Genomic DNA, 115,343 nt, shown 5'->3' with positions numbered 1-115,343 from the left:
GCAGTTGGCCGGACTGGCGCGCCTATCAGTACCTGGGCCTGGCGCGTCTGGCGTTCGCCACTGGCCATCCGTACTGGGGCTATCGGTTCTTGGGTTGGGGCGTGCACCACGTGCAGGACCTGACCCAGCCGTATCACGCCAAGCCGTTGCCCGGGGTCGAACTGCCGAGTCTGTTGTTGCTGGAAGGCAAGGCGCTGGCCGGTTTTGCCGACGATAAAAAAGCCTCCATCGAACGGGTCGCCACCCGCCATATGGAAATCGAGAAGTATCAATCGACCTGGTTGCGCCGCGTGCTACGTGCCGGTCAGGCGCATCCGATGCTCGCGGCCTACGCCGATGTCGCTCAAGACCAACACTATCCGCCGTACTCGGTGGACTACTTGCGCGACGTGGTCAGCGTCGAGTCGGTCGAGGACTCGGCGGCGTTCGATGAAACCATCGGCCAGTGGCTGGAGACGGCCCCGGTGACCAGTGATTTCAGCAGCGGCAATCAGGTGCAGCGCGAGACCTTCGAGCATCCGGCACTCAATCAGCAGCTGTTCAAACTGCTCGGCCATTTCGGCGCGCACAGCCGGATTTATGTCCGTGCGGGACTGGCACCGTAGCCATCGCGGCCACACAAAAAACAATAAGAACAAGGAGGAACCCATGATCAACACTCGATTGCGCCTCAGCGGCGTGGCACTGCCCGGTGTCGGCCTGGCGGGGCTGCTGCAACTCTGTGCGGTGGATGCGGTGCAGGCTGCCGAGTTCAGCGTGCTGGACAATCAAGTCACCGGATCGATCGACACGACCCTGTCCTATGGCCGTTTGTGGCGGGTGCAGGGCCGCGACAAGAACAACGACGACGTCAACACCAACGACGGCAATCGCAACTTCGATACCGGGCTGGTTTCCGAGGTGTACAAGATCACTTCGGAACTGGAGGCCAACTACCAGAACTACGGGATGTTCCTGCGCGGCACGGCGTTCTACGACACCCAGTTGATGGACAAACGCAACGATTACTACCGCAACAACAACCCGGCGCAGCCGAGTCAGAGCTACCCGCAGGACGACCGTTTCACCAGTCAGACCCGTGACATCGCCGGCAGCCGGATCGAGATGCTCGACGCCTATGTCTACGGTAACTGGGACGTGGCGCAGATGCCGGTGACTGCGCGGGTCGGGCGTCAGGTGTTCAACTGGGGCGAGGGGATTTTCTATCGCGGCGGCGTCAACACCACCAACCCGGTGGACGCCGCCAAGTACCGCTTGCCGGGCGCCGAGGTCAAGGAGGTGCTGATGCCGGTGGAGGCCGTGAGCTTCAACATCGGCCTGACCGATTCGTTGACCATGGAGAGCTTCTACCAGACCAACTGGAAGGAAACCCGCATCGACCCGGTGGGCACTTTCTATTCGCAGACCGACCTGTTCGCCGATGGCGGCAACACCGGTTACAACAACTTCAGCGGCACCGCGCTCGATACCCCGGTGCCGGGGTTCGGCAACGTCATCGGGCTGTACAGCGCACTGGGCAACAACCCATTGCTCGGCCCGGCGCTGAAAAGCACCGGCCTGTACGCCAACGGCGTGACACCGGCCTACGGCAATACGCTGAAAGTGGCGTCGATCGGCAAGGACTACAACGCACGCAACGACGGCCAGTTCGGCTTCGCGTTCCGCTATATCGCCGAGGCGCTCAACAGCACCGAGTTCGGCCTGTACCTGGTCAACTACCACGCCAAGGAACCGACCATCGCCGCTGACCTCGGTGGCTACAAGGGCATCGACATGAATGCCCTGACCAACATGCTCTCCACCGTCGCCGGCAGTCAGGCCGGGGCGCTGGCCAACGGTCTGGCGACGGCCGATGTGATGGGCAACATTCAGGCGCATCGGCGTTATGCCGAAGACATCCGCATGTACGGTTTCAGCTTCAACACCACGTTGGGCCAGGCTTCGGTGTTCGGCGAGATCGCCTATCGACCGAACCTGCCGATCGGGATTGCCGCGACTAACGACTTGATCGGCGACCTGGCCAACGGTGCCGCCGTGGCGGTGACCGGTAAGCCCGTCAACGTCGGCGGGCAGATGGTCACCCTCGACAGCGAGATCAACAACGCCGAGCGCGTGGAAGCGTTCAACACCTCGCTGGGCAGCATCTACAACTTTGGCCCGACGCTGTCGTTCGACTCGATGTTCGGCATCTTCGAACTGGCCTCCGAACACCTGCGCGGCAGCAGCCTGCAATACACCGCCTACGACGGCAGTACGCGTTATTACGCCGGTACCGGCAACACCTCTTATGTGTCCGGCGGTGATCGTGACGATCAGGTCAACCGCAATTCCTACAGCTACACGGTGATGTTCAACGGCACCTGGAACGACGTGTACGCCGGGGTCAACGTCTCGCCTTACGTCGTCTACAAGGACGACTTCAAGGGTAACAGCTATCAAGCCGGCAACACCATCGACGGGCGCAAGGCTTACACATTGGGGATCAAGGCCAACTACCAGAACAAGCTCGAAGCCGAGGTGCAATACACCAACTTCTGGGGCGGCGGGCAGAACAACGGCATTCGCGACCGCGACAACGTCGGGTTCAACCTCAAGTACTTCTTGTGAGTTTCAGACGCAGATCCCGGGACAACTCATCCCCCTGTGGGAGCGGGCTTGCCCGCGAAGACGGCAGCACATTCGACATCAATGGTGGCTGACCCACCGCTATCGCTGGCAAGCCAGCTCCCACAGGGTACGCATTCTGGAGAGGAACATGTTTCATATTTCAAGATTGACTAAGACAACGCTGGCGCTCGTGCTGGGTCTCGCCGCGAGCAGCACATTGGCTGCCATCACCCCACAACAAGCCGAACAACTGAAAACCACCCTCACGCCCATGGGCGCCGAGCGTGCCGGCAACGCTGCCGGCACCATTCCAGCCTGGACCGGCGGCATCACCCAGGCGCCAGCCGGCTATAAACCGGGCCAACATCATCCGGATCCGTATGCGGCGGACAAGCCGCTGTTCACCATCACCAAGGCCAATCTGGAGCAGTACAAGGCCCACCTCAGCCCCGGTCAGATTGCGTTGTTCAATAGCTACCCCGACACGTTCCAGATGCCGGTCTATCCATCGCGCCGTTCCGGTTCGGCGCCGCAGTGGCTGTATGACAACACGTTGAAGAATGCGACCTCAGCCAAGCTGCTCGAGGGCGGCAGCGGATTCGCCGATGCCTACGGCGGCGTACCGTTCCCGGTGCCCAAGGACGGCATCGAAGTGCTGTGGAACCACATCACCCGTTATCGCGGGATCTACGTGGTGCGTCGTGCGTCCGAAGCCCCGGTGCAGCGCAACGGCAGCTTTGCCTTGGTCACCTCACAGCAAGAAGCGCTGTTCAATTTTTATCGTCCGGGCGGGCAGTACGCCGACCTGAAAAACATCCTGTTCTACTACCTCGCTTTTGTGAAAAGCCCGGCGCGGCTGGCCGGTGGCGCGGCGTTGGTCCACGAGATGCTCGATCAACTCAAGGACCCGCGCCAGGCCTGGGTCTACGACGCCGGGCAACGCCGGGTGCGCCGCGCGCCGAACCTGGCGTATGACACGCCGATCGCCTCGTCCGATGGCCTGCGCACCGCCGACGACACTGACCTGTTCAACGGCGCGCCGGACCGCTACGACTGGAAGCTCAAGGGCAAGCAGGAGGTCTACATCCCCTACAACAACTACAAGGTCGGCAGCCCCGACGTGAAGTACGCCCAACTGCTGACCCCGGGCCACCTCAACCCGCAATTCACCCGCTATGAGCTGCACCGTGTGTGGGTGGTCGAAGGCAACCTCAAGCCGGGCGCGCGACATGTCTATTCCAAACGCGTGCTGTTCCTCGACGAGGACAGCTGGGGCGCGGCGCTGGTCGATCAATACGATGGGCGCGGGGAATTGTGGCGGGTGTCGATGGCCTACCTGAAAAACTTCTACGACCTGCCAACCACCTGGAGCGCACTGGACGTGTTTCACGACCTGCAGGCGCGCCGTTACTACGTGCAGAACCTCGACAACGAAGAAGCCTCCACCGTCGACTTCTCGCAACCGGTGCCGGAAGACGCGTATTTCATGCCATCGGCGTTGCGCCAGCGCGGGACTCGCTAAGGGGCACCGGACTGCTGATCGAACGCAATCCCTGTAGGAGCTGCCGCAGGCTGCGATCTTTTGACTTTGATTTTAAAAACAAGATCAAAAGATCGCAGCCTGCGGCAGCTCCTACAAAGGCTCGATCAAATGGCGTTACAACCTGAAAACGAAGATTCGTAAACCGAGTGGTAGTCTCGCTGCTTCGATGGCTGTATCGCTGGAGTACATTGTGGCGAGTTTGACTATCAGCAATCTTGACCTTCAGCTCTATGAAGAACTGCAGTTAGCGGCAGATATTAATAATCGTTCGATTGAAGAGCACGCGCGTGTGATGTTGCAGAAAGCGCTCGAGCAGAATCAATCTGCCGCTGGCTTGGGGACTCGAATTCATAGACGATTTAATAATGTCGGTGACGTTGAATTGGATGTGCCGTCACGCTGAAGCCAGTATTTTCTCGGCATCGCCAATTTTCAGTGGCAGTAAATCTGACGCAATCGCGGGCAAGCCCGCTCCCACAGGTTTTTCGGTCGTTCACATATTCCGTGTTCGACTCGTTTCCTGTGGGAGCGGGCTTGCCCGCGATTGGATTTACGCTTTGGCGCTGACTGAAGATCAGACGCGGAAGTGGCTGACCATCTGCTGCAACTGACCGCCCAGGCGCGCCAGTTCAACGCTCGACGCTGCGGTTTCATCGCTGGCCGCGGCGGTCTGTTCCGACACGTCGCGCACGTTGATGATGCTGCGGCTGATTTCTTCGGCCACGGCGCTTTGCTGCTCGGCCGCGGCGGCGATCTGCTGGTTCATCGACTGGATGTTCGACACCGTGCGGGTGATGTTTTCCAGGGAGTCGCCAGCCTTGCGGGTCAGGGCCACGCTGCTGTCGGTCAAGGCGCGGCTGTTGTTCATCACCGCCGCCACTTGCTGGGTGCCGTTCTGCAGACCGGCGACCAGACCTTCGATTTCCTCGGTGGACTTCTGCGTGCGCTGGGCCAGGCCACGGACTTCGTCGGCAACCACGGCAAACCCTCGACCGGCCTCACCGGCGCGCGCCGCTTCAATCGCTGCGTTGAGTGCCAGCAGGTTGGTCTGTTCGGCCACGGCCTTGATCACGTCCATGACGCTGCCGATCTTGTCGCTTTCCTGTTGCAGCACGCTCATGGCTTCAGTGGAACGCACCACTTCGCTGGCCAGACGTTCGATCTGGGCGATGGCTTCGTTTACAACCTTGTCGCCTTCACGGGCTTCGCCATCAGCAGCGGCAGCGGCTTGCGAGGCTTCTTCGGCGTTGCGCGCGACTTCCTGCACGGTGGCGGTCATCTCGTGCATGGCGGTGGCCACCTGGTCGGTCTCGACCTTCTGGCTGTTCACCCCGGCGCTGGTCTGCTCGGTCACGGCCGAGAGTTCTTCGGCGGCGCTGGCGATCTGGGTGACGCCGTCGCGGATGCCGCTGATCAGGTCGCGCAGGGTCACGCCCATGCGGGCGATGCCTTGTTGCAGCACGCCGAGTTCATCGCGACGGGTGACCGTGACGTTCTGGGTCAGGTCGCCGCTGGCAATGCGCTCGACCACGGCCAGGGTTTCTTGCAGCGGACGGGTGATCTGACGGGTGATGATCACCGCAGCAATCACACCGACCAGCAGTGCCAGCAGGGTGCTGATCAGCTGGAGCGTACGGGCCTGGGCGCTTTCGATGTCGCGACGGTCGAGCTGGATCTGGTACAGCTGCTCGCTGGTGGTGACGATGGCCGCACCTTGATCGGTCATCTCCTTACGCGCCTGCACCGCTTCGCTGTTGGCGTTCTTGTAGGCCTGCAACGCGCTGCGGTAATTGGTCAGGGCGGTTTCCAGCTGACGCAGAGCGTCTTGCTGGGTCGCGGCGAAATGCACGTTCAGTTGCTGGAGGCTGGCAATCGCCGCGTCCAGTTGACCGACGGCTTTCTGCTCGGTTTCGGCGTTGGTGGTGGCGGTGTAGCCGCGCACTTCATAGCGCGCGAGGATGAACGCCTCCTTGGCCTGGGTGATGGCCTGGAACTGCTCGAAGCGCTGCTCGCTCATGTCCATTTGCTGCACGCGCTTGCTGATCGCTTCGATCAGGTTGTAAGCGGTGTCGGCGTTGCTGCCCATCACGTCGCGGGCGTTGTTGCCGGTGCGGTAGGCGTTGCGCATCTTGTTCAGCGAAGTCTGGTATTCGGCGATGGTCGCGGCCTGCTCTTTCAGCAGCTTGACGTTTTCCGGGCTCTTGAACTTGTTGATCAGCGCTTGTTGTTGCGCGGCAAAGCTTTCGAGGGTGGTTTGCACATTCTGCGCGGCGGTTTCGTCGCCGTTGGTCAGCATGTATTGCAGGCGCACCACGCGCAGCTTGGTCAGGCCGGCATTAAGCTGGGTGATGTCGCTCATCCAGTTGCTGCGGTCAATCAGGCCGCCGAGGCTGGTCCAGCCAGTCAGGGCGAGGACGCAGGTCAGGGCCAGGACCAGGCCGAAGCCCAGACCCAATTTCATGTTCACGCTGATGTTGCCGAACCAGCTATTCATCACAATTCCTCCAGGAACGTTGAGCTACTTGATCGTCGGTCAGGCTGGAAGATTGTTGTTTTTTTGAGCCAGCAAGGGGGTTAGCAGGTCTGTATCGGCCGCAAACACGAGAGCTGAAAGGATTTTGTCCGACGGAATTTGTAACAAGGGCGTTTCAAGACTTTTTTCACATGCGTTTCACTCGCCACTTACGCCCGCTTCTCTACCCTCGCCGCATCGTATTGACTGTGATGGATGCCGACGAGGCGGCCCGATGTGGAATTGAGACTGAGTCTGTTCGGCGTCAAACGCTCGATTTCCCTGAGTAAGCTGGCCCGCTATCGCAACACGTGGGTGGTGCTCGGTGCGTCGCTGCTGGTGATCCCGCTGACCCTGTGGCTGCTCGCCCCGGCGGCGGTGCCTGACCTGGCCCACGGCAATGTGTCCGGTGCACGCGCGCTGGAGGCCGGGTGGGCCAAGGGCGAGATGATTGTGCTGGTGCGTCACGTCGAGCGCTGCGATCACTCGCCGGCGCCGTGCCTGAGTGGTGACGACGGCATCACCGACCGCTCGCGCAGTGTTGCGGTCGGTGTCGGCGCACAGTTCGAGCATTTGGGCCTGAATAATGCCGATATCTATAACAGCCCGATGCTGCGCACTGTGCAGACCGCCGGTTACATGTTCAATCGCGCGGCCACCGGCGAAGACTGGCTGATCAGCTGCAAGGGCCACATCCTGCAGGAAGCGCTGGCGCACAAGCTTGCGGGGCGCAATCTGATTCTGGTGACCCACAGCGAATGCATGGCGGAGCTGGAAAAGGATCTGAATTCGCCGATTTCGGACCCGGGTTATGGCTCCTCGCTGTTTGTTTCCGCTGCGAACAAAGCGGCCCCGCGCGTGCTTGGCTTCATCGAAGCCTCCGACTGGCAGTCAGTGAGCACTCGATGAACTGAGGAGGGCAAAGCGTCGGCCCAAACAAAACCCGCCAGTGACGGCGGGTTTTTTATTGGCTGGCGCGAAGGGCGTCAGTAGCCGACGAAGTAGTACGCCTGGCGCCCGACCATCATGGTCTTCAGCACTTTGAGTGGTGCGACGGGTTCGCTGTCCGCCGAGATCACCGCGACGTTCGAGGGCGAGGCACTGAGGAAGTCATGCAGTTGCGCGTCGGTGTCCAGTCCCTTGAGCACACGTTGGGTGTAGAACACGCTGGCGCCGCCGACCCGCTCGTTGGCCTGGAACAGCGCGACCTGCTGACCGTTGGCTTGCAGGCTCTGAATATGGTCAGTCAGCGGCAGGAACGACAGTTCTTTATCAGCGTTGGGCAAGGCCCACTGGGCCGCGCCGAGGTAGCTGGCGATCACCACCGTGAGCAAACCGGCAGCAATTGCCTGACGATGACGGGCGACTTTTCCGATAAAGCGGTCGGCGGTTTCGCGGGCCTGCAAGCGCTCGAAGAGCATGCGCGCATACTCGGCAGCGATCACCGCCGCAGCCGGGGTCATCGACATCAGGTACACCGTGCGCTTGCTGGAAGCGAGGGTCAGCATGATGAACTGCGCCACGATCCACAGGCTGAAAAACAACAGGTAACGGTTGGCCTTCAGCTCCTTGCGGAAATGCCACAGGCCCAGATACACCAGAATGTTCCACGGCAGGAACGCTTCCGGCAGTTTGGCCAGATAGTAATAGAACGGCTCGTAATGCCCGGCCTCGACGAACGAGCCGCTGAAGCGGCCGACGCTGTTGGTCAGCAGCACTTCAGCGACAGCGTGCGAACCACCGCGCTGATAGAGCATGGCGAGCCAGATCAGCAATGGAATCAGACCGACTGCCGTGAGCAGGCCGGGACGCAGCCAGGCGCCGATCTTCAAGCGCCTGTCGATCAGGTTGTCGGCCAGCAGGTAGGCGAAAATCACCACGCCGGGCATCGCCAGTCCAAGTACGCCCTTGCTCAACGTCGCGATAGCGATCCCGACGATAAACAGTAGCGAGTTAGCCGCGTTCGGTGCGCGTTGCGCCTGAAAGAACGCCAGCAACGCGGTGGTCACGCCGAGCGCCAGCAGCGCATCCTCGCCGACCCCACGCACGTTGCTCCAGTAGCTGGCCATGGTCGCCAGCAGAATCCCCGCCGTCCAGGCCAGCGCTTTCGGCCGACCGAAGCGGCGCAACATGCCGTACAGCACCATCACACTGAGCAACCCGGCCACCGCCGACGCCAGCCGCACCGCCCACGGCGAAACGCCGAACACGCGCATGGCGCCGGCGTCCAGCCACAGGCTCAGCGGTGGTTTTTCCAGAAACGGTTCGCCGAACAGGCGCGGCGTCACCCAGTCATCGTCCAGGTGCATCTCCATGGCGATCCCGGCGACCCGAGCCTCGGTGGAGCCTTGCAGCTGGTGGTTACCCAAAGCGAAAAAAAACAGCAGGGCGGTGAGTAGAAACAGCGAAGTGGCGGCACGCGGCATGGATTTCAGGCAACCGGAAAGGGCAGGAGCCTTGAGCATACTTCGCCAATGCTTAACAAATTGTGAAACTCACGCCAGTTGTCGTGACCAACGCTTTTCCGGCGCCTCGAACACCGGATTGACCAGCGCCGTCAGCACATGGTCCTGCCAACGCCCGGCGATGTTCAGGTAGGCCTTGGCGTAGCCCTCGCGTTCAAAACCCAGACGCTCCAGCAACCGCGCACTGCGCTCGTTGCCGGGTATGTAGTTGGCCATGATCCGGTGCAGGTTCTGCGTGTCGAACATGTAGCCGATGCCGGCCTCCAGGCCTTCCTGCATCAGGCCCTGACCCTGATGCGCGTGGTCAATGTGATAACCCAGATAACAGGCCTGAAACGCACCGCGAATGATCCCGCTGAAGTTGCATGCGCCGATCATTTGCTGGCCGTCCGGCGTCAGCAGGGCGAAATGCATCGCCAGCCCGGCCTCGTAGGCACTGGCCTGAACTTCAAGGCGTCGGCGAATCTGTTCGCTGGAGAAGTATTCGGTGGTGCGGATGGGCGACCAAGGGGCAAGGTGGCGCTGGTTGCGTGCGTAGAAGTCACTTTCCAGTTCGGCCTGTTCCGGGGCGAGGATGGCGAGCGTCAGGCGTTGGCAGGGCAAGGTCAGCAGCGGCATCGTGCGCTCCGGTGGGCAGGGTCGAGGGACAGGATTGCCTAGGAGATGGAAAAAAACAAACCGCGCGGATCGTTTCCGCAGCAAACGCCAGACAAAAAAAAGCCCGCGGGAGAGCGCGGGCGAACCGTAGTTTCTTGAATGAGCGAGCGGACTGTACCGTGTTGATCGAACGGGGGCAGTGAAGAAAAATTCATCTCGGCAGCGACCGCTCTGTAACGCATCAAGGCAAGTGATCCGCTGCAAAATCCGCTTCCGAACGTGCCCGCAGCCGGCCCTTGCGGCAAGCCTGCTGAAAGCGTTCGAAGTCGCGTTCGTTCTGCGCGGTGTAACTGCGGGCGTATTTGAACAGGGCGTCGGCCAAGGCATCGCCCTTGCCGATATAGCCGCTGATGACCGCCGCATTGCCCGAGGCCTTGGCGTGGGCGCGGGCCAGTGCGCGACCGCAGACCCGGGCATAGGCGGCGAAGGTTTCGGCGTCGAAGTTTTCCAGCTCAGCGGAGATCTTCATGTCGCGTAATTGCCGCACATAAAAATGCCGACCGTTAGGGCCGGTGGTCCAGCCGAGAAACAGATCGCTCGCCGACTGCATCAAGCGCTGCCCTTCGACCACCCGTTGGCCTTCATGACGCGTGCGGGACTTGACCTTCACATAGTCGGCGAGCACCGAGCGCCGCGCCTCCTTGAACTGCAGAAACAACGGAAATTCCTGATCGTCGGTCAGCAGCGCCACCAGACATCGGGTGCCCACACTGCCGACACCCACCACTTTGAACGCCAGATCCTGTACGTGAAACCGCGAGAGCAATTCCCGCCGGTCAGCCTGCAGCGTGGTGCGATAGTCACGCATGAACGTATCGAACAACGGCCGCCAGTCTGCCAGCCGCAACCAATCATCGTCGGCGTCGAGCAGCGTGGTGTTCTTGTGCAGGTGGAAAATTTCCGGCAAATCGTCACGAATGACCAGTCGCCCGTTGGCGTCGCGCTCGCTGATTTTCGGCAGCAACTCGGCGTGGGTGCGCCGTTCGGCTTTATCGACGGCACGCTGCACATGCTCCAGCGCACTCTTGCGTGCCTGATCGAGCAAGTCTTCGTACTTGATCGATTCGTACCAGGTTTCCAGCGCACTCTGTTCGGCGCACTCCAGCATCGTTGCCTGATAGGAGCCGACCATCTGCCGACAGACCTCTTCCTCAACCGACTCGCCATGGCGCAAATCCCGCGCCGCCACCACAAAACTCGCCGCCAGCCGCTTTACGTCCCATTCCCAGGGACCGGGATGCGCCTCGTCAAAATCATTGACGCTAAACAACAGATTGCGCTCCGGCGTGGCGAACCCGCCGAAGTTCATCAAATGCGCATCCCCGCAGATCGGCCCGACCAGCCCCATGTTCTGGGTGCTCGACAGATCATGCGCCTGCAGCAGCGCGTTGCCACGGAAGAATGTGAAGGGCGACACCAGCATTCGTCCGTAACGCAACTCCACCAGCGAAGCGACGCGGCCTTGACTCGACGCTTTGATCAGCGGAATCGGATCGCGGCTCATTTTTCCGGTGGTGGCGTGGGCGCTGCGCGAGCATTTTTTGCGGGCGTCCTTGCCTTGCTTCATGCGGTCTTGGAGGGTGGTCATGGGGGCTCGTCGTGGCAGTGGGGGCGGTGTGAGTGTAGAAGTGGTTCAGGGGTTTATCCGCCGGCCGTAACGAACCCGGTCATTTCAGAATTCCGTGACCTTGTCCTCGCGTAAAATCCACCCGGCTTCACCCGCCACCAACGTGTACTGAACCTGACGCATCTTCCCCGTACGCCCCGCACCCGCGTCGGCGCTGTCATACACCGGGAAGCGTTGCACCAGCCTGTTTTCCACCACGGCAAACGAGTCCTCGCCCTGATAACCCTCGGCGGTTTTCGGGTTGTCACTGACCGGAGGCAAGTAGATTTCGCTCAGGGATTTCTTGTTGTTGGCCGAATAGGCGATCAGTTCGCCCGGCATGCCGCGTCCGGGCGAGCGGGTGAACACATAGAGTTCAGGGGAGCCGTCGTTATTGAGATCGGCGACTTCGGCGCGTACCACCTCACCGCTGAGGGCCTGAATGATGACCGTATTGTCGATCTCCAGTCCCTTGGGAGCGATGTGCAAAGTGGGTTTGCCATCGACCTGTTCAGTGCTGACGTGAAAGGCAATGCCCTGCAATTCCAGCGTCTGATCGAATGGTGGCTGACGGCTGATGGCATCGCCATTGACCAGCCTCAGCGCCAGCTCGTAGTTGGCCACTTCATTACGTCGTGCGGCGTTGCGCATGAGGTAGACCTGAATCGTGTACTCGCCATCGCTGGGCAATGTGCCGAGGAAGTGATTGCCCATGATCGAGCCGTTGAACAGCGCGTAATCGGCCCCCTTGGCAGCGATGTTGAAGTAAGCGGAGGTGTTGGAGGGCTTGAAGTCGACGGTCAGCATCTGGCCGGCCTTGGCGTTGAACCGGTACTCCGCCGTCTGGTCACCCGTGATCGACTGTTTGCGCTGGACGCTGTCGGCACTGGTTGTGAACGCTATCGGTTCGACGCGCACAGTGGGGGCCTCAGCCGCATGGACGGACAGGCAAATCAGCGCTGTCAGCGCGGCGGCGATCCAAGTCTTCATCTTCAACTCCATTGCATCTCGATGTTCGCAGCATAGAAGCTGCATCGAGCGATCGCCCAGAGATTGCGCGGATTAAATGTTGCTGGATTTGAGCACGTGCCAGAGGCCGTGTTCCCTGACACGAATCAGTTGTTCACATAATTCTCACCTGAGTTTTGCCATGATGCTGGCTGGTATTCCATCGGCCCCAGCGAGTGATTCCGGCATGAATATGAGCGTTCTCTACGCATTGATTGCGGCAGCGCTGTTTGGCGCCAGTACGCCCCTCGCCAAACTGTTGGGGGTACAGATGTCGCCGATTCTGCTCGCCGGGTTGCTCTATCTCGGCAGTGGTCTGGGCTTGACCGTCCTGCGTTTTGCCCGCGATCGTGGCTGGAAACCTTCAGGTCTCGGCACCGGTGAATGGCCATGGCTGCTCGGCGCCATCGGCTTCGGCGGCGTGCTGGCGCCAGTGGCGCTGATGTTCGGTCTGACCCGAACGTCCGGCGCGAGCGCTTCACTGATGCTCAACCTCGAATCCGTGCTCACGGCGCTGCTGGCGTGGGTGGTGTTCAAGGAAAATGCCGACCGCCGAATCGTGATCGGCATGCTCGCCATCGTCGCCGGTGGCATCGTGCTGTCCTGGCCACAAGAGGCCGTCTCGGCGCAAGACTGGACCGGACCGCTGGCTGTGGCTTTCGCTTGCTTTTGCTGGGCCATCGACAACAACCTGACCCGTAAAGTCTCGGCCTCGGACGCACTGTTCATCGCCGGCAGCAAAGGCCTCGTGGCCGGTCTGGTCAACTGCACACTGGCTCTGTTCATCGGCAGCCAACTGCCCGCCGCCACCTCGCTGGTGCCGATCATGCTGGTCGGCTTTCTCGGCTACGGCGTCAGCCTGGTAATGTTCGTCCTCGCCCTGCGCGGCCTCGGCAGCGCACGCACCGGCGCCTACTTTTCCACCGCACCGTTTCTCGGCGCAGGCATCTCGATTCTGCTGCTGGGCGAATCGATATCGCTGATGTTCCTGCTCGCCGCGGCGTTAATGGCCGTGGGCGTATGGATTCATCTGATGGAAAACCATGTTCATGAACATCAGCACGAACGGCTTGAGCATGATCATCGGCATACACACGATGAGCATCATCAACATACGCATGGGTTTGAGTGGGATGGGGTGGAGCCGCATAGCCATCCGCATGTGCATACGCCGATGCGGCATAGTCATGCGCATTTTCCGGATGTGCATCATCGGCATGGGCATTGAGTTGGTAGGGGTGCTGGGGGGGGGCGATGTTTGGCGGTGAGGCAGGAGTGAAGCGTTAGATGCGACAAAGCCCGCACTGGGCGGGCTTTGTCGTTGAGAGTTGGTGGGCCGGGGTAATCTGAATGGGTCATATAAATTATTGATTTTAAATGAATTTATCGGTTTTGTTTTTCTTTTGGAATGCCGTTTGGAATGCCAACAGAGTTTGCTTCGTACCGTCGAGCGAGTTGATGGAGCGCTATTGCCATATCACTTATCTACCACTTGCTAGACATTGACCATAGATCTTGGGCTCATCATCTCATGCTTCGCCACGGACGCACCGATTGCTTCTTGGGTCTCGCGCATCCGCTTTCCTGCGAGTGCGTTTGCTGCAGCTTCCTCGTCAGGGTTTAGCACAGGCAACTCATCTCCCATCGATGTCTCCCAAAGCGCCAGCCACTTCAGGCAATGAAGCAGGTGTTTTTGGTTCTCCGCAATCCGTATCTGGTTTAATTCGCGTGCAAGCTTGCTCGCGTTACGTGTGACCTTCGCCATCAAATTTTCCTGGTGCTTCGTCTCTTTTTATGTTTTGGCCAGTTGAGCTGCATCTTCGATCAAGAGCTGGATGAGCACCGTCTCAGTAGTTTTGCTGCTTTTAGCGAGGCGCTTCAGTGTGACCTTGGTTTCGAGCGGTAGCGTGAAGGAGCAGGTCTGTAGTGGTCTAATGAAACCGGACACCCATTTAGGCGAGAATGCTCGCCAGATCGAGGTGTCATATGACCAAACAACGCTGTTCCTTTCTGCTGACTTCAAACGCGAGGCTGCTGACCTCGTGCTCAAGCAAAACTACTGCTACATCGAAGCCAGCCGTTCACTCGGCATGGTGAGTCAGCGCACTGGGTTGACCAAGTTCAGGAAGAGCGTGCAAGGCGCCACTCCGCAGAGCAAGGCGCTGACCCCACAACAGCAGAAAATCCATGAGCTGGAAGCCCGGATCGCCCGCCTTGAGCTGGAAAAATCGATATTAAAAAAGACTACCGCGCTCTTGATGTCGGAAGATCACGAGCGTACGCGCTGATTAATCAGCTGAGCGTCCATGAGCCGATTGATTGGTTGTGCAAAGTGTCTGATGTGAGCCGCTCCAGTTACTACGCCCACTACCTCAAACGCCTAACGCTCGATGTCGAGCGGCTTCGGTTGCGCAGCCGCGTGAGCGAGTTGTTTACACTAAGTCGCAGTGCTGCCGGCAGTTGTAGCATTCTCTCGTTGATGTGTGACGATAGTGAGCAAGTCGGTCGGTTCAAAGTGCGCAGCTTGATGCGCGAGCTTGATCTCGTCAGTAAACAACCTGGCTTTCGTGCCTATAAACGAGCGACGGTTGAACGGTTGGATATCCCGAACATCTTGAATCGGGCGTTCGATGTCACAGCACCCAACCTGGTGTGGTGCGGCGACATCACCTACATTAGGGCCCAGGGTAATGGGCACCATCTGGCGGTCGTGCTGGATCTTTTTGCGCGCCGGATAGTGGGCTGGGCATTGCCGGAAAAACCAAATGCTGAGTTGGTGATCAAGTCGCAGTACATGGCTTACGAACAGCGTGGAAGACCTCAAGGACTGATGCTCAACTCGGATCAAGGGTCGCAATATGTGAGCCGCCTGTTTCGCCAGCGGCTCTGGCGTTATCGCATGCGTCAGAGCATGAGTCGTCGAGGAAGTTGCTGGGACAACGTGCCGATGGAACGGCGTGTTCCGCAGCTTGAAAACTGAATGGACACCGACCGTGGGTTACCGAACTGCTCAAGAAGCCCTGCACGATATCAGCCATTTCTTGATGCATCGGTACAACTGGATTCGACCCCATCAATTCACGTACTGGCGCCAGTTCGGGCCGAAGAAAAACTTAACGTCGTGTCCGGGATTTGTAGACCGCTACAGTCTTATGGCGAGCGTCATCGAGGCTTTTGCGCTAGCAGGGGGTAGCGCCAGGGGGCGTCGCTCGTCTTAGGCTGGGTGTTATCATTCTGGTATACGTACTAAGTCTGAGCAGTTGGGCTGTGGCTACGTTGGCAGAATACTCGTTTCTGGCCAGTGGATCCCCACTAACTGCCTGACGCTACGCGCAAAACGCAGGATACGCCTTTACCCATTTTCCCTCGGTAGATAGGGTGGCAGGTGTTGTAAAAGTAGGCTGCGACGGTCCATTGGTGGTTCGCTGTGGCACTGCAATTCCCGCCTCTGGCCCACGGCATCCAATTGAGTAACCTGTCAGCATTTCGTACTGAAGTGCTCAAATTGCGAGCAGTTGCACGTATCACTAAGACGATAGGCTTGACGAACACGATTTGCTATCGCTGGCAGACCTCAATAAGGATTTTTTCTCAGATGATTTACAGCCCGTACCAGGCGAAGTATTTCGCCCACTTCTTGACTCGCGAAGGTATCGGTGCCGACGAGTCTTTGACCCAGTCCTTGTCATCGGCGCGTGTGGATTTGAACCCGCACCAGGTCGATGCGGCTATGTTTGCCTTGCGTTCGCCCTTATCCAAAGGCGTGCTACTGGCAGATGAGGTAGGGCTTGGCAAAACCATCGAGGCGGCGTTAGTGCTCAGCCAGCGTTGGTGGGAGCAGCGCCGAAACCTTCTGTTGGTTGTGCCGGCCTCTCTTCGCAAGCAATGGGCAACGGAGCTCCGTGAAAAGTTCTCATTGCCCTCGGTCATTCTTGATGCCAAGCGCCTTAAAGACTTGTCGGCCAGCGGGCAACCCAATCCCATTGGGCGTAAGGAAGGCATCATCATCGTCTCTTACGAATATGCCGCTCGTATCGCCCATCAGCTGCAAAAGGTTGCTTGGGATCTAGTCGTGTTTGATGAGGCGCACAAGCTGCGTAACGTCTTTAAGGCTGCTAACAATTCCCGAGCAGCGGTCCTGCGCGATGCCTTACAGGGTTGTCAGAAGCTTTTGCTGACGGCAACGCCGTTGCAGAACAACCTGATGGAGCTCTATGGCCTCGTTACGATCATTGATGAGGCTTACTTTGGTTCGGAGCAGGCCTTTAAGGCCGAGTTCGGTGGCAAGGGCAATCTTGCCGCTATGACCTTGCTACAGAATCGTTTGGAGCCCATCTGCAAGCGCACCTTGCGCCGTCAGGTCCAAAAGGCTGGACTGATCAACTACACCAACCGCTTGCCGAAAACCTTTGACTTTACCCCCAGCAAGCTTGAGCTGGATCTGTACGAGTCAGTGTCGGCGTACCTGCAAAACCCAGACACCCTTGCTCTAGGTAGAAATGGCCGTCACCTGGTGACCTTGTCCCTGCGCAAGATCCTAGGTTCATCCTCATTTGCCATTGCCAAAACCTTGGACAAGATGGTCAACCGCCTGCAAGCCAAGCTAGTGGTTGATGACGACACCCTAGATGATCTCGATGGCTTTGCTGAGGACGCTGAGGATTGGCGTGATGCTGGTTCTATCGCCGCAACCGAAGCGGATGCTGTCGAAGACCATTCGGATGATGATCTTGATGAGATAGACCCGAAAAAACTTCAGGCCGAGATCGCCGAGCTGACGCACTACCGGGATATCGCTACCTCAATTAACGACAACGCCAAAGGGCGAGCGCTCTTGGAGTGCTTGCCAATCGTTATGGCTGAGATTAAGGAAGTCAAAGGCGGTCAGCACAAGGCCGTGGTGTTTACCGAGTCCGTGCGCACCCAAGCCTACTTGCGTGATCTGCTGGAACAAAACGGCTTTGCTGGTCAAACCGTAGTACTCAACGGCTCAAACACCGATAAAGACAGCACAGCCCTCTACAAAGCCTGGCTTGCCAAAAATAAAGGCACTGAGGTCGTCTCCGGCTCTAAATCTGCCGATATGAAAGCAGCTATTGTCGATGCTTTCAAACATGACCGCTCCATCCTCATTTCCACGGAGTCCGGTGCCGAGGGTATCAACCTGCAGTTCTGCTCGCTGCTAATCAACTATGACTTGCCCTGGAACCCCCAGCGGGTTGAGCAGCGCATTGGCCGTTGCCACCGCTATGGGCAAAAGATCGACGTTACTGTGATCAACTTCCTCAATCGCAAGAACCAGGCTGAGGAACGTATTCACCAGCTCTTAGAGCAGAAGTTCAAGCTCTTCGAGGGCGTATTTGGCTCATCTGATGAAGTATTAGGTGCTATTGAGTCTGGCGTGGATATCGAACGGCGTATTCTGGAGATCGTCCAGACGTGCCGTTCGAACGACGAAATCAATGAGGCCTTCGATAAGCTGCAGGAAGAGTTCAGTGTCGAGATTGATGCAGCCAAACAGGCTGCACGCAACCAAATTTTGGCTGAGATGGACGAAAAGGTGATTGAGCGGTTGATGAGCCGTAAAGAGGGTGTGCATGCCGCTCTCGGCGACTTTCGTAGGGCGCTGCTGACCCTTGCCCGCGCTGAACTGCCCGAGGCCCGTTTCCATCCAGACCATGCCGAACGCTTTGATTATCAAGGCAACACCTGGTCTACCGAGTGGCCTGAGGCAGAGGATAACGGCTGGCGCTTTTTCCGCTTGGGCGATGGAGGCCTGGCAGACAAGCTAGTGGCGCAGGCTAAAGCGCGATCAACTCCCATGGCGTCACTCGCGTTTGACTACAACGCCTATGCTGGCAATCTAGCGGATGTGGCCAGCTTGCGCGGGCAATCCGGCTGGTTGCGACTCTCACGCCTAACGCTACAAACCCCCGCTCGCACTTGGGATGAGCTGATCTGCGCAGCCTTCACCAATGACGGCAGCATGCTTGACCCGAGTACCGCCGAACGCTTGCTGCACATTCCTGCCCGAGAGCTTGGCGCACCAGTGGGGCAGGCGCCCGAGGAAGAATTGACGAGCGTTACTGAGGCGCGGCAAACGGTCCTAGTCGGGCATGCGCAAGAGCGTTTGGGTGAATTCCTCAACGAAGAAGAAGATCGCCTGGATGCGTGGCGTAATGACGCCCGTGTGGCCTACGACCAGCAAATAAAAGAGCTGACCAAGCAGGCCAATGAAAAGAACAAATTGGCGCGTGCGACGACTAATCTGGCCGCCAAGCTTGAGCTACAGCACGAAGCAAAAGCCCTAAAGCGCCAAGTAGATGAGCTACAACATCAGCTCTATACCCGCCTGCGTGAGATCGATAGTGAGCGCGAAGCCATGTTAGATGTCATTGCCGAACAACTTAACTTAACGCCACAGGTGGATCACCTGTTTACGATTCGATGGAGCCTGATCTAATGGCCGGTAAAACAAAACTTGAACTGACCTGGATTGGCAAAGACGAGCGTCCGCGCCTCGAACCGCGCATTCTGATTGAAGAACCCGAGTTTTCCCATCACGCAGAAGCACGGCGTGAGGGTGATCAATTCGACAATATGCTTATCCATGGGGACAATTTGCTCGCGCTAAAAGCGTTGGAAACTGATCCCAATGTGCGTGGCAAGGTGAAGTGTATCTTTATCGATCCGCCGTATAACACTGGATCGGCGTTTGAGCATTATGACGATGGTGTTGAGCATTCACTTTGGCTTAGTATGATGCGGGACAGGTTGGAGATATTAAGAAATATTCTCGCAGAAAACGGCTCAATCTGGATCACTGTGGATGACAATGAGGCCCATTACTTGAGAGTTTTGTGCGATGAAGTATTTGGTAGGTCTAATTTCATTGCAAACACGGTTTGGCAGAAACGATATTCCCGCGAAAATCGAGTAGTGTTTGGTGCCGCGCACGACCACATTCTTATATACGCGAAGAACGCCTCAAACATTAGGGCGTCTCTAAATAAGCTTCCCTTGGAAGAAAAACAACTGAAAGTTTACAGAAACCCGAACAACGATCCCAAAGGCGCTTGGCGTGGGGTATCCTTGGCTGCACAGGGGTTCCGTCCCAACCAAATGTATAAAATTACGGCACCAAACGGGAAGGAACATTTTCCTCCTGCCGGATCATGCTGGAAAGTTATTGAGCCAAAGTATCAAGAGTTGCTGGAAACTGGACTTATATACTTTGGCAAGGACGGAAACGCGGTGCCCTCAAGAAAGCAGTATCTTGCCGACATCGAAGGCATTGTTCCGTGGACTTGGTGGCCGCATGAGGAATCAGGTCACACTGACGAGGCAAAGCGCGAAAGCCAGGGCTTGTTTGGAATCGCCGATGCGTTTTCGACGCCAAAGCCGGAGCGGCTTTTGCAGCGCATCATTCACATCGCTACAAACCCCGGCGACCTAGTCCTCGACTCCTTCGCAGGTTCAGGCACAACCGGTGCAGTAGCCCACAAAATGGGGCGCCGCTGGATTATGGTCGAACTGGGCGAGCACGCCAAAACTCATATTGTGCCGCGTATGCAAAAGGTCATCGACGGCTCTGATAAAGGCGGTGTAACTGAGTCTGCGAATTGGCAGGGTGGGGGCGGCTACCGTTTCTTCAAACTCGCACCTTCGCTGTTGCAAAAAGACAAATGGGGCAATTTGGTCATCAATAAAGATTACCAACCGGAGATGCTGGCCGAGGCCATCTGCAAGCATTTTAATTACACCTACGCACCTTCCGCCGAACACTACTGGATGCACGGCAAGGCCACAGAAAATGCGTTTATCTATGTCACGACTAACAGTTTGACCTTTGACCAACTCAAGGTCCTGTCTGATGAGGTAGGGGAAGAGCGCAGCCTGCTGGTTTGCAGTATGGCCTATGAGGCCGCTGGCGATAACTTAACGAACCTAACCATCAAGAAAATCCCCCGTGTGGTATTGGATCGTTGCGAGTGGGGTAGAGACGATTACTCCTTAAAAATCGCAGCCTTGCCTCTGCAAGACGAAGAGCCCGAAGAAGCGGACTCCAAGCTGAACAAATCAAGAAAAATTAAAGCATCGTTAGCGCAGACCAGCCTATTCGATGGCTCTGAGGGAAATTGAGATGACTGAACTAAACAAGGATCGTGTAGTTGCCCAAATTAGTCAGCGCCTCTCGTTACGCAAGCCTCAGGCTGAGGCTCTTCGGCGCCTCGACACCATTGTAGGGCTTATTGACCCGAAAAAGGGCACTGATGTCGAGGCTGCTCGGGAGCAGGTGCGTCAGGTATTCGGTGAGGTTACTGATGCGGACTTTACAGATTTTGAACGTGACTTCCCGTCGGTTTGTTTCTCCGTGGCCACCGGGGTCGGCAAGACCCGCTTAATGGGCGCTTTCATCAGCTATTTGCACATGATAGGCAAGAGCCGGAATTTTTTTATTCTGGCACCGAACTTGACGATTTATGAGAAGTTGCTGTTCGATTTTGATCCGCGCAGCCCTAAGTATGTGTTCAAGGGGATTGAGGCTTTTGCTCATAATCCGCCTTTGATTGTTAACGCGGAAAACTATGAAGAAGGCCGTGGCGTACGGGGCGCGGATCTATTCGGTCGCGAAAGTGTGATCATCAATATCTTCAACATTTCGAAGATCAACTCTGAAGTACGAGGAGGGGCCGCTCCTCGTATTAAGCGCCTGCAGGAGTACATTGGCGAGAGCTATTTCTCGTATCTGTCTGAGCTTGAGGACTTGGTACTGCTCATGGATGAAGCGCACCGTTATCGCGGTAGCGCTGGATTTAAAGCTATTGCCGAGTTGCAGCCGATTATGGGCCTGGAGGTGACTGCGACGCCGAAAACTACGGGTAGTAAGCCCCAGCCATTTAAGAACGTGGTTTACCGCTACGACCTGCCTGATGCGATGGAGGACGGTTATGTGAAGGAACCTGCCATTGGTACTCGGGCGAACTTTAATCCAAAGTCAGTCGATGCCGATGCGCTGGAACGCATCATGCTTGAGGACGGAATTAACTACCACGAGCATGTCAAGGTGGCGCTGGAAACCTACGCCAAAAATTACGATAAGCCGATAGTGCGACCGTTTATGTTGGTGGTTACCAAGGACACCACGCACGCCTCCGAGGTAAGACAGTTTGTGGAGTCAGACGGTTTTTTCGGTGGTCGTTACAAAGGACGTGTTATCGAAATCCACTCAAAAACTTCCGGTGAAGAGAGTGACGAGAATGCGCAGCGCTTGCTGAACATCGAAAACAGCGGCGATACCGACATCGTTATTCACGTTAACAAACTCAAAGAAGGCTGGGACGTTACTAACCTGTTCACCATTGTTCCATTGCGTGCCTCAGCTTCCGATATTCTGACCGAGCAAACCTTGGGGCGTGGTCTGCGCTTACCTTATGGCAAACGCACGGGGGTGGCTGAAGTCGATCAGCTCACCGTGATTGCCCACGACCGATTCAATGACCTGATTGAGTTGGCTAAAACGGAAAACGGTGTTACCAAGAAACTCAAGCAAGTGTTTATTGGTGAGAACGGTGACGTTACCTCAACGAAACCTGAGGTCGTCACTGCGCCAAATGTGGTGCAGCACTTGGTGCAATCCATGCTGCCGAAAGCAGCAGGTAGTGAAAAAAGCACTGCCTACCAATTTCCTACATCCTCGAACCCTGTCGGTGTGGCAGAGATGCCGGCGCCTTATATTTTGCAAACAGCGCAAGAAGTGGAGGTGGCCGAGAAGACTCTTCAGATTGTGGTTCAGCAGACTGCTAAACAAGTAGGAAGCCTTGCGGATATCAATAAGCCGGAAGTGCAAGCCGCTATTGTTCAGGCCATTCAAGCGGAGCAAACACCGCAAGCTGAGATATTCCCGGTTGAAACGTTGAAAATTGAAGCAATCGTGAAGTCGATTTGCAGTCAGTTCGTTGAGCGAATTATTGCCATTCCGGCATTGACCATCACACCGACCCAAAATGTGTCTTTTGGTTTTAAACCGTTCGCGCTGGATCTTAAACACTGGAACCATCAACCGCTCTCGAACGAGTTATTAATTCAGGTCTTACGCACAGAGAAAACGCAGTCCATTAGCGGTGATGCCCATGATGAGCAGCAAGAGTGCCTAGAAAACTATATCGTTGCCAAACTCATGGACTTCCCAGAAATTGATTACGACTCGCACGCCGAGGTGCTTTACCAGCTGGCTGGCCAAGTGGTTGCTCACTATCAAGGAAAATACGATAAGCTTGAAGAGTTGCGTAGTGTGCTGCAAGGCCACTCTCGGCAAATGGCCGATGCCATCTTTTCGGACATGAAGAAAAATATGTGGCGCGGGAAAACCAATTACCGCGTTACCGTGAGTGCGGCCTTCCAAGATTTGCGTCCACAAACTTTTGAGAATGCGGGCAGCCAATATTCATTGGACTTCCGCCAAGCACCGCCAAAGCTGAACGAAATCAAACGTTATATTTTTAGCGGTTTCAGTAAATCCTGCTACCCATTGGCTAAATTTGATTCAGATACCGAGCGTAAACTGAGCGAGATTTTAGAAAAAGAAAGTGGCGTTAAGCTGTGGATGAAACCCGGCCCCAATCAATTCAAACTCTATGACTCAGATGGCTTGCCTTACCAGCCAGATTTTGTGGTTGAAATGCAAGACCGCATTTTGATTATTGAGACCAAGCGCGCGGATGAAATTAGCGATACGGTGGTATTGCGCAAAGCAGAAACCGCAGCGCTTTGGGCACATATCGCCACTGAGTTCCATGCGAAGAAAACTGGCGGTAAGCCGTGGTCTTATTTATTAGTGCCACATACGGACGTGGTCGGAAACTCTACGTTGGCAGGTCTTGCCGCAAAATACACGCGCCAAGCAGACACTGAGCTTTTGACCCGCTATGAGCTATCTAACGAGCTGGGTTTAGCTCTGCAGGCGTAGGACAGACCACGAAAAAGGGTAGCTCCGGCTGCCCTTTTTTGTGTGTCCTTTGATCCCCACCTACCGAAAAGTAGGAATCCGGTTCACCGTGGCACTGCTGGCGAGCAGTCCCAGGAAAAAGCGCTCATAGTCCGCCACCGACCACTTATGTGGCAGCTTTGAGTGTGTGGCGCAGCTAGACATACGGTTCTTTGCAGTTGGTTTTGGCGGTTTCCACCAAACTGTAGCTCTGCGCAGTGGCCGTTACTACCACAGATAACCGACGGGTTGATTGTCCTTATCGAAATAGAGGATGGTCTCGCAGAAGCCGCCGAACTGATTGATGTTCGATTCAGCATCTGCCTGCCGGCAACCACTTACCAAGGTCAGCAATCGATACCTCCTTCTCGTTGATGTAGCAAACGTCATCCATACGCGGATTGCACCAGGCACTTTTCACGTCCGGCCATTTTAATTGGGCCGGGGTGGCAAGTGACTGATGTGTCGATGCTTGTGCACGCCCCTTCTGGGCCTGCCAAGCTGCATAACCAACGTATCCGTCCGGCCAGGTAATCTACCCAGCCCGGCAAAGCCAAGACATGGTGTGCACTTAAATTTAAGTGGGCACCAGTTCTAGCCTTTTAAGCGGGTATTTCATGCAGCCACAACGCCGTTCTTACTCCAAGTCCTTCAAGGCCGAAGTCATTTAGGAGTGTGCCCTGCCCGGCGCTTCGATTGCCAGCATCGCACTCAGCCATAGCCTCAAAGTTAACCTCGTCCACAAATGGATTCGGGTGCAAGCGCAGAAAAAAACAGCGCTAAAACCTGAATTTATCCCGTTACCCATGCAGCTGGCCGGAGCTGATTCGCACGCTGCATCTTCGAATATCCGCGTTGAGATCCAGCATCCGACACCGTCAAAGCGAACTGCCCAAACGAAAGCGCTGCTGCCTGCGCGATTTCTTTGACACCTGCTGCGATGATTCGCAGCGACTCCATCTGGCTCGCCACCGAGCCTATGGACATGCGTGCTGGTCCCGAGACGGCGTTGGCCAGAGTGATCGTGGTGTTTGGTGCGGCGAAGCCGCACTGTGCTTATCTTTTCGCCAACCGCCGCGCCAATCGAATGAATGTTCTGGTGCATGACTGCTTCGGGATCTGGCTGGCTGCTCGCCGGTTGAGTCAAGGCAAGTTCCACTGGACAGGCATTCACCATGGCTCTGAAATGCAGTTAGATACCGAACAAAGTGTGAAGGCTTGGATCGATGCGAAGTATGGGAGCCCCACCACGTTGAGGATTGCCTAAACGCGCACTATCAAGGTGTCCTATGCAAATGGGAGGTATCACAACGAATAAGATGAAAATCCGTAACCCTCCGGCGAACTCACCTACCTGATCCCAGCCATAAGGGCAATTCGGTGGGTGGAGTTCGCCATCCGTTTACCACCATTCGCGCCCACGTACCGCTGAAGAGCTCGCAAAAAAAACCACCTATCGAATGACAGGTGGTTTTGATGGTTCCAGTAATCGCTGAGGAAAACTATAAGAAGACTTTCATCGCCCCGATCAAGATGCCAATTGTGACTGCGAGCATGGAAGCCATACGAATGGATAACTTGAGATCAGATTTAGCGATCTCTGCAGTCAGCCGGTGATCAATTTTAGATATCTCGGAAGTCAGCCGATGATCAGCTTTAGCCAACTCAGTAGTCAGTCGCTGCTCTAGATTGGTGAGATCACTTTTTGTCGCAAGTAATGTGAGCATGTCAGATTCCAATGCTTGAATAACGGCTTCAGCTTTGAGCTCAGGCACGTCGATTGCGCGCAGTGCCTGATACATCGCCAGTTCCATTTTCATTAAGGCCTCCTAAATAAAAAAAGGCCTTCCCCACGACGGGAAAGGCCCGTCGTGGGTGGGAAAGTCATGCTTCCATCGACATCAAGTCGACTGTCCGCGCTGCCGGAAGCTATGCGGTCATACGATGGATCCTGCGGAGAACCGCAGCGCCGCCTTGAAGATCCTGACGGCTGGTGCTGAACGAATCAGCGAGATGCATAGCAAAAATGCCGCTGGGGACGTTTGCTGTCAATCCGGAAACCGGTTGTCGAGTGTTTCCTAATGTTGTGTGAGGCTCCGCACTGCTTGGCGTCACCACCTTCAGCCTCGGGTTGTTAAGAGACGAATCGCTTACCAAGCCATAGTGCTTTTTTAAGAGATAGCCGTGTAAGAGACGTGTTCTGCGTGCACTGCTGAGCTCACATGTCCAGATGCTGCGACCGTTTGCTTGTATACGGTGCAGTTTCATTTTGCCAAAGCGCCTTTGAACTCCTTCCCAGCCATGCTGCCCCTGGCTTTTCGAGATGGAGGCGAGATGAGGGAGTGCTTGCGCGTAGCGTTGGAATATTCCAGGAGTGACCAAGAAGAGTGTGTCTTCAACGCAGTGCACCAGCGCTCGATCGTCATTCATGATGATCTCGTGGGTGCGTACGCTTTCGATCAGCCACTCGATGAAGTGTTCGCCGCTTGGCTTCGCATGCTTGTCTGGCTCGGATGGTCCTTCTACTGAGAGGGCTGATTCGGTGATAGGTACGGAGTCGGAACCTTCAGGCCATTTGGGAAACTCGCCGATTTGATTCGTTAATGAGTCGAGATAGTCGGTTGATGTTTTATCTGACAGTGACGGATCTGATTGTGTGGCGATGATTGCTGGCTTATCGCTCTCAGCTGCCGTGGTGGTCTGTGCAGGGGCGTTGGCTACTAAAGCTTGTTCGGCTTGAATAATGATCGCGCCGAATGCGCCGGTATGTTCGCTATGGCCAGACCAGTGGGCTATGAGAGAGGCCCACAGTTCAGGGAAAGCGGAAAGCCAGTCCAGGATTTCGCCGCTTAATAGCTGGTGGATCATCAGGCTGGATGCGGGGCCGCGCAGTCGATAATCGAGGTCTTTTCGGTATCGAACTCGGTAAGGTCGAGTCAGCGGTCCGTGCCATGGGTGCCAGGCGCAGCCATCCAAATATTCGACCTGGAGATCAATCGCAATCTTGCCAAGGTTTCCACCTAGGCTGGCGTATGCCAGTGCTGCATTCCACGCTTCCGTTTGGATGATCTGAACTTCTGATGGAGCTCCTTGGGGCAGTAATCGTGATCGGCGAATTTTTAGAGCGTACGTAACTACTTCCAGGCCATGGTCCAGCATCCCACCGGAGTAAGCCTGGCGCTGACTTTCGGATGCAGGCAAAAGTTGAACCAGTTCGGCGTATCGTCTAATTGGGTCGAGATAAAGTTCATCGAATTGAGAGCGGGATATGGCGGTGCACTGCCAGATCTGCCTCAGTAACTTTTGTCTACGGGGAGCGGCTAGGAGTGATTCCGCACATTGGGGATTGGTCTGACCGGCGCGTGATGTCGGGTTGGCTGCAGCCGTAGGGTCGAGTGCACGCCGGAGCTTGCGATGGAACAGTGAGAACATAATTGCTCCTATCGAGAGGGAAGGGAGGTATTCGCTTGGCGCCGACATGAAGCAGCACTCATGGACATGGATGAGTGCTTGGCTTCGAAGCGCCGATACAGACTTGTCAGTGGGCAAAGCATGAGGCGGGAGAGCCGGATTAGTTGGAACTCCCTCGGGGCAACGGGCGGCTTCTTGCGACGCCTCAGTTATCCACGCTTGCAGGGTTGTTTCAGGTGACCCGAAGCCTGGAATGCTCGCGAGCAGGCATTCAATGTCTCGTGTCCATAGGACATGCAACCGGCAAGCGTAGAAAGATTAAATGCGTCACTACGCAGATCCGTATTAGCTGGAAATACGCTTGGTCAAGTCGAGGCGCTAACGAGGCGCGGAGCGGGGGCGCACTCTTATGGCTCATTGACGTCGAAAGCCTTGAATTATCGTCCGAGGTAGGTCGCAGTAATTTGTGTTCTCTCATGCCCGAGTTCACGGCTGATAATTTGTCGAGCAATACGGTCTTGAGAACGCTGCACCGGGGTCAATTCCCTGGACAAGGTTCCTCCTGCCGCCGGTGCCTTCCACCCTGTCAAAGCTAAGTAACGGCTTTGTGCATAATGATGACGTAGGCCGTGCATGTGGCTCAGGCCTGCGGCCTTGCACTGACCATCGTAGGTGTTTCTCTGCTGGATATACGTTTTCTGAGACGGGATTAATGAGCCGGCTCCGGCTAGCTGATGCGCCGCGTTCAGCACCTCGCGCTGGTGCGAAGTAGTGATCGGAACAGAGCGATCACGCCCACCCTTCGTCCATGAGCCCTTAAGGAGAATGTGATCTCCTTGATCCGCATACTTAGGTTGAAATTTGATCGCTTCCTCGCGGCGTAGTCCAAACGCAGACTGAAGCTGGAGGCTCATGTGCACATGGGCGTCGGTGATCTTGCCAAGATCTGTTCTCAGTTCCTGGGCTTTGCTGACGTTGGTGACGAAGCGCCGGTCGGCTACACCCAGTTGCGTGTTGTCCGCGGGGAGAATGCCAGCCTTGCCGATCTTTTCAGCCCACCATCGAAGGTGTGCAAGCCGATTTTTGATGGTGCCAACTGACAGGCCTTCGCCTTGCCATCGATCCAGCAGTGCCTGTACGTGTTTCCCCTTGAGCGAGGGGGCTTTAATCTGACGGAAGCCAACCTCACGCAGTTGGCGAGCGATCAGTCCCAATGAGCGGATACGGTCGGCCTGGGTGTTGTGACTGCCATCGCGATTGCGTCGGCAAAGTTGCCGCAGGGTGTAGGTCAAATCGTCCATATACGATCCAAGCTCACTTTGACTTGTGTTGTTGTTCTGTTCCTGAAAATCATTGGTAAGTGTTGGTGCCAACTCGCTAGGTGAGATCCCCGAAGGGCAGGGGCATGGTGCTCAGGAAACACCGGTGTCTCGACTGAGACGTCCGTCTTGCTTCCTGCTGGAAGGTCGGACGGAGATGAAGCGGGATGAGTTTGGTTTTAGTGTTGATGAGTACTCCAAGGAAATGGATGGGATTGTTAGCAGTCGGCATTGCGCAAAGGCCCGCTGCCTAGGACGGTGTAGTAGCGGCACATCACGGAATAAATCCGAAAGACAAAGGCGGCTCCGCCCATGGGTATGGGTCGGTATGCTTCTGGAACCTTGCATACCTGGCTAACTCCATCCTGTTGGATCAGCGCTTGCGGGAGTTTCGCGCTGTTGGGATGACGACTCTCGAACCTGTCGTCTTAGGTTTTTGCTGGGCCAGTGTATGGGGGCATCATCATGTATGCCGCACTCTTTGGGGTTGAGGATTTGCCCGTGATGTTGGGGCGTCGGCGGGGCCGTCACTGCGGCTTGCAGTGACGGCCCGGCTCATGTGAGTTGCGCGTTATCGGGCAGGGGCAGCGCTGCAGCAGAGGCACATTTAGCCACCTGCTGTAGGACTGACGCGGCCTTCGGCCTTGTCGGCTCCCTGCACAGGGGTGGCATGGGGACCATGCCACCCCTGTGCAGGGAGCTTGTGGGAAAGATGGAGCTGGGAGCGGCCTTGCCGATGATCGCCATGAGAATGGCAATAGATCTCCGATAATGCAGTATGTCGCTCGTCAACAGAGCCGCAGCGACTCTGTCGGGTGAGCTCATCTCGCACGATTTACCGCCAATCGCGCGGCAGATGACCTGCGCAATTCCCAGCAGGGTGTTGCAGTTGGTGCCCTCCAATTGTTCTTCACTGTGAAATCTCTGAAGAGTATTGCGAACAGATTCGAAGCTTAACGGCCAGAGCGTTGGACGGTTCACTGGCTGGCACCGCTGATCGCTTGAGGTTATTTGATCGCAGCAAGATGAAGGTAAGAATTACGACATTCGCAGAGCAAGTGCTGATTCTCAAACGAGCAACGAAAGACTCCTGATTCTCGAAAATTGCTGTCTACAACCTCCAGATTGCGCCAAGTAGAGGAAATGCTGATTCAAATAAATGACGGTCTGTACAACTACAGACCACCGTCCACTCATGCGAGATTCCAAAAACCTTTCTCAGGTACCAAAATGTAACAACGTAACGCTTGGCTCGGATGCGCCTGAGTCATGCGGATCGTCTGGAAAAACCCTACGCAAAACAAATACGTAGTAGCATTTTGATCCCACGCCGATCAGGACATGCATATCATCCCGTGATTTAGGTCGAAATGTAGGTTCGGTAGTCCAATACTCACACATGGCCTCCGATCCAGTACGCTACGGCATTGACTCAATTGCGGCGTCTTAACCTAGTCGCTGCCACCAAGTAAGTTTCGAGCGCTTTATGCAGAAAAGGATTATTCAGCTACTGAGCAAGTCTCCCGGCTTGAAAGCGAGAGAAATAGCAAGCCAACTGGTGTTAGAGCGTAAGGCGGTATCTCACCACCTGCATGAAAATCTTGAGATTTTTATCCAAGACCCCGACACATTTGGGTGGTCGGTTATTAAGAGTGCAAGTTTCGTGCTGGAGCTAACCTGCGGTGGAACTTGGCTGACGGAAACACACTTTGAAAAAGCTTTGAGTAAGTCAGGATCTCCACTTGATGCTGATCACGGCCATGTAATCATCAAGATTCCTGGCGAACGCAAAATACTGTTGTGCGCTGCCGCAAAGATACTCGCGATAGCGAATCAACTTGCGGCGGCTAAGAAAAAAGTAGAACTGGATTTTTCCGATAATAAGGCGGCACTTTCTTATTTAAACCGTGCAGGCTTTGTTGATAGGTTAGATTCGACAATAAAAATCCTACCCAAAAGACCATCTAGCTCCGCGGCTCAACGCTATAATGCCAACAATATCGGCTTGGTCGAATTCTTGGAAATTAACGCTTACGGGGATAATAGTGACAATGTCCCCGAACGGCTCAAGAATAGCTTTATTGAAGCTTTTGGCAAAAATAACTCCAACAAGCTGTTTACCGTGGTTTCTGAGTTTGTTGCCAACGTCGAGGAGCACTCAGGAACCATAATCCCCGGTTTTGCTGGGCTTCAGTGCTACGGCAGTGCTGATAAAAGAGCGAAAGTCATCACCGTAATATCGGATTCCGGCAAGGGAATTTGTGAGACGCTACGCCCTGCTATTAATGAACACCTCCCACTATTGGCGAAAAGATTCGATCCCTCACTGCCTGTATCGGATCCCAAACTTATTCTACATGCTATTTTAAAGGGCGGCCTCAGCAGTCGAGAGGGGGGCGGCGGGGCCGGACTACATAATAGCCACTCGAAAGCTGTCGAATTGAACGCAACCATCAAGATCAGACAAGAAAATTTCTCTGTGTTAATGGAATATAAAGCGGGAGTTTTGGAGAATAAGGCCTGGACATTAAATCTCCCAAAACTGATCGGAACTCACATAGTATTTGAATTTAGCTTGACAAAAGCACAACCTCTGCTTAAACTCGAGCCATGAACGAGAAAACTTATATTATAGCCCTGCGGGACTTCACGGATGAAATCAACCCCTACGGAACTTTCAGGGGTAAGCAAACATATGCCCGATTATTGGAATACATCGATAAATACAAAGATGCGTCCATAATTGGCGTATCGTTTTCTAACTTAGAAGGCGCTGACACTTCTTTTCTTCGTGAGTCATTAATTTACATAATTAAACGCTATAGTAAACAGATTACTTTTTTTGCGTTTGATTTCTTAGATGAAGACATTTTTGAAAACTTGAAAAGTGCTGCGATATCTGGAAAAGAGCGCCTCACATGTTGGGTTGGCAGTCAATGCAGATTCGCCGGCCAAGAGCCGACCGCTGCAAGCAAGCCTTTGCTTGAACTGGTGATCAGTCACCGCTCAACCACTACTGCAAAAGTCGCTGAAGAACTTAGTATTAGCGTGCAAAACGCTAGTACTCGCCTGAAACGCTTAGCTGAGGAAGGCTTCCTGATGCGGGTCGAAGAGGCGGCGGAGACGGGCGGAAAGGAATTTATTTACCAGGTTGTTGGAAAATCTGCTTAAAGGGCTTTCTTTAACCAGAAAAAGGGTCTAGGCTTTTGCTCAGTCCCTTTTTTTGCGGCTTTCGTTAAACAGATTCATTTACTGAGATAGATCAAGAGCGGGTCGGAGGAGAGATGAAGGCGCGTTTCGAGATCAAGTGGGCAACCGGCGATGGAAGGTACTTTCATCTGAAGGCACCCAACGGGGAAATCATCCTGTCCAGCGAAACCTACAAGACGCTGGCTGGATGTGAAAATGGCATCGGCTCCTGTCGCGAGCATGCTCCGTACGACAGGTTTTACGGGAGGTTCGTAACAAAGGGCGAACAGTTTTCCTTTCACCTGAGAGCTGCGAACAATCGAATCGTTGGGCAGAGCGAGCTTTACGATTCAGCGCACGCACGCGAAGCAGGAGTTGCCGCAGTGAAACGGCATGCCCCACAAGCGGACGTGGATGATCTAACAAAATGAGGTTCGCAGTAAAACACGCCACACACGAATAGGAAGCGGTATGAAAAGGAATTTGAGTGGACATCGAAGGAAGGAAAGCTAAAAGCGCAATTGCAGTTGCGCCTTAGCTCAAACACGAATACGTCTGTGCTGGATGAGTATCTTCGTGCGCTGCCGATCGGTCAAGTACTGATCGTGTTCCCTCCGACGTGAAAAGAAATGGCTTCGTTTGAAGTCATTAACCGCCCTCTGGGGCAACCGTTTGGAGAAACAAACCATGCAAGTTACCTCCCAAAACCAACACAGCGGCTTCGTCATTGAAGTGGCTGGCAAGAACCTCGACTTCCGCAAGGTGATCTTCGAGGATCAAACTCCCACTGGCGCACAGATTGCGGCGGCCGCTGGCTTTAAACCGGATCAACTGGCCATCGTCTTGCAGCTCTTGGCTTCCGGGGCCATGGAAGACATCCGTCCTGATGAGGTCGTCACGCTCACCCAAGACTCCACCCGCTTTCTGGTTGCGGAGACGGATCGCACCTACTTTCTCACAGTAGATGGCACTCGCCTGGAATGGCCATTCGAGCAGATCACCGGCTATCAGGTTCGCAAACTGGCAGAGGTAGGTGACAACAAACGCTTGCTGCTGGAGCGTGAGGAAGAAGCCGACTTGGAAATTCAAGCCACCGACTTCGTCAACTTGGATCAGTCAGGCATTGAGCGCTTCGTTACCCGCAAAGCAGTGTGGAAGCTCAACGTTCAAGGGGTCGTCCTTGAGATCGAGACTCCTACGATTACGGTACGCGACGCCGTAGTACGCGCAGGCATGAATCCAAATGAAGGTTGGCACATCTACTTCAAGGTCGAGGGTCAACCAAAGCTGGAGAAGACGCTCGACGACATCATCGACTTGCGGACACGGGGCATCGAAAAACTGCGCCTGACACCCAAGGATGTGGGCAATGGTGAGGTAGCTGTGCCGCCACGTCGCTTTTTCAGTCTGCTCCCTGTCGATGAGCAGCATCTGGATCGGACTGCGGGTCACTGGGAAGCGTGCTTGACCCCGGAGGGTAATCGTTGGTTGGTGATCAACGAGTATCCCTTGCCGCAAGGCTATACCCATCAGCACGTGCGGCTGGCACTCCAAATCCCGGCGGGGTATCCCTCGACAGAAATCGACATGTTCTACCTGTATCCAGCCGTCGGCCTCACCAGTGGCGTCGCAATCCCGTGCGCGGATTACACAGTGGTTATCGATGGTGTGTCTTTCCAGCGGTGGTCTCGTCATCGCAGTGCACACCCATGGAATCCAGCTACCGACAACGTAATTACTCATTTGGCACTGGTTGAGGGCAGCCTCCTCAAGGAGATCGGTGAATGAGCATCGACTCTCGTCTTGTGCTGACGGAGGAGATTTATGCCTCGCTTCGGGAACATTTGTTCCCGGGCGATGGCCTAGAAGCCGCCGCCATACTCGTGTGCACGCGCTTTGAGGGGGAGCACCTGAAACTGCTCTCAAAGCACCTGATAAACGTACCCTACGCCGAATGCGAACGGCGTGACACTGACTACATAAGCTGGCCTGGCCGGTATCTCGAACAAGCCATCGACCTTGCAGAGAGTGAATCGCTTTCGATTATCTTGGTTCACTCTCATCCTGGCAGCTACTTCGAGTTTTCCGAGGTAGACGACCAAAGCGATGCCAAAACCATACCCTGCTTAATTCAAGGCGTTGACGCCATTCATGGCTCAGCAATCATGGTGCCAAGCGGCGCGATGCGCGCTCGGGTCTACGACCTGCAAAACCACTGCACCCCGATCGATCTAGTCACGGTTGCAAGCGATGACATTAAATACTGGTGGGGATCTGTCCCTCTGCCATCTCAACCTGTGGTCGCCTTTACCTCCGGTATGACAGCAGCCCTGAGTCGGCTGAGCGCTGTCGTCATTGGGGTGTCTGGCACTGGCTCAATCGTGGCCGAACAGGTCGCAAGACTTGGTTTCGGCGAGGTCATCCTCATTGATCACGATCAGCTTGAAGAGAAGAACCTCAACCGGATTCTGAATGCCACACTTCAAGATGCTCTGGCGGGTCGGCCAAAGGTGGAAATGTTCGCGCAAGCCATCAACCGTATTCGCGCGGTACCGTTCACCAAATCAATCAACGTCTCTATCCTGACCCGTGAAGCGGTTCTCGCAGCCGCAGGCGCCGATGTCATTTTCTGCTGCGTCGACACCCACCAGGCGCGGATGGTCGCGGATCTGATATCCACGACGTTCCTTATTCCGCTGTTTGATGTGGGAGTGAAGATTCCTACTCGTAAAGATGGTGATGATCACTGGATCATCACGGACGTGGTCGGTCGGATTGATTATGTGAAACCTGGTGGCTCGTCACTAGGTGATCGCGGCGTGTACACCCCTCAAACGTTGCTAGCCGAATACCTTCATCAGGTGGATCCGCAAGCGCACAAGGATCAGGTGGAGCGCGGATACATCACCGGTATGCAGGAGGAAGCGCCTTCCGTGATCACGCTCAACATGCGTGCGGCATCAGCGTGCGTATCTGAGTTTATCGCTCGAGCCTTCCCATATCGCGAAGATAAGAACGGCAAATATGCGCGAACTATTTTTACATTATCGGGCTGTGAGGAAGACTACTTTAAAGAAACAGCCTACTCCCCTAGCCTGAAGTTGCAGCTCGCCCAGAGCTGCAAAGAGCCGCTGCTCGGCCTTCCTGACCTAAGTGCGAGGACACCATGCTGAAAAAATTATTTCAGTACGTTGTGAGCAAGCTAGACCCACTGCTTCCGGCGAGAACGCTCATGGTGATCGAGGGGGATTTGTTGCCAGCAAAAATGCCGATGCGCTCGCTCGTTTTGGCCAGAGATGGGCAAGAGGACTGGTGCGTGGGATTCAAATGCCCGTGCGGTTGTGGACACACTATTGAACTCTTGTTGATCGAGGAAGCCCAGCCTAGATGGGATTGCGAACTCGATAAGCACGGTCATCCCTCTCTGCATCCTTCCGTGTGGCTAAAAAGCGGCTGCAAATCTCACTTTTGGATTCGCCACGGCAAAGTACATTGGGCTTAGCTCTAGATCAGACTCCAGACATATGCCGCTGGTTTGCTGAATCATTACTACATCGAATCACTGGAGATAACTATGCGTTCTAAGAAGCTGACTGCCGCATTGGCAATGGTTCAGGTGCTGATTTTTTCGGGCTCCGCCTCGGCTCAGCAACTGATTAATGACACGGCGATCAAAGCTCAATTACATCAACCTCAACCGTATGAACTGACGCTGGGAACCTTCATCAATCTGACGCTGGAGCGTGTCGATCCTGACCAGGTATCGGCAATGGTTTACCAGAACGTCTACGACAATTTCGAGAACATCACGATTCCGAAAGGCAGTCGCTTGTTCGGTCGCCAAGTTGCCAAGGTCAACAATACTCGCGATGTGTATTTCAATGAAATTCAGCTCAGCAGTACGGGACAAACCTACACTCTCGAACCACCATTGCAGGCGACTGGGCCTATGGGAGAAGCCGGCATCGTGGATTTCAAGCCCGCTGCGATTGCCGGAACGATGCTGCGCAAAGATCTGATATTTCCCCACTAAGGGGGAATATCAGTTGGCCGAATCAACCGGCGAGACCCATAGCAAGTGGATATCGCCACGTGATATTGCTATGGCAGATAGCTGAATCATCTGTGCAAGAGCGTCTGCTCTTAGCTGCGCGTATGCCCCTGGCTGGGCGTGGCGACCTAGCAGGCACTACCTGCGTAATCGGGTGACTGTAGCTAAGAAAATAAAAACCACCTGTCCTAGAACAGGTGGCTCCCGATGTTGCTGAAAGAGAGAGTTTGTCAGTGGATAAACGCAATCCCAGCGAAGAGAATCGCGACCATCAAGAAGAGCATTAAGCCGATATCTATAACGAGGCTCACCTCAAACCGAGATAGCTCTGCCCGAAATTGTGCTATGTCGGGATCGAATTTAACTGCAGAAGATAAATGCCTATCAGTATCCAGGGCTTGGATAACTGCTTCGATTTGTTGCTCAGGCACGTTGATCGCTTTCAGGGCTTTATACATTGCCAGTCGAATTTTCATTAAGGCCTCGAAAATAAAAAAGGCCTGCCCCAAGACGGGGAGGCCCGTCCTGGGTGGGGGGAATATCATGCTTCCATCGACATCAAGTCGACTGTTCGCGCTTCCGGAAGCGATGCGTCATTGGAAGGATCCTGCGGGGAACCGCAGCGCCGTCTCGAAGATCCTGGCGGCTAGTGTGAGTTTGTAAATTGCATTCGCTGACATTTGCCGTCAATCCGAAAACCGACTATCGAGTGTTCCCGAATGTTGGGCCCAGGGTTGTTTGCAGTCCGACACTTTCATCTTCCGATTTGGGTGAATCGGGCAAGTCTTTGGTCAGCCAGCAATGGTCGCTCATGCGGCTGCAGGCGTGCATCGATTCTGTCGCCAAACCTCAACACCAGTATCTCGTGGATGTTGTCGATCTGAGGACGGCGGGTCTCATGCCTGGTTCACCGTAGAGATGTGAGCGCCGAAGACCAGATCTTCTAGTGTTGGTGGACCGCAGTTGGAGATAGGCAACGTCGTGGCTCTCACTCTGACCGATCAACGCCATCATCATCCATTTTCATTCGTTTGGAGGAAGAGGAGCATCGCTTTCCAGTAGCCGCTGATTTGGTCCAGCTGATGCCAGTGCCTCGGTCGGATGTGCAGAGTATTTTCATGGTGGTGCAACACCACCCCGTCATTACGCATTTGCTGGATCAGCAGTTTGGTGTCGACAGGGTCTGAGCTGGATGCGGCGACAGCGGCGACAGTGGCGACAACCTGCGGGATGTCACGGTTGACATCTGGCGACAGCTTGGCGACGGAAGTGGCGACACATCGCAGGACGGGCGTCTGATTTTTCGACTGGAAGCGACGTACGGCGTCATTCAGACGGAACACGACACACCTCAAAAGTCTTGGCATCTTGGCTCTTCACGCAGCTCGCTGTGAGTAGCTCAACGAGGAGCGTAGCGGTGTGCTTACAGCTCTTACGCGCAAAGCGAGGGCCGTTGCGATTGATGTCTCGGATGGTAAAACGGGTCCAGCCTTTCTGCTTCAGCCAGCGTAACAAGCGATCCGCCTCCTCACGCAGGGTGTTAACCGGCTCTTGCTCAGTCAAGCGTTGGATCTCGGCCAGGTAATAGTCCATCAGTGTTGAAGCGCGCTGAATATGTTCTTCGTTCAGGACACTGGCTTCCTCGATTGCCGCCAGAACCCCCGCGATGCGCAGTACATTGGCAGCAGCTTTACTTGCGACGGATTGAACGCAGGCCAGTTCGCCGAACTCGCCAGACTGGCACTCTATGGTGTCGTGAATATCAATCCAGACCCTGCGGGCGCTGTCCGTTAACTCCAATGTCTTGAGCTTGAGTGATCCGTCCTTGTTGGTCGCTAACGGTTTTTTCAGCAGATCAGAGATATGCCTTTGGTAGCGTTGGACTTTGGCGTCTTGCGTCAGATCCACCGCCTTGTACAGGCGCTGACCGATCAACCGCTCAGGCCAACTGATCAGGAATCTGCCGAGCACACCTTGCCCATTGATCATCGGATCCTTGAGGAACTGGTTGGCCAGGTACGGCTGCAGCATCAGGTGCATGCTGAGACGACGATCATAGGCTCGCAGGCTTTCCCCGGGCATGGACCGTGTCCGATCAATCGGGCTGCCATCCCAGATTCTTGAAAGCGTGGTGATCGCTTTGAGCTGGTTCTCTTTGCTCATGGTGCTGCCACCGAGGAATTGACCGCCTTCGTCATTGAACAGGCCCATGCTTGGCAGCCCATAACACAGGTTTTTTATAAGTGCTTCGATGGTGGGGTCGGTGGAGATCAGCCTAGGCTGGACGGGTTCGGATAGTTCACAGATTTCATGCTTTTCCTGTCGATGGGCTTTGGCCGTAAGACGGATGGCTGATTGGTAGGCGTTGAGCTTTTCCGTGTACACGGACCACTGCTCTCGCTCCCAGTTACGCGCTGCGAAGAGAGCGTGATGATCCACCGCACTTTTACGGTCACCTGATGATGCGACCGTCAGCAGATACAGAGACAGCGGATAGGTGCGGCCATCGAGTTGTACGTTGACGTGACCTTGAGTCACCAGAGCTGCGGTGGCCAGCACCGATTGTGCGGCCATGGCACTCGGTGCGCCGATGACCTCTGCCATCCGTTCTACAGCGTCCCCCAAGAGTTCACCCAGCGCTTCGACCGGGTAGGTCAAAGGTTGGGGCAGATAATCCAGCAGCGGGCGCGGTGGATCGCACTTCTCGCACAATTGCATCGACAACGTTCTCCTTATGGGGGGCAGATTTACCTCGCTCCTTGGGAAGAAGCACGACGATGTGTCGTAGTCTCAGGCTCTTGAACTTACTCAGGATCGCCGCTAACTGCGCCTCGTGAGGCGTTGGTTTACCCCGCGTTCGACTAGCGATCAAGCGGGTCATTGGGGAATGCAACTGACGTAGAAGACCTTGGATCTCGGTGGCTCTAGATAGATTTTTTACCGTTTGTAAGATCGCCAAGCGAGCCACTGCAAACGTTGCAGCGAAGCCTTCCCGACCGCAGCGGCTTTGGCTGAATAAGCATGATCGAAACCTGTGGTGGCGACGGCCGCCAGTTTGTCGCCTCGCCTGTGGTCAGAGGTGACAAGGATTGTCGCCGCTGTCGCCGCCGTCGCCATCAGGTTGATTTTGCTTAACGAATCGAGACGACTTTCTGGCTTCTGTTCTCATGGATTGCTGCTATTGAAAAGTCACCTGTGGCCGCCTTTTGAATGTGCTCGCTCCACCAGGCCATCATTGGGCGTCGACGCTCAATGTAGTCCGCGCGGTTGTAAGCGCTTCTAACCTCATCTTTGTCGACATGAGCCAAGGCAACCTCAATCAGTTCGGCATCCCATGCATGCTCGTTCAGGATGGTGCTCGCCATGGAGCGCATTCCGTGGCTTACGAGTCGCCCCTCAAACCCCATCCGTTTCAACGCCATGTTGGCGGTCTGGCTGTTGCAATGGGTGCGAGGATTACGGTCGGCGGGAAACACGTACTCCCGGTGTCCGCTGTAAGGCTTGATGGCTTCCAGGAGCGCCAAGGCTTGCTCCGTGAGCGGGATGATGTGTGTGCGCCGTTTCTTCATGCGCTCCGCTGGAATCGTCCAGATCTTCTTCTTGAAGTCGATGTCAGTCCATCGAGTGGTCGCAGCTTCTGCTGGCCGAGTCATCGTGTGGAGCTGCCATTCGATGAGGCACCGGGTGGTTCTTTTGATGCTGGCGTTGGCAATCGTCACCATGAGTTCATTGAGCTCATCGGGTGGCAATGCCGCCATGTTTTTCTTCTTTGGTTTTTTGAAGACCGATCGAATTCCGCTCAAGGGGTTGGCGTGAATGAGTCCGTAGTTCACCCCGTAAGTCATGATTTCGTTGAGGCGTTGGGTCAGGCGCTTGACCGTTTCCAAGCTGCCTTTGGTTTCAAGTGGCCGAAGCAACTTGATGACCTGAGGCGCGCTGATTTCAGAAATTGGGGTCGCGTGTAGATCCGGGAAGATGTGCAACGTGAGCGAGCGCCAAATGTCTTCAGCGTAGGCGGTTGTCACGGAATCTTTCTTCAGTTCAAACCAGGCTGTCGCGACGTTTTGAAAGGTGTGCTCTGTCGCAGCTTTTTTCGCTTGGCGATCTGCATCGCGTTGCTCTTTCGGGTCCAGTCCTTGGGCAACCAGCTCCCTGGCTTCAACCGTGCGTTTTCGCGCATGAGCCAGGCTGAGTTCTGGGAACGTCCCCAGTCCCATGTTGATCCGTTTCTTGGTCACGGGGTGGATGTAGTTGAAATTCCAAAGCCTCGAACCGTTGGTTCGGACTCGTAACTGAAGGCCGTCGCCGTCGGTCAATGTGTAGTCTTTGTCCTTGGGCTTGGCGGCTTTGATTTTCAGGTCTGAAAGGCGTGTGGCTCGGGCTCCCATGGGTACTCCAACGCTGTTTGTGTATTCCAAAATTTACCAGTCACGGGCTTGGAATACGCCTTGGAATACATTTCAAAATGGATCTGCCTGAAGCGCTGTGGAGCTCAATGGCCCTGAACCCCCCGTATTTACTGGATTTCAGGCACAAAAAAAGACGTCCGTGGACGTCTTTAGATGATGAAGTGGTGGAGCCGGGGGGATTTGAACCCCCGTCCGCCAGTGCTCCGCTGTCGGTACTACATGCGTAGCCGTGTCTATTAAGTTAACCCTCAGCGACCCGACGGGCAGGGTGCTTTGGGCGAGTTGTGTAAGTTTTAGCCGCTTCGTCCACAACGTACTGCACGGCGATTCTGTTCTATATGACAATCATTTCGGGTTTACAGACATCCCCTGATGATTGCTGGGCCCGAAGGCACCAGGAGTGCATGTCAGCTGCAATTAAGCAGCGAGAGCAGCACCGTATTGGTCGTCATTGGCAACTATAAGAAGTTGCAACAGTGGATTTACGACTTCTGTTACCAAGTCGGCATGCACCTAAAGTTTCGTCACCGGCGTCGAATCCTAATCGGCCCCGAACTCATTGCCTCGTACATCAGGTGAGGCAACAAGCCTGTGCAGTGTACGCCAAACGGCCGGCAAGGCCAACCCGAAGGTTGGCCGAGGCCTTGAATCAGTTGTTGGTGCCGGTGGATTTACGCAGTTCTATGATGGTTTGCGAGGTTTTCGCTACGCAGTCGTCAATCTTGCCTTGGGCTTTCAGCGCCTGTGCCTTGCTCACACTGGCTTCGGCACGCTGACTGAGTTCCGGGTTCGCTGACAACTGCCCCTTGGCATTGTTGATGGTCTGGATATTGGCATCGCACAGGTCGGCAGGCTTGTCGGCGGCGAACGAGGTGGAGGCCATCATCGAGGCAGTAACGAACAGACCTAACAGTACAGAACGTTTCATGTGTATCTCCTTGAACTGAGGGATCCAGACTGCGCTGGCCGTCAGGACGGGCAACCGATGGGAGGAAAAGCCCCGTTTTCCGGGGCCTGTTCTGTGGACTACGGTCGCACGCAAGGGTTCTATTTTTCTTCAGCCGGCCTTGGCCCGGGTCACCCGATCCACCAGATAGACCAGCCCGTGATAGTCGATGCCGCCGTGTTGCGTCAGGCCGATTTCACAGGTGCGACTGGTGGAAATCCCCTCGCTGCAATGCTGCACCGCGTCCTTGAGGGTGCGCAGCGAGTGGCTGTTCAGCTCCGGCGTGGTGAAGCCCTTGTCACCGGCAAACCCGCAGCAATGGATGCCTTCAGGAATCACCACGTTTTTGCTGCATTTGCGCGCCAGATCGATCAGCGCCTGGCTCTCGCCCAGATGCTGGGTGCTGCAGGTCACGTGAACCGCAATCGGTGCGTCCTGCGGTGTGAAGTCCAAGCGATCGAGAAGATGCGTACGGATGAAGCGCACCGGGTCGTACAGATCCAGGCGAACATTTCCCACGTCCTGCACCAGGCGCAAGGTGCAGGGGCTGGTGTCGCAATAGATCGGATCGAGCCCGCCACGACTGGCATGGAGGAGGGCGCTGATCAGTTCTTGGCGTTTGTGTTCGGCCTGCTCGGCGTAGCCCTTGGAGGCAAACGGCTGACCGCAGCAGAGGTTGTCCTGATTGTCCGGGATCACCACTTGGTAACCGGCCTTTTCCAGTAGGCCACGGGTTTTGTCGTACAGCGACATTTGCTCTTTGTCACCCGCCGCCGGACCCATCACCCGCGATACGCACGCCGCCAGATACACCACCCGCGGGCGCTCATCCGACACACTCGGGTTGAAGCGAATGGCTTTTTCCGGCTGCGGCATCGCGTTGGTCCACAGCGGCACCTGGCCTTTGGACAGACGCGTCAGGCTCGCCGACAGCTTCGCCAGACGCGGTGCGCCAAGCAGCATCCGTGCGCCGTTGGCCACATGCAGGGTGAAACGTGCGCCTTGCAGAGTCTTGGCGAAATTTCCTTCGATCCAGTCAGCGGTTTTCTGATGCGTCGCGTGGCGGCCACGAAGCTTTTTCACCAGCTCGCCGGTATTGATGCCCACAGGGCAACGCTGAGCGCACAAGCCAGTCGCGGCGCAGGTTTCAATGCCTTGGTACTCGTAGGCTTGTTCCAGCTCGGTGGTGTCAACGCCGGCGCGCTTCTTCGCCTGAATGTCACGCCAGATCACGATGCGCTGGCGCGGGCTGAGGGTAAGGCCTTTCGACGGGCAGACCGGTTCGCAGAAGCCGCACTCGATGCATTTATCAACAATCTCGTCAGCCGCCGGCAGCGGCTTGAGGTGTTTGAGGTGGATCTGCGGATCTTCGCTGAGCACCACGTCCGGGTTGAGGATGCCGTTGGGGTCGAGCAGGCGTTTGAGCTGCCACATCAACTGATAGGCATCGCTGCCCCATTCCAGCTCAACGAACGGCGCCATATTGCGCCCGGTGCCGTGTTCAGCCTTCAGCGAACCGCCGAACTCCACCGCCACCAGTTGCGCGACGTCGTCCATGAACGCTTGATAGCGTGCGACTTCTTCCGGACTGTTGAAGCCTTGGGTGAAGACGAAGTGCAGATTGCCCTCCAGCGCGTGTCCGAAAAGGATCGCTTCGTCGTAGGCATGTTTGTCGAACAGCTCGATCAGGCGGTTGACGCCGATCGCCAGTTGCTCGACCGGGAAGGTTACGTCTTCGATGATCACCGTGGTGCCGGTTTTACGCACGGCACCGACGGCGGGGAAGGTGTCCTTGCGGATGGCCCAGAGCTTGGCGTTCTCGGCCGGATCTTCAGTGAAGTCGACCTGTTTTTCCACCGGGAAACGGGTCAGCGAAGCCATGATCTGCGCCAGTTGTTCCTGCAGCAAAGAGGAAGAGGCGGCGCGGGATTCGATCAGCAGGGCGCAGGCATTGTTCGACAGGTGTTGTACGAAATCCGGCATGCCCGGTTTGTCCTGCACCGAACGCAGACTGCGTCGGTCCAGCAGTTCCACCGCCGACACTGGTTGGCTTTTCAGCACGGTGACCGCGTTGCAGCAGGTTTCCACATCCGGGAACACAATCAGTGCCGAGGCCTTGTTCGGGTGGTCGATCACCGTGTCGTAGGTCACCGCACTGATGAAGCCGAGCGTGCCTTCGGAGCCGACCAGCAGGTGGCTCAAGATATCCACAGGCTCGTCGAAATCCATCAAGGCGTTGAGTGACAGGCCGGTGGTATTTTTCAGACGGTATTTGTGGCGGATTCTCGCCGCCAGTTCGGCATTGGCGCGGGTCTCGCGGCCCAACGTCGCCAGACGCTCCAGCAGTTCGCCGTGGCTTTCGCGAAACGCGGCGACACTGGCTGCGTCTTCGGTGTCGAGCCGGCTGCCGTCGGCCAGTACCAGACGAATTCCGGCGAGTGTGTGATAGGTGTTTTGCGCGGTGCCGCAGCACATGCCGCTGGCGTTGTTGGCGACGATGCCGCCGATTTTACAGGCGTTGATCGATGCCGGGTCGGGGCCGATCTTGCGCCCGAACGGTGCCAGCCACGCGTTGGCCTGCGCGCCAATCACGCCCGGCTGCAGGCGGATTTGCAGGCCCTGATCGCGAATCTCGCGAGCGTTCCAGTTATCCCCCAGCACAATCAGCACCGAATCGCTGATCGCTTGCCCGGACAAACTGGTGCCGGCGGCGCGGAAGGTCACCGGGACTTGATCGCGCTGGGCCAGTTTCAGCAGCGCGACCACTTCGTCTTCGGACTCGACGCGGATCACCAGTTTGGGAATCAGCCGATAAAAACTGGCGTCGGTGCCGAAGGCCAAGGTCGACAGCGGATCGTCAAAACGGCGCTCCGCAGGAATCAGTTGCTGCGCATCACGCAGGAAATTCACCGGAAGCGTCATTGGTCCTCCAGGATCAGTACCACCAGATCTTTCGGGCCGTGGGCGCCGTAGGCCAGCACTTGTTCGATGTCGGCGGTTTTCGACGGGCCGGACACCAGCAGCGCGTTGGTCGGCATGCCTTGGGCCCACTCGAACTCCTGCTGCACCTGATAGAAGTTGTCGCGGATTTCGCTGGCCTTGAGCAGGGCGAAATGCACCGGCGGCACCAGGCTCATCAGTCGCGGCTCTTCACGGGTTGGCCAGAGGATCAGGCTGCCGGTGGCGGCGATGGCGCCGAGGGTGCCGGTCAGGCTGGCCGGGGTGTCGTTGAACAGCTCGGCTTTCCACTCCTCCATCGGCCGGTCGTAGGATTTCAGTGTCGGCAGATCAGGATTGTTCGCCCAGTATTGTGAGATGCGCTGCCCGTGAGGCGTCGTCGGTGCGATCAGCAGGCTCGGTAGTTGACGGTCACGCAGCAATTGCGCGAGCCGCGTCGGCCAGTCTGCGCCGGTAGTCAGATGGATCTCGGTGTGTACCGCTTCCATCAGTGTGCGCAGTTGCGGGATACGTTGCTCGGCGCTGTAGGTGTAAGGCTGGGTCACCAGATCGACGTCGAAGTCGTCGGCAATCGGTGTGGCGCCGGTCAGACTTTTCCGTAGCTTGGTGAGGATATTTTGCTTGGCGCTCATCAGCGGTCTCCCTGTTTGGCCAGATGCTCGCGGGCCATGTCGTGCAGTGAGCGGGCGGCGGGTTTCGGTGCGCTGTGGTTTTGCGTCCATGGCCCGACATTGCTCGGGGTCAGGGCGCGCAGGCGCGTGGCGAAGAAACCAAACAACCGATACAGCGTCGGTGAGCTGTTGAGTTTCGCCCAGGCGTTCCAGATGAAACGTTCCTTGCGCGAATACTTGCTGCCCTGGCCGCGCATCACCTGATGCGGCGAGTCCGGAGCTTTGACGTTTTCTTCGCGCAGACGCCGCAGCAGGGCAGGGATCGGAATTTTCACCGGGCACACTTCACCGCAGGCACCGCACAGCGACGAGGCGCTCGGGTGATCCGGGACTTTCGCCAGACCGACCATGTGCGGGGTGATGATTTTGCCGATCGGTCCCGGGTACACCTCGCCGTAGGTGTGACCACCGACGCGGGTGTAGACCGGGCAATGATTCATGCAGGCGCCGCAGCGGATGCAGTTCAGGGTCTGGCGCAGTTCGCTGTCGGCAAAGGCCTGGCTGCGACCGTTGTCGAGCAGCACCAGGTGCACTTCCTGCGGGCCGTCGAGTTCATGTTCCTTACGCGGGCCGGAGATCATGTTGACGTAAGTGGTGATCGGAATACCCAGCGCCGAGCGGGTCAGCAGCGACAACAGCGGCACCACGTCGCGCAGGTTTTCCACGACCTTTTCGATGCCGGTGACCGCGATGTGCACCGGCGGCACGGTGGTGGTCATGCGCCCGTTGCCTTCGTTTTCCACCAGCAGCAGGGTGCCGGTTTCGGCCACGGCGAAGTTGACGCCGGAAACGCCGATGTCCGCTTCGAAGAATTTCTGCCGCAGGACTCTGCGACCGATCTGAATGAGTTGGTCAACGTCCTTGGTGTACTCCACGCCAAGTTTGTCGTGGAACAAGGACGCGACCTGACCGGCATTCTTGTGGATCGCCGGCATAATGATGTGTGAAGGCTTTTCGTGGTCGAGCTGGACGATGTATTCCCCCATGTCGGACTCCAGGCATTCAACACCTTGAGCCTCGAGGAAATGGTTCATCTCCATCTCTTCGCTGACCATCGATTTGCCCTTGATCACTTGCCGCGCCTCGTGAGCGCGGATGATCGAAAGGACGATGCCATTGGCTTCGTCCACCGTTTCCGCCCAGTGCACTGTCACACCGTTGCGGGTCAGGTTCTGTTCCAGTTGCTCGAGCAGGTCGGGCAACTTGGAGAGCGCACGCGCCCTGATCGAGTTGCCCAGGGCGCGCAAGTGTTCTCTTTCGTGGGCATCGCTGAACGCCGCGGCCCGCTTGGTCATCAGTGAATCCATGGCAGTACGGAAGTTGTTCCGTAACTGCTGATCACCCAAGGCGTTGTGCGCCCGGGTGCGGAAGTCTTCTTCTACGGCAACCGTAGGAATAATCGTCGAGGTGCTCATTGCGCACCTCCGGTTCGTTGCCACAGAAAGCTGGCGAGATGTTGCCCGCGCAGCGCTTCCTTTTGTTTCTCCAATGCGCCGTTGATGTTCATCAAACAGCCACAGTCGGCGCTCAACACTTTGTGTGCGCCGGAATCCTTCAACGCTTTGGTCTTGTCAGCAACCATCGCGCCGGAAATGTCTGGCATACGGACGCTGAATGTCCCACCGAAGCCACAGCATTCGCTTTCGTGGTCGTGGTTGACCCGTTCCACGTTGCTCAACTGCGCCAACAGCTCGCGGCCGTGCAGGTGGGTATTCATTTCGCGACGTGCCGAACACGAAGTGTGCAGCGCCACTTTGACCGGTTCGCCGCTGTCCTTGAGCTGCACCTTGCAGACAAACAGCAGAAACTCAGCCAGTTCATAAGTGCGGGCCGCGAGGGCCTGCACCTGTTTCAACGTTTGTGGCTCGTCCTTGAACAAGTCCGCGTAATGCTCGCGCAGCATGCCTGCGCAGGAACCCGACGGCACCACCACCGGATAATCCCCGGCAAACTGCGCCAGTTGCGCGCGCGCGACCGTCCGCGCCTGCTCGGTGTAACCCGAGGTGTAGGCCGGTTGCCCGCAGCAGCTCTGCCCTTGCGGGTACTCCACACGGATGCCTTCGCGCTCCAGCAAGTGGATCGCGTCCATCCCGGCTTCGGGGTAGAACAGGTCTACCACGCAGGTGCCGAACAGGTAGACCCGCGACGGTTTTTCGCTGGGGTACTGCCGAGGTTCGGGCAGTGGCGGTGCGACGCGCGTGGCGTTGGGCACAGCGTTGTAAAAAAGCTCGCTCATCAGGCGTGTCTCCGGGTGGGCCCGGTTATCCGTCTGTGGCGGCTGCTGAATATAAAGCGCCTTGCTTTCAACAGCCTTACAGACCGGGTGGTGAATTGCTGACGCCGGAATCACCAGCCGGCGTCGGTTATTTCCGTTTTGTTTATAGGATCAGTGCACCAGCATGCCGGTGAACCAGTAGGCCTGGGCCAGCGTGATCAGGCCTACGATCGTGGCAAAGAATAGGCTGTGCTTGAGGGTGAAGCGGAACAGATCCGATTCCTTGCCGACCAGGCCGGTCGCGGCGCAGGCCACGGCGATCGATTGTGGCGAGATCATCTTGCCGGTCACGCCGCCGCTGGTATTGGCCGCTACCAGCAAGGTGTCGTTGACGCCGATCTGGTGTGCGGTGGTCGCCTGCAGCGAACTGAACAGCGCGTTGGACGAAGTATCGGAACCGGTGAGGAACACGCCCAGCCAGCCGAGGAACGGCGAGAAGAACGGGAAGGCTGCGCCGGTCGCGGCCAGGACCAGCGCCATCGTGGAAGACATGCCCGAGTAGTTGGTGACGAAGGCGAAGGCCAGCACCATGCCGATCGACAGAATAGGCCAGCGCAGTTCGTAGAAGGTCTCTTTCAAAGTGGTCAGACCAGTTTTGAAGTTGATCTTCAATACCAGCATCGAGATCAGCGCCGAGAAGAAAATCGCGGTACCGGTCGCGGAAATCGGGTCGAGTTTGAACACCGCCGGAATCGCAGTCGGTGTGGCCACGATCGGCGCAGTCTTGATCACCAGCTGATCCAGGTGCGGGATGGCGAAGTTGAATACCCAGGCGTACATCGAACCGCCAGCGGCGAACATGGCTTTGAAGGGTTTCAGCGTCCAGATGGTTACCAGCACGGTAAGGATCAGGAACGGCGACCAGGCGATGAAAATTTCCCAGAGGCTGTAAGGCGACGCCACGGTGCTGCGCTTCTGGCCGAAACCGCCGGCGCTGGCGGTTACCACCGAGGCCGACACGGCGCCGGCGATGTGCTGGCCGGCGGCGCGTTTTGGCTGCCAGACTTTGAGGAACAGGGTCAGGGAAATCAGGCTGGCCAGGGCCGAGGTGATGTCCGGCAGTTCCGGGCCGATGAAGTTCGAGGTGAAGTACTGGGTCACGGCGAAGCTCAGGCCTGCAACCAGTGCTGCCGGCCAGGTTTCACGCACACCACGCAGGCCGTCCATCATGAACACCAGCCAGAACGGCACGAACAGCGAGAGCAGCGGCAGTTGGCGACCGGTCATGGCGCCGATCTTGAACGCGTCGATACCGGTGACCTGGCCGGCCACGATGATCGGAATCCCAAGGGCGCCGAAGGCGACCGGCGCGGTGTTGGCAATCAGGCACAGGCCGGCGGCGTACAGCGGGTTGAACCCGAGACCGACCAGCAGCGCGGCGGTAATGGCCACTGGCGCGCCGAAGCCGGCGGCACCTTCAAGGAACGCGCCGAAGCAGAAACCGATCAGCAACACCTGCAGGCGCTGGTCGTCGGTGATCGACAGTACCGAACTGCGAATGACCTCGAACTGACCACTCTTGACCGTCAGTTTGTAGAGGAACACCGCCGCGACGATGATCCAGGCAATCGGCCACAGACCATAGGCAAAGCCGTATCCGGCAGCGGCGAAAGCCATGTCGACCGGCATGTGGAAGGCGAAAATCGCCACGGCAATCGACAGGGCGAGCGTGATGCTGCCGGCCACATGACCCTTGAGGCGGAACACCGCCAGAGCCAGGAAGAAGAAAACGATGGGAATGACGGCCGCGAGTGCGGAGACGCCGAGACTGCCGAGCGGGGTATAGAGCTGTTGCCAGGTTTGCATATGGGGTGGCCCCTAATTGTTGTTGGTCAGGCACTGTCAGCGTTCTTGGTTAATTGGTAATACCAATTTACAATCGCTGTTGGCTAGGGTAAAAGCCTTGATGTCGGTGTGTCAATTTGTCGCCCTGAAACTTTTGTCGAATAAGCGGTGCAGAAGGCATCTGATCCGCTCGGGCAAATGTGCTCTGACAGGTGTCGGCGGGGCGCCGATAGGCCAGAATAGAGAGCCCGGCGAGCGGTCGGGATCGTGGAGAAATGAGTTATGGGGTTTGATCAGATTCGTCAGCGCCGTTTGTCTGACGATATTGTCGAGCGCCTCGAGGGGATGATCCTCGAGGGCACGCTGAAGTCCGGCGAGCGGCTTCCGGCTGAGCGCACCTTGGCCGAGCAGTTCGGCGTGTCGCGTCCGTCGTTGCGCGAAGCGATTCAGAAACTGGCGGCCAAGGGCTTGCTGGTCAGTCGCCAGGGCGGCGGCAATTACGTGGTGGAATCCCTCGGATCGACCTTCAGCGACCCCCTGCTATTGCTGCTGGAGAGCAACCCCGAAGCACAGCGCGATTTGCTGGAGTTTCGGCACACACTGGAGGCATCGTGTGCCTATTACGCAGCATTGCGCGCCACGGATGTGGATCGTGAGCGCCTGACCGCAGCGTTCAACGAGCTGCAGGATTGCTACACGCGGCATGACGAAGTGAGCCGGGTGGAAGAGGGCGCGGCGGATGCGAAGTTTCATTTGGCGATTGCCGAAGCCAGCCACAATGCGGTGCTGCTGCACACCATTCGCGGGCTTTTCGATTTGCTCAAGCGCAACGTGGTGACCAACATCGGCGGTATGTACAAACAACGCACGGAAACCCGCGACATGCTGATCTCTCAGCACCGGGAGCTGTACCTGGCGATTATCGAAGGGCGTGCGGAGCAGGCGCGGGAGGTTTCCAGTCGGCACATACTTTATGTGCAGGAAGTGCTGGAAGAGGTGCGGCAGGAAGTTCAGCGCATGGCTCGGGCGGAGCGGCGCAAGGGAATGTAGCTTTAGAAGCAAAAAGATCGCAGCCTTCGGCAGCTCCTACACAGGAATGTGTCTTTCCCTGTAGGAGCTGCCGAAGGCTGCGATCTTTTCAGGCAGAAGAAATTATTCTTCCTTGCCCTTGTTGCGCACAGCGCGCTGCAGCTCTCGTCCGGCGTCGCGTTCGCGCTCGGTGTCACGCTTGTCGTATTCCTTCTTGCCCTTGCCCAGAGCAATCTCGCACTTGACCATGTGCTTGCTCCAGTAGAAGGACAGGCACACGCAGGCGTAGCCTTTCTGTTGCACGGCAGCGGCGAGTTTTTCCAGCTCGCGTTTGTTCAGCAGCAGTTTGCGGGTGCGGGTCGGATCGGCGATGACGTGGGTGCTGGCGGTCATCAACGGCGTGATGTGACTGCCGAGAAGCCAGGCTTCGCCGTCCTTGAGCAGCACGTAACTGTCGACCAGTTGCAGCTTGCTTGCCCGCAGACTTTTTACTTCCCAGCCGGCCAGGACCAGACCAGCCTCGAAACGATGTTCGATGAAGTAATCGTGTCGCGCCTTTTTGTTCTGCGCGATGGTCCCTGTTGGGTGTTTCTTCTGTTTAGCCATAGGGGCGGCATTATATGGAGATAAATGATCCTCGGCTACGGTGATGCTGCGTGCTTGAGCAGGTTGAGTGAATCCCGGACAATGCGGCCTCTTTTTCTAACGCTTGGGCGTGATATTCAATGTCGACAGACAAGGTTTCTGTCCACGGCAGTTGGGCTAGCCGCTGGGTTTTCATATTCGCCGCGACCGGTTCGGCCGTGGGACTGGGCAGCATCTGGAAATTCCCCTACATGGTCGGGGTCTACGGCGGCGGCGCCTTCGTGCTGATGTTTCTCGCCTGCATCGCATTGATCGGGATCCCGGTCATGCTGGCTGAAACCCTGATCGGCCGGCGCGCACGGCAGAGTCCGGCGAACGCCTTGAAGGTGCTGGCGCGGGAGGCCGGGCATTCGGGCAAGTGGTCGTGGGGCGCGTTTGCCGGGATGATCACGGCGTTGCTGATCCTGTCTTTCTATAGTGTGGTCGGCGGCTGGTCGCTGGATTACATCATCGACATGGGGCGCGGCGACTTCCAGGGCGCTACGGCGGAGCAGGTCGGTGCTTATTTTGGCAATGTGATCTCCGATCCCTGGCGTCTGACACTTTGGCACACAGTTTTCATGCTGTTGTCGGCCGTAGTGATCGCCAAAGGCGTGGTTGCCGGGCTGGAGCGCAGCCTGCGGATCATGATGCCGCTGCTGTTCGTGATGGTGTTGGTATTGCTGGGTTACAGCATGACTACCGGGCATTTCATGGAAGGCGTGCATTTCATGTTCGACTTCCATCCGGAAAAAGTCCTCGACGGCTTGCTGCCCGCCATGGGCCACGCGTTCTTTTCCCTGAGCGTGGGCGTCGGCTCGATCATGATCTACGGCGCTTACATGACCAAGGAAGCCTCGTTGTCCGGCACCGTGGTCGGTGTGGCACTGCTCGACACCTTCGTATCGCTGGTGGCTGGTCTGGCATTGTTCCCGATTGTGTTCGCCGGCGGTTTGAACCCTAGCGAAGGCCCGGGCCTGATGTTTGTTAGTCTGCCATTTGCCTTCGGTAACGTGGTTTTCGGCCAGTTGATGGGCGTGGTGTTCTTTGTGCTGGTGGCGATTGCCGCCTGGAGCTCGGCGATTTCCTTGCTTGAACCGATGGTTGCCTATCTGGTTGAACGCACGAAAATCAGCCGTGGCTGGGTGACTTTCTGGCTGGCGTTCATCTGCTGGTTCGTCGGTCTGGGTACGGTTTTCTCGTTCAATATCTGGAAGGAAGCCAAATTTTTCGTGAACGAAGGCGGGCTGTTCCATCTCTACCAATGGGGTGCGGCGGGCGGTCTGGACTTCTTCGGCGTGATCGACTTCTTCACCTCGCGGATCATGTTGCCGCTCGGTGGCCTGTGCTTCGTGCTGTTTGCCGGTTGGGTGATGGGGCGTGAGGCGGTGCGGGAAGAGTTGTCGATTCGTAACCCGGCGCTGTTTGCCCTGTCCTTGTTCTTGATGCGCTACGTGGCGCCTATCGGCATTCTTGTAGTGTTTGCCGCTCAGCTCTGGAAGTAACGCTTACATGACGACACATATTCAACGTTCGGCGTTGCTGCCCTACCCGGCGCAATTCCTCTACGACCTGGTCAACGACGTCGCGCGTTACCCGGAATTCTTGCCATGGTGCTCGTCCGCCGAAGTGCTGGAAAGCTCGCCCGAGCACATGCGCGCCAGCGTTGGCGTGGCCAAGGGCGGCCTCAGTCAGCACTTCGTCACGCGCAATACGCTGGTGCCGGGGCAGTCGATCGAGATGAACCTGGAAGAAGGCCCGTTCAATCAGCTGCATGGCGTCTGGGTCTTCAAGGCGTTGAACGAGAAGGCCTGCAAGATCAGTCTTGACCTGTCTTTCGACTACGCCGGCCCGCTGGTGCGCGCGACGCTCGGCCCGCTGTTCAATCAGGCGGCGAATACGTTGGTGGATGCGTTCTGCCAGCGTGCCAAGCAGATGCATGGTTGATCCGGTGATCGAGATTGAAGTGGTGTATGCCGCCGTGGATCGTCAGCTTCTGCGCACTTTGAGCGTCCCAGAAGGGACGACAGTGCGTGAGGCGGTGCTCAAGTCAGGTATCGGCGATGAATTCCCGGAGCTGGATCTGAGTGATTGTCCGCTGGGGATCTTCGGCAAGGTGGTGGCTGATCCACAGGGTCGCTTGATTCAGGCGGGGGAGCGCATCGAGATCTACCGGCCGTTGCTGGCGGATCCGAAAGAGGTGCGACGCCTGCGGGCGGCCAAGGCTGCCGAGGCCAAAGCGCGAAATCAGTAGTCTGCCCAGATCGCAGGCAATAAAAAACCCGGAAATTCCGGGTTTTTTATTGCCTCGCGCATTACTGCGGGGAGGTGTCCAGCGGCTCAGGCGTCGGAACCGGAACGGTTTCAACACCGTCCACGTCCTTCTGGATCGAATCCAGCAAGGAGCCTGGTTTGGCGGGTTGTTCCGGCTTCGGCTTCTCGGCGTTTTCAGCAGGGGCGGTCACGCTGGTGCCACTGTCCTTGCCGAGAATGGCTTCGTCACGGCTTACGCCCGGCATGAAGTCACCGGACAGGCTGACAAGCTGGTCGTTGGAGTTGAAGTTGACACTCACGCGCTCCTGCTGGCGTTCACCGCCACCAGGTTGCAGGCTGTACAGATAATCCCAGCGATCGGCATGGAACGTGTCGGTCAGCAGAGGGTTACCCATGATAAACCGTACTTGCCGACGGGTCATTCCCGGGCGTAACTGGTCTATCATGTCCTGCGTGACGACATTGCCCTGCTGGATGTCGATTTTGTAAACCCCGGGGAATGAACAACCGGCGAGTGCGAGCAGTCCCACAAAGGTGAAACTGGTTAGCAAGAGCTTGGTGTTTTGCATCGGTGGGCGACTTCCACTATCTTGGCTGGGACAACGTAAACGCCGATCATACCCGCATTAAGAGAAGCTGCGAAGCAGCATCGCGAGAAAGCTGACCATGGTTGAAAATAGCGAACTACGCAAAGCCGGCCTCAAAGTGACCCTGCCACGGGTCAAGATCCTGCAAATGCTCGACTCTACCGAGCAGCGTCACATGAGTGCCGAGGACGTCTACAAGGCGTTGATGGAAGCGGGCGAGGACGTCGGTCTGGCCACGGTTTACCGTGTTCTGACCCAGTTCGAAGCTGCTGGCCTCGTGGTCCGTCACAACTTCGACGGTGGCCACGCGGTATTCGAATTGGCCGACGGTGGCCACCACGACCATATGGTCAACGTGGAAACCGGTGAAGTCGTCGAATTCGTCAGTCCGGAAATCGAAAAGCTCCAGAAGGCAATTGCCGAGGAGCACGGTGTTGATCTGGTAGATCACAATCTGGTGCTGTACGTACGCAAGAAAAAGTAAGCATGTCGCGCGAATTTCAGGTTCGCGAAACGAACGAAGGCGACCCAAGGGTCGCCTTCGTGCTTTCTGCTGCTTTTAAACTTTTGCGGTGACCACCATTTTTTTCGCGTGAGCCAAAGACTCTTTGGTCAGGTCGATGCCGCCCAGCATCCGCGCCACTTCTTCTATACGGTCGTTCTTGCTCAGCTTGGACACTGCGGTGTGAGTCGCTTGTTCGCCCCGTACCTTGTGCACGAATAAATGCTGATGACCCTGCGCCGCCACTTGCGGCAAGTGCGTCACGGTCAGTACCTGCCCACGATCGCCAAGACGTCGCAACAATTGGCCGACAATCTCCGCTGTCGGCCCGCCGATCCCCACGTCCACTTCGTCGAATACCAGGGTTGGTACCCGTGAAGTCTGCGCGGTAATCACCTGAATCGCCAGGCTGATCCGCGACAGCTCGCCACCGGAGGCCACTTTGGCCAGCGCCTTCAGCGGCTGACCGGGGTTGGCACTGACCAGCAGCTCGACTTGCTCCAGACCGTTGGGTAGCAATTCGTCGCTGCTGTTGGCGCGCAATTCGATGGTGAAGCGACCGCCGGGCATGCCCAGGCGCTGGATTTCCTGTTCCACGGCGCTTGCGAGGCTGCCGGCGGCTTGATGGCGCAAGTCGCTCAGCTCGCGGGCTTTCTCTTGATAGTGGCGTGCGTAGGAAGCCAGCTCTTCACCCAGACGCTCGATGGATTCGTCATTGGCGTTGAGGGTTTCGATCTCATCCAGCAACTTTTGCTGCATCTCGGCGACTTCGGTTGGCTGGATCCGGTGCTTGCGCGCCAAGGTGTAAATCGCGTCGAGGCGTTCTTCCAGATATTGCAGGCGCGCCGGGTCGGCATCGAAGTTGTCGAGGAAGCGATTGAGCTCGCCCACGGCTTCTTCGACCTGGATCTGTGCGCTGGTCAGCAGGCTGCTGGCTTCGCCCAGTGCGCCAACCGAGTTGTTCACGCTCGACAGGCGATTGAGGCTGGCGGTCAGTGCATTCAGCACATTGCCGGAATCGCTTTCGCTGCACTGCTCGACCACCTGTCGGCAAATGCCAAGCAGGGTTTCGGCGTTGGTCAGATTCTTGTGTTCCTGCTCCAGCTGTTCGAGTTCGTTTTCGCCGAGGCCGAGGTTCTCCAGTTCTTCGAGCTGGTAGCTGAGCAATTGGTGACGCGCGCGTTGCTCGTCACCCGAGTTGGAGAGGCGCTCCAGTTCCTGGCGGGTCTGACGCCAGCGCTGCGCGGCCAGTTGAACCTGACGGGCCAGATCGGTAGCGCCGGCGTATTCGTCGAGCAGGCGGCGATGGGTATCGGTTTTCAGCAGGGACTGGTGTTCGTGCTGGCTGTGGATATCGATCAGCAGTTCGCCGAGAGCCTTGAGATCGCCGAGCGGGCAGGGCGTGCCATTGATATAGCCGCGCGAACGGCCTTCGGCGGTGATCACCCGACGCAGGATGCACGGGCCGTCATTTTCCAGGTCGCGTTCGGCCAGCCAGGCATGGGCTTCAGGGATGTCGACCAGATCGAAGGTGGCCAGAATGTCGGCCTTGTCGGCGCCCGGGCGGACCACACCGCTGTCGGCGCGATCGCCCAGGGTCAGGCCCAATGCGTCGAGCATGATCGACTTGCCGGCGCCGGTTTCCCCTGTGATCACGCTCATCCCGCGATCGAGTTCGAGATCGAGATGTTCAACGATGGCGTAGTTATGTACGGACAGGTGCACCAGCATAAAGGCCGCTCCCAGGCTTTAGGTCTGGTTATTTATACAGTGTTTTGTTTCAGGCTGACAATGCCCTCGCTTAGCTCGATTTGCTTGATCCGATCAAATGCTTAGTCCGAGCGGGAATGACAATGCAGCACTTTTTTGTAGGGTTAATCATTGCAGGCCCTTGAAGCCTGATTTTGCGGCCCCATATATCGGGGCAGAAGCGCGAGTACAGCTCGCGGACGTAATTGAAAGGAGAATTCTATGGCTGACGAACAGACAGTAGATACGCAAAATCCAGAAGCCAATCAGGCGCCCGAAACTTCGGGTGACGACCTGGCGACCCGTGTACAAGTGCTCGAAGAGCAGTTGGCCGCCGCGCAGGATCAGTCGCTGCGCGTAGCTGCCGATCTGCAGAACGTCCGCCGCCGTGCCGAGCAGGATGTCGAGAAGGCGCACAAGTTTGCGCTGGAAAAATTCGCCGGTGACTTGCTGCCGATCGTTGACAGCCTGGAGCGCGGCCTCGAGTTGTCGAGCCCGGACGACGAAAGCATCCGTCCGATGCGCGAAGGCATCGAGCTGACCCTGAAAATGTTCCACGACACCCTCAAGCGTTATCAGCTTGAAGCGATCGATCCGCATGGCGAACCGTTCAACGCCGTTCATCATCAGGCGATGGCCATGCAGGAAAGCGCCGACGTCGAACCGAACAGCGTTCTGAAGGTGTTCCAGAAGGGCTACCAGCTCAACGGTCGCCTGTTGCGTCCGGCCATGGTTGTGGTCAGCAAGGCGCCGGCGCCAATTTCGCCTTCGATTGACGAGAAGGCTTGAAATTAGCCGCAAGGCCCCCATTTAGAAGTCAAGCGTTTAAGTATTACCGCAGTTAGCCACCACTGCTGCGGCAACAAAATCCAAAGTTTCGGGAGAGTGAACATGGGCAAAATTATCGGTATCGACCTGGGGACTACCAACTCCTGCGTCTCCGTGCTGGAAAACGGCGTAGCCAAAGTTATCGAAAACGCCGAAGGCGCGCGCACCACGCCGTCGATCATCGCTTACGCCAACGATGGTGAAATCCTCGTTGGTCAGTCGGCCAAGCGTCAGGCAGTGACCAACCCGCACAACACCCTGTATGCGGTGAAGCGTCTGATCGGTCGCAAGTTCGACGAAGAAGTCGTACAGAAAGACATCAAGATGGTCCCGTACAAAATCGCCAAGGCTGACAACGGCGACGCCTGGGTTGAAGTGAACGGCCAGAAAATGGCGCCGCCACAAATCTCGGCTGAAATCCTGAAGAAGATGAAGAAGACCGCCGAAGACTACCTTGGCGAGCCTGTGACCGAGGCGGTGATCACCGTTCCGGCCTACTTCAACGACAGCCAGCGTCAGGCGACCAAAGACGCCGGCCGCATTGCCGGTCTGGACGTTAAACGTATCATCAACGAACCAACCGCGGCTGCTCTGGCTTACGGTATGGACAAGGCCAAGGGCGATCACACCGTGATCGTTTACGACCTGGGTGGCGGTACTTTCGACGTTTCCGTGATCGAGATCGCTGAGGTTGACGGCGAGCACCAGTTCGAAGTGTTGGCCACCAACGGTGACACCTTCCTCGGCGGTGAAGACTTCGACATTCGTCTGATCGACTACCTCGTTGACGAATTCAAGAAAGAAAGCGGCATGAACCTCAAAGGTGACCCGCTGGCCATGCAGCGCCTGAAAGAAGCCGCTGAGAAAGCCAAGATCGAGCTGTCGTCCGCGCAGTCGACCGACGTCAACTTGCCGTACATCACTGCAGACGCTACCGGTCCTAAGCACCTGAACGTGAAGATTTCGCGTGCCAAGCTCGAAGCACTGGTTGAAGACCTGGTTCAGCGCACCATCGAACCTTGCCGTATCGCCATGAAAGACGCCGGTATCGACGTTGGCGCGATCAACGACGTGATTCTGGTCGGCGGTCAGACCCGTATGCCGCTGGTACAGAAGCTGGTGACCGATTTCTTCGGTAAAGAAGCACGTAAAGACGTGAACCCGGACGAAGCGGTTGCCATGGGTGCTGCGATTCAGGGCGCCGTTCTGGCCGGTGACGTGAAAGACGTTCTGCTGCTCGACGTCAGCCCGCTGACCCTGGGTATCGAAACCATGGGTGGCGTGATGACCGCGCTGATCGAGAAAAACACCACGATTCCTACCAAGAAATCGCAAGTGTTCTCGACTGCCGACGACAACCAGGGCGCTGTGACCATTCACGTTCTGCAAGGTGAGCGTAAGCAAGCCGCACAGAACAAGTCCCTGGGCAAATTCGACCTGGCCGACATTCCACCCGCTCCACGTGGCGTGCCGCAGATCGAAGTGACCTTCGACATCGACGCCAACGGCATCCTGCACGTCGGTGCGAAAGACAAGGCGACCGGTAAAGAGCAGAAGATCACCATCAAGGCCAACTCCGGTCTGTCGGATGAAGAAATTCAGAAGATGGTTCGCGATGCCGAGCTGAACGCCGAGGAAGACCGCAAGTTCGCTGAACTGGCTGAATCCCGTAACAAGGGTGATGCACTGGTTCACTCGACTCGCAAAATGGTCACCGAAGCGGGCGACAAGGTCAGCGCTGAAGAGAAGACCGCGATCGAAGCTGCCGTGGTTGCACTGGAAGCCGCTGTGAAAGGCGACGACAAGGCTGCCATCGAAGCGAAGATCGAAGAGCTGTCGAAAGTCTCGGCTCCGGTTGCCCAGAAGATGTACGCCGAACAGGCTCAGCCTGCTGAAGGCGCGGCACCGCACGACGAGAAAGCTGAAAAGGCTGACGATGTTGTCGATGCCGAGTTCGAAGAAGTCAAAGACCACAAGTAAGTTGTTGGTCGGCCGGTTGACTGCCTTGCGGCGGTGACTGGTAGGATGTCGCCGCGCGGGAGCTTGCTCCCGCGTTGGCGTATCTGGAATACGTGAATTTTTACAGCATGCGACAAGCCTTGCGTGCTGTTGGTATGGCCGGAAATGCTCCTGCTTTTCGTGCCGCAAGTACCACAAGAAACAAAGACCAGGATCGTTGAATTGACGTGAGTTGGGTCCGGGCCTGTATTGGGGCTCAACGAGTTTGGCCATCCTCAGGAGGGGTTTGCCGAACGTCCTCAAGAGTGCAAAGACTTATGGCAAAGCGTGACTATTACGAAGTATTGGGTGTAGAGCGTGGTTCAAGCGATGCAGACCTGAAAAAGGCCTATCGTCGCCTGGCGATGAAGCACCACCCGGACCGTAATCCCGATGACAAAGCGTCGGAAGAACTGTTCAAAGAGGCCAACGAGGCCTACGAAGTATTGTCCGATTCGAGCAAGCGCGCGGCCTACGACCAGTACGGTCATGCTGGCGTCGACCCAAGCATGGGTGGCGGTGGTGCCGGTTTCGGCGGGCAGAATTTCTCTGACATCTTTGGTGATGTCTTCAGTGACTTCTTCGGTGGCGGTCGCAGCGGTTCCCGTGGCGGGGCCCAGCGCGGCAGCGATTTGCGCTACACCCTGGAGCTGAATCTGGAAGAAGCGGTACGCGGTACCACCGTGAATATCCGCGTTCCGACACTGGTCAACTGCAAGCCGTGCGACGGTTCCGGCGCCAAGAAAGGCTCGTCGCCATCGACCTGCCCGACCTGCGGCGGCATCGGTCAGGTGCGCATGCAGCAGGGCTTCTTCTCGGTGCAGCAGACCTGCCCGCGCTGCCATGGCCAGGGCAAGATCATTTCCGATCCGTGCGATTCCTGCCACGGCGACGGTCGCGTCGAAGAGTACAAAACACTGTCGGTCAAAGTGCCGGCGGGTGTTGATACCGGCGACCGCATTCGTCTGTCCGGCGAAGGCGAGGCGGGCACTCAGGGCGGCCCGACTGGCGACCTGTACGTGGTGATCAACGTGCGCGAGCACGACATCTTCCAGCGCGATGGCAAACACCTGTTCTGCGAAGTGCCGATCAGCTTTGTTGATGCGGCGCTCGGCGGCGAACTGGAAATCCCGACCCTCGACGGTCGCGTCAAATTGAAAATCCCCGAAGGCACCCAGACCGGCAAGCAGTTCCGCGTGCGCGGCAAAGGCGTGGCGCCGGTGCGTGGCGGCGGTGCGGGCGACTTGATGTGCCGTGTAGCGGTTGAGACCCCGGTCAATCTGAATCGTCGTCAGCGCGAATTGCTCGAGGAATTCCGCAGCTCGCTGGCGGACGACAACAGCCACTCGCCGAAAACCACCGGCTGGTTCGATGGTGTGAAGCGCTTCTTCGGCGATCTGTAAGGAGTCGGCATGCGACGTATAGCTGTGATGGGCGCCGCCGGGCGCATGGGCAAGATTCTGGTCGAGGCCGTGCAACAGCGCGCGCCGCTGACCGGCCTGACCGCGGCGATCGTTCGTCCCGGCAGTACGCTGATCGGGGTGGACGCCGGTGAGCTGGCTTCGCTGGGTCGCATCGGTGTGCCGTTGTCCGGCAATCTCGAATCGGTGGCTGAAGAGTTTGATGTGCTGATCGACTTCACCCTGCCGGAAGTCATGCTGAAAAACCTTGCGTTCTGCCGCAAGGCCGGCAAGGCCATGGTCATCGGCACCACCGGGCTCGACGCTGCGCAAAAGCAGCTGCTGGCCGAGGCGGGCAAGGATATTCCGATCGTGTTCGCGGCCAACTTCAGCGTCGGGGTCAACCTGTCGTTGAAGCTGCTCGAAATGACTGCCCGGGTGTTGGGCGACGATGCCGACATCGAAATCATCGAAGCGCATCACCGGCACAAGATTGACGCGCCTTCGGGCACGGCGCTGAGCATGGGTGAAGTGATTGCCGATGCGCTGGATCGTGATCTGCAGAAAGTCGCGGTCTATGGTCGTGAAGGTCACACCGGTGCGCGCGAGCGGGAAACCATTGGTTTCGCCACCGTTCGCGGTGGTGATGTGGTCGGTGATCACACCGTGCTGTTTGCCTGCGAAGGCGAGCGCCTGGAGATTACGCACAAGGCTTCCAGTCGCATGACCTTCGCCAAGGGCGCGGTGCGTGCGGCGTTGTGGCTGGATGGCCGCGAGCCGGGTCTGTATGACATGCAGGACGTGCTCGACCTGCATTGATTGACGGTTTTACCCAGCGCAAACGCCCGGTTTGCGCTGGTTTTTCTGCACCGCGCGACGGCCTGTCGCATTCTCCGGCCTTTTAGGCTCTTTAGCGGTGGACCAAAAAAGCCTTTTTCTGTAAGCTACAGCTTTAGTGTGTCCACTAAAAGCGCGCAGAATAATTCAGTGAAGAAGCGGGGTGACGTGTCCATACGTCACTCCGCTTTTTTACAACCTGCGATTGCCCTTTCATGCGTTATTTACGGGAGGTCTTCTTGACTAAGCCAGCCATACTCGCCCTTGCTGATGGCAGCATTTTTCGCGGCGAAGCCATTGGAGCCGACGGTCAAACCGTTGGTGAGGTGGTGTTCAACACCGCAATGACCGGCTATCAGGAAATCCTTACCGATCCTTCCTACGCCCAACAGATCGTTACCCTGACTTACCCGCACATCGGCAACACCGGCACCACGCAAGAAGATGCCGAGTCCGACCGCGTATGGTCCGCTGGTCTGGTCATCCGTGACCTGCCGCTGGTAGCGAGCAACTGGCGTAACACGATGTCCCTGTCCGACTACCTGAAAGCCAACAACGTTGTGGCAATTGCTGGTATCGATACTCGTCGCCTGACCCGCATCCTGCGTGAAAAAGGCGCACAGAACGGCTGCATCATGGCCGGCGACAACATCTCCGAAGAAGCTGCAATTGCCGCCGCGCAAGGCTTCCCGGGCCTGAAGGGCATGGATCTGGCGAAAGTCGTCAGCACCAAGGAAAAGTACGAATGGCGCTCCACTGTCTGGGATCTGAAGACCGACAGCCACGCGACCATCGAGGCGTCCGAGCTGCCGTATCACGTGGTTGCCTACGACTACGGTGTCAAACTGAACATCCTGCGCATGCTGGTCGAGCGCGGCTGCCGCGTGACCGTGGTGCCGGCGCAAACCCCGGCAGCCGACGTGCTGGCGCTCAAGCCGGACGGCGTGTTCCTGTCCAACGGCCCTGGTGACCCGGAGCCTTGCGACTACGCGATCAAGGCGATCAAGGAAGTGCTGGAAACCGAAATTCCGGTCTTCGGTATCTGCCTCGGTCACCAACTGCTGGCTCTGGCCTCCGGAGCCAAGACCCTGAAAATGGGCCATGGCCACCACGGTGCCAACCACCCGGTACAGGATCTGGACACTGGCGTCGTGATGATCACCAGCCAGAACCACGGTTTCGCGGTTGACGAAGCGACCCTGCCGGCCAACGTGCGTGCGATTCACAAATCGCTGTTCGACGGCACCCTGCAAGGCATCGAGCGCACTGACAAGAGCGCGTTCAGCTTCCAGGGCCACCCTGAAGCGAGCCCGGGCCCGAACGATGTGGCGCCCCTGTTCGACCGCTTCATCAACGAGATGGCCAAGCGACGCTAAGCGTTCGCCTTGAGACTGTAGCGAGAAGCCCTCGAGGGCGGCCCCGACCCCGGTGGCGCCCCTCAGGGCTTCAGAAATCGATCAAGACGGCTTGCCGACTGACCTGCGGATTTGAGTGACAAACCCATGCCAAAACGTACAGACATTAAAAGCATCCTGATTCTCGGCGCTGGCCCGATCGTTATCGGCCAGGCCTGCGAATTCGACTACTCCGGCGCCCAGGCCTGCAAAGCCCTGCGCGAAGAGGGTTACCGCGTCATCCTGGTGAACTCCAACCCGGCCACCATCATGACCGACCCGGACATGGCCGACGCCACGTACATCGAGCCGATCAAGTGGCAGACCGTGGCCAAGATCATCGAAAAAGAGCGCCCGGACGCGGTGCTGCCAACCATGGGCGGCCAGACTGCACTGAACTGCGCCCTGGATCTGGAGCGCGAAGGCGTTCTGGAAAAGTTCGGCGTGGAAATGATCGGTGCCAACGCCGACACCATCGACAAGGCTGAAGACCGTTCGCGTTTCGACAAGGCCATGAAATCCATCGGTCTGGAATGCCCGCGTTCCGGTATCGCCCACAGCATGGAAGAAGCCAACGCCGTCCTCGAGCGTCTGGGCTTCCCGTGCATCATCCGTCCGTCCTTCACCATGGGTGGCACCGGTGGCGGTATCGCCTACAACCGTGAAGAGTTCGAAGAAATCTGCGCCCGCGGTCTGGACCTGTCGCCGACCAAAGAGCTGCTGATCGACGAATCGCTGATCGGCTGGAAAGAATATGAAATGGAAGTTGTCCGCGACAAAAAGGACAACTGCATCATCGTCTGCTCGATCGAGAACTTCGACCCGATGGGCGTGCACACCGGTGACTCCATCACCGTTGCTCCGGCACAGACCCTGACCGACAAGGAATATCAGATCCTGCGTAACGCCTCGCTGGCGGTACTGCGCGAGATCGGCGTCGAGACCGGCGGCTCCAACGTGCAATTCGGTATCTGCCCGGACACTGGCCGCATGGTCGTGATCGAGATGAACCCGCGCGTATCGCGTTCCTCGGCACTGGCTTCGAAAGCCACCGGTTTCCCGATTGCCAAAGTCGCGGCCAAACTGGCTGTGGGCTACACCCTCGACGAACTGTCGAACGACATCACTGGCGGCAAGACCCCGGCGTCCTTCGAGCCGTCGATCGACTACGTCGTGACCAAGCTGCCACGTTTCGCCTTCGAGAAATTCGCCAAGGCTGACGCACGCCTGACCACGCAAATGAAGTCGGTCGGTGAAGTCATGGCCATCGGCCGCACCTTCCAGGAATCCCTGCAGAAAGCCCTGCGCGGTCTGGAAGTGGGCGTTTGCGGGCTGGACGAGAAGCTCGACCTGAGCAACCCGGAAAGCATGAGCATCCTCAAGCGCGAGCTGACCGTGCCGGGCGCCGAGCGTATCTGGTACGTGGCGGACGCATTCCGCGCCGGCATGACCGTCGAAGACATTTTCGGCATGAACATGATCGACCCGTGGTTCCTGGTGCAGATCGAAGATCTGATCAAGGAAGAAGAGAAGGTCAAGACCCTCGGTCTGTCCGCTATCGACCGCGACCTGATGTTCAAGCTCAAGCGCAAAGGCTTCTCCGATCAGCGTCTGGCCAAACTGCTGGGTGTGACCGAGAAGAACCTGCGTACGCACCGTCAAAAACTGGAAGTGTTCCCGGTCTACAAGCGCGTTGACACGTGCGCCGCCGAGTTCGCCACCGACACTGCTTACCTCTACTCGACGTACGAGGAAGAGTGCGAAGCCGCGCCGTCCGGTCGCGACAAGATCATGATTCTGGGTGGCGGTCCGAACCGTATCGGCCAGGGCATCGAGTTCGACTACTGCTGCGTACATGCCGCTCTCGCACTGCGCGAAGACGGCTATGAAACCATCATGGTCAACTGCAACCCGGAAACCGTTTCCACCGACTACGACACGTCCGACCGTCTGTACTTCGAGCCGGTAACACTGGAAGACGTGCTGGAAATCTGCCGCGTCGAGAAGCCGAAAGGCGTGATCGTCCAGTACGGCGGCCAGACTCCGCTGAAACTGGCGCGTGCCCTGGAAGCCGCTGGCGTGCCGATCATCGGTACCAGCCCTGACGCCATCGACCGTGCCGAAGACCGTGAGCGCTTCCAGCAAATGGTTGAGCGCCTGAACCTGCGTCAGCCGCCAAACGCCACCGTGCGCAGCGAAGATGAAGCCGTTCGCGCTGCCGCGAAAATCGGTTATCCGCTGGTGGTGCGCCCGTCCTACGTACTGGGCGGCCGCGCGATGGAAATCGTCTACAAGGAAGATGAACTCAAGCGCTACCTGCGTGATGCGGTGCAAGTGTCCAACGACAGTCCGGTGCTGCTCGACCACTTCCTCAATTGCGCCATCGAGATGGACGTGGATGCGGTCTGCGACGGCAAAGACGTGGTAATCGGCGCGATCATGCAGCACATCGAGCAGGCAGGCGTTCACTCCGGTGACTCCGCGTGCTCGCTGCCGCCGTACTCGCTGCCGGCGCACATCCAGGACGAGATGCGCGAACAGGTCAAGAAAATGGCCCTGGAGCTGGGCGTTGTCGGCCTGATGAACGTGCAACTGGCTCTGCAGGGCGAAGACATCTACGTCATCGAAGTCAACCCGCGCGCTTCGCGTACCGTACCGTTCGTGTCCAAGTGCATCGGTGTTTCCCTGGCAATGATCGCCGCTCGCGTCATGGCCGGTAAGACCCTGAAGGAAATCGGCTTCACCAAGGAAATCATCCCGAACTTCTACAGCGTGAAAGAGGCGGTGTTCCCGTTCGCCAAATTCCCTGGCGTTGACCCGATCCTCGGTCCGGAGATGAAGTCCACCGGTGAAGTGATGGGCGTCGGCGACACCTTCGGTGAGGCCTTCGCCAAGGCCCAGATGGGCGCGAGCGAAGTGCTGCCGACCGGCGGTACCGCGTTCATCAGCGTGCGTGACGATGACAAGCCGCTGGTTGCAGGCGTGGCCCGTGATCTGATCAACTTGGGCTTCGAAGTGGTCGCCACTGCCGGCACTGCCAAGCTGATCGAAGCTGCAGGCCTGAAAGTGCGCCGTGTGAACAAGGTGACCGAGGGTCGTCCGCACGTGGTCGACATGATCAAGAATGACGAAGTCACCCTGATCATCAACACCACCGAAGGTCGTCAGTCGATCGCTGATTCCTACTCCATTCGTCGCAATGCCCTGCAGCACAAGATCTACTGCACCACCACCATTGCTGCGGGCGAGGCTATCTGTGAAGCGCTGAAGTTCGGTCCCGAGAAGACCGTACGCCGCTTGCAGGATCTACACGCAGGATTGAAGGCATGATCAAGTACCCAATGACCGTCCAGGGTGCAAAAGCCCTGGAAGAAGAACACGCTCACCTGACCAAGGTCGTTCGTCCGAAGCTCAGCCAGGACATCGGTACGGCTCGCGAGCTGGGTGACCTGAAGGAAAACGCCGAATACCATGCCGCCCGCGAACAGCAGGGCATGGTCGAGGCGCGGATCCGCGATATCGAAGGCCGGATCCAGAATCAGGTCATCATTGATGTCACGACCATTCCGCACACCGGCAAAGTGATCTTCGGTACCACCGTCGAAATCGCCAACGTCGAGACGGATGAAAGCGTCGCTTACCACATCGTGGGTGAGGATGAGGCTGACTTCAAACTCGGCAAGATTTCGGTCGGCTCGCCCTTGGCCCGTGCCTTGATCGGCAAGGAAGAGGGTGACGTGGTTGCCGTGAAAACGCCGAGTGGTGTTATCGAGTACGAGATTGTCGAAGTCCGTCACATCTGAAGGCGGGCGCCCGCTACGTGCGGGCGCCATGCTTTGGCAGCTGACCCAGATGTTGTGGGTCGGCGGCTTTTGGCTGATTCATCTCGGTTTGCGACCGGTGCTGGGCAAGATTGGTCTGGCACCGTTGCTGATCGATGAGATTGCCGATGCGTTCGAAGTGTCGCTGGTGATTTTTGCCGCTGCCTGCGTGATTTTTCAGGCTTTGGTGCTGGTACGGGCCGAGGGCCTTGCCAGTCTGTGGCGGGATTTTCGCGGGCAGGTGCTGCTGATGGCACTGTATGCGTGTGCGATGTTTGTCGCCGTGCATGTCGGCTGGCCGCAAGCGCAGCGCTGGCAGGCATTCAGTTTTCTGCTGTTAGGCTTCTCCGGGCTGGTGCTGGTGTTGCAGCCGCTGCCGGGATGGAGTGGCAGGGTGCGCGAAGCACACCCTTGACCCTTGTCATCACTTGAAGCGATGAACGTTCGACAGCTGCTTGTTGACGCTGAAGTTCTTGCGATAAACCAGTGCCATCTTGCCGATGACCTGTACCAGATCAGCCTTGCCGACCTTGCACAGTTCTGCAATGTGCGCCAGGCGCGACTCGCGGTCGAGGATGTTGAGCTTGATCTTGATCAGCTCGTGATCCGCCAAGGCGCGTTCAAGCTCGGCTAATACACCCTCAGTCAGACCGTTGTCCGCCACCGTCAAAACCGGTTTCAGGTGGTGACCAATGGATTTGTACTGTTTCTTCTGCTCTGGAGTGAGCGGCATAATCTGACCCTTTCGTCTGGATTCTGTAAAATGGCGGCCATTTTACCCGAGGGTTCGTGGATCCGCCCAATTAATCACGACCCTTATTATCGAGGTGCCCAATGGCGCGTTCCAAGACAAGCCTTGGTTGGCTGAAACGACATGTCAACGATCCTTATGTGAAGCAGGCGCAGAAGGATGGCTACCGCTCGCGTGCGAGTTACAAGCTTCTGGAGATCCAGGAGAAATACAAGCTGATCCGCTCCGGCATGAGTGTTGTCGACCTGGGCGCGGCGCCTGGCGGCTGGTCACAGGTCACCAGCCGGCTGATCGGTGGTCAGGGGCGACTGATCGCTTCGGACATCCTGGAGATGGACAGCATCCCTGACGTGACCTTCATTCAGGGTGACTTCACCGAGGACGAAGTGCTCGCGCGAATTCTTGAAGCCGTGGGTAATTCACAGGTGGACCTTGTGATTTCCGATATGGCCCCCAATATGAGTGGTACGCCTGAAGTGGACATGCCCAAAGCCATGTTCCTTTGCGAGCTGGCGCTTGATCTGGCAGAGCGGATACTCAAGCCGGGTGGTAATTTCGTGATCAAGATTTTTCAGGGCGAAGGTTTTGATGTCTACCTGAAGGATGCTCGGAAAAAGTTCGACAAGATCCAGATGATCAAGCCGGATTCCTCCCGTGGCAGTTCCCGCGAGCAATACATGCTGGCTTGGGGCTACCGCGGAGGTAATGAGTAAAACGAGGTTTTTTGGCAGGGTGATAGGTTTTTCGTATTTTGCCCCGCGTGCATAAGCGAATATTGTGTAGAAAGTGTTTCACAAAGGGTTACAGACGGCGCCTGCAAGAGTTGTAGGTAATGTAGTAAGTTAGGCCGGTGAATATCATGCGAAGCGCGCGCCAGTAGCGGAGCTTGCTTCAGAGGGTAGTTAATTGAACGATATGGCAAAGAATCTGATCCTGTGGTTGATCATCGCGGCAGTCCTCGTGACGGTGATGAACAACTTCTCCAGCCCTAACGAGCCGCAGACCCTCAACTATTCCGACTTCATCCAGCAGGTCAAGGATGGCAAGGTCGAGCGCGTAGCCGTTGACGGCTATGTGATTACCGGCAAGCGCAACGATGGCGACAGCTTCAAGACCATTCGTCCGGCGATCCAGGACAATGGCCTGATCGGCGATCTGGTCGACAATCACGTTGTGGTTGAAGGCAAGCAGCCTGAGCAGCAAAGCATCTGGACTCAACTTCTGGTGGCCAGCTTCCCGATCCTGGTGATCATCGCGGTGTTCATGTTCTTCATGCGCCAGATGCAGGGTGGTGCCGGCGGCAAGGGTGGGCCGATGAGCTTTGGCAAGAGCAAGGCGCGCCTGCTCTCCGAAGACCAGGTGAAGACCACGCTGGCTGACGTTGCTGGTTGCGACGAAGCCAAGGAAGAAGTTGGTGAGCTGGTTGAGTTCCTGCGTGATCCGGGCAAGTTCCAGCGCCTCGGCGGTCGTATTCCTCGCGGCGTATTGATGGTCGGCCCTCCGGGTACCGGTAAAACCTTGCTGGCCAAGGCGATTGCCGGCGAAGCGAAAGTGCCGTTCTTCACCATCTCCGGTTCCGACTTCGTTGAAATGTTTGTGGGTGTTGGTGCAAGCCGCGTTCGCGACATGTTCGAGCAGGCCAAGAAGCACGCGCCTTGCATCATCTTCATCGACGAGATCGACGCCGTCGGTCGCCACCGTGGCGCCGGCATGGGCGGCGGTCACGACGAGCGTGAGCAGACTCTCAACCAGTTGCTGGTAGAGATGGACGGCTTCGAAATGAATGACGGCATCATCGTGATTGCAGCGACCAACCGTCCCGACGTGCTCGACCCTGCGCTGCTGCGTCCGGGCCGTTTTGACCGTCAGGTCGTTGTAGGTTTGCCGGATATCCGCGGTCGCGAGCAGATCCTCAAGGTTCACATGCGTAAAGTGCCAATGGGTGATGATGTGGCTCCGGCCGTTATCGCGCGCGGTACCCCGGGCTTCTCTGGCGCGGATCTGGCCAACCTTGTCAACGAAGCGTCGCTGTTCGCTGCACGTAGCGGCAAGCGCATCGTCGAAATGAAAGAATTCGAGCTGGCCAAAGACAAGATCATGATGGGCGCCGAGCGCAAATCCATGGTCATGTCCGAGAAAGAGAAACAGAACACCGCTTATCACGAAGCGGGCCATGCGATCGTTGGGCGCGTTGTGCCTGAGCATGATCCTGTCTACAAGGTTTCGATTATTCCGCGTGGTCGTGCGCTGGGTGTGACCATGTTCCTGCCGGAAGAGGATCGCTACAGCCTGTCCAAGCGTGCGCTGATCAGCCAGATCTGCTCGCTGTACGGTGGGCGTATCGCCGAAGAAATGACTCTTGGTTTCGACGGTGTGACCACCGGCGCGTCCAACGACATCATGCGTGCCAGTCAGATTGCGCGGAACATGGTGACCAAGTGGGGGCTGTCGGAAAAACTCGGTCCGCTGATGTACGCCGAAGAAGAGGGAGAGGTGTTCCTCGGTCGCGGTGGTGGCGGTCAGAATGCCAGCTTCTCCGGTGAGACAGCCAAACTTATCGACTCTGAAGTGCGCAGTATCATTGATCAGTGCTACGGCACGGCCAAGCAGATCCTCACGGACAACCGTGACAAACTGGATGCCATGGCTGATGCGCTGATGAAGTACGAAACTATTGATGCCGAGCAGATCGACGACATCATGGCGGGTCGTACGCCACGTGAACCGCGTGACTGGACAGGTGGCACGGGTACGCCTCCGCCTCCGGTGATTCAGGATGAGCGTCCGGAAACACCGATCGGCGGTCCGGCTGCTGACGTTTAAGGTTTGAAATGACTTCTGTACAGTCCCTGACCCGGTTGCCTTGCGGCAACCGGGTTCTTGATTTGGCCCAGACGCATGTCATGGGCATTCTCAATGTCACTCCCGATTCCTTCTCCGATGGCGGCCGGTACAATCAGCTCGACGTGGCCTTGCGTCACGCCGCAGCCATGGTGGCTGCTGGGGCGACGCTGATCGATGTCGGCGGTGAATCGACCCGGCCTGGCGCGCGCGCGGTTTCGCCTCTGGAAGAGCTGGAGCGCGTGGCCCCAATCGTGGAGCTGATCAATCGCGAGCTGGATGTGATCATCTCGGTCGATACTTCGACACCTGCCGTGATGCGTGAAACAGCGCGCCTGGGCGCCGGGTTGATCAATGATGTGCGTTCGCTGCGCCGCGATGGCGCGCTGGATGCAGCAGCGGCGACCGGATTGCCGGTCTGTCTGATGCATATGCTCGGCGAGCCGGGTGATATGCAAGACAATCCGCACTATCAGGACGTCACTCGGGAGGTGGGAGAGTTTCTGGCAGAGCGCATGGCTCAATGTGCGGCGGTGGGCATACCTGCAGAGCGGATCATTCTTGATCCCGGTTTCGGTTTCGCGAAAACCCTCCAGCACAATCTAAGCTTGTTCAAGCATATGGAAGCCCTGCATGCGCTGGGGCGTCCGCTATTGGTTGGTGTCTCGCGCAAAAGCATGATTGGCCAGGCGCTGAATCGCCCCGTGGGCGAGCGTCTGCATGGCGGTCTGGCCCTCGCGGCACTGGCGTCGGTGAAAGGTGCGCGTATCCTGCGCGTCCATGATGTGGCGGAAACGGTAGACGTGGTGCGCATGCTCGCGGCCGTGGAATCAGCCGAATAAGAATGATGGAGCACTTATGAGCAAGAAATACTTTGGTACTGACGGTATTCGTGGCCGCGTCGGTGAATATCCGATCACTCCGGACTTCATGCTCAAGCTCGGCTGGGCGGCCGGTATGGCCTTTCGCAAGATGGGCGCGTGCAAGGTGCTGGTTGGCAAGGACACGCGAATCTCCGGCTACATGTTCGAATCGGCGCTTGAGGCAGGTCTGACGTCGGCGGGCGCCGATGTGATGCTGCTTGGTCCGATGCCGACGCCCGCCATTGCCTATCTGTCGCGCACGTTTCAAGCCGAAGCCGGGATCGTGATCAGTGCTTCACATAACCCGCATGACGATAACGGCATCAAGTTCTTCTCGGGTAAAGGCACCAAGCTGCCTGACGAGTTGGAGCTGATGATCGAAGAATTGCTCGATACCCCGATGACCGTGGTTGAGTCGAGCAAAATTGGCAAGGTGTCGCGTATCAACGACGCCTCGGGTCGCTACATCGAATTCTGTAAAAGCAGTGTGCCTACCGGTACCAGCTTTTCCGGTTTGAAAATTGTGATCGACTGCGCACACGGAGCGACCTACAAAGTTGCTCCTAGTGTCTTTCGTGAGTTGGGCGCTGAAGTGGTCGTGCTGTCGGCTCAGCCCAATGGCCTGAACATCAATGACAATTGCGGTTCGACCCATATGGGGCCGCTGCAGGCCGCTGTTCTCGCCGAGCACGCTGATCTGGGGATCGCCTTTGATGGTGACGGTGACCGGGTGTTGATGGTCGATCACACGGGCGCCATTGTCGATGGCGACGAGCTGCTGTTCATCATTGCGCGTGATCTGCACGAGCGTGGCAAGTTGCAGGGTGGCGTAGTCGGTACCCTGATGAGCAATCTGGGGCTTGAGCTCGCACTGGCAGATCTTTCGATACCGTTCATTCGAGCCAATGTCGGTGACCGTTATGTGATCGCCGAGTTGCTGGAACGTAACTGGCTGGTTGGTGGTGAGAACTCGGGACATGTCGTTTGTTTCAATCACACCACTACAGGTGATGCAATCATTGCTGCGTTGCAGGTGCTGATGGCACTGAAAACCCGCAATGAAGGTCTTGCGCAAACGCGTCAGGCTTTGCGCAAGTGCCCTCAGGTACTGATCAATGTGCGCTTCGGTGGTGGCGAAAGTCCGCTTGAGCACCCGGCTGTCAAGGAAGCCAGTGCGCGTGTAACCCAGGCAATGGCGGGTCGTGGCCGGGTGCTTCTGCGCAAGTCCGGCACAGAGCCATTGGTACGTGTGATGGTCGAAGGCGAGGATGAAACTCAGGTTCGCAGCTACGCCGAAGAACTGGCAAAACTGGTAACTGAAGTTTCTGCCTGATTCGGCTTGCCAGCCATGATTGTGTTGGGTAACATCTGCGCCCACTTTGACCGACGAGGTACAGCATGCGTCGCCCTATGGTAGCTGGTAACTGGAAGATGCACGGTACCCGCGCCAGCGTCGCTGAGCTGATCAACGGCCTTCGTCATCTGGCCTTGCCAAGCGGTGTTGATGTCGCGGTATTCCCGCCTTGCTTGCATATCAATCAAGTGATTGATGGCTTGAAAGGTAAATCGATTTCGGTCGGTGCGCAGAATTCTGCGGTGGAATCCATGCAAGGTGCGTTGACTGGCGAGATTGCTCCTAGTCAGTTGGTGGATGCAGGTTGTTCCCTGGTGCTTGTCGGGCACTCCGAGCGCCGCCAGATAATGGGCGAGCGAGATGGGATGCTGAATCGCAAGTTCGCAGCGGCACAGGCATGTGGCTTGATTCCGGTGTTGTGTGTAGGGGAGACCCTCGAACAGCGCGAAGCCGGAAAAACTCTTGAGGTTGTCGGGCGTCAGCTGGGCAGCATCATAGAGGAGCTGGGTGTTGGTGCCTTTGCCAAGGCAGTCATTGCTTACGAGCCTGTCTGGGCCATTGGTACCGGACTGACTGCAACGCCGCAACAGGCTCAGGATGTGCATAAGGCCATTCGAGAGCAGTTGGCGGCAGAGAATTCTGAAGTCGCGCGAGGTGTGCGGCTTCTATACGGCGGCAGCGTGAAGGCGGCCAATGCGGTCGAACTGTTCGGCATGCCGGATATCGATGGGGGGCTCATTGGTGGAGCTTCCCTGAATGCAGATGAGTTCGGTGCGATTTGTCGCGCCGCGGGAAACTGAAAAAATGCTGGAAACAGTCGTAGTCGTTTTTCATCTGCTGGGTGCATTGGGCGTAGTTGCTCTGGTTTTGCTGCAGCAGGGTAAGGGTGCGGACGCTGGCGCGTCTTTCGGAGCAGGTGCTTCAAATACTGTGTTCGGAAGCCAAGGTTCCTCTACCTTTCTTAGTAAGTTTACTGCTATACTTGCCGCCGGTTTCTTCATAACCAGCTTGGGGTTAGGTTACTTTGCTAAAGAGAAGGCTCATCAGCTGACTCAAGCAGGTTTGCCAGATCCAGCAGTGTTGGAAGTACCTAAGCAACAACAACCGGCTTCTGATGATGTCCCGGTGCTTCAAGAGCAAAAGTCGGCTACTCCAGCGACTGACGTACCTCCAGCTCAAGAGCAGAAGTAAGAAGAGTTTCAAACGTAGTTTTGCCGAGGTGGTGGAATTGGTAGACACGCAACCTTGAGGTGGTTGTGCCCATAGGGTGTAGGGGTTCGAGTCCCCTTCTCGGTACCAATTAGTCAGGAGAGCCCGCTGTTGCGGGCTTTCTTGCAGGTGGAAGGTTACATTGACCCTATAAGGGATCGGTCGTATACTTCCGCCCCAGCTTTGTCGCGGGGTGGAGCAGTCTGGTAGCTCGTCGGGCTCATAACCCGAAGGTCGTCGGTTCAAATCCGGCCCCCGCAACCAGTTTAAGGAGCCCCTTTTCAGGGGCTTTTTGTTAGCTGGATACTTTCTGCGCCGCTGTTCGACGGCGTTTCAAGGATGGGCGTTTCGCCCATTTTTTTATTTTGCAGCGCATGCATTTACATGCACGAGGGGGTTCAGGTGTCGAGCAAGCTAGAAGAGTTGCAGGCCTTGTTGGCCCCGGTGGTCGTGGCCCTAGGCTATGAATGCTGGGGTATCGAGTTTTCGGCTCAGGGTCGTCACTCGATGTTGCGTGTTTATATCGATAAAGAGGGTGGCGTGCTGGTGGACGATTGCGCCATTGTCAGCCGTCAGATCAGCGGTGTCCTGGATGTTGAAGATCCGATCTCCGTTGAATACACCCTCGAAGTTTCCTCGCCTGGCATGGAACGCCCACTGTTCACTCTTGAGCAGTTTGCAAAATTTGCCGGTGAACAAGTGAAGATCAAGCTGCGCTCGCCTTTTGAAGGTCGACGCAACTTTCAGGGCCTTCTGCGCGGTGTAGAAGAACAGGACGTCGTGGTGCAGGTAGAAGACCATGAGTTCCTGTTGCCGATCGATATGATCGACAAGGCCAACATTATTCCCAGTTTTGACTGAGACGCGGATCCCGCGGATCCAATGGCTTGCGAAAGGCGAGGCGTACGATGAGCAAAGAAGTACTGCTGGTTGTTGAGTCGGTATCCAATGAAAAGGGTGTACCGGCAAGCGTGATTTTTGAAGCGCTGGAGCTGGCTCTGGCCACTGCTACCAAAAAGCGTTTTGAAGACGAAGTTGACCTGCGTGTGGAAATTAACCGCCACACCGGTTCCTACGAGACTTTCCGTCGCTGGACAGTCGTCGAAGAGAATGATCTCGACGATCCTGCGATCGAAACCTGGCCAAGCAAGGTTGCCGAAACGCATCCGGGCGCCAAGGTCGGCGACGTCGTCGAAGAAAAGATCGAATCCATCGAGTTCGGCCGCATTGCAGCACAGACCGCCAAACAGGTCATCGTGCAGAAAGTCCGTGAAGCCGAGCGCGCTCAAGTGGTCGACGCCTATCGCGAGCGCCTGGGAGAAATCATCTCCGGCACCGTGAAGAAAGTCACCCGTGACAACGTGATCGTCGATCTGGGCAACAACGCCGAAGCGTTGCTGGCCCGTGAAGACATCATTTCTCGCGAAACCTTCCGTGTCGGTGTGCGCCTGCGCGCACTGCTCAAGGAAATCCGCACCGAGAACCGCGGCCCGCAGTTGATCCTGTCGCGTACCGCGCCGGAAATGCTGATCGAGTTGTTCCGCATTGAAGTGCCGGAGATCGCCGAAGGCCTGATCGAAGTCATGGCGGCGTCCCGTGATCCGGGTTCGCGTGCCAAGATCGCTGTCCGCTCCAAGGACAAACGCATCGACCCGCAGGGCGCGTGCATCGGTATGCGCGGTTCGCGCGTCCAGGCCGTGTCGGGCGAGTTGGGTGGCGAGCGTGTCGACATCGTCCTGTGGGACGATAACCCGGCGCAGTTCGTGATCAATGCCATGTCGCCGGCAGAAGTGGCGGCCATTATCGTTGACGAAGATGCCCATGCCATGGACATCGCCGTTGGCGCAGACAATCTGGCTCAGGCCATCGGTCGTGGTGGTCAGAACGTGCGTCTGGCGAGCCAGTTGACAGGCTGGACCCTGAACGTGATGACCGAATCGGACATCCAGGCTAAGCAACAAGCAGAAACCGGCGACATCCTGCGCAACTTCATCGACGAGCTGGAAGTCGACGAAGAGCTGGCTCAGGTGCTGGTAGATGAAGGCTTCACCAGCCTGGAAGAGATTGCCTACGTACCGTTGGAAGAAATGCTCAACATCGACGGCTTTGACGAAGACATCGTCAACGAGCTTCGCGCTCGTGCCAAGGATCGTTTGTTGACCAAAGCCATCGCTACTGAGGAAAAGCTGGCAGACGCCCATCCGGCCGAAGACCTGCTCTCGCTTGAGGGTATGGACAAGGATTTGGCGATGGAACTGGCGGTGCGCGGCGTAATTACCCGCGAAGACCTGGCCGAGCAGTCTATTGACGACCTGCTCGACATCGACGGCATTGACGATGATCGTGCCGGCAAGTTGATCATGGCCGCCCGAGCCCACTGGTTCGAGTAATTAGGCGCGGCCTGAGGAGAGAAGTGCATGACGCAAGTCACGGTGAAACAACTGGCCGATGAGGTCAAAACACCGGTAGAGCGCCTGTTGCAGCAGATGCGTGAGGCAGGTCTGCCGCACACCGCCGCCGAAGAACATGTGACTGACAGTGAGAAGCAATCCCTGCTGACTCACTTGAAAAGCAGCCACAAGGCGAAAGTGGAAGAACCACGCAAAATCACGCTGCAGCGTAAAACCACCAGCACCCTGCGTGTGGCTGGTAGCAAGAGCATCAGCGTAGAAGTTCGCAAGAAGAAGGTTTTCGTACAGCGTAGCCCGGAAGAAATCGAAGCCGAGCGCCAGCGTGAACTGGAAGAGCGTCGCGCAGTAGAAAATGCTGCCCGTCAGAAGGCTGAAGAAGAAGCCAAGCAGCGCGCTGAAGAAGAAGCGCGTCGCCAGCCTGCTGCTGCGCCGAGCGCTCCTGCCGAAGCTGTTGCAGCACCTGCGCCAGTCGCTGAACCTGTGCGCGAAGCCGCACCGGTTGTCGCTGCTGCGCCAGCTGCCGACACGCGCAAGCGTGACGAACAGCGCCGTCCGGACAAACCACGTGCCGACGATAACAGTCGTCGTGGCGGCGGCGACGGCGAGCGCAAAAACGCTCCGCATCGCGCATCGGTCAAAGAAAAAGCGCCGGCGCCACGTGTGGCGCCACGCACAACCGACGAAGAAAGCGACGGCTTCCGTCGTGGTGGTCGCGGCAAGGCCAAGCTGAAAAAACGCAACGCTCACGGTTTCCAGAACCCTACCGGTCCTGTCGTGCGTGAAGTGAAGATCGGCGAGACCATCACTGTTGGCGATCTTGCCCAGCAGATGTCGGTCAAGGCTGCTGAAATCATCAAGTTCATGTTCAAACTGGGCACTCCAGCGACCATCAACCAGGTACTCGATCAGGAAACTGCTCAACTGGTAGCTGAAGAGCTGGGCCACAAAGTGACCCTGGTCAGCGACACCGCCCTGGAAGATTCCCTGGCCGAGTCCCTGAAGTTTGAAGGCGAGGCAGTTTCCCGTGCGCCAGTCGTGACCGTAATGGGCCACGTTGACCACGGTAAGACTTCCCTGCTCGACTACATCCGTCGTGCCAAGGTAGCTGCAGGCGAAGCCGGCGGCATTACCCAGCACATCGGTGCATACCACGTTGAAACCGACCGTGGCATGGTGACGTTCCTCGACACCCCTGGTCACGCTGCATTTACCGCAATGCGTGCCCGTGGTGCCAAGGCGACCGACATCGTGATCCTGGTGGTTGCGGCGGACGACGGCGTGATGCCGCAAACCATCGAGGCTGTTCAGCACGCTCAGGCGGCTGGCGTTCCTCTGGTGGTTGCGGTGAACAAGATCGACAAGCCAGGTGCCGACCTCGATCGCATCCGCAGCGAACTGTCGGTTCACGGCGTGACTTCCGAAGACTGGGGCGGCGACACGCCATTCGTACCGGTTTCGGCGAAAATGGGTACCGGCGTTGACGAACTGCTCGAAGCCGTTCTGCTGCAGGCCGAAGTGCTCGAACTGACCGCCACCCCATCGGCTCCTGGCCGTGGTGTTGTCGTCGAATCGCGTCTGGACAAGGGTCGTGGCCCGGTAGCCACTGTTCTGGTTCAGGACGGTACGCTGCGTCAAGGCGACATGGTGCTGGTCGGCTCGAACTATGGCCGCGTGCGCGCCATGCTCGACGAGAACGGCAAGCCAATCAAGGAAGCCGGTCCGGCCATTCCGGTCGAGATCCTGGGTCTTGACGGTACGCCGGACGCTGGCGACGAGATGAGCGTGGTTGCCGACGAGAAGAAAGCCCGTGAAGTGGCTCTGTTCCGTCAAGGCAAGTTCCGCGAAGTCAAACTGGCTCGCGCTCACGCCGGCAAGCTGGAAAACATCTTCGAAAACATGGGCCAGGAAGAGAAGAAGACGCTCAACATCGTCCTCAAATCCGACGTCCGTGGTTCGCTGGAAGCTTTGCAGGGCGCTCTGAACGGCCTGGGCAACGACGAAGTGCAAGTGCGCGTGGTCGGTGGCGGTGTCGGTGGTATCACCGAGTCCGACGCCAACCTGGCACTGGCTTCCAACGCTGTACTGTTCGGCTTCAACGTGCGTGCCGATGCTGGCGCACGCAAGATCGTCGAGCAGGAAGGTCTGGACATGCGTTACTACAACGTGATCTACGACATCATCGAAGACGTCAAGAAAGCCCTGACCGGCATGCTCGGCAGCGATGTTCGCGAGAACATCCTGGGTGTGGCCGAAGTTCGTGACGTGTTCCGTTCGCCGAAGTTTGGCGCGATCGCCGGTTGCATGGTGATCGAAGGTGTTGTGCACCGTAACCGTCCGATCCGTGTACTGCGTGAAGACATCGTTATCTTCGAAGGCGAGCTGGAATCCCTGCGCCGCTTCAAGGATGACGCTTCCGAAGTACGTGCCGGCATGGAATGCGGTATCGGCGTGAAGAGCTACAACGACGTCAAAGTCGGTGACAAGATCGAAGTCTTCGAGAAGGTTCAGGTTGCTCGCAGCCTCTGACTCGCGCACTTCAAGGGCCACGCCGAGCCGCCGCATGCAGATGCGCGCCACGACGTCAGGACTCTAAACGCAACGCCCGGTCTGGCTTTTGTCAGGCCGGGCGTTTGCCGCTTTCAGACCTTGCGGGTTTCACCGTAGGGCAGTAACAGGTAACAAAATCATGGCAAAAGAATACAGCCGTACCCAACGTATCGGCGATCAGATGCAGCGTGAGCTGGCCCAACTGATCCGTCGTGAAGTCAAAGACCCGCGCGTCGGCCTGGTCACCATTACTGCTGTGGAAGTCAGCCGTGACGTCGGTCACGCGAAGATCTTCATCACCGTGATGGGGCAGGACAACGCCGAAGACATCGCGCAAAGCATCAAGGTGCTCAACGCTGCCGCAGGTTTCCTGCGCATGCAGCTGGCCCGTGAAATGAAGCTGCGCAGCGTGCCGCAATTGCATTTCCACTACGACGAAAGCGTCGTGCGTGGCGCGCACCTGTCGGCCCTGATCGAGCGCGCCGTGGCTGAGGACAATCAGCACGTGGCTGCGGCACCTGAAGACACCAAGGAGTAATTCGGTGGCTCAGGTCAAACGTATCCGTCGTAACGTCAGCGGTATCATCCTGCTCGACAAGCCGCTGGGGTTCACCTCCAACGCCGCGTTGCAGAAGGTTCGCTGGTTGCTCAACGCCGAGAAGGCCGGTCACACCGGCAGTCTCGACCCGTTGGCCACCGGTGTATTGCCGCTGTGCTTTGGCGAAGCAACCAAGTTCTCGCAATACCTGCTCGATTCCGACAAGGGTTACGAAACCCTCGCGCAACTGGGCAAGACCACCACCACGGCGGACGCTGAGGGTGAGGTTTTGCAGGAGCGCCCGGTGACCGTTGGTCGCGCCGATGTCGAAGCGGTTCTGCCGAAATTTCGCGGGCAAATCAGTCAGATACCGCCGATGTACTCGGCACTCAAGCGTGATGGTCAGCCGTTGTACAAGCTGGCTCGTGCAGGCGAAGTAGTGGAGCGCGAACCGCGTTCTGTTACTATTGCGCGCTTGGAATTGCTGGCCTTCGAAGGCGATACTGCGCGTCTTGCGGTGGATTGCAGCAAGGGCACCTATATTCGCACTTTGGTGGAGGATATCGGTGAGCAACTCGGTTGTGGTGCGTACGTCGCTGAACTGCGTCGTACCCAGGCCGGGCCTTTCACCCTGGCGCAGACCGTGACCCTCGAAGAGCTGGAAGCGGTACATGCCGAAGGCGGCAACGAAGCGGTCGACCGTTTCCTGATGCCATCGGACAGCGGCCTGCAGGATTGGCCGCTGCTGCACTTCTCCGAAGCGAGTGCGTTCTACTGGCTCAACGGCCAGCCAGTACGTGCCCCGGATGCGCCGAAGTTCGGCATGGTACGGGTACAGGATCACAACGGTCGCTTCATCGGTATCGGTGAAGTGAGCGAAGACGGGCGCATCGCGCCGCGTCGACTGATTCGGTCAGAATGACCGGAAACCGGTCTGTGTAACAGCAGGCCGGCGAGTGTGGCTGTCAACAGGCACGGTCACTACTCATTTATAGATACAGGGATTTGTCCCTGGCCTGTTGAAACTGTTTTTGAAACAGTTTCCTGATAAAAGGATTGCCTCATGGCTCTCGACGTTCAAGAAAAAGCTCAAATCGTTGCCGACTACCAGCAAGCTGTTGGTGATACTGGTTCGCCAGAAGTGCAAGTTGCACTGCTGACCGCCAACATCAACAAACTGCAAGGTCACTTCAAGGCCAACGGTAAAGACCACCACTCCCGTCGTGGTCTGATCCGCATGGTAAACCAGCGTCGCAAGCTGCTGGACTACCTGAAAGGCAAGGATCTGAGCCGTTACAGCGCTCTGATCGGCCGCCTGGGTCTGCGTCGCTAATCAGCGATTGCGCTATGAGGTTGGTTGTCTGTCAGGCATCGGCGGTTTTCCGCTGGTGGCTGGCAGGCTCCCAGCCTCAAGTTTTATCTGCACTACCGTTTTACCCGGACAGTCAGCGGGCCGATTCCCGACATTGCCCAAGAATTTCGCAAGAAACCAGTTCCCCCAAGAGCCACAAAGAAGGTAGGACACCGTGAACCCGGTAATCAAAAAATTCCAGTTCGGTCAGTCGACCGTTACCCTCGAGACTGGCCGTATCGCCCGTCAGGCCTCCGGCGCAGTATTGGTCACCGTTGACGACGACGTCAGCGTATTGGTGACCGTAGTCGGTGCCAAGCAAGCCGATCCAGGCAAGGGTTTCTTCCCTCTGTCCGTTCACTACCAGGAAAAAACTTACGCTGCCGGTAAGATCCCTGGCGGTTTCTTCAAGCGTGAAGGCCGTCCTTCCGAGAAAGAAACCCTGACTTCCCGACTGATCGACCGTCCGATCCGTCCGCTGTTCCCAGAAGGTTTCATGAACGAAGTGCAGGTTGTCTGCACCGTCGTTTCCACTAGCAAGAAGACCGATCCGGACATCGCTGCGATGATCGGTACCTCGGCTGCCCTGGCCATCTCCGGTATTCCGTTCGACGGCCCGATCGGCGCCGCTCGCGTCGCTTTCCACGAAAGCACCGGCTACCTGCTGAACCCGACCTACGAGCAGCAAGCTGCTTCGAGCCTGGACATGGTCGTTGCCGGCACCTCCGACGCCGTACTGATGGTTGAATCGGAAGCCAAAGAGCTGACCGAAGACCAGATGCTGGGCGCGGTACTGTTTGCTCACGACGAGTTCCAGGTGGTGATCAACGCCGTCAAGGAACTGGCCGCTGAAGCTGCCAAGCCAACCTGGACCTGGGCGCCTGCTCCAGAAGCCACCGAACTGCTGGGCGCGATCCGTGCCGAGTTCGGCGAAGCGATCTCCCAGGCTTACACCATCACCGTCAAGGCTGACCGCTACGCACGTCTGGGCGAGCTGAAAGACCAGGTCGTTGCCAAGCTGTCCGGCGAAGAAGGCCAGCCTTCTGCTGCTGACGTCAAAGCCGCTTTCGGCGAAATCGAATACCGCACCGTTCGCGAAAACATCGTTAACGGCAAGCCACGTATCGACGGCCGCGACACCCGCACCGTACGTCCGCTGAACATCGAAGTCGGCGTTCTGCCTAAGACTCACGGTTCGGCGCTGTTCACCCGTGGCGAAACCCAGGCTCTGGTAGTCGCGACGCTGGGTACTGCCCGTGACGCACAGCTGCTGGACACCCTGGAAGGCGAGAAAAAAGACCCGTTCATGCTGCACTACAACTTCCCTCCGTTCTCGGTGGGCGAGTGTGGTCGCATGGGTGGCGCTGGTCGTCGTGAAATCGGTCACGGCCGTCTGGCCCGTCGTTCGGTTTCGGCCATGCTGCCAGCCGCTGACGTGTTCCCGTACACCATCCGTGTGGTTTCGGAAATCACCGAATCCAACGGTTCGAGCTCGATGGCTTCCGTTTGCGGCGCTTCCCTGGCCCTGATGGACGCTGGTGTGCCAATGAAGGCGCCGGTTGCCGGTATCGCCATGGGTCTGGTCAAAGAAGGCGAGAAATTCGCCGTCCTGACCGACATCCTGGGTGACGAAGACCACCTGGGCGACATGGACTTCAAAGTAGCCGGTACCGCCAAAGGCGTTACTGCGCTGCAGATGGACATCAAGATCAAGGGCATCACCGAAGAGATCATGGAAATCGCTCTGGGCCAGGCCCTGGAAGCGCGCCTGAACATCCTCGGCCAGATGAACCAGATCATCGGTCAGTCGCGTACCGAGCTGTCGGCCAACGCGCCGACCATGATCGCGATGAAGATCGATACCGACAAGATCCGTGACGTTATCGGTAAAGGTGGCGCGACCATCCGTGCGATCTGCGAAGAAACCAAGGCTTCGATCGACATCGAAGACGACGGTTCGATCAAGATCTTCGGCGAAACCAAGGATGCCGCAGAAGCTGCTCGCCAGCGCGTTCTGAGCATCACTGCAGAAGCTGAAATCGGCAAGATCTACGTCGGCAAGGTTGAGCGCATTGTCGACTTCGGCGCATTCGTCAACATCCTGCCGGGCAAGGACGGTCTGGTGCACATCTCGATGCTGAGCGACGCTCGCGTAGAGAAAGTCACCGACATCCTGAAAGAAGGTCAGGAAGTGGAAGTGCTGGTACTGGACGTGGACAACCGCGGCCGTATCAAGCTGTCCATCAAAGACGTGGCAGCGGCCAAGGCTTCGGGCGTTTAATCAGCCCCCAGCTTTAGCGCAATGAAAATGCCCCGCCGTGAAAACGGCGGGGCATTTTTTTGTCTGCCATAAACGCATTTGTGGCGAGGGAGCTTGCTCCCGCTCGGCTGCGCAGCAGTCGTAAAAATCAGCCTCAGAAAGCATGGGGTCGCTCCGCAACCCAGCGGGAGCAAGCTCCCTCGCCACAAGTGATAATCAGCAGAAACATGCTCAAATTTGCCGCAGCCCGAGACCGGTGCTAGGTTTAGCCCACCGCCCGTGTAGCTCAGCCGGTAGAGCAGCGCACTCGTAACGCGAAGGTCGCAGGTTCGATTCCTGTCTCGGGCACCACTTCCCTTATTTCACCTTGCGGCTCAGATCCTCGACGGTTCGTTTGAGTTGTTCCATGGCGCGATCCTGATCGTTGATTTTCTGCTTCAGGCTGGAAATCTCGCTGCTGGCGGAATTCGAGCTCGAGCCGCTGTTGCGCTTGAGGTCTTCGACCTGGCGTCCGAGGGTATCCAGTTGCCGGTCCTGATCCTTGACCTTGCTCTTCAGGTCATCGATTTCCTTGCTGCTGGAGTTCGAACTCGAACCGCTGCTGCGTTTGAGTTCTTCAATCTGGCGTGACTGATCGCGGACGGTATCGCGGATCTTTTGCAGTTCATCAATGCTGATATCGCTTTTGATGACAACATCCTTGCCGTAGTCATTGTGAATCAGCGAAACCTTGTCGCCATAGGATGAGCTGCTGTTGCTCAATTCAAGCGCCATGGCGCTGGCCGGCAACAGCATGGCGGCGAGCAAGGCACTGGCAGACACAACGGAACAAATCTTCGAAAAGCTGCGCATCACTGGTTTTCCTTGTGAACAGCAAGAGTGAGTGCCGAAGTGGCACATCGCTATGACTCAAAATCCGGATTTATGTTCCGCAGGTCAAGTTTTTGTGAAAGAGATGTAAAGAGCCGTGTAATTCGTCATGCAAACGTCCTATATTCGGTGCCTGCATGAGCATCGCTTAGCAGTTTTCAGATGATCCCGAATGGTTCCGAAGGCCGGACAATCCGCGTCAGAGAGATCCTTGATGATCCAGATCCATCCTCCATTCTTACGATCAGCGAGAACGCCATGACCGAATTAACTCAAGAGCAACGTCACGAACAAGCGCTGGAGAAATACAAGCTCGACGCGCCCCAACTGCTGGAAGAGATCAAGGACCTGAGTCCTGATGAGCAGAAGGACCAGATCCAGTGGGCGTTCGAGGACGAAGCCGAGGCCCAGGGCTTGCAGCCGTGGGAGTTGACGCTCAAGTACACCAGCACCCCTGAAGAGTTTGAGGCCAAGCGTCTGGAACTGCACAAGGAGGCGGCCGAAGTGTTGGGCGTCGATTGGGAAGAGTACTGCGAGATGAACAATCTGGTGGTCTGAAACAAAAACGCCAGCCTTAACCGGGCTGGCGTTTTTTGTGGCGTGAGGGCCTCAGAGGCTCAGACGCATCGACAGGTCCACTGCCTTCACATCCTTGGTCATCGCACCGATCGAGATGTAATCCACCCCGGTCTCGGCGATCGGCAGCAGCGTGCTTTCGTTGATGCCGCCACTGGCTTCCAGTTTGGCCTTGCCGTCGTTCAGGCGCACGGCTTCGCGCATGTCATCCAGACTCAACTCGTCGAGCATGATGATGTCGGCGCCGGCTGTCAGCGCTTCTTTCAGCTCTTCCAGACTTTCCACTTCGACTTCCACCGGTTTGCCCGGCGCGATCTTGTGCGCGGCGGCGATGGCCTGCGCAATGCCGCCGCTGGCGGCGATGTGGTTTTCCTTGATCAGGAACGCGTCGTAGAGGCCGATGCGGTGGTTGTGGCAGCCGCCGCAGGTCACTGCGTATTTCTGCGCCAGACGCAGGCCTGGCAGTGTCTTGCGGGTATCCAGCAGCTTGACCTGGGTCTGGGCCACGAAGTCCGCCAGGTACTGCGCACGCGTCGCCACGCCGGACAGCAGTTGCAGGAAGTTCAGCGCGCTGCGCTCGCCCGTCAGCAACGAACGCGCCGGGCCTTCCAGGTGAAACAGCGGCTGATTGGGTTTGACCCGTTCGCCATCCCGCACCTGCCAATGCACCGCGACGCGCGGATCGAGCTGGCGAAACACCGTGTCGACCCACGCCGTGCCGCAGATGACGGCCTCATCGCGAGTAATAATGGTGGCTTTGGCCAGACGTTCGGCCGGGATCAGTTGCGCGGTGATGTCGCCGCTGCCGACGTCTTCGAGCAACGCGCGGCGCACGTTGGCTTCGATTTCGGCGGGCAGATCGGCGAGACGTAGATTCGGCATAACGGGCTCCACAAACTAAGTGCGCCGATTATAGGGGCATGGCGAGAGCCAACCCAAGGCGAGAACGCGCGTGGCAGACTGCAACTGGTCGATTTTCTGTGAGCAAAGCAGCGCTTCTCGTGGTCACTGGAAGGTGTTGCAGGCATAGGGGAAACCCTGACGGCTATAGCGCCCGCGACAAGTTTTGCAAGATAATCCGCCTTGCATTTGACGTCATGGCTTTGACGCTGATGTGAGAGCGAGCCCGCTCCCACAGGGAATTGCGCGGTAACTGCCCAGTGGAATCACCGTTTCAGGAGGCTTGGATGCACAACGACGGGAATGTAGTGCCTTTGCACAAGGCCGCTACCGATCAGGCGAATCACTCGCCGCTCGCCCGCCTGCCTGTGATTCTGCTTCAGGTCCGCGACAAGGCGGCCCAGCAACTGCGCCACGGTTTGCAGGAGTTGTTCGATAACGCCGACGACACCCTGTTCGAAATGGCCGACCGGGCGCGCAACGATGTCGAACAGAACATCTTTTTCGAAGCCATGCGCGACCTGCGCCTCAAACGCAAAAACATCGAGCGCGGGTTTCTCGAACAATTTTTTGAAGCATTCGTCGCCCTCATCCAGTACGACCCCGTTCAGCACACGTTGCCCGATTCGTTGATGTTCGAAGAGTCGGCACCGCGCACCGACGACATGGAGCGCAATGTAGCGGTCGAGACCATGGACGGTCGGGTGCTCAAGCGTGACGGCTTTGCCCTCGATCAACTGACCGCGCGGCTCAACGTGTTGCTGGGCAAGAATTTCGACAACCAGCACAACCCGCTCGGCCCGACGATGCTCTGCGAGTTTTTTCTGCAAGCCGGGCGCAACCTGGGGGTGGAGATCAAGGTCAAGCTGATCTTGCTCAAACTGTTCGAACGCTACGTACTGGCCGACACCGAGCCGTTGTACGCCGAGGCCAATCAATTGCTGGTCGCCACTGGCGTGCTGCCCGAGTTGAAACCGGCACCTGCGCGTCGCGCGATCGAGCGTGCGGCAGCGAGCATCAGCAGCGAAGAAAGCGATGAGCCGGCTCCCGCCGACGAAGGCGTACAGGAAGTTTTCGCCGCGTTGCAGGAGTTGCTCCGGCACGTGCGCGGCAGCGTCGCGCCGACCCTGGAGCCGAGCGTCGCGACGCAGCCGATCAGTACCCGCGATCTGCTGCGCCTGCTCTCGCATCTGCAGCAATACGTCCCGGCGCTGGCGGCGCAGGATGACTTCGACCTGCGCAACCAGCTCGAACAATTGCTGACGCGGGTCAGCGTCAGGAGCGGCAAATCGCGCATCGTCGACGGTGCGGATGAAGACGTGATCAATCTGATTGCGATGGTCTTCGACTGCATCCTCGAAGACCCTAACCTGCCGGATTCGCTCAAGGCGTTGATCGCCCGTCTGCAGATTCCGATGCTCAAAGTGGCGGTGCTCGACAAAAGCTTCTTCAGTCGCGGCAGCCACCCGGCGCGACGCCTGCTCAATGAGATCGCCGATGCCGCCATGGGCTGGGGCGATTGCAGCGGCGAAGCGCGTGACAGCTTGTATCTGCGCATTGAACAAGTGGTGCAGCGCCTGCTCACCGAGTTCGTTGACGACCCGGCGATCTTCTCCGAATTGCTCGCAGACTTCCTCGCCTTCACCAGCGATGAGCGGCGGCGCAGCGAATTGCTTGAGCAGCGTTTGCGCGATGCCGAGGAGGGGCGAGCGAAAACCGAGTTGGCCCGGCAGCGGGTCGAGCAGGTGTTGAATCTGGCGCTGCTGGGGAAAGTCCTGCCGCCTTCGGTGGTAATGTTCGTGCGTGATGCGTGGAGCAAAGTACTGCTGCTGACGTGCCTCAAGCATGGCGACCAGTCGGCTGAATGGCAGGCCGATGTCCAGACCATGGAACAATTGATCTGGAGCGTGCAGCGTCATGACGAGGTGGACGCCGGTCTGCGATTGCTGGCGCTGGTGCCCGGTTTGCTCAAATCATTGCGTGATGGCCTGAGCAGTTCGGCGTTCGATCCGTTCGCCACCAGCGAATTTTTCAGCGAGCTGGAAGCGCTGCATGTGCGGGTGCTTGAGCCCTCAACCGAGCCGCCAACCGATGCGCCGGCGCTGGTTGAAGTGTCGCAGCACATTACCCTGCGCAGCGCCGATGAGGGCGCGATCGGCCTGAATACCAGCGGCCTTGCGCACGACGACCCCGGCCTGCGTCAGGTGGAGCAACTGCGTCTGGGCAGTTGGGTCGCCTTCCAGGAAGACGACGAGCACAGCCTGCGCTGCAAGCTCGCGGCGGTCATCGAAGCCACCGGCAAATACGTGTTTGTCGACCGTACCGGGATGAAAGTGCTGGAGCGCAGCCGCGTCGATCTGGCCCTTGAATTCCGCCGGGGCGCGGTGCGGGCGCTGGATGACACCTTGCTGTTTGATCGGGCGCTGGAGTCGGTGCTCGGCAATCTGCGGCGCCTCAATCGCGGCAAGTGATCGCGCGCCGGGGGCCGATCACGGCATACTGGGCGCCAACACAGTCGGCGTTGAAGGAATCGGTATGCAGTTGGATCCCGCTAGCGGGTGGTGTCACGGGGTGCAGGTCTGCCCATCGCCCAACTTCAATGAACGCCCTGCGGGCGAAATCTCCCTGTTGGTGATCCACAACATCAGCCTGCCGCCGGCGCAGTTCGCCACCGGCAAGGTGCAGGAATTTTTCCAGAATCGTCTGGATGTCACCGAGCATCCCTATTTTGCAGGGATTGCCGACCTGCGCGTCTCGGCGCATTTTCTGATCGAACGTGACGGCCGCGTCACCCAGTTTGTCTCCTGTCTTGAGCGGGCGTGGCATGCGGGCGTGTCGAAGTTCGAAGGCCGGGAAACCTGTAATGATTTTTCCGTGGGCATCGAGCTCGAAGGCACCGATGATCTGCCCTTTACCGATGCGCAGTATCAGGCGCTGATCACGCTGACGCGTCAGCTGCAAACCGCATTTCCGGCCATCACCGGCGCCCGTATCTGCGGGCACAGCGACATCGCACCCGGGCGCAAGACCGATCCTGGCCCGGCATTCGACTGGGCGCGTTACCGCGCAGCCCTGGCACAAGAGGAAGGACAATGAGTTTTCTGGTGTTACTGCTGGCGGTCTGGATCGAGAAGTTCTCGGCCTTGCGCCATCGGGTTCAACGCGATGGCGGATGGATCCGCGAGCTGCACAAACTCGAAAGCAGCCCACGATTGTCGAATCGACCGTGGCTGGTGCTGACCATTCTGGTGTTGCTGCCGGTGGCGCTGCTCGGCTTGTTGCTGCTGGTACTGGAACCCGTCGCATACGGCTTGCTGGCCTTGCCGGTGCATTTGGTGGTGGTGATTTACGCCTTGGGCCGCGGTGATCTGCTCGGAGGACTCGGGCCGTTCCGTGACGCCTGGCGGCGTGAAGACCTGCAAGCGGCCGCGCATGTGGCCAAGCGTGATCTGGATATCTGTGCCGACAGCGGTGAGCAATTGCTGGAACAGGTCCAGAGTCACTTGCTGTGGCAGGCCTATCAGAGCTTTTTCGCGGTGATTTTCTGGTACTTCGTGCTCGGTCCGGTCGCGGCGCTGGCTTATCGCTTGCTGGCATTGGCCGAAGAAAACAGCCAGAACCCGGCGCTCGCCGAACGTGCCGGCCAGTTACGTCACGCCTTTGACTGGTTGTCGGTGCGCCTGCTGGCTGCCAGCCTTGCACTGGTCGGCAACTTCGTCGCGGTCAGCCGGGTGATGTTGCACGAGCTGTTGAACTGGAACATCAGCGCCGCGCATCTGATCAACAAGGTCGGCCTGGCAGCAGGCGAGATCCCGCCGCCGGTGGTCGGCCCTGAAGGTATCAATACCCTCGATTGCCTGTGGGAACTGCTGCTGCGCGCGGCGGTGCTGTGGTATGCCGGGTTTGCCTTGTGGACAGTGTTGATTCACTGATACTAGCCCGTGAAATTCATTGTGGTGAGGGGATTTATCCCCGATGGGGCGCGCAGCGGCCCCAATATCTTAATGGGGCTGCTGCGCAGCCCATCGGGGATAAATCCCCTCGCCACAGGTCAGTGACCGGCGCAGCGTAGTCGTTAACCTTAAGTTACAAAACCTCTCCCCGATTTGAGCTATACAGAGACAGCGCCCGATAGTGGCTATCTGCTGTCGCCCCGCGCCTGCCAATAAAAACAAGAAAAACCAAGGGAGACTTCCAGTGAAGAGCTTGCTCTATCCCGCCGTCTCGCTGATGAACCGTCTGAGCTTCGGCATGAAGTTCAGCTTGATCAGCGTGCTGTTCCTGGTGCCGATGCTGGTGACCAATTTCTACCTGGTGCGCGATTCCTACCGCGAATTTCAGGGAACCCGGGTCGAATTGCAGAGCCTCGATCTGCTGGGCAGCAGCCTGAGCCTGCGCCGGGATATGGAAACGCTGAATAATCTGGTGCAGATCAACGTTGTCCTCGGGCAGTCCGGCAAGGCCGACAACCTCGAGGCGCAGATCAGCAGCCTGGACCAAGCCGTGCTGGCGCGCTTGCAAGGTCTGCAGGCGATGACTGACGATCCCGAACAGATCAAACTGTTCGACGGCAAACGCGATGAGATGATCAGCGCGTTCAAGGCCCAACAGGTGGAAAGCTCCCTGCAAAGCAAAAGCGCATTGATCGGCAAGCTGCTCGGCAACGCGCAGATTTTCAGCCAGATCATCGCCAGTCAGGCCGGTTTGAGCCGTGACAACCAGAGCGACATCCGCCAGCTCAGCGAGCTGCTCACCAATATTACTCCGGCTGTGACCCAGACTCTCGGCGAAGGTCGGGCCATCGGTTCGTATTCGTTGGGGCAGGGTTTTCTCAACAGTTCGTCGAGCAGCCGTTTCGACGAGTTGCTGGCGCAGATCGAAAAGCTCCAGGCTGAATACGCGCTGAAACTGGCAGACGCCCTCGACTCCAGCAAAGCCGCGCGCGCCAGCCTCAGCGCGCCGTCCGACAGCAGCAAGACCTCGCTCAAACAGGCCAGTGAACTGTTTGAAGCGAAAGTCGTGGTGGCCGAAACCCTCGATACTCCGTGGCAGGCGTTTTACGACCAAGTCACCGGGCTGATGGCACAGACCTACCAGCTCAATGACGCGACCCTGAAATTTCTCGATACCCAACTGCAGCAGCGCCTGGCGCAAAACCGCACGCACATGGTGTTGCAGGCGGTGGCGTTGTCGGTGGTGTTCGTGCTGATTTTCTATCTCTACGCGGGTTTCTACGCCTCGACCCGCACCACGCTCAAGCGTTTGGGCGCGATGATGGACAAGGTCGCGGCCGGTGACATGACGGTCAATTTCAAGGCCAGCAGCCGCGATGAACTCGGCGAGCTGGGCGAGGTGTTCAACGGCACCGTAAGGAAGATCCACGACTTGATCGAACGGGTCGGCCATACCGTGGCCGAGGTCGAGCGCCAGGCCGGGCAGGTGGAAAACGTCTCCGCGCAAAGCAATCAGGCGGTGGCCGGGCAGCGCACGCAGATCGAGCAAGTCGCGACCGCGATGAATCAGATGTCGGCGACCTCGCTGGAAGTTGCACGCAGCGCAGCGGCAGCGGTGAGCAGTGCGCACAGCGTCAACGATGAAACCGTCAGTGGCCGCACACTGGTGGAGTCGCAGCAGGGCAGCATTGCCGCGTTGGCCAGCGAGATCGACCAATCGGTGCTGGTGATCAATCAGTTGGCCAGCGACAGCCAGTCGATCAGCCGCGTGCTGGAAGTGATCAAGAGCATTGCCGAGCAGACCAATCTGCTGGCGCTTAACGCGGCCATCGAAGCGGCTCGTGCCGGCGAGCAGGGCCGTGGCTTCGCCGTGGTGGCAGATGAAGTGCGTACGTTGGCCAAACGCACTCAGCAATCGACCGAAGAAATCGAACAGATGATCGCCAAGCTGCATGGCGGCGTCGGCGCGGCGGTGAAAGCCATGGGCGTCAGCCATCAGATGGCCAACGGCACGGTCGGGCAGTCGGAAAAGGTCCAGCAGGCGTTGGAAAACATCCTGGGGGCGGTAGGCATGATCGTCGATCAGAACCAGCAGATCGCCGCTGCCGTGGAGCAGCAGACCGCCGTCGCGCACGACATCGACCAGAACATCGTCGAGATCAACCGCGCCGGTGAACGCACGGCCCAAGGTGCGCATCAGACCGAGGATGCCAGCCGGGCACTGTCGGCGCAGGTGGTGGAACTCAAACAACTGATCAGCGCGTTCCGCGTCTGAATCCTGCCGCGCCCCCTTGGCAGAAAACCTGTAGGGAGGGGATTCATCCCCGATGGGACGCTCTGCGTCCCGCTCCAAGCCTGTAAGTGATCAGGGACTGCTGCGCAGTCCATCGGGGATGAATCCCCTCACTACATGCTCATTCCAACAGGGGGAGCAGGGCAGATGTCAGAACATTTTGTAATGCATTGATACTTACGCGTGTAAGCCAATTCCTGTTTTCTTCCGACGGCTGGCTTTTCGTCATTAATGAGCCAGTATCCGAGTTCCGCTGATTGCGTCGAGGAGGCCGCTCATGTCCGTTGCAACCCTGGGAGTCCAGGGCCGTTGTGCTCATTGCCAGACCACGCAGTTACTCAAGCCATGGCAGCTTAACGCCATCGCAATCAACGAACCGTTCACTTGCGCGCACTGCCAGAAAACTCTGGAGTTGCGTTGCCCGAAACAGATCAAACGCTTCAAGTCCCTCGATTCGCTGGGATTGCTGCGCTTCAGCGCCTCGGTAACCGTGTGTACCGCGCTGCTGGTGGCGCTGGTCATGGAATGGATCGGGCTGCTCAGCGTGACTGAACAGTTGAATGCGTCACTGATCGTGCTTTTCGCGTACTTCGCGCTGCTGCGTTTTTTTCACCACCGTCAGCACATGACCCTGATCCTCGACGCAGCCAGAGCTCATGCGAACCGACTGTAGGAGCTGCCGAGTGAAACGAGGCTGCGATCTTTTGATCTTGTTTTGAGGGCGAGGAGCAAAAGATCGCAGCGTGCCGCAGCTCCTACAGAAGGCGTGTTACCAACCGAATACTTCGCAGCTGTTGGCAGTGCTGGCAGCGGCCAGTTGTTCCGGGCTGATGTTCATCAACTCGGCGAGCGCCGCACAGATCGCCGGCAAGTGTGCCGGTGTATTGCGTACGCCGGGAAACATCGCCGGGGCCATGTCTGGCGAGTCGGTCTCGAGCACGATCGAATCCAGTGGCAACTCCGCCAGCACCCGATGCATGCGCAACGCCTGCGGCCAGGTTGGCGCGCCGCCCAGACCCAGTTTGAACCCGAGCTTGATGTATTCGCGTGCCTCTTCGCGGCTGCCGGCGAAGGCGTGGATGATCCCGGCGCGTTTGAGCTTGAAGCGCTTGAGCGTGGCGATTACGGCTGCGTGGCTGCGGCGGACGTGGATCAGCGCCGGCAAATCGAAGTCTGCCGCCAGTTGCAGTTGCGCGTCGAACAGCGCTTGCTGGCGTTCGCGGTCGAGGGTTTCGATGAAATAATCCAGACCTATCTCGCCCACCGCACACAGTTGCCGATGGCCGCGCAGCCGCGTCAGCCAGTCGCCGAGTGCGCGCAGGTCTTCGGGTCGATGCTGATCGAGGTACACCGGATGCAGACCGAACGCTGCATACAAGTCGGCATCGCTCTGCACCAGATCCCACAGCCGTTGCCAATTGCCCTGATAAACCCCCAGCACCACCATCCGCCGCACGCCGAGAGCGCGGCTTTCGGCGAGCAACGCCGCGCGATCGGCGTCGAAGTCGGGGAAGTCGAGGTGGGTGTGGCTGTCGATCAGCTCCACGGCTCAGTCCCGGTGAATACGCTGCTTGAAGGTCCGCGCGATGGCCTGCACGCCAGGCTTGTATTCGGCTTGCTCAACCGCAGCCAACGCCAGCTCCAGCGCCTTGTCGGCGATCAACTGGTGCTGCTGGGCCATGGCGTTGACCGGCAATGGCAGGAAGTCGAGCAACTGCGTGTCACCGAAGGTGCCCAGGCGCAGCGGACGGGATTTGAGCGGGAAGTCATGCAGCGCATCGAACACGCCCTGCAGCAGCACGTAGGAAGTGGTCACCAGCGCATCCGGCAAATGCCCCAGCCGTTGCAGGAGTTCTTCCATCAATTGCTTGCCGCATTCGCGGCTGAAGGACTCGGCGTGCTCGATCAGCACTTCGCCTTTGAAGTCGACCAGTGCCTGCTTGAAGCCGGCCGCACGTTCCTGACTGATGCTCAGCTCCGGACGTGCGCCGAGCAGCACGATCTGCTTTGGCTGCGGGGCGAGCAGGCTCTGGGTCAGGTGCAGGCTGGCTTCGCGGTCGTCACTGATCACCGAGCAGAAGTGCTCGGGTTCCATGACCCGGTCGATGGCGATGATCGGCAGACCCTTGGCTTGCAATTGGCGATAGCTGTCGTCACCGGCCGGCAGGCAACTGGCGACAATCAGCGCATCGCAGCGGCGCGCCTTGAACAGTTGCAGCAACTGGCGCTCGCTGTCCGGCGCGTCGTCGGAGCTGGCGATCAGCAACTGATAACCCCGCGCGCGCGCGCCTTGCTCGAGCAGTTTGGCGATCCGCGCGTAACTGGGGTTTTCCAGATCCGGCAGAATAAAGCCCAACGTGCGGGTGTGCCGACTGCGCAACCCGGCCGCTTGTGGATTGGGGGTGAAGCCGTGCTGTTCGACGACCGCACGCACCCGCTCGACCGTGGCGTTGCTGATGCGTTGCTGTTCGGCCTTGCCGTTGATGACGTAGCTGGCGGTGGTCACGGACACTCCGGCCAACCGCGCGATATCACTGAGTTTCAACCCGGTATTTCCTTGTTTTTTCGAGCTTGCCGCGACATTTTCGCCAATCCTACCCGATTCAGGCAGACGACTATTGTCGCAGCGCATCCGACAAGTTGGACTTCAAGGATGAGACATTATCGAGTAACGTGCCGATCAATCTAGATTAAACGTTTCAGCAAGCGTATTTTCTACGTTTTAGACGCCTTTGGCCGGTTCTGCCGTGAAACCGCCAAAACGGCCGCTGAAAAGCAGGCTGACCAGCGCCTAAGCTGTGACCATTCAAAACAATATCCTGGCGCATCCATGTGCCAAAAAGGAGATCGCATGCTCGAGCTCACTATAGAGCAGATATCCATGGGCCAATCGGCTGTGGATAAACCCGCCGCCCTGCAACTACTCGCCAATCATCTGGTGGCCGATGGCCTGGTCGCCGATGGCTACCTCGCCGGCTTGCAGGCCCGGGAAGCCCAGGGCTCGACCTTTCTCGGCCAGGGTATTGCCATCCCCCACGGTACGCCGGAGACCCGCGATCAGGTGTTCGCCACTGGCGTGCGGCTGATGCAGTTTCCCGAGGGCGTGGATTGGGGTGATGGCCAGATCGTGTATCTGGCGATCGGTATCGCTGCCAAATCCGACGAACACCTGCGCCTGCTGCAACTGCTGACCCGCGCCCTCGGCGAGACCGATCTGGGCCAGGCCCTGCGTCGCGCCAGTTCCCCGGAAGCGTTGCTGAAACTGCTGCAAGGTGCGCCGCAGGAACTGGCGCTGGATGCGCAGATGATCGGCCTCGGGGTGTCGGCTGACGACTTCGAAGAATTGGTCTGGCGTGGCGCGCGTCTGTTGCGCCAGGCCGATTGTGTGAGCAACGGGTTTGCCGGCGTGTTGCAGCAAGTCGAAGCGCTGCCGCTGGGCGATGGCCTCTGGTGGCTGCACAGCGAGCAAACCGTGAAGCGCCCGGGCCTGGCCTTCGTCACCCCGGACAAACCGATGCGTTACCTCGGCCAGCCACTGAGCGGTCTGTTCTGCCTGGCCAGTTTGGGCGAGGCGCATCAGGCGCTGCTCGAACGTCTGTGCGCGTTGTTGATTGAAGGTCGCGGCCATGAGCTGGGCCGTGCCACCAGCAGCCGCAAAGTCCTCGAAGTGCTCGGTGGCGAACTGCCCGCCGACTGGCCGAGCGCGCGTATTGCCCTGGCCAATGCCCACGGTCTGCATGCACGTCCGGCGAAGATCCTTGCGCAACTGGCGAAGAGTTTTGACGGCGAAATCCGTGTGCGCATCGTCGACAGCGCGGACAGCGCCGTGTCGGTGAAAAGCCTGAGCAAACTGCTGAGCCTCGGTGCGCGGCGTGGTCAGGTGCTGGAGTTGATCGCCGAGCCGAGCATCGCCGCCGATGCCTTGCCTGCATTGCTGGCCGCTATCGAAGAAGGCCTCGGTGAAGAAGTCGAACCGCTGCCGGCCGTGAGCCAGCAACGCGAAGTCATCACCGATATTGCCGAGGTGCTGATCGCCCCGGCGTCCGGCGCGCAGTTGCAGGCGATCCCTGCTGCACCGGGCATCGCCATTGGCCCAGCGCACATTCAGGTGCAACAGGCTATCGATTACCCGTTGCGCGGCGAGTCCGCCGCCATCGAGCGCGAACGCCTCAAGCAAGCGCTGAGCGACGTGCGCAGTGACATTCAGGGCCTGATCGAACGCAGCAAGGCCAAGGCGATTCGCGAGATTTTCATCACCCACCAGGAAATGCTCGACGACCCGGAACTGACCGACGAAGTCGACACTCGCCTCAAGCAAGGCGAAAGCGCCGAAGCGGCTTGGATGGCGGTGATTGAAGCGGCAGCCAGACAACAGGAATCGCTGCAGGACGCGTTGCTCGCCGAGCGGGCGGCGGACCTGCGTGATATCGGTCGCCGGGTACTGGCGCAACTCTGTGGCGTACAGACGCCGAACGAGCCGGAGCAACCGTACATTCTGGTGATGGATGAGGTCGGCCCGTCGGACGTGGCGCGACTCGATCCGGCTCGAGTAGCCGGGATTCTCACCGCTCGCGGCGGCGCCACGGCGCACAGTGCAATCGTCGCCCGTGCTCTCGGGATTCCTGCGCTGGTCGGAGCTGGCGCTGCGGTGTTGCTGCTGGAACCGGGCACGCCGCTGCTGCTCGACGGCCAGCGCGGTCGCCTGCACGTCGACGCCGATGCCGCGACCCTGCAACGCGCCGCCGAAGAACGCGACACCCGCGAGCAGCGTCTCAAGGCTGCCGCCGAACAACGCCATCAACCGGCGCACACCACTGACGGTCACGCCGTGGAAGTGTTCGCCAACATCGGTGAAAGCGCCGGAGTTACCGCTGCGGTCGAGCAGGGCGCGGAAGGCATCGGTCTGCTGCGCACCGAACTGATTTTCATGGCCCACCCGCAGGCACCGGACGAAGCCACTCAGGAAGCCGAATACCGCCGCGTTCTCGATGGCCTCGCCGGTCGGCCGCTGGTGGTGCGCACCCTTGATGTCGGTGGCGACAAACCGCTGCCGTATTGGCCGATCGCCAAGGAAGAAAACCCGTTCCTCGGCGTGCGTGGCATTCGCCTGACGCTGCAGCGTCCGCAGGTCATGGAAGCGCAGTTGCGCGCCTTGCTGCGTTCGGCGGACAACCGGCCGTTGCGGATCATGTTCCCGATGGTCGGCAGCGTTGAAGAATGGCGTCAGGCCCGTGACATGACCGAACGCCTGCGCCTGGAAATCCCGGTCGCGGACTTGCAACTGGGGATCATGATCGAGGTGCCGTCCGCCGCGTTGCTGGCGCCGGTGCTGGCCAAGGAAGTCGACTTCTTCAGCGTCGGTACCAACGACCTTACGCAATACACCCTGGCCATCGACCGTGGTCACCCGACGCTCTCGGCCCAGGCTGACGGCCTGCACCCGGCGGTGCTGCAACTGATCGACATCACCGTGCGCGCGGCGCATGCCCATGGCAAATGGGTCGGTGTCTGCGGCGAACTGGCGGCGGATCCGCTGGCGGTGCCGGTGCTGGTCGGCCTCGGCGTTGATGAGCTGAGCGTGTCCGGGCGCAGCATCGCCGAGGTCAAGGCGCGCATCCGCGAACTCAGCCTGACCCAGGCGCAAACCCTTGCTCAACACGCCCTCACCGTGGGCAGCGCGAACGAAGTGCGTGCATTAGTGGAGGCCCTGTAATGGCCAAGATTCTCACCCTGACCCTCAACCCGGCGCTGGACCTCACGGTCGAGTTGCCACGCTTGGAGGCCGGTCAGGTCAACCGCAGCGACGAGATGCACACCCACGCCGCCGGCAAAGGCGTGAACGTCGCGCAAGTGCTGGCGGATCTCGGGCATCAACTGACGGTCAGCGGCTTTCTCGGCGAAGACAATCTGCAGGCCTTCGAAACCCTGTTTGCCAAGCGCGGTTTTGTCGACGCCTTCATCCGTGTGCCGGGGGAGACGCGCAGCAACATCAAGGTCGCCGAACACGACGGGCGCATCACCGACATCAACGGTCCGGGGCCAGTGGTCGATGCGGCGGCGCAGCAGGCGTTGCTTGAGCGTCTGCTGCGGATCGCTCCGGGGCATGATGCGGTGGTGGTCGCCGGCAGTCTGCCGCGTGGCGTCAGTGCGCAGTGGTTGCGCGAGTTGATCGAACGCCTGAACGGTCTCGGCCTGAAAGTCGCCCTCGACAGCAGCGGCGAAGCTTTGCGCGCCGCCATTGAAGGGCGTCCGTGGCTGATCAAGCCGAATACTGAAGAACTCGCCGATGCGCTCGATTGCGATGTGGTTTCGCACGCCGCCGAAGCTCAGGCTGCGGCGTGCCTGCACGCCAAGGGTATCGAGCACGTAGTGATCTCCCACGGTGCCGACGGTGTGAACTGGTTCAGCGTCGGCTCGGCGCTGCATGCCACGCCGCCCAAGGTTACGGTCGCCAGCACAGTGGGTGCCGGTGACTCGTTGCTGGCCGGCATGCTCCACGGTCTGCTCAGTGCCGACACGCCCGAGCAGACCCTGCGCACCGCCACGGCGATTGCCGCGATGGCGGTGACGCAAATCGGCTTCGGCATCAACGACGCGGCGCAACTGGCGCAGCTCGAACAGGGCGTACGCGTGCGTCCCCTGACAGAACAATAAGAGGGTTTGTCATGAAATTAGCCATCGTCACGGCCTGCCCGAACGGCATGGTCACCAGTGTGCTGTGCGCCCGTCTGCTGGACGCGGCGGCCCAGCGTCAGGGCTGGAGCACCAGCGTTGAAGTGGTCGATGCGGCGCACCCGGAGCGCGAATTGTCGGCTGCCACCATTGAAGCGGCGGAGTGGGTGTTGCTGGTCGCCACCGGTGACATCGACATGACGCGTTTTGTCGGCAAGCGCGTGTTCCGCATCGCCCCGGCGCAAGCGCTGCAAGATGTCGAAGCGGTGCTGCGTCGCGGTGCGCAAGAGGCTGAAGTTTATGTCGCCAGCGAAGCCGCCCCGCTTGCCGCTGCGCCACGTGCGCCGCGCATCGTCGCCATTACTGCGTGCCCGACCGGGGTTGCCCACACTTTCATGGCGGCCGAGGCGTTGCAGCAGACGGCCAAGCGTCTGGGCTATGAACTGCACGTCGAAACCCAGGGTTCGGTGGGCGCGAAAACCCCGCTCAGCGCGACGGCGATTGCCGAGGCTGACGTGGTGTTGCTGGCGGCGGACATCGAAGTCGCCACCGAGCGTTTTGCCGGCAAGAAAATCTACCGCTGCGGCACCGGCATTGCCCTCAAACAGTCCGAAGCGACACTGAGAAAAGCCCTCGCCGAAGCTCAGGTGGAGAACGCTGCGAGCGACGGCAAGGCGCCGGCCAAGCAAGAGAAAACCGGCGTTTACAAACACCTGCTGACCGGTGTTTCGTTCATGCTGCCGATGGTGGTGGCCGGTGGGTTGATGATCGCGCTGTCTTTCGTCTTCGGCATCACCGCGTTCAAGGAAGAAGGCACGCTGGCGGCAGCGCTGATGCAGATCGGCGGCGAGACCGCGTTCAAGCTGATGGTGCCGCTGCTCGCCGGTTACATCGCCTACTCGATCGCCGACCGTCCGGGCCTGGCGCCGGGGATGATTGGTGGCTTGCTCGCCAGCACGTTGGGCGCGGGGTTCATTGGCGGGATCGTCGCCGGTTTCATCGCCGGTTATGCGGCCAAGTTGATCAGTCGTTATGTGGCGTTGCCGCAGAGCCTCGAAGCGCTGAAACCGATTCTGATCATCCCGTTGTTCGCCAGCCTGATCACCGGTCTGGTGATGATCTACGTGGTGGGTAAACCGGTCGCCGGGATGCTCGCGGCGCTGACGCATTTCCTCGACAGCATGGGCACCACCAACGCGATTCTGCTCGGCGTGTTGCTCGGCGGCATGATGTGCGTCGACCTTGGTGGACCGATCAACAAAGCCGCGTATGCGTTCTCGGTGGGGCTGCTGGCATCGCAGAGTTATGCGCCGATGGCCGCGACCATGGCTGCCGGCATGGTGCCGCCCATCGGGCTGGGCATCGCCACCTTCATCGCTCGCCGCAAGTTCGCCCAGACCGAGCGCGAGGCCGGTAAAGCGGCGCTGGTGCTGGGGCTGTGCTTTATCTCTGAAGGGGCAATTCCGTTTGCCGCCAAAGACCCGCTGCGGGTGATTCCGGCGAGCATCGCCGGCGGTGCGTTGACCGGCGCGTTGTCAATGTACTTCGGCTGCAAACTGATGGCGCCGCATGGTGGCTTGTTTGTGCTGGCGATCCCCAATGCGATCAATCATGCATTGTTGTATCTGCTGGCGATTGTTGCGGGGAGTTTGTTGACGGCGGTGGTTTACGCGGCGGTCAAACGCCCGGAAGCTGTTGAGTTGGCAATGGAGCCGGTAAAAGCTTAAAGGCAAAAGATCGCAGCCTGCGGCAGCTCCTACAGGGGATCGAGATTCTCTGTAGGAGCTGCCGCAGGCTGCGATCTTTTTGTGTGTCATCCCCAATTCATCATCCCGTGCTTAAGTTTTCCTTTTTTCAGGGAGAACACGCATGAGCGATTTCAACATTGGTCGCCGACGGGTCATGCAGGTTGTCGGTGCCGGGCTGCTGATGCCGGGGCTGGCGCCGGCAGTGATCGCGTCGGTCAAGGATCGGCCGCAACTCACCGACGGCGTGCAGTCCGGCGACCTGCAAGGCGACCGCGCGATGATCTGGAGCCGCAGCGATCGCCCGGCACGGATGGTGGTCGAGTGGGACACCCGCAGCCAGTTTCGCCACCCGCGCCGTGTCGTCTCGACGCTGGCCGATGCGCGCACCGACTTTACTGCCCGTGTCGAACTGACCGGGCTGCCCGCCGATCAGGCGATTTTCTATCGGGTGTATTTCAAGGACGCACAATCCGGCGTCGCCAGCGAGCCGTGGCTCGGCCATTTGCGTAGCGCACCGAAGGCGCGACGCAACATCCGTTTCGTCTGGAGCGGTGACACCGTCGGCCAGGGCTTTGGCATCAACCCGGACATCGGTGGCATGCGTATCTACGAATCCATGCGCCTGCGCCTGCCGGACTTCTTTATCCACAGCGGCGACACCATCTACGCCGACGGCCCGGTGCCGGCGCAAGTGACCACCGAAGGCGGGCGGATCTGGCGCAACCTCACCACCGAAGCCAAGAGCAAAGTGGCGCAGACCCTCGACGACTATCGCGGCAATTACCGCTACAACCTGATGGATGAAAACATCCGCCGCTTCAACGCCGAAGTCCCGCAGATCTGGCAGTGGGACGACCACGAAGTGGTCAACAACTGGTCGCCGGGCAAGCAGCTCGACGAGCGTTATCAAGAGAAAGATATCCACACCCTGGTCGGCCGTGCGCGCAAGGCCTGGCTGGAATATTCGCCGATGCGTTTGCAGGCGGCCGATGGCGGTGGGCGGATTTATCGCAAGCTCAGCCACGGGCCGATGCTCGACGTGTTCGTGCTCGACATGCGCAGCTATCGCGGGGCCAACGACGACAACCTTGGCGCGGCCAAACCGTTCCTCGGGCGCGAACAACTGGACTGGCTCAAGCGTGGTTTGAAGCACTCCAAGGCGCAGTGGAAGGTGATCGCCGCCGACATGCCGATCGGCCTCGGCGTGCCCGACGGTGAAGTCAGCCCGGGCGTTGCACGCTGGGAGGCCGTGGCCAACGGTGATCCGGGCCCGGCGCAAGGACGTGAGCTGGAAGTCGCCGAGTTGCTCGGTTTTCTGCGGGCGCAGCACGTGCGCAATTTCGTGTTTCTGACCGCGGACGTGCATTACTGCGCGGCGCATCATTACCACCCGGATCGCGCGGCGTTTCAGGATTTCGAACCGTTCTGGGAATTTGTCGCCGGGCCGCTGAATGCCGGCAGTTTCGGGCCTAATCCGCTGGACAAGACCTTCGGGCCGGAAGTGGTGTTCCAGAAGGCCCCACCCACGCAGAACACTTCACCGTTTGCCGGGTTTCAGTTTTTTGGCGAGGTGAATATCGAAGGGCAGAGCGGGGAGATGAGTGTGGTGTTGCGGGATTTGAATGGGGTCGCGGTGTTTGAGCAGAAATTGCAGCCAGTTTGAAGATCAAAAACAACCCTCACCCCGGCCCTCCCGAAATGTCGGACCGCTTGGAGGGTGAGGGTGTTTTTCGATTCGCGGCAATTCTTGTGATTTGCTCCAGTACATCATCCATCTGCTGCATTACTTCGAGATTACTGAATCGCACAACTTCAATGCCCTGACGTTCCAGGAAAAGCGTCCGACGTTGATCGTGGATCAAGCCCGCTATTTCATAGTGTTGACCCCCATCCAGCTCAATCGCCAGTTTCAGCTCTAAGCAGTAAAAATCCAGGACATAGGGCGGACATGGAAACTGCCTGCGGAATTTCAGATTGGCGACTTGGCGTGAACGAAGTTTTTGCCAGAGTAATTGTTCGCAATCGGTTTGGCTGCTGCGTAACTGGCGGGCGAACTGAGCGAGAGTGAGGCGATTTTGCATGCTTCACGATCCTTGTGAAGTGGCTGGAAATCTCACTGTAGACGAGGACCCTCACCCCAGCCCTCTCCCGGAGGGAGAGGGAGCCTACGGAGTTGTATCGAGTTGTACATCGACCTGAAAGACCGAGTCGATTATGGATTCGGTGAATCATCTTCATAACGGCGTAATTCGGCATCCCCAATCAGCCCCCCTCTTTTTCGGGGAGAGGGAGCCTACGGAGTTGTATCGAGTTGTACATCGACCTGAAAGACCGAGTCGATTACGGATTCGGTACATCACCTTCAGGTCGGCGTATTTATCCGGCATCCCCCAATCAGTCCCCTCTCCCTCCGGGAGAGGGTTAGGGTGAGGGGCTCTTTGGCTGAGTCAGTACACGTCGCGGCGATAGCGGCCCTGTTCGATCAGACGTTCGACTTCGGTGGTACCGAGGATGTCGTTGAGTGCCTGATCGACGCCGGCGGCCATGCCCTGCAGGCTGCCGCAGATGTAGATCACCGCACCGTCAGCCAGCCATTTCTTCAGTTCGTCAGCGGATTCGCGCAGGCGATCCTGCACGTAAATCTTTTGCGCCTGATCCCGCGAAAACGCCAGGTCCAGCCGCGCCAGATCACCATTGATCAACCACTCTTCCAGCTCCGCCCGACAGAGGAAATCGTGCTGACGATTGCGCTCGCCGAACAGCAGCCAGTGACGCTGCTGACCGTCGGCGATGCGTGCTTTGAGCAGGCTGCGCAATCCGGCGAGGCCGGTGCCGTTGCCCAGCAGAATCATCGGCACCAGTTCGTTCGGTAAGTGGAAGCCACTGTTGCGCCGCACGCGCAGGCTGATGCTGTCGCCGACCGGGGCATGCTCGGTCAGCCAACCGGAACCGATACCCAGGCTGCCATCGCTGTGTTGTTCCTGGCGCACGATCAACTCCAGCACACCGTCAGCGGCAATCGAGGCAATCGAGTACTCGCGCATCGCCAGCGGCACCATTGCGTCCACCAGCGCTTGCGCATGCAGGCCGACCAGATGCGCGCGATGCTCGGGCAGTTGGCGCGAGGCGAGGGCGACTTCCAGCGGCTCTTCCAGGCCGTTGATCGTCACGCGGGTTTCGCCGCGAATGCCGAGGCCGTCGAGGAAATGTTCGACCGCCCACGCGCAATTGCGTGGCAGCACCTCTACCAGATCCCCGGCCAGCCAGCTGCTGGTACTCGGCGCCTTCAGGCCCAACAGGTAAACCGGCGCGCCGCTGCTGTCGGGATTCATCAGTTCGCGGCTGACCAGCGTCCAGTTGTCGTAGCTCGGCGCTTGCCAGGTGTCGACCGGCGCTTGCCCGGTCAGCTGTCCGAGCTGGGTTTGCCAATGACGCAGGGCGTACGGGTCGCCGCTGTCGACTTCGACCGGGGCGAACAGGGTCTTGCCGCCGTGGTCGCCCAACCACTGATGCAGGCGTCGGGCGAAGCCGCAGAAATTCTGGTACTGGCGGTCGCCGAGGCCCAGCACCGCATAGTTCAGGCCGTCGAAGCTTGCAGCGTTGCTCAGCACTTTGCGCTCGAAACCGCGGGCGCTGTCCGGTGCTTCGCCATCGCCGAAGGTACTGACTACGAACAGTGCGTTATTCGACTCAAGCAGATCCTGCGCGCTGACGTTCGCCAGCGGCTGCACCTTCACCGGCAACCCGGCGGCTTGCAATTGCCCGGCGGTCTGCCACGCCAGTTGTTCGGCAAAACCGCTCTGGCTGGCGAAACCCACCAGCCATGCCGGTGCATCAGCGGCGGGTGCCTGAAGACCTTTGCGCGCGTCCTGAATCTGCTTTTTCTTGCGTCGGCGATCCAGATACAGCAGCCATCCGGTGATGAAAAACAGCGGCATGCACACGGCGGCGAGGGTGACGATGATCCGTCCGACGAGGCCGAAATAGCTGCCGACGTGCAGCGCGTAAATGCTGGTCAACAGCTGCGCCTTGAAGCTCTTGTCAGCGTAGCGGTCGACACGTTTGACCACGCCGGTGGCCGGGTCGAGGGTGATCTGGTTCAGCGCGCGATCATGCGGCGAGCTGTCGAGCAGGTAGAACACGGTCGCCGGTTGCCCGGCCACTGGCGGCATGCGGATGTTGTAGGCCGACAGGCCCGGGCCGGCAGCGCTGTAGATGCTGCTCCACATCGCCGCGTAGTCGACCGTCGGTGCCGGACCTTCTGGCGCCGGGCCGCGACCGCCGCGCATGCGCTCGTTTTGCGGCGCATCGGAAAGCAGTCTGGTCAGGCCTTTGTTGTACCACTCGTACGACCAGGACAACCCGGTCAACGCCAGCAGCAGATACACCAGCAGACACCAAGTGCCGGCCACCGAGTGCAGATCCCAGTTGAAGCTGCGGCCCTTTTTCTGCCAGTCGAGGGTCAGCCACACGCGCCAGCTGTTCCACTGGCGCGGCCAGCGCAGGTACAGCCCGGAGAGGCAGAAGAACAGCAGGATCAGGGTGCAGGCGCCGGTGATGTTGCGCCCGGTATCGCCCATGGCGAGGAAGCGGTGCAGTTGCAGCATCAGACCGAAAAAGTCCTGGCCCACCGCGTCGCCCATGAACTCGCCGGTGTACGGATCGAAGTAGCGCATCTCGCCGCGACGTTCGCCTTTGGGCGGGGTGAAGTAGACACGTGCGGCGTTGCCGCTGTCGGTTTCGACCCAGAGCATGCCGACTTTCTTGCCGGAGCTTGCTTCGATGTGTTCCACCAGCTCGACCGGGGGCAGGACGCCAGCGACCTGTTTTTCCACCTGCAACACCGACGGGTTCAGCGCCCGCAGGATTTCGTCCTGGAACGAGTAGGCGGCACCGGTAATGCCCATCAGGGCCAGCACCAGCCCGGCAGTGATGCCGAAAAACCAGTGCAACTGGAACAGGGTTTTCTTCAACACGTCGCTCGCCTTGTCCGTTCGAAAATTGTCATCACGGCGCGCATTATGCCGTGGGTTATCGAGAGCTTCTTTGATTACGCACAAAGGCCCCGTTCAATCTAATGAACGGGGCCGGATCTGCTGATTGCATTAACTGTGGGAGGGGGCTTGCTCCCGAATGCGTCGTGTCAGTCGATATCTATTTCACTGACACATCGCCTTCGCGAGCAAGCCCGCTCCCACATTTACCGCATCAATCAGAAGTGGAAGTTGGTGCTCAACAGCGCCGTACGGCCCGCCGCCTGGTTGGCGAAGTGGGTCGAGAAGGCTTTGTCGTAGTAGGTTTCATTGGTCAGGTTCTGCACGTTGAGTTGCAGGTCGACGTTCTTGCTCAGCTTGTAGGCGGCCATCGCGTCGTAACGTACATAGGAATCGACCATCGTGGTGTTGGCCACGCTGCCGTACACGTCGTCGACGTAGAACGCACCGCCACCGATGGTCAGCTTCGGCGTGACCTGATAAGTGGTCCACAGGCTGGCGCTGTTTTTCGGCGTGTTCGGCAGTTCGTTACCGTTGTTGGCTTTGTTGGCCGGCAGGTCACCACCGTCGACCTGTTCGCTGTCCATGTAGGCGTAGCCGGCGAATACTTGCCACTTGTCGGTGATCTTGCCGCTGGCCGACAGCTCGATACCTTGCACGCGGGTCTTGCCGGCGTTCTCGTAGGAGGTGGTGTCGACTTGTACGCGAGCGTTTTCTTTCTCGGTGCGGAACACGTCAGCGGTCAGCGACAGGCGATCGTTCAACAGATCCCACTTGGTGCCGATTTCGTAGTTCTTGGTGGTTTCCGGCTCCATGTCGCTCTTGAGCAGGTTGCCATTGCGATCCGGAGTACCGCCCAGCGGGTTGCCTTCCTGGCCTTCACCGAGGGTGTTACCCGGTGGCGTCGCGGAGGTCGCGTAGGAGGCGTAGATGCTGCCGTTTGGCGCCGGTTTGTAGACCACGCCGAACTGACCGGTGACGAACTCGCTGGTGTCATCACCCTTGGAGGTGGTGGTGCCAGCGTTGTTGTAGGTCTTGTAGTCGGTCTCGAAGTGGTCATAACGCAGCCCCATGTTCACCAGCCACTGCTCGGACAGCTCCAGGGTGTCGAACGCATACAGCGCGTAAGTGTTGGCCTTGGTGTCGGTGCCAGCGTAGTTGCGTGAGATCGCGCCGTTCCACGGATCGTTCGGGTTCGGGTTCGACAGCGAGGTGCAGTTGTAGCCGCTCGATGCGCCAATCATCGACGGGGTGCAATTGGTGGTCGCGGCGCTGGTGCGCGGCGTGGTGTCAGTGTTGACGTTGTACGAGGACTTCTGGCCTTCCTCGCGGGTGTATTCGACACCGGTGGAGAAGCTGTTCTTGAAACCGGCGACGTAGAAATTGCCGAACAGATCAGTCTGGTTGGTGGTGGTCTCGGTGTTGCTGACCCGCGTGTTTGCACGGCGCCAGACGCTGCCATTGTTGACGTTGCCCTTGCTGTCGTCCGGCTGAGTCAGGATGTAATCCTGCATGCTGGTGCCGTGGCGCAGGGTGTTCTTGATGGTCAGCGAATCGCTCAGGTCATGCTCGATGGCGAAAGTCGCGGTGTCGGTGCGGCCCTTGCGGAAGTCGCGATCCAGACCGTAGAAGTTGCTGTGATCGCCACCGGCATACGGCTTGTCCGGGTTGGACTTGGTACGTGCCGCCGAACCACCGGCCGGAATGGTGTAAGGAATGCCCGAGTCCGGGGTGTCGTTGCTTTCCAGATGGTAGTAGTCCAGGTTGACCCGGGTGTCGGTGCCCAGGCCAAACGCCAGGGACGGCGCGATGCCCCAACGGTCGTAGTCGACCTTGTCGCGACCGGCGACATTGCTCTCGTGGCTCATCAGGTTCAGGCGGCCGGCAGCGGTGTCACTGAACTGGTAGTTGCCATCCAGCGTGTAACGCTGGGTCTGGTCGGAACCCCAGGTGAAACCACCGTCGAACGAGTTGCCCAAGTGTGCTTTTTTGCTCACCAGGTTGATGCTGCCACCGGCCGCGCCGCGACCGCCGATGGCCGAATTCGGGCCTTTGCTGACTTCAATGTTTTCCACAGCAAAGATTTCGCGGCTCTGCGAACCGGTGTCGCGCACGCCGTCGAGGTAGGTGTCGCCTTGGGCGTCGAAACCACGAATGAACGGACGATCACCCTGCGGGTTGCCACCTTCACCGGCACCGAAGGTGATGCCCGGCACGGTGCGCAGCGCGTCCTGCATGTTCAGGGCGCCGGTGTCTTTGAGCACTTGTTGCGGGATGACGGTGACCGAACGCGGGGTATCGACCAGCGGCGCGGTGTACTTGGGCGAGGAGGCTTTTTCGACCTGGTAGGACGTCGGGTCCTGCGCTTCGCCGGTGATGGCGGTAGCGTCCAGGGCGATGGCATTGCCGGAGGCTTTGCTGTCGGTCTTTTCTGCGGCGAAGACCATGTGGCCGGCGGAACCGGCGGTGATGGCGACACCAATGGCCGAAGCAAGCAAACGTGGTGAACTGACCGGCAATTGTGCGTGTTGACGTGACATTTTTATTCCCCTCCCCAAGGATTTGAGGTCGCGGAATATAGGGTAAACGGGTATTCGTATCAATTGCGAAACATTGTTATTCGCGACGAATTTACATTCTTTACAATTTAACCTTACGGTTTTTACCGATTCATCCGTCATGCGGGTTTTACACGGCCAATAAGAATCAATACCATTGGCACCCCTTTACCATCAGGTACGATCGCCATGCTGCTGCACATCCCCGGCCTGTTCGGCAAAGAAGAAGTGCAGCGCATCCGCGAGGCGCTGGAGCAGGCGGATTGGGCCGATGGCAAGATCACCGCCGGCTATCAGTCGGCCAAGGCCAAACACAATCTGCAACTGCCGGAAGGCCATCCGCTGGCCAAGGAAATCGGCGCAGCGATGCTCGAGCGGCTGTGGAAAAATCCGCAGTTCATGTCCGCTGCGCTGCCGCACAAAGTATTCCCGCCGTTACTCAACTGCTACACAGCGGGTGGCAGTTTTGACTTTCACATCGACAACGCCGTGCGTCAGCCCAAAGGCAGCATCGAGCGGGTGCGCACCGATCTGTCGGCCACGCTGTTTTTCAGTGAGCCCGAGGATTACGACGGCGGCGAACTGGAGATCCAGGACACCTTTGGCACGCAACGGGTGAAACTGCCCGCCGGCGACATGGTGCTGTACCCCGGCACCAGCCTGCACAAGGTCAATGCCGTCACCCGTGGTGCGCGTTATGCGTCGTTCTTCTGGACGCAGAGTCTGGTGCGCGAAGACAGCCAGCGCGCCTTGCTGTTCGAGATGGACGGGGCGATCCAGCAGCTCACTCAGGACATGCCTGATCACCCGTCGCTGATTCGCCTGACCGGCACCTATCACAACCTGCTGCGGCGCTGGGTCGAGGTATGAGTTTTCAACTGCGGCGCGAGGAGGTGCTCGACGTTGCGCAGCTCGGCGCGATGCTCGAAGAAAGTCCGGCGCGTGCGGCGCAGGCGATTCTGCTCGCCGCCGGCCAGGGCATTGTTGAAGCGCAGGCGTTGCTCGGGCAGATCCTGCTCGATGGCCGTGGCATTGCTCAGGATCAAACGTTGGCACTGCGCTGGTTCGCCATCGCCGCCGGGCAAGGGCACCTGATGGCGCGCAACATGCTGGGCCGTTGTCATGAGCATGGCTGGGGATGCGTCGCGAATGCCGCGATTGCCGCGCAGCATTATCGAATCGCCGCTGACGCGGGGCTGGATTGGGCGATGTACAACCTCGCCAATCTGCTGGCGACCGGGCGCGGTGTCATGGTCGATCAGCGTCAGGCATTGGCGTTGTATCGGCGCGCCGCTGAAGCGGGTCATGCGAAGTCGATGAACCTGCTGGGACGGTATCTGGAGGAAGGGCGGGCAGGCCCGATGGATCTGCCAGCAGCACACGACTGGTATCGACGCTCCGCCGAGGGTGGGGATTTTCGCGGGCAGTTCAGTCACGCCGCGATCCTGGCGCAAGCGGGGCGAATCGAAGAGGCGCTGCAATGGCTGCGCAAGGCTTTGCTGCTCGGCAATGTGAAGTTCTTGCGCGTCAGCGGCGAATCGCTGCTGGCATCCGCGCATCCGCAGATACGCGCCATGGGCGCCGAGTACCGTCAGCGTCTGGCGGCCCTTGACGCCGAGGCGCCTGCTCTCCATCAGTAATCGAGGGCAGGCGCCTTCGATCACCCGCGTAACCAGCGTCCCTGCAGCGGGATCAGGTAATTGCGCAGGGACTGGCTGTGTTCCAGCAATCGTTCGCCACGCCGCAGAACGTCTTCATTCGGCACAGCCGTGACCGCACCGAGAAACGCGGACAACGCAGCCGTCAGTTTGCCGGTCTCACTGACATAGGTTTGCTGGTGTGGCACAACCTTCTGGGTATCTTTCAACTGGCGGGTCTTGTCGTCGTTGTCGCGCAGTTGCCTGGCCAGCGACGCCACGCGCTCCTCGCGTTGTGCAAGGCGCGTCTGGATGATCTGGCGCGCCTTGATCAGATCCTTGTATTTGATCAGCTCGTTGGCTTCGTCGAGAAACTTGTTGGCGATAATCAGTCCGGCCTCCAGCGCCGCCGCCTCAGGGGTGGTCGGTTTGTTGCCGATGATCGCCTTCAGTTGTTCAAGCAATGGCTTGATTCGATCAATGAATGTCAGCTTTTCGAACTCGGCAATGGCCAGATTCAGAACGGTTTCATCGTCTTTCAATTCAGCCAGCGGGATTTGCTCGGCGTCGTACTCCCGGGTCAGATTGATTTTGCTCGCGGCCAGCTCTTCAAGTCTGAAACGGTTGTTGCTGATGCCGATGCTCTGCACCCCGAACACACTGTTGTGCAGCGAAGTGTGGAGTCTGGTCATTTGTTCAGTGCACAGCTTGATCAGTTGGGTGACGATCTGCGAATACTGCTGGCGTGCTTTTTCAACCTGAGCACTCGGTTCACGGGCGTTGAGGCTGGCCAGTGCCTGCAGGTTTTCGTTCAGGTCGTCGGTCTCCAGCGCTGTGATTGCCGAAGTGAAGATATTCGCGGCCGTAAGATCAAGGTCGCTGACGGCCGTGTTCAAAGCGATCAACTCATCGCTCAAGGCTTTGATGTACAGGTTGGCAGAGCCAACGATCGCTTGATAACGGATCGCCTCACGGCTCTCTTGAATACGGCCAAGGTCAGGCTGGGCATAGCTGAGGTTTGTCATGATGAATATTTCCTGAATGATTGAGTGGCGTCAGTCGAATGCGTGGATAAGTTGATTCGCGTTGGCTTGAACGGTTTTCCAGTTTTTAATGACAATCTTGAAACTGGAGACAAAGCTTCTGAGGGTCAGAAACTCGTGCATGCCCATGACTTTATTTTGCGAAGCGTTGATGTAGTCGGTAACGGAGATCCATAGCGTCTCCAGTTGCGAGGTACTCTGTATCGCGCCTTCGACGTACAGCGACATGCTGTCCAGACCCGACTGGAACTCCATGAGCGTGCCGGCCAGGATGTTGGTTTGTTTGATCTGCTCCGCGAGTTGATCGCGCTGGGCGATCAATGGGCGTAAATGGGTAATCTGCTGAAGTTCGAGCGTTTTGTAATAAACGCTCGAGCTGAGAGGGCCGCCCTTGTAAGCGGCGACAAAACCAAGAATGTGATCAAAAAAATCCGGCGCCGTCTCGCGGGTTTTTTCCTCTATGAGTTTATTCGCTCGATCAATCGCAACATTCAGTTCAGTCAGCTGTCGGTTGAGTTGCGCATCGCCGGCCAGGCGTAGTTTTTCACCAATATTGACGGCAACCTTGTCGTTAAGATCGATCTTGAAGTACTTCAATCGCTCGCTGACATCCACACTGCTGAGCTTCTTCTCGCCGATCGATCTTTCGATGAACGCGAGAGACTCCTGAATGGAGCCGAAACGGTTCTTTTCTGCCGTGCCGATCTCCAGTGGCGGGAGCCGGGTTATTTCTTCTTCGCTCAGCGAGTCGATAGTACCCAGGTAGTTTATGTAACCCGGCATCGTCACGATGGCGTCGATAATTTCCTGACCAAAACTTTCCAGGTCCTCCGAAAAGGTCGAGAGACTTCCGGCCACACGCTTCATCGAATACTCGATGTCGTTCCACGAATTGGCATTGTTGATGATCATATGATTGAGCTGAACAATATCGATCAGCTCCAGACCGATGATGCCGGTGGTGCTGGTTTTCAATTGGCGCTCTACATCTTCGATATTGCGCGGCAAAGCTTTGGCGGCAGAGATGTAGTTTTTTATTTTTCGAATGTCGTCTTTGGTGACGAGCGGGTTTGAGGTGGGCTGCACTTTACATTCCTTGAGTGGTTGTCCGAGCCTCAAGGTTAATATTGCTTTTGCTCGTGAGTATATGTATTGAGTGTGACTTCTTGTTGTTTATTATTTGTCGTTTTTTGAAATCTCTTGCATAAGTGGTGGATGGTTTTTGGTTGTTCGGGATGTGTGTGTTTTTTTAATATTTAACGGCTTGTTGGTATTTGTTTTCGTGAACTAAGTTGAATGGCAGCGCTGATAAACTTGCGCTCTGGATGAGTGGTTCAGCGTTGTAAATGAATAGCCAATATACAGTCCGAAGGCCCCGTGCAGACAACGAATGGGCTGGCGCTATCCGCCAAACGGGCAACGGCTGATCTGCGTATTAAAGGTCAGACGCTTATTATCAATAGGAAGCGCTCACGGAGAAATTTGTGATTGCTAAAGGAGGGTGTTGACGACCCTGCAGACGCTGACGACGTTCGTGAAGACAGGGAGGCTGAATTGTCGGCTATTGGCAAAAAGATCCATGCGCAGTTGACCCGTATCGAGTCATGGCTGCGCCAATAAAAAAGGCCCATGAAAACATGGGCCTTTTTTCAATCGACGTGGGTTACACGTAGAACGATTTCAGCGGCGGGAAGCCATTGAATTCGACGGCGCTGTAACTGGTGGTGTAGGCACCGGTCGACAGCCAGTACAGACGATCACCGATCGCCAGGTTCAGTGGCAGGCCGTACTTGTAGTTCTCGTACATGATGTCGGCGCTGTCGCACGTTGGACCGGCGATCACCACTTCTTCCATCTCGCCTTTCTTCTCGGTCCAGATCGGGAACTTGATCGCTTCGTCCATGGTTTCGATCAGCCCGGAGAACTTGCCCACATCGGTGTAGACCCAACGCTCGACGGCGGTGCGCGATTTGCGTGCGACCAGTACCACTTCGCTGACCAGAATGCCGGCGTTGGCGATCAGCGAACGGCCCGGTTCCAGAATGATTTCCGGCAGGTCATCACCGAAGTCTTCTTTCAGGAAACGGATGATCTCTTCGGCGTAGGTTTCCAGGCTGTTGGTGCGGGTGATGTAGTTGGCCGGGAAGCCACCGCCCATGTTGATCAGCTTCAGGTGGATACCGTCTTCTTCCTTCAGGCGCTCGAAGATCACTTTGACCTTGGCGATCGCTGCGTCCCAGACGCTGATGTCGCGCTGCTGCGAACCGACGTGGAACGAGATGCCGTAAGGCACCAGCCCGAGGTCGCGAGCGAGGATCAGCAGGTCCATGGCCATGTCGGTCTGGCAGCCGAATTTGCGCGACAGCGGCCAGTCGGCAGTGGTCGAGCCTTCGGTGAGGATGCGCACATAGACTTTCGAACCCGGCGCGGCTTTGGCGATGTTGCGCAGGTCGGCTTCGGAGTCGGTGGCGTACAGACGCACGCCCTTCTCGAAGAAGTAGCGGATGTCCTTGGACTTCTTGATGGTGTTGCCGTAGCTGATCTGATCCGGGCTGACGCCACGGCTCAGGACTTTGTCCAGCTCATAGATGGAGGCGATATCAAAGCTCGAGCCTTTCTCTTTGAGCAGGTCGATGATCTCGACAGCCGGGTTGGCCTTGACCGCGTAGTAGACCTTGGCGAATTCGAAACCGGCGCGCAGGTCATCGTAGGCCTGGGCGATCATCGCGGTGTCGATCACCACGAACGGGGTTTCCTGTTTGTCGGCGAACGCCTTCATTTTCTGAAAGGTTTCGCGCGCGAAATAGTCTTCGACCTGGATCGACATGCTGGAGTGCTCCTATGGGCAAACGGGTAAAAACATGGGTGTAAATGAACGTCCTCCGTATCCCCACTTTGGTTCGCCTACTTCCCAAGGCATGTCGCCGAAAGCAAAAAGGCCACGGGCGTAACTGCCCTTGGCCTTGCTGTCTCGTCGTCAGTACTTGAGCCGGATGGATCGTTTCCAGCATGGACGTTCGGCGCGAACTTTAGGGCGTGAGGGGCCTGAGATCAACTAAAAATGTCGCGTTTTTGCACGCTTCTGACGTACGTCGCGGATATCACTCTTTGTAGCCGACCGAGATGACGGACAGATGTTCCCTGCGATTTTTCAAGTGTTAAAAATACCTGCACGTTCGCGGCTTTTGTCGGCGAAGTCGAGGGTAAGTACGTTAGGCGCAACATCGGCGACGTTGGCGGCGAGAGGTGGGAGTGAGGGGGATTTTGCTTGTTTGAACAGGTGACTTTGCCCAAGTCCAACGAACATTACTGTTGAGATTCTTTTCCGCCCTGTAAATGCCCCGAAGATTGCGCGAATCCTGTGGGAGCGAGCCTGCTCGCGAAAACATTTTCACAGGCAACATCCTTGTTGACCGTTATTGCGCATTCGCGAGCAGGCTCGCTCCCACAGATTTGGAGTTTTTACGCGACCACGGCCTCAGCCGGCGAAACGATATTGGTCTTCATGCCCCGCGAACGTCCCGAGCTCAGGTACGCCGCAATCGACTCCTGCGTCACCTCGCCGAGGAACACTCGTTCGGCATCCATCACCGGCAGCCACGAGCGATTGAACTCGTACATGCGCGACAGCAAGATACGCAGGTGCTCGTCATACGCTGCAGTGGCGTTGAACTCGCGCAGATACTGCGCGCAGGTGCCGGTCTGGCGATGCAGGTCGCGGCGTCGCACATAACCCAGCGCCTTGTTCTCGGCACAGGTGACCACCACGTAGCGGCGGTCATGCTCGTCCATCAGCTCCAGCGCATCGGCCACCGGGGTTTCCGGGCTGACTGACGGGGCGTTGTCCGCCGCGTCTTCCGCCTTCACCAGCAGCAGACGCTTGAGGGTGCTGTCCTGGCCGACGAAGTTGCTGACAAAGTCGTCCGCGGGGTGCGCGAGCAGGGTGTCCGGGTGATCGATCTGCAGCAGTTTGCCGGCGCGGAAGATCGCGATCTTGTCGCCGAGCTTGATCGCTTCGTCGATGTCGTGGCTGACCATGATCACGGTCTTGTTCAGCGCGCGTTGCATCTCGAAAAACTCGTTCTGGATCATCTCACGGTTGATCGGGTCGACTGCGCCAAACGGCTCGTCCATCAGCAACAACGGCGCATCCGCCGCCAGTGCGCGGATCACACCGATGCGCTGTTGCTGGCCACCGGACAGTTCACGCGGGTAGCGATGCAGATACTGCTTGGGTTCCAGCTTGATCATGCTCATCAGTTCGCGGGCGCGGTCGTGGCATTTCTGTTTGTCCCAGCCGAGCAGTTTCGGCACCACGACGATGTTCTCTTCGATGGTCATGTTCGGGAACAGACCGATCTGCTGGATCACGTAGCCGATGTTGCGGCGCAAGGTCACTTCGTCGAGGTCGGTGGTGTCTTCGCCGTTGATCAGGATCTTGCCCGAAGTCGGTTTGATCAGGCGGTTGATCATTTTCAGCGTGGTGCTTTTGCCGCAACCCGATGGCCCGAGGAACACACAGATTTCGCCTTCATTGACGGTCAGGCTCACCGAGTCCACGGCTTTGACATCTTTGCCGTTGCTCTGGAAGGTCTTGCTGAGGTTTTGAAGTTCGATCATTTGAGGAGTCCTTTTGGAGTCAGCGTACGTTGCAGCCACTGCAGGAGAAGGTCGGCGAAGATCGCCAGAAGGCTGACCAGCAGCGCGCCGACGATCAGCATCGACATGTCGCTGCGGCTGATGGAGGCGAGGATCAGCACACCGAGGCCACCGGCGCCGATGGTCGCGGCGATGGTCATCACGCCGATGTTCATCACCACCGCAGTGCGCACCCCGGCGAGAATCACCGGCACCGCAATCGGCAGCTCGACCATGCGCAGGCGCTGGCCGAAGGTCATGCCGATGCCGCGCGCGGCTTCACGGATACCCGGCTCGACGCCGGTCAGGGCGAGGTAGGTGTTGCGCATGATCGGCAGCAGCGAATAGAGGAACACCGCGGTGATCGCCGGCATCGGCCCCAGGCCCTGGCCGAACTTGGAATAGAACGGCAGCAGCAGGCCGAACAGCGCAATCGATGGCACGGTCAGCAACACTGTGGCGCTGGCTTGCAAGGGACCTGCGAGTGTCGGGAAGCGCGTCATCAGAATGCCCAGCGGCACGCCGATGAGAATCGCCAGTGTCACCGCGATGCCGACCAGGGTGATGTGCTGCCAGGTCAGGTGCATCACCTGCTGCCAGTCGAGGTGGGAAAAGGCGTTCAGAAATTCCATGACTTTTCCTCCTTAGTTGAGTGGATGCTGGCGCAGGAAATCGGCGGCCACTTTCGATGGGCTTTCGTGATCGACGTCGACCCGCGCGTTGAGCTGGCGCATGGTTTCGTCGTCGAACAATTGCGCCAGCGGCTTGAGTTGCTCGGCCAGTTGCGGGTGCGCATCGAGGTAGGCCTGGCGCACTACCGGCGCGGCGGTGTAGTCGGGGAAGTAGTGCTTGTCGTCTTCCAGCAGTTTCAGGCCGAACGCATTCAGGCGGCCGTCGGTGGTGTAGACCAGACCGGCAAACACCTGGCCATTACGCAGCGCGGTATAGACCAGCCCCGCGTCCATCTGCCGGATGTTCTTGCGGGTCAGGTTCATGTCGTAGAGCTTGACCATGCCGTCCAGACCGTCGGAGCGGTTGGCGAACTCGGTGTCCAGCGCCACCAGGTGATTGGTCTGGGCTTCATCGCGCAGCACCTTGTTCAGGTCGCTGATGGTGTTGACCTGCGGATACTCCTCGGCGACTTTTTTCGGCAGGGCGAGGGCGTAGGTGTTGCTGAATTTCGACGGGGTCAGCCAGACCAGGCCTTTTTTCGCGTCGAGTTCTTTGACCCGGGCGTAGGACTGTTCGCTGTCGAGTTTCTCGGTGACATGGTTGTAGGCCACCAGCGACACGCCGGTGTATTCCCAGAGCATGTCCAGTTGTCCGCTTTCGTGGGCGCTACGGGCGAGATTGCTGCCCAGACCGCCGGTGATCTGCGCGTCGTAGCCTTTGCTGCGCAGGTATTGCGCGGTGATTTCCGCGAGCAGGGTCTGCTCGGTGAACACCCGGGCGCCTAGGCGAATAACCGGTTTTTCGGCGGCTTGGGCCAATCCTGCAAACAGCAGGAGGCAGCTCAAGATCAAGCTAAATCGTTTCATAACTATTCCTTCGCAAGAGCCTTAAGACGGGCGCAAACCGCGTTCCAGCCAGAGACGGCTGGCGAGGGTGACCACGCCATCGAGCAGCAGGGCCAGCAGCGCGGTAGACGCGGCGCCGAGCAGCAGTTGCGGCTGATTGTTCAGGGCAATGCCAGGGAAGATCAGGCTGCCGAGGCTGTTGGCGCCGATCAGGAAGGCCAGCGGCGCGGTGCCGACGTTGATCGCCAGCGCCACGCGCACGCCACCGATGATGATCGGCACGGCGTTGGGCAATTCGACTTTCCACAGCACCTGGCGCGGGGTCATGCCGATGCCGACGGCGGCTTCTTTGAGCGAACCCTGAACGTTTTTCAGGC

General features: G+C 58.1%; 93 protein-coding genes, 3 tRNA genes, 1 other RNA gene and 1 pseudogene (2 of these 98 running past the window's edge). 59 read left to right on the top strand and 39 right to left on the bottom strand.

Going from position 1 to position 115,343, the window contains the following annotated elements; genetic code table 11:
* The 4 genes from KVQ82_RS26340 to KVQ82_RS26325 form a co-directional block, all read left to right on the top strand.
* A protein-coding gene (locus KVQ82_RS26340; protein ID WP_222016667.1) for a phospholipase crosses the window boundary here: on the top strand, positions 1-605 show its 3' end. 685 nt of this gene lie to the left of the window's left edge; 605 of the gene's 1,290 nt are visible here — the last part of the coding sequence; its start codon lies off the left edge, out of view; it ends in the stop codon at positions 603-605.
* Between the two features lie 43 nt (positions 606-648).
* The gene (locus KVQ82_RS26335) at positions 649-2,607 is read left to right on the top strand and encodes a DUF1302 domain-containing protein (RefSeq protein ID WP_222016665.1); all 1,959 of its coding nucleotides are present in this window, start codon (positions 649-651) and stop codon (positions 2,605-2,607) included.
* A gap of 148 nt (positions 2,608-2,755) precedes the next feature.
* Complete coding sequence (locus tag KVQ82_RS26330) at positions 2,756-4,129, top strand: DUF1329 domain-containing protein (protein ID WP_108181619.1); 1,374 nt, start codon at positions 2,756-2,758, stop codon at positions 4,127-4,129.
* Positions 4,130-4,340: 211 nt separating this feature from the next.
* Entirely contained in the window at positions 4,341-4,553 is a 213-nt protein-coding gene (locus tag KVQ82_RS26325; RefSeq protein WP_041066888.1) for a plasmid stabilization protein, read from the top strand.
* A gap of 171 nt (positions 4,554-4,724) precedes the next feature.
* Here the strand turns inward: KVQ82_RS26325 and KVQ82_RS26320 are convergent, their stop codons facing one another.
* Positions 4,725-6,644 (bottom strand): methyl-accepting chemotaxis protein, encoded by a 1,920-nt coding sequence (locus KVQ82_RS26320; protein WP_222016663.1) that lies wholly within the window; start codon positions 6,642-6,644, stop codon positions 4,725-4,727.
* 255 nt (positions 6,645-6,899) lie between these two features.
* Between KVQ82_RS26320 and KVQ82_RS26315 the strand changes: the two genes are divergently transcribed.
* Entirely contained in the window at positions 6,900-7,571 is a 672-nt protein-coding gene (locus KVQ82_RS26315) for a histidine phosphatase family protein (protein ID WP_222016661.1), read from the top strand.
* Between the two features lie 77 nt (positions 7,572-7,648).
* Here KVQ82_RS26315 and KVQ82_RS26310 read toward each other — a convergent pair whose 3' ends face one another.
* From KVQ82_RS26310 to KVQ82_RS26295, 4 genes are all read right to left on the bottom strand, one after another.
* Positions 7,649-9,127 (bottom strand): glycosyltransferase family 39 protein, encoded by a 1,479-nt coding sequence (locus KVQ82_RS26310; RefSeq protein WP_260687802.1) that lies wholly within the window; start codon positions 9,125-9,127, stop codon positions 7,649-7,651.
* Positions 9,128-9,157: 30 nt separating this feature from the next.
* Entirely contained in the window at positions 9,158-9,745 is a 588-nt protein-coding gene (gene rimJ / locus KVQ82_RS26305; protein WP_041066708.1) for a ribosomal protein S5-alanine N-acetyltransferase, read from the bottom strand.
* A gap of 220 nt (positions 9,746-9,965) precedes the next feature.
* On the bottom strand, positions 9,966-11,372 hold the full coding sequence (locus KVQ82_RS26300; RefSeq protein ID WP_222016659.1) for a DUF2252 domain-containing protein: 1,407 nt from the start codon (positions 11,370-11,372) through the stop codon (positions 9,966-9,968).
* Between the two features lie 84 nt (positions 11,373-11,456).
* A complete protein-coding gene (locus KVQ82_RS26295; RefSeq protein ID WP_222016656.1) occupies positions 11,457-12,380 on the bottom strand; it encodes a PliI family lysozyme inhibitor of I-type lysozyme in 924 nt (307 codons plus the stop codon).
* Between the two features lie 205 nt (positions 12,381-12,585).
* On the opposite strand from KVQ82_RS26295, the gene KVQ82_RS26290 reads away from it, so the two are divergent.
* Positions 12,586-13,626: an EamA family transporter gene (locus tag KVQ82_RS26290; RefSeq protein ID WP_313902813.1), complete on the top strand. Its 1,041-nt coding sequence runs from the start codon at positions 12,586-12,588 to the stop codon at positions 13,624-13,626.
* Positions 13,627-13,893: 267 nt separating this feature from the next.
* Here KVQ82_RS26290 and KVQ82_RS26285 read toward each other — a convergent pair whose 3' ends face one another.
* A complete protein-coding gene (locus KVQ82_RS26285) occupies positions 13,894-14,163 on the bottom strand; it encodes a hypothetical protein (protein ID WP_222016655.1) in 270 nt (89 codons plus the stop codon).
* A 235-nt stretch (positions 14,164-14,398) separates the two neighbouring features.
* Here KVQ82_RS26285 and KVQ82_RS26280 point away from each other — a divergent pair.
* From KVQ82_RS26280 to KVQ82_RS26265, 4 genes and pseudogenes are all read left to right on the top strand, one after another.
* Positions 14,399-15,591, top strand: a pseudogene (locus tag KVQ82_RS26280) (IS3 family transposase).
* Positions 15,592-15,825: 234 nt separating this feature from the next.
* Positions 15,826-18,861, top strand: coding sequence for a DEAD/DEAH box helicase (locus KVQ82_RS26275; RefSeq protein ID WP_260687801.1), 3,036 nt, complete (start codon positions 15,826-15,828; stop codon positions 18,859-18,861).
* Entirely contained in the window at positions 18,861-20,540 is a 1,680-nt protein-coding gene (locus tag KVQ82_RS26270) for a site-specific DNA-methyltransferase (protein WP_222016652.1), read from the top strand. Before KVQ82_RS26275 ends, KVQ82_RS26270 begins: the two co-directional genes overlap by 1 nt.
* Before the next feature lies 1 nt (position 20,541).
* Positions 20,542-23,367, top strand: a complete 2,826-nt coding sequence (locus KVQ82_RS26265) for a DEAD/DEAH box helicase family protein (protein ID WP_222016650.1) — start codon at positions 20,542-20,544, stop codon at positions 23,365-23,367.
* Between the two features lie 246 nt (positions 23,368-23,613).
* On the opposite strand, the gene KVQ82_RS31710 is transcribed toward KVQ82_RS26265, so the two are convergent.
* The gene (locus KVQ82_RS31710; protein ID WP_260687800.1) at positions 23,614-23,739 is read right to left on the bottom strand and encodes a hypothetical protein; all 126 of its coding nucleotides are present in this window, start codon (positions 23,737-23,739) and stop codon (positions 23,614-23,616) included.
* Positions 23,740-24,370: 631 nt separating this feature from the next.
* Between KVQ82_RS31710 and tnpB the strand changes: the two genes are divergently transcribed.
* Positions 24,371-24,652: an IS66 family insertion sequence element accessory protein TnpB gene (gene tnpB / locus KVQ82_RS31705; RefSeq protein ID WP_260687798.1), complete on the top strand. Its 282-nt coding sequence runs from the start codon at positions 24,371-24,373 to the stop codon at positions 24,650-24,652.
* 235 nt (positions 24,653-24,887) lie between these two features.
* Here tnpB and KVQ82_RS26250 read toward each other — a convergent pair whose 3' ends face one another.
* The 3 genes from KVQ82_RS26250 to KVQ82_RS26240 all read right to left on the bottom strand — a co-directional run bounded on the left by KVQ82_RS26250 (position 24,888) and on the right by KVQ82_RS26240 (position 28,097).
* Positions 24,888-25,205 carry a hypothetical protein gene (locus tag KVQ82_RS26250; RefSeq protein ID WP_072411086.1) on the bottom strand — a complete coding sequence of 106 codons (318 nt, stop codon included), beginning with the start codon at positions 25,203-25,205 and terminating at the stop codon, positions 24,888-24,890.
* 109 nt (positions 25,206-25,314) lie between these two features.
* Positions 25,315-26,817: a TraI domain-containing protein gene (locus KVQ82_RS26245; protein WP_222016648.1), complete on the bottom strand. Its 1,503-nt coding sequence runs from the start codon at positions 26,815-26,817 to the stop codon at positions 25,315-25,317.
* A 416-nt stretch (positions 26,818-27,233) separates the two neighbouring features.
* Positions 27,234-28,097 (bottom strand): phage integrase N-terminal domain-containing protein, encoded by an 864-nt coding sequence (locus KVQ82_RS26240; protein ID WP_222016646.1) that lies wholly within the window; start codon positions 28,095-28,097, stop codon positions 27,234-27,236.
* Positions 28,098-29,601: 1,504 nt separating this feature from the next.
* On the opposite strand from KVQ82_RS26240, the gene KVQ82_RS26235 reads away from it, so the two are divergent.
* From KVQ82_RS26235 to KVQ82_RS26205, 7 genes are all read left to right on the top strand, one after another.
* Entirely contained in the window at positions 29,602-30,729 is a 1,128-nt protein-coding gene (locus KVQ82_RS26235) for an ATPase (protein WP_222016644.1), read from the top strand.
* A complete protein-coding gene (locus tag KVQ82_RS26230) occupies positions 30,726-31,286 on the top strand; it encodes a winged helix-turn-helix transcriptional regulator (RefSeq protein ID WP_222016642.1) in 561 nt (186 codons plus the stop codon). The genes KVQ82_RS26235 and KVQ82_RS26230 overlap by 4 nt, the downstream gene beginning before the upstream one ends.
* Before the next feature lie 113 nt (positions 31,287-31,399).
* Positions 31,400-31,735 carry a YegP family protein gene (locus tag KVQ82_RS26225; RefSeq protein WP_222016641.1) on the top strand — a complete coding sequence of 112 codons (336 nt, stop codon included), beginning with the start codon at positions 31,400-31,402 and terminating at the stop codon, positions 31,733-31,735.
* A gap of 256 nt (positions 31,736-31,991) precedes the next feature.
* Entirely contained in the window at positions 31,992-33,092 is a 1,101-nt protein-coding gene (locus KVQ82_RS26220; RefSeq protein WP_222016639.1) for a multiubiquitin domain-containing protein, read from the top strand.
* Positions 33,089-34,477 carry a ThiF family adenylyltransferase gene (locus KVQ82_RS26215; protein WP_222016637.1) on the top strand — a complete coding sequence of 463 codons (1,389 nt, stop codon included), beginning with the start codon at positions 33,089-33,091 and terminating at the stop codon, positions 34,475-34,477. The genes KVQ82_RS26220 and KVQ82_RS26215 overlap by 4 nt, the downstream gene beginning before the upstream one ends.
* Positions 34,471-34,806 carry a DUF6527 family protein gene (locus tag KVQ82_RS26210; protein ID WP_222016635.1) on the top strand — a complete coding sequence of 112 codons (336 nt, stop codon included), beginning with the start codon at positions 34,471-34,473 and terminating at the stop codon, positions 34,804-34,806. The genes KVQ82_RS26215 and KVQ82_RS26210 overlap by 7 nt, the downstream gene beginning before the upstream one ends.
* Positions 34,807-34,878: 72 nt before the next feature.
* Positions 34,879-35,337: a hypothetical protein gene (locus KVQ82_RS26205; RefSeq protein WP_222016632.1), complete on the top strand. Its 459-nt coding sequence runs from the start codon at positions 34,879-34,881 to the stop codon at positions 35,335-35,337.
* Between the two features lie 248 nt (positions 35,338-35,585).
* Here the strand turns inward: KVQ82_RS26205 and KVQ82_RS26200 are convergent, their stop codons facing one another.
* The 11 genes from KVQ82_RS26200 to KVQ82_RS26150 all read right to left on the bottom strand — a co-directional run bounded on the left by KVQ82_RS26200 (position 35,586) and on the right by KVQ82_RS26150 (position 48,420).
* Positions 35,586-35,831, bottom strand: coding sequence for a hypothetical protein (locus KVQ82_RS26200; protein WP_222016629.1), 246 nt, complete (start codon positions 35,829-35,831; stop codon positions 35,586-35,588).
* 537 nt (positions 35,832-36,368) lie between these two features.
* Entirely contained in the window at positions 36,369-36,698 is a 330-nt protein-coding gene (locus tag KVQ82_RS26195) for a hypothetical protein (RefSeq protein ID WP_222016627.1), read from the bottom strand.
* Complete coding sequence (locus KVQ82_RS26190) at positions 36,682-38,073, bottom strand: YfjI family protein (RefSeq protein WP_222016624.1); 1,392 nt, start codon at positions 38,071-38,073, stop codon at positions 36,682-36,684. Before KVQ82_RS26190 ends, KVQ82_RS26195 begins: the two co-directional genes overlap by 17 nt.
* Before the next feature lie 413 nt (positions 38,074-38,486).
* The gene (locus KVQ82_RS26185; RefSeq protein ID WP_145597244.1) at positions 38,487-39,743 is read right to left on the bottom strand and encodes an integrase domain-containing protein; all 1,257 of its coding nucleotides are present in this window, start codon (positions 39,741-39,743) and stop codon (positions 38,487-38,489) included.
* A 183-nt stretch (positions 39,744-39,926) separates the two neighbouring features.
* Positions 39,927-40,316, bottom strand: a transfer-messenger RNA (tmRNA) gene (ssrA, locus tag KVQ82_RS26180).
* A 97-nt stretch (positions 40,317-40,413) separates the two neighbouring features.
* Positions 40,414-40,692, bottom strand: coding sequence for a hypothetical protein (locus KVQ82_RS26175; RefSeq protein ID WP_222016621.1), 279 nt, complete (start codon positions 40,690-40,692; stop codon positions 40,414-40,416).
* 129 nt (positions 40,693-40,821) lie between these two features.
* Positions 40,822-43,632 carry an FAD-binding and (Fe-S)-binding domain-containing protein gene (locus KVQ82_RS26170; RefSeq protein WP_222016619.1) on the bottom strand — a complete coding sequence of 937 codons (2,811 nt, stop codon included), beginning with the start codon at positions 43,630-43,632 and terminating at the stop codon, positions 40,822-40,824.
* A complete protein-coding gene (locus tag KVQ82_RS26165; RefSeq protein ID WP_222016617.1) occupies positions 43,629-44,300 on the bottom strand; it encodes a lactate utilization protein C in 672 nt (223 codons plus the stop codon). Before KVQ82_RS26165 ends, KVQ82_RS26170 begins: the two co-directional genes overlap by 4 nt.
* Positions 44,300-45,754: a LutB/LldF family L-lactate oxidation iron-sulfur protein gene (locus KVQ82_RS26160; RefSeq protein ID WP_003221499.1), complete on the bottom strand. Its 1,455-nt coding sequence runs from the start codon at positions 45,752-45,754 to the stop codon at positions 44,300-44,302. Before KVQ82_RS26160 ends, KVQ82_RS26165 begins: the two co-directional genes overlap by 1 nt.
* Positions 45,751-46,575 carry a (Fe-S)-binding protein gene (locus tag KVQ82_RS26155; RefSeq protein ID WP_222016615.1) on the bottom strand — a complete coding sequence of 275 codons (825 nt, stop codon included), beginning with the start codon at positions 46,573-46,575 and terminating at the stop codon, positions 45,751-45,753. Before KVQ82_RS26155 ends, KVQ82_RS26160 begins: the two co-directional genes overlap by 4 nt.
* A gap of 150 nt (positions 46,576-46,725) precedes the next feature.
* Positions 46,726-48,420: a lactate permease LctP family transporter gene (locus KVQ82_RS26150; protein ID WP_027610771.1), complete on the bottom strand. Its 1,695-nt coding sequence runs from the start codon at positions 48,418-48,420 to the stop codon at positions 46,726-46,728.
* Positions 48,421-48,681: 261 nt separating this feature from the next.
* On the opposite strand from KVQ82_RS26150, the gene KVQ82_RS26145 reads away from it, so the two are divergent.
* Positions 48,682-49,449 (top strand): FCD domain-containing protein, encoded by a 768-nt coding sequence (locus KVQ82_RS26145; RefSeq protein WP_222016613.1) that lies wholly within the window; start codon positions 48,682-48,684, stop codon positions 49,447-49,449.
* A gap of 102 nt (positions 49,450-49,551) precedes the next feature.
* Here KVQ82_RS26145 and smpB read toward each other — a convergent pair whose 3' ends face one another.
* On the bottom strand, positions 49,552-50,034 hold the full coding sequence (smpB, locus tag KVQ82_RS26140) for an SsrA-binding protein SmpB (RefSeq protein ID WP_003221505.1): 483 nt from the start codon (positions 50,032-50,034) through the stop codon (positions 49,552-49,554).
* Positions 50,035-50,153: 119 nt separating this feature from the next.
* On the opposite strand from smpB, the gene KVQ82_RS26135 reads away from it, so the two are divergent.
* From KVQ82_RS26135 to KVQ82_RS26125, 3 genes are read left to right on the top strand one after another with little or no spacing between them, the layout of a single operon-like run.
* Entirely contained in the window at positions 50,154-51,557 is a 1,404-nt protein-coding gene (locus tag KVQ82_RS26135; protein ID WP_222016612.1) for a sodium-dependent transporter, read from the top strand.
* Between the two features lie 7 nt (positions 51,558-51,564).
* Positions 51,565-51,999, top strand: a complete 435-nt coding sequence (locus tag KVQ82_RS26130) for a type II toxin-antitoxin system RatA family toxin (protein WP_003221509.1) — start codon at positions 51,565-51,567, stop codon at positions 51,997-51,999.
* Positions 51,992-52,306, top strand: coding sequence for an RnfH family protein (locus KVQ82_RS26125; protein WP_041066768.1), 315 nt, complete (start codon positions 51,992-51,994; stop codon positions 52,304-52,306). The genes KVQ82_RS26130 and KVQ82_RS26125 overlap by 8 nt, the downstream gene beginning before the upstream one ends.
* Positions 52,307-52,367: 61 nt before the next feature.
* On the opposite strand, the gene KVQ82_RS26120 is transcribed toward KVQ82_RS26125, so the two are convergent.
* Positions 52,368-52,895, bottom strand: coding sequence for an outer membrane protein assembly factor BamE (locus KVQ82_RS26120; protein WP_027610774.1), 528 nt, complete (start codon positions 52,893-52,895; stop codon positions 52,368-52,370).
* A 97-nt stretch (positions 52,896-52,992) separates the two neighbouring features.
* Here KVQ82_RS26120 and fur point away from each other — a divergent pair, with 97 nt between their 5' ends.
* Positions 52,993-53,397 (top strand): ferric iron uptake transcriptional regulator, encoded by a 405-nt coding sequence (gene fur, locus KVQ82_RS26115; protein WP_003221515.1) that lies wholly within the window; start codon positions 52,993-52,995, stop codon positions 53,395-53,397.
* A gap of 75 nt (positions 53,398-53,472) precedes the next feature.
* Here the strand turns inward: fur and recN are convergent, their stop codons facing one another.
* Entirely contained in the window at positions 53,473-55,146 is a 1,674-nt protein-coding gene (gene recN / locus KVQ82_RS26110; RefSeq protein WP_095139827.1) for a DNA repair protein RecN, read from the bottom strand.
* Positions 55,147-55,386: 240 nt separating this feature from the next.
* Here recN and grpE point away from each other — a divergent pair, with 240 nt between their 5' ends.
* From grpE to KVQ82_RS26070, 8 genes are all read left to right on the top strand, one after another.
* Positions 55,387-55,953, top strand: coding sequence for a nucleotide exchange factor GrpE (gene grpE / locus KVQ82_RS26105; RefSeq protein ID WP_007961425.1), 567 nt, complete (start codon positions 55,387-55,389; stop codon positions 55,951-55,953).
* A 102-nt stretch (positions 55,954-56,055) separates the two neighbouring features.
* Positions 56,056-57,972: a molecular chaperone DnaK gene (gene dnaK / locus KVQ82_RS26100; protein WP_003221521.1), complete on the top strand. Its 1,917-nt coding sequence runs from the start codon at positions 56,056-56,058 to the stop codon at positions 57,970-57,972.
* A gap of 296 nt (positions 57,973-58,268) precedes the next feature.
* Positions 58,269-59,393: a molecular chaperone DnaJ gene (gene dnaJ, locus KVQ82_RS26095; protein WP_222016610.1), complete on the top strand. Its 1,125-nt coding sequence runs from the start codon at positions 58,269-58,271 to the stop codon at positions 59,391-59,393.
* A gap of 9 nt (positions 59,394-59,402) precedes the next feature.
* Complete coding sequence (gene dapB, locus KVQ82_RS26090) at positions 59,403-60,209, top strand: 4-hydroxy-tetrahydrodipicolinate reductase (RefSeq protein ID WP_222016608.1); 807 nt, start codon at positions 59,403-59,405, stop codon at positions 60,207-60,209.
* 257 nt (positions 60,210-60,466) lie between these two features.
* Positions 60,467-61,603 (top strand): glutamine-hydrolyzing carbamoyl-phosphate synthase small subunit, encoded by a 1,137-nt coding sequence (gene carA / locus KVQ82_RS26085; protein ID WP_222016606.1) that lies wholly within the window; start codon positions 60,467-60,469, stop codon positions 61,601-61,603.
* A 126-nt stretch (positions 61,604-61,729) separates the two neighbouring features.
* The gene (gene carB, locus KVQ82_RS26080; protein ID WP_047291165.1) at positions 61,730-64,951 is read left to right on the top strand and encodes a carbamoyl-phosphate synthase large subunit; all 3,222 of its coding nucleotides are present in this window, start codon (positions 61,730-61,732) and stop codon (positions 64,949-64,951) included.
* The gene (gene greA, locus KVQ82_RS26075) at positions 64,948-65,424 is read left to right on the top strand and encodes a transcription elongation factor GreA (RefSeq protein WP_041066788.1); all 477 of its coding nucleotides are present in this window, start codon (positions 64,948-64,950) and stop codon (positions 65,422-65,424) included. The genes carB and greA overlap by 4 nt, the downstream gene beginning before the upstream one ends.
* 28 nt (positions 65,425-65,452) lie before the next feature.
* On the top strand, positions 65,453-65,857 hold the full coding sequence (locus KVQ82_RS26070) for an MFS transporter (protein WP_095667564.1): 405 nt from the start codon (positions 65,453-65,455) through the stop codon (positions 65,855-65,857).
* 9 nt (positions 65,858-65,866) lie between these two features.
* Here KVQ82_RS26070 and KVQ82_RS26065 read toward each other — a convergent pair whose 3' ends face one another.
* Complete coding sequence (locus KVQ82_RS26065; protein ID WP_003221534.1) at positions 65,867-66,175, bottom strand: YhbY family RNA-binding protein; 309 nt, start codon at positions 66,173-66,175, stop codon at positions 65,867-65,869.
* A 101-nt stretch (positions 66,176-66,276) separates the two neighbouring features.
* Here KVQ82_RS26065 and rlmE point away from each other — a divergent pair, with 101 nt between their 5' ends.
* From rlmE to KVQ82_RS25985, 16 genes are all read left to right on the top strand, one after another.
* Complete coding sequence (rlmE, locus tag KVQ82_RS26060) at positions 66,277-66,906, top strand: 23S rRNA (uridine(2552)-2'-O)-methyltransferase RlmE (RefSeq protein ID WP_003221536.1); 630 nt, start codon at positions 66,277-66,279, stop codon at positions 66,904-66,906.
* A 202-nt stretch (positions 66,907-67,108) separates the two neighbouring features.
* Positions 67,109-69,016: an ATP-dependent zinc metalloprotease FtsH gene (gene ftsH, locus KVQ82_RS26055; protein ID WP_027610779.1), complete on the top strand. Its 1,908-nt coding sequence runs from the start codon at positions 67,109-67,111 to the stop codon at positions 69,014-69,016.
* An 8-nt stretch (positions 69,017-69,024) separates the two neighbouring features.
* A complete protein-coding gene (gene folP, locus KVQ82_RS26050; protein WP_108181642.1) occupies positions 69,025-69,876 on the top strand; it encodes a dihydropteroate synthase in 852 nt (283 codons plus the stop codon).
* Positions 69,877-69,892: 16 nt separating this feature from the next.
* Positions 69,893-71,230 carry a phosphoglucosamine mutase gene (gene glmM / locus KVQ82_RS26045; protein ID WP_108181643.1) on the top strand — a complete coding sequence of 446 codons (1,338 nt, stop codon included), beginning with the start codon at positions 69,893-69,895 and terminating at the stop codon, positions 71,228-71,230.
* 65 nt (positions 71,231-71,295) lie between these two features.
* Positions 71,296-72,051, top strand: a complete 756-nt coding sequence (gene tpiA, locus KVQ82_RS26040) for a triose-phosphate isomerase (RefSeq protein WP_008088336.1) — start codon at positions 71,296-71,298, stop codon at positions 72,049-72,051.
* Between the two features lie 4 nt (positions 72,052-72,055).
* Positions 72,056-72,442 carry a preprotein translocase subunit SecG gene (secG, locus tag KVQ82_RS26035; RefSeq protein WP_027610782.1) on the top strand — a complete coding sequence of 129 codons (387 nt, stop codon included), beginning with the start codon at positions 72,056-72,058 and terminating at the stop codon, positions 72,440-72,442.
* Positions 72,443-72,464: 22 nt separating this feature from the next.
* A tRNA-Leu gene (locus KVQ82_RS26030) sits at positions 72,465-72,550 on the top strand.
* Between the two features lie 97 nt (positions 72,551-72,647).
* A tRNA-Met gene (locus tag KVQ82_RS26025) sits at positions 72,648-72,724 on the top strand.
* Between the two features lie 138 nt (positions 72,725-72,862).
* Positions 72,863-73,321, top strand: coding sequence for a ribosome maturation factor RimP (gene rimP / locus KVQ82_RS26020; protein ID WP_007973115.1), 459 nt, complete (start codon positions 72,863-72,865; stop codon positions 73,319-73,321).
* 47 nt (positions 73,322-73,368) lie between these two features.
* Positions 73,369-74,850: a transcription termination factor NusA gene (gene nusA, locus KVQ82_RS26015; protein ID WP_003221546.1), complete on the top strand. Its 1,482-nt coding sequence runs from the start codon at positions 73,369-73,371 to the stop codon at positions 74,848-74,850.
* 27 nt (positions 74,851-74,877) lie between these two features.
* A complete protein-coding gene (infB, locus tag KVQ82_RS26010; protein ID WP_041066807.1) occupies positions 74,878-77,397 on the top strand; it encodes a translation initiation factor IF-2 in 2,520 nt (839 codons plus the stop codon).
* A 160-nt stretch (positions 77,398-77,557) separates the two neighbouring features.
* Positions 77,558-77,956, top strand: a complete 399-nt coding sequence (gene rbfA, locus KVQ82_RS26005) for a 30S ribosome-binding factor RbfA (RefSeq protein ID WP_007961438.1) — start codon at positions 77,558-77,560, stop codon at positions 77,954-77,956.
* 4 nt (positions 77,957-77,960) lie between these two features.
* Positions 77,961-78,878, top strand: a complete 918-nt coding sequence (gene truB, locus KVQ82_RS26000; protein ID WP_024011571.1) for a tRNA pseudouridine(55) synthase TruB — start codon at positions 77,961-77,963, stop codon at positions 78,876-78,878.
* Between the two features lie 141 nt (positions 78,879-79,019).
* Positions 79,020-79,289, top strand: a complete 270-nt coding sequence (rpsO, locus tag KVQ82_RS25995) for a 30S ribosomal protein S15 (RefSeq protein ID WP_003221553.1) — start codon at positions 79,020-79,022, stop codon at positions 79,287-79,289.
* 193 nt (positions 79,290-79,482) lie between these two features.
* Complete coding sequence (gene pnp / locus KVQ82_RS25990) at positions 79,483-81,588, top strand: polyribonucleotide nucleotidyltransferase (protein WP_007961443.1); 2,106 nt, start codon at positions 79,483-79,485, stop codon at positions 81,586-81,588.
* A gap of 254 nt (positions 81,589-81,842) precedes the next feature.
* A tRNA-Thr gene (locus KVQ82_RS25985) sits at positions 81,843-81,918 on the top strand.
* Between the two features lie 6 nt (positions 81,919-81,924).
* Here KVQ82_RS25985 and KVQ82_RS25980 read toward each other — a convergent pair.
* On the bottom strand, positions 81,925-82,419 hold the full coding sequence (locus KVQ82_RS25980) for a hypothetical protein (protein WP_041066814.1): 495 nt from the start codon (positions 82,417-82,419) through the stop codon (positions 81,925-81,927).
* 276 nt (positions 82,420-82,695) lie between these two features.
* Between KVQ82_RS25980 and KVQ82_RS25975 the strand changes: the two genes are divergently transcribed.
* Positions 82,696-82,995, top strand: a complete 300-nt coding sequence (locus KVQ82_RS25975; protein ID WP_041066817.1) for a DUF6388 family protein — start codon at positions 82,696-82,698, stop codon at positions 82,993-82,995.
* Between the two features lie 51 nt (positions 82,996-83,046).
* On the opposite strand, the gene nadC is transcribed toward KVQ82_RS25975, so the two are convergent.
* Positions 83,047-83,895: a carboxylating nicotinate-nucleotide diphosphorylase gene (nadC, locus tag KVQ82_RS25970; protein ID WP_222016603.1), complete on the bottom strand. Its 849-nt coding sequence runs from the start codon at positions 83,893-83,895 to the stop codon at positions 83,047-83,049.
* A 305-nt stretch (positions 83,896-84,200) separates the two neighbouring features.
* Here nadC and KVQ82_RS25965 point away from each other — a divergent pair, with 305 nt between their 5' ends.
* The 5 genes from KVQ82_RS25965 to KVQ82_RS25945 all read left to right on the top strand — a co-directional run bounded on the left by KVQ82_RS25965 (position 84,201) and on the right by KVQ82_RS25945 (position 90,832).
* Positions 84,201-86,384: a DUF1631 domain-containing protein gene (locus KVQ82_RS25965; RefSeq protein ID WP_222016601.1), complete on the top strand. Its 2,184-nt coding sequence runs from the start codon at positions 84,201-84,203 to the stop codon at positions 86,382-86,384.
* Positions 86,385-86,448: 64 nt separating this feature from the next.
* Positions 86,449-87,009 carry a 1,6-anhydro-N-acetylmuramyl-L-alanine amidase AmpD gene (ampD, locus tag KVQ82_RS25960; RefSeq protein WP_222016599.1) on the top strand — a complete coding sequence of 187 codons (561 nt, stop codon included), beginning with the start codon at positions 86,449-86,451 and terminating at the stop codon, positions 87,007-87,009.
* The gene (gene ampE, locus KVQ82_RS25955; RefSeq protein ID WP_222016598.1) at positions 87,006-87,845 is read left to right on the top strand and encodes a regulatory signaling modulator protein AmpE; all 840 of its coding nucleotides are present in this window, start codon (positions 87,006-87,008) and stop codon (positions 87,843-87,845) included. Before ampD ends, ampE begins: the two co-directional genes overlap by 4 nt.
* A 265-nt stretch (positions 87,846-88,110) precedes the next feature.
* Complete coding sequence (locus KVQ82_RS25950) at positions 88,111-90,141, top strand: methyl-accepting chemotaxis protein (protein ID WP_222016596.1); 2,031 nt, start codon at positions 88,111-88,113, stop codon at positions 90,139-90,141.
* A gap of 295 nt (positions 90,142-90,436) precedes the next feature.
* Positions 90,437-90,832, top strand: coding sequence for a hypothetical protein (locus tag KVQ82_RS25945; RefSeq protein ID WP_047291192.1), 396 nt, complete (start codon positions 90,437-90,439; stop codon positions 90,830-90,832).
* Between the two features lie 96 nt (positions 90,833-90,928).
* Here the strand turns inward: KVQ82_RS25945 and KVQ82_RS25940 are convergent, their stop codons facing one another.
* Complete coding sequence (locus KVQ82_RS25940; RefSeq protein ID WP_222016594.1) at positions 90,929-91,705, bottom strand: TatD family hydrolase; 777 nt, start codon at positions 91,703-91,705, stop codon at positions 90,929-90,931.
* A gap of 3 nt (positions 91,706-91,708) precedes the next feature.
* Positions 91,709-92,704, bottom strand: coding sequence for a catabolite repressor/activator (cra, locus tag KVQ82_RS25935; RefSeq protein ID WP_222016591.1), 996 nt, complete (start codon positions 92,702-92,704; stop codon positions 91,709-91,711).
* Positions 92,705-93,010: 306 nt separating this feature from the next.
* On the opposite strand from cra, the gene ptsP reads away from it, so the two are divergent.
* From ptsP to KVQ82_RS25915, 4 genes are all read left to right on the top strand, one after another.
* Entirely contained in the window at positions 93,011-95,872 is a 2,862-nt protein-coding gene (gene ptsP / locus KVQ82_RS25930) for a phosphoenolpyruvate--protein phosphotransferase (RefSeq protein ID WP_145597294.1), read from the top strand.
* Positions 95,872-96,813, top strand: coding sequence for a 1-phosphofructokinase (gene pfkB, locus KVQ82_RS25925; protein WP_222016589.1), 942 nt, complete (start codon positions 95,872-95,874; stop codon positions 96,811-96,813). Before ptsP ends, pfkB begins: the two co-directional genes overlap by 1 nt.
* Before the next feature lie 11 nt (positions 96,814-96,824).
* A complete protein-coding gene (locus tag KVQ82_RS25920; RefSeq protein ID WP_222016587.1) occupies positions 96,825-98,558 on the top strand; it encodes a PTS fructose-like transporter subunit IIB in 1,734 nt (577 codons plus the stop codon).
* Positions 98,559-98,700: 142 nt separating this feature from the next.
* Entirely contained in the window at positions 98,701-100,242 is a 1,542-nt protein-coding gene (locus KVQ82_RS25915; RefSeq protein ID WP_222016586.1) for an alkaline phosphatase, read from the top strand.
* 16 nt (positions 100,243-100,258) lie between these two features.
* Here the strand turns inward: KVQ82_RS25915 and KVQ82_RS25910 are convergent, their stop codons facing one another.
* From KVQ82_RS25910 to KVQ82_RS25900, 3 genes are all read right to left on the bottom strand, one after another.
* Entirely contained in the window at positions 100,259-100,660 is a 402-nt protein-coding gene (locus KVQ82_RS25910; protein WP_222016584.1) for an endonuclease domain-containing protein, read from the bottom strand.
* A 366-nt stretch (positions 100,661-101,026) separates the two neighbouring features.
* Positions 101,027-103,555, bottom strand: a complete 2,529-nt coding sequence (locus tag KVQ82_RS25905) for a sulfite reductase flavoprotein subunit alpha (protein WP_222016582.1) — start codon at positions 103,553-103,555, stop codon at positions 101,027-101,029.
* A gap of 236 nt (positions 103,556-103,791) precedes the next feature.
* On the bottom strand, positions 103,792-106,113 hold the full coding sequence (locus KVQ82_RS25900) for a TonB-dependent siderophore receptor (RefSeq protein WP_222016581.1): 2,322 nt from the start codon (positions 106,111-106,113) through the stop codon (positions 103,792-103,794).
* Positions 106,114-106,320: 207 nt separating this feature from the next.
* Between KVQ82_RS25900 and KVQ82_RS25895 the strand changes: the two genes are divergently transcribed.
* The gene (locus KVQ82_RS25895; RefSeq protein ID WP_086793728.1) at positions 106,321-107,001 is read left to right on the top strand and encodes a Fe2+-dependent dioxygenase; all 681 of its coding nucleotides are present in this window, start codon (positions 106,321-106,323) and stop codon (positions 106,999-107,001) included.
* Positions 106,998-107,771 carry a tetratricopeptide repeat protein gene (locus KVQ82_RS25890; RefSeq protein ID WP_222016579.1) on the top strand — a complete coding sequence of 258 codons (774 nt, stop codon included), beginning with the start codon at positions 106,998-107,000 and terminating at the stop codon, positions 107,769-107,771. Before KVQ82_RS25895 ends, KVQ82_RS25890 begins: the two co-directional genes overlap by 4 nt.
* A 20-nt stretch (positions 107,772-107,791) precedes the next feature.
* Here KVQ82_RS25890 and KVQ82_RS25885 read toward each other — a convergent pair whose 3' ends face one another.
* The 7 genes from KVQ82_RS25885 to KVQ82_RS25855 all read right to left on the bottom strand — a co-directional run.
* The gene (locus KVQ82_RS25885; protein ID WP_222016577.1) at positions 107,792-108,793 is read right to left on the bottom strand and encodes an alpha-xenorhabdolysin family binary toxin subunit B; all 1,002 of its coding nucleotides are present in this window, start codon (positions 108,791-108,793) and stop codon (positions 107,792-107,794) included.
* Positions 108,794-108,823: 30 nt separating this feature from the next.
* The gene (locus tag KVQ82_RS25880) at positions 108,824-109,897 is read right to left on the bottom strand and encodes an alpha-xenorhabdolysin family binary toxin subunit A (RefSeq protein ID WP_222016574.1); all 1,074 of its coding nucleotides are present in this window, start codon (positions 109,895-109,897) and stop codon (positions 108,824-108,826) included.
* A 577-nt stretch (positions 109,898-110,474) separates the two neighbouring features.
* On the bottom strand, positions 110,475-111,638 hold the full coding sequence (locus KVQ82_RS25875; RefSeq protein ID WP_047291221.1) for a type III PLP-dependent enzyme: 1,164 nt from the start codon (positions 111,636-111,638) through the stop codon (positions 110,475-110,477).
* 635 nt (positions 111,639-112,273) lie between these two features.
* On the bottom strand, positions 112,274-113,431 hold the full coding sequence (locus tag KVQ82_RS25870) for a betaine/proline/choline family ABC transporter ATP-binding protein (protein ID WP_003221591.1): 1,158 nt from the start codon (positions 113,429-113,431) through the stop codon (positions 112,274-112,276).
* Positions 113,428-114,081 (bottom strand): ABC transporter permease, encoded by a 654-nt coding sequence (locus tag KVQ82_RS25865; RefSeq protein ID WP_041066877.1) that lies wholly within the window; start codon positions 114,079-114,081, stop codon positions 113,428-113,430. The genes KVQ82_RS25870 and KVQ82_RS25865 overlap by 4 nt, the downstream gene beginning before the upstream one ends.
* A 12-nt stretch (positions 114,082-114,093) precedes the next feature.
* Entirely contained in the window at positions 114,094-114,987 is an 894-nt protein-coding gene (locus KVQ82_RS25860) for a glycine betaine ABC transporter substrate-binding protein (protein WP_222016571.1), read from the bottom strand.
* A 21-nt stretch (positions 114,988-115,008) separates the two neighbouring features.
* A protein-coding gene (locus KVQ82_RS25855; protein ID WP_222019444.1) for an ABC transporter permease crosses the window boundary here: on the bottom strand, positions 115,009-115,343 show its end. 355 nt of this gene lie beyond the right edge of the window; the window shows 335 of its 690 coding nt (coding positions 356-690); its start codon lies off the right edge, out of view; its stop codon occupies positions 115,009-115,011.

It is taken from the genome of Pseudomonas sp. AO-1 (assembly GCF_019775695.1).
GTDB lineage: Bacteria > Pseudomonadota > Gammaproteobacteria > Pseudomonadales > Pseudomonadaceae > Aquipseudomonas > Aquipseudomonas parakoreensis.
Note: the sequence above shows the minus strand (reverse complement) of the source record. Positions and strands in the feature narration are given on the sequence as shown.

Bases quoted from the DNA above. Each gene is read 5' to 3' on its own strand.
- rpsO (WP_003221553.1), top strand. From the start codon at position 79,020: ATGGCTCTCGACGTTCAAGAAAAAGCTCAAATCGTTGCCGACTACCAG.
- KVQ82_RS26290 (WP_313902813.1), top strand. From the start codon at position 12,586: ATGAATATGAGCGTTCTCTACGCATTGATTGCGGCAGCGCTGTTTGGC.
- dnaJ (WP_222016610.1), top strand. From the start codon at position 58,269: ATGGCAAAGCGTGACTATTACGAAGTATTGGGTGTAGAGCGTGGTTCA.
- KVQ82_RS26300 (WP_222016659.1), bottom strand. From the start codon at position 11,372: ATGACCACCCTCCAAGACCGCATGAAGCAAGGCAAGGACGCCCGCAAA.
- KVQ82_RS26155 (WP_222016615.1), bottom strand. From the start codon at position 46,575: ATGAGCGAGCTTTTTTACAACGCTGTGCCCAACGCCACGCGCGTCGCA.
- dnaK (WP_003221521.1), top strand. From the start codon at position 56,056: ATGGGCAAAATTATCGGTATCGACCTGGGGACTACCAACTCCTGCGTC.
- KVQ82_RS26310 (WP_260687802.1), bottom strand. From the start codon at position 9,127: ATGCTCAAGGCTCCTGCCCTTTCCGGTTGCCTGAAATCCATGCCGCGT.
- KVQ82_RS26230 (WP_222016642.1), top strand. From the start codon at position 30,726: ATGAACGAGAAAACTTATATTATAGCCCTGCGGGACTTCACGGATGAA.
- dapB (WP_222016608.1), top strand. From the start codon at position 59,403: ATGCGACGTATAGCTGTGATGGGCGCCGCCGGGCGCATGGGCAAGATT.
- KVQ82_RS26295 (WP_222016656.1), bottom strand. From the start codon at position 12,380: ATGAAGACTTGGATCGCCGCCGCGCTGACAGCGCTGATTTGCCTGTCC.
- nadC (WP_222016603.1), bottom strand. From the start codon at position 83,895: ATGCCGAATCTACGTCTCGCCGATCTGCCCGCCGAAATCGAAGCCAAC.
- KVQ82_RS26125 (WP_041066768.1), top strand. From the start codon at position 51,992: ATGGTTGATCCGGTGATCGAGATTGAAGTGGTGTATGCCGCCGTGGAT.
- rbfA (WP_007961438.1), top strand. From the start codon at position 77,558: ATGGCAAAAGAATACAGCCGTACCCAACGTATCGGCGATCAGATGCAG.
- KVQ82_RS26190 (WP_222016624.1), bottom strand. From the start codon at position 38,073: ATGCAATTGTGCGAGAAGTGCGATCCACCGCGCCCGCTGCTGGATTAT.
- fur (WP_003221515.1), top strand. From the start codon at position 52,993: ATGGTTGAAAATAGCGAACTACGCAAAGCCGGCCTCAAAGTGACCCTG.
- rimJ (WP_041066708.1), bottom strand. From the start codon at position 9,745: ATGCCGCTGCTGACCTTGCCCTGCCAACGCCTGACGCTCGCCATCCTC.
- KVQ82_RS26235 (WP_222016644.1), top strand. From the start codon at position 29,602: ATGCAGAAAAGGATTATTCAGCTACTGAGCAAGTCTCCCGGCTTGAAA.
- KVQ82_RS26285 (WP_222016655.1), bottom strand. From the start codon at position 14,163: ATGGCGAAGGTCACACGTAACGCGAGCAAGCTTGCACGCGAATTAAAC.
- KVQ82_RS25920 (WP_222016587.1), top strand. From the start codon at position 96,825: ATGAAATTAGCCATCGTCACGGCCTGCCCGAACGGCATGGTCACCAGT.
- KVQ82_RS26170 (WP_222016619.1), bottom strand. From the start codon at position 43,632: ATGACGCTTCCGGTGAATTTCCTGCGTGATGCGCAGCAACTGATTCCT.
- KVQ82_RS26175 (WP_222016621.1), bottom strand. From the start codon at position 40,692: ATGAAACGTTCTGTACTGTTAGGTCTGTTCGTTACTGCCTCGATGATG.
- KVQ82_RS25865 (WP_041066877.1), bottom strand. From the start codon at position 114,081: ATGGAATTTCTGAACGCCTTTTCCCACCTCGACTGGCAGCAGGTGATG.
- KVQ82_RS26145 (WP_222016613.1), top strand. From the start codon at position 48,682: ATGGGGTTTGATCAGATTCGTCAGCGCCGTTTGTCTGACGATATTGTC.
- infB (WP_041066807.1), top strand. From the start codon at position 74,878: ATGACGCAAGTCACGGTGAAACAACTGGCCGATGAGGTCAAAACACCG.
- KVQ82_RS26185 (WP_145597244.1), bottom strand. From the start codon at position 39,743: ATGGGAGCCCGAGCCACACGCCTTTCAGACCTGAAAATCAAAGCCGCC.
- KVQ82_RS25945 (WP_047291192.1), top strand. From the start codon at position 90,437: ATGTCCGTTGCAACCCTGGGAGTCCAGGGCCGTTGTGCTCATTGCCAG.
- KVQ82_RS26070 (WP_095667564.1), top strand. From the start codon at position 65,453: ATGCTTTGGCAGCTGACCCAGATGTTGTGGGTCGGCGGCTTTTGGCTG.
- KVQ82_RS25965 (WP_222016601.1), top strand. From the start codon at position 84,201: ATGCACAACGACGGGAATGTAGTGCCTTTGCACAAGGCCGCTACCGAT.
- rlmE (WP_003221536.1), top strand. From the start codon at position 66,277: ATGGCGCGTTCCAAGACAAGCCTTGGTTGGCTGAAACGACATGTCAAC.
- KVQ82_RS26245 (WP_222016648.1), bottom strand. From the start codon at position 26,817: ATGTTCTCACTGTTCCATCGCAAGCTCCGGCGTGCACTCGACCCTACG.
- glmM (WP_108181643.1), top strand. From the start codon at position 69,893: ATGAGCAAGAAATACTTTGGTACTGACGGTATTCGTGGCCGCGTCGGT.
- KVQ82_RS25910 (WP_222016584.1), bottom strand. From the start codon at position 100,660: ATGCAAAATCGCCTCACTCTCGCTCAGTTCGCCCGCCAGTTACGCAGC.
- KVQ82_RS25860 (WP_222016571.1), bottom strand. From the start codon at position 114,987: ATGAAACGATTTAGCTTGATCTTGAGCTGCCTCCTGCTGTTTGCAGGA.
- ampE (WP_222016598.1), top strand. From the start codon at position 87,006: ATGAGTTTTCTGGTGTTACTGCTGGCGGTCTGGATCGAGAAGTTCTCG.
- tpiA (WP_008088336.1), top strand. From the start codon at position 71,296: ATGCGTCGCCCTATGGTAGCTGGTAACTGGAAGATGCACGGTACCCGC.
- KVQ82_RS26215 (WP_222016637.1), top strand. From the start codon at position 33,089: ATGAGCATCGACTCTCGTCTTGTGCTGACGGAGGAGATTTATGCCTCG.
- KVQ82_RS25900 (WP_222016581.1), bottom strand. From the start codon at position 106,113: ATGTCACGTCAACACGCACAATTGCCGGTCAGTTCACCACGTTTGCTT.
- KVQ82_RS26335 (WP_222016665.1), top strand. From the start codon at position 649: ATGATCAACACTCGATTGCGCCTCAGCGGCGTGGCACTGCCCGGTGTC.
- KVQ82_RS26065 (WP_003221534.1), bottom strand. From the start codon at position 66,175: ATGCCGCTCACTCCAGAGCAGAAGAAACAGTACAAATCCATTGGTCAC.
- tnpB (WP_260687798.1), top strand. From the start codon at position 24,371: ATGCGTGCTGGTCCCGAGACGGCGTTGGCCAGAGTGATCGTGGTGTTT.
- KVQ82_RS26210 (WP_222016635.1), top strand. From the start codon at position 34,471: ATGCTGAAAAAATTATTTCAGTACGTTGTGAGCAAGCTAGACCCACTG.
- KVQ82_RS26130 (WP_003221509.1), top strand. From the start codon at position 51,565: ATGACGACACATATTCAACGTTCGGCGTTGCTGCCCTACCCGGCGCAA.
- nusA (WP_003221546.1), top strand. From the start codon at position 73,369: ATGAGCAAAGAAGTACTGCTGGTTGTTGAGTCGGTATCCAATGAAAAG.
- KVQ82_RS25890 (WP_222016579.1), top strand. From the start codon at position 106,998: ATGAGTTTTCAACTGCGGCGCGAGGAGGTGCTCGACGTTGCGCAGCTC.
- KVQ82_RS26150 (WP_027610771.1), bottom strand. From the start codon at position 48,420: ATGCAAACCTGGCAACAGCTCTATACCCCGCTCGGCAGTCTCGGCGTC.
- KVQ82_RS25875 (WP_047291221.1), bottom strand. From the start codon at position 111,638: ATGTCGATCCAGGTCGAAGACTATTTCGCGCGCGAAACCTTTCAGAAA.
- grpE (WP_007961425.1), top strand. From the start codon at position 55,387: ATGGCTGACGAACAGACAGTAGATACGCAAAATCCAGAAGCCAATCAG.
- smpB (WP_003221505.1), bottom strand. From the start codon at position 50,034: ATGGCTAAACAGAAGAAACACCCAACAGGGACCATCGCGCAGAACAAA.
- folP (WP_108181642.1), top strand. From the start codon at position 69,025: ATGACTTCTGTACAGTCCCTGACCCGGTTGCCTTGCGGCAACCGGGTT.
- KVQ82_RS26160 (WP_003221499.1), bottom strand. From the start codon at position 45,754: ATGAGCACCTCGACGATTATTCCTACGGTTGCCGTAGAAGAAGACTTC.
- ftsH (WP_027610779.1), top strand. From the start codon at position 67,109: ATGGCAAAGAATCTGATCCTGTGGTTGATCATCGCGGCAGTCCTCGTG.
- ampD (WP_222016599.1), top strand. From the start codon at position 86,449: ATGCAGTTGGATCCCGCTAGCGGGTGGTGTCACGGGGTGCAGGTCTGC.
- recN (WP_095139827.1), bottom strand. From the start codon at position 55,146: ATGCTGGTGCACCTGTCCGTACATAACTACGCCATCGTTGAACATCTC.
- KVQ82_RS26135 (WP_222016612.1), top strand. From the start codon at position 50,154: ATGTCGACAGACAAGGTTTCTGTCCACGGCAGTTGGGCTAGCCGCTGG.
- secG (WP_027610782.1), top strand. From the start codon at position 72,056: ATGCTGGAAACAGTCGTAGTCGTTTTTCATCTGCTGGGTGCATTGGGC.
- KVQ82_RS25975 (WP_041066817.1), top strand. From the start codon at position 82,696: ATGACCGAATTAACTCAAGAGCAACGTCACGAACAAGCGCTGGAGAAA.
- KVQ82_RS26270 (WP_222016652.1), top strand. From the start codon at position 18,861: ATGGCCGGTAAAACAAAACTTGAACTGACCTGGATTGGCAAAGACGAG.
- KVQ82_RS26320 (WP_222016663.1), bottom strand. From the start codon at position 6,644: ATGAATAGCTGGTTCGGCAACATCAGCGTGAACATGAAATTGGGTCTG.
- KVQ82_RS25895 (WP_086793728.1), top strand. From the start codon at position 106,321: ATGCTGCTGCACATCCCCGGCCTGTTCGGCAAAGAAGAAGTGCAGCGC.
- KVQ82_RS26240 (WP_222016646.1), bottom strand. From the start codon at position 28,097: ATGGACGATTTGACCTACACCCTGCGGCAACTTTGCCGACGCAATCGC.
- KVQ82_RS26250 (WP_072411086.1), bottom strand. From the start codon at position 25,205: ATGAAAATGGAACTGGCGATGTATCAGGCACTGCGCGCAATCGACGTG.
- KVQ82_RS26200 (WP_222016629.1), bottom strand. From the start codon at position 35,831: ATGAAAATTCGACTGGCAATGTATAAAGCCCTGAAAGCGATCAACGTG.
- greA (WP_041066788.1), top strand. From the start codon at position 64,948: ATGATCAAGTACCCAATGACCGTCCAGGGTGCAAAAGCCCTGGAAGAA.
- KVQ82_RS26165 (WP_222016617.1), bottom strand. From the start codon at position 44,300: ATGAGCGCCAAGCAAAATATCCTCACCAAGCTACGGAAAAGTCTGACC.
- KVQ82_RS25980 (WP_041066814.1), bottom strand. From the start codon at position 82,419: ATGCGCAGCTTTTCGAAGATTTGTTCCGTTGTGTCTGCCAGTGCCTTG.
- ptsP (WP_145597294.1), top strand. From the start codon at position 93,011: ATGCTCGAGCTCACTATAGAGCAGATATCCATGGGCCAATCGGCTGTG.
- KVQ82_RS26205 (WP_222016632.1), top strand. From the start codon at position 34,879: ATGCGTTCTAAGAAGCTGACTGCCGCATTGGCAATGGTTCAGGTGCTG.
- KVQ82_RS26120 (WP_027610774.1), bottom strand. From the start codon at position 52,895: ATGCAAAACACCAAGCTCTTGCTAACCAGTTTCACCTTTGTGGGACTG.
- KVQ82_RS26265 (WP_222016650.1), top strand. From the start codon at position 20,542: ATGACTGAACTAAACAAGGATCGTGTAGTTGCCCAAATTAGTCAGCGC.
- KVQ82_RS26225 (WP_222016641.1), top strand. From the start codon at position 31,400: ATGAAGGCGCGTTTCGAGATCAAGTGGGCAACCGGCGATGGAAGGTAC.
- KVQ82_RS26220 (WP_222016639.1), top strand. From the start codon at position 31,992: ATGCAAGTTACCTCCCAAAACCAACACAGCGGCTTCGTCATTGAAGTG.
- KVQ82_RS25885 (WP_222016577.1), bottom strand. From the start codon at position 108,793: ATGACAAACCTCAGCTATGCCCAGCCTGACCTTGGCCGTATTCAAGAG.
- pfkB (WP_222016589.1), top strand. From the start codon at position 95,872: ATGGCCAAGATTCTCACCCTGACCCTCAACCCGGCGCTGGACCTCACG.
- KVQ82_RS25915 (WP_222016586.1), top strand. From the start codon at position 98,701: ATGAGCGATTTCAACATTGGTCGCCGACGGGTCATGCAGGTTGTCGGT.
- carB (WP_047291165.1), top strand. From the start codon at position 61,730: ATGCCAAAACGTACAGACATTAAAAGCATCCTGATTCTCGGCGCTGGC.
- KVQ82_RS26330 (WP_108181619.1), top strand. From the start codon at position 2,756: ATGTTTCATATTTCAAGATTGACTAAGACAACGCTGGCGCTCGTGCTG.
- KVQ82_RS25870 (WP_003221591.1), bottom strand. From the start codon at position 113,431: ATGATCGAACTTCAAAACCTCAGCAAGACCTTCCAGAGCAACGGCAAA.